The organism is Hymenobacter daecheongensis DSM 21074 (genome assembly GCF_900141805.1).
Classification (GTDB): domain Bacteria; phylum Bacteroidota; class Bacteroidia; order Cytophagales; family Hymenobacteraceae; genus Hymenobacter; species Hymenobacter daecheongensis.
Genome location: NZ_FQYN01000002.1, coordinates 402,888 through 518,230, shown reverse-complemented (window position 1 = coordinate 518,230; position 115,343 = coordinate 402,888). Strand labels below are relative to the sequence as shown.

Below are 115,343 nucleotides of genomic sequence, written 5' to 3'. Positions count from 1 at the left end.
AGGTTTTGCCGCTGAATAAGGGAGTTCGGAAATTCATCAACTGTTCTTCGCTGGCGGAAGTACCAAAGATAGCGCCGCCAGGTCAGGTATGATTAGGGTGGAAATCAGGTGGTGTATCGTTCAACGGTCGTCGTGCAACGGTCGTCAGTCTGGAGACTGACCGCGGGCGGGCGGCTGGAAGTCACGCCTGCGGCTTCAGACTTCCGCCAGCGGCGTTGCGCCAGCATAGGCATTCCCAGCTCAGAAAAACACGCTGGCATTCAGCTTCAGGAAGAACGGCGTGCCGGGCGTGAAATGCAGTTCATCTACGGGCTGGGCCTCGTTGGGCAGGCGGGTTTCGGTGGCAAACTGGGCCTGATTCCACGTTGCGTTGAGCAGGTTTTCGGCCGTAGCGCCCACCTGAAAACGCGCTTTGGTGTAGCTCAACACGGCATCGAGCAGAAAGTAGCCCTTGGCCCGGATGCTGCCGTCGTCGTTGGCGGGGCGGTCGTTGAGATGGCGGTAGCGCAGGCTGGCGCTCAGGCCGCCGGGCTGCTTCAGCGTGAGCCCGCCGATGCTGGTGAAGCTGGGGGCCAGCGGAATGTAGCGGGCCTCGGCGGGGGCCTGCACCTGCCGGCCGTGGTTGTAGTTCAGGTCGAGGTCGGCAAACAGGACCCGCGTGAGCTGGTAGCGGGCGGCCACATCCAGCCCGAAGCGGCGGGTGGGGCCGCTGCTTTCCACCTCGGCCGCGTCGCCCACATACACCAGTTCATCCTGCAGATGCAGCGCCCACAGGGCCGTATTCACCACCAGGCTCGGCCCGACCTTGAAAGTGCTGCCCACCTCATAGCCCAGGGCGCGGGGCAGCACGTTGTCGGCGCCCGTGCCCCGAATCACGCCCCGCGCATCGTTGGAGTGAAAGCCGAAGCCGGAGCGGGCAAACAGCTGCACGGCCGGCGTGAGCTGGTAGTACAGGTTCAGCTTGGGCGACACCCGCGCCCGGCTCGTGCGGCCCCGCAGCGGGCGCAGGGCCAGGGCCGTAGTGTCATAGAGCAGGCCGCGGAAGTCGAACGTGAATACGTCGGCGCGTACGGCGGCATTCACGGTCAGGCGCTCGGTCAGGCGCAGGGTTTCGTCGAGGTAGGCGTACACGTTGCGCTCATACAGCCGGCCGGTCGTGAGGGTGTCCAGCACGCTGCGCCGCACGGTGTGGCGCAGGCCCAGGTCCGAAAAGTCGTTGCGGGTGCCCACGCCCAGCGCCGAGTGCAGGTCGCGCCGGCCCAGCTGGGTATCTCGCTCATACGTAGCCGTGTAGCCCAGCAGGTGGCGGTCGTCGGTCTGGTTGATACCGTCGCCGTTCACCGGGTCCTGCAGGAAAAAGGTGAAGTTGGAGTACAGGCTGAAATCGTACTTCGAATAGTAGGCCTGCTGGCGCAGCGTGGCGTCGTGCGGCAGCGCCGTAGTCAGCACCGCCGTGGCGTTGGTGCGACTGGTGCGCCCGCCCTCGGTAGGATCGATGCTGCCGAAGCGCGAAATCAGGCCCTCGCGCACGCCGCGCTCCGGCACCTGGCCGCTGGCATCCCAGCGCGAGGCAAAGTGGGAGCCCAGCAGCATCAGCGACGTATTGTCCGAGAGCTGACCGGTGTATTTGGCCAGCCCGTTGAAGCGGTTGAAGTGCTGCTTGGCGTCGAAGTAGGAGTTGGTGAAGCTGTATTCGGCCGCCACGTAGGCGCTTTCGGGCTTTTTGCTGAGCAGCTGCCGGCCAGCGAGGCCATCAGCCCCCAGCAGATTGAGCAGCACCACGGCCCGGCGCGTGTCAAACTGGCCCAGCTCCAGCTTCACCTGGCTGCGCTCCAGGCTGGTTTTGGTGGTGAAGTCGCCGGCTCCGGCGGTAGCAAAATCGCCAAATCGGGCCGTGTAGGGGCCTTTGTACACCCGCAGCTGGTCCACTGTTTCGGGTATCACAAAGTGGAAGTCGGCGTAGCCCTGGCCGTGGGCGTGGCTCACCATGTTCACCGGCAGTCCATCGATACTCACGGCGAAATCGGTGCCGTGGTCCACATCGAAGCCGCGCAGAAAAATCTGCTCGGCCTTGCCGCCGCCCGCGTGCTGGGCAATGAACAGCCCCGGCACCAGCTGCAGCAGATCCTGCGCCGAGTTCAGGGGCCGCAGTGCCTGGTCGATATGCGAAATAGCCGCCAGCGACTGGTTCACGTCCCGGGGCTGCGACACGGTTACTTCGCGCAAACTCAAGGCCACTGCCGGCAGCGCCAGCGCTATGGTGCGGGTTTCGCCAGCCTGCAGCAGCACCACCCGCGGGCGGGCAGCATAGCCCAGGGCCGTGACCTGCACGGCGTAGGTGCCGGCCGCCAAGCCCCCGAAACGGAAGTTGCCCAGCGCATCGGTGGCCGTGCCGCCGGGCTGGCCCAGCAGCTGCACGCCCACGCCCGGCAGGCGCTGCCCGGAGGCCGAATCGGCAACGAAGCCGCGCAGGAAAGCAGGGTTTTGAGCAGCCAGGGGCAAGGCCAGCAAGCCGCACAGCAGCCCGGCCACGAGCCGCCGCCAGGCTGCTCGTGGCCGCTGGAAAGTCGTAGCGCGTAAGCGCTGTAGCAGCACGTTGAGTCCGGCCACTGAGGCGGCTAATCGATGATTTGGGTAAGAATTCTTCATGCTTACCAACGCTTAGCAGACGAACGGATGGCGTTGCGGCGCTGGTTCAGCACCTGCGCACGATGCGCGTGGAGGCTGGCGATATTGCGGACCTTGTGGGCCTGCTCCTGCGGCAGATGGGCGGGCGAGGCCACGGGTTGAGCAAGGGCTTGAAGTGGCAGTCTGATGCCAGCTGACCGCACAGCGGGGTTGGCCGGAGCGACCGAAAAAGTTGTAACGGAAGGTTGCATACCATCGGGAAATGGCGACCGGGCATGGCAAAGCATCTGCCAGCGGCCGCAGGGTAAAAAAGACAAGACGAGCAGCCGCAGTCTGGTGCGCGCGGTGCTTAGCCGGCCCGTTCTAGGCCAGCCCTCGACTTATCCCCGACGGGGTGGTGCGTATAATTTCCCTTCAAAGCCCGTCTGCACCCGCAGAATAATACCCGGTCCAAAATTTCGGGCGCGCCGAAATACGGCGTTGGGAAGTACTACAGAAGCTGTGAGACAGTGCAGATCGATGCCTTTGCTGAGCGTGAGCAGCTGGTGCGGCGTGAGGGGCTTGATGTTTTTGGTCAGCGTGGGCTGGTCGCCGTTGCAGGTGCTGAAGCAGTCGAGACGCAGGTAGTTCTGCTGCTGGCACGTTTTGCTATGCACGTAAGGATGCGCGGCCGTGTAGCGCGGCGGCTCCGGCCGGTTCACCAGGCCCGCGCACACTACCAGCAGGTAGGGGCAGAGCAGCAGCAAAACGAGGACGGAGCGCAGCATTTTAGAAATTAGTAATGAGGAATTTATAATGAGCAACTGAAAGCATTTCAGGCGAAGAAAACCCGCTCTACCGTCCAGTACGCTGCTACCAGGCCGATGATAACCGAAGCCGGCACCACCACGCGCTGCTTGTACCAGGGCTTGTGAGCAAACCAGTGACCGATGAGCAGCCAGGCCAGCAGAATTACCGAAACCTGCCCCAATTCCACGCCCACGTTGAAGGAAATCAGCGACTCAAAAAACATGGAGCGCGGCAGCCCTAGCGAGGTAAGGGCGCTGGCGAAACCCATGCCGTGAATCAGCCCGAACCCGAACACAATGGCCACGCGCCACGGATTCAGCCGCTCGGCAAAGATGTTTTCGATGGCCACAAACAGGATGGACAGCGCAATGACCGGCTCAATAATACCGGCCGGCGGGTTGATGAAGCCATAAATAGCCAGCCCCAGCGTGATGGAGTGGGCCACCGTGAAGGCCGTGGCCTGCCACAAAACCGGCTTCAGCCGCGGCTCCAGGAAGAAAATACTGAGCACGAACAGAATATGATCCAGGCCCAGCGGCAGAATGTGCGTGTAGCCCAGCTTGATATAAGTCCAGGCAATGTCGGTGCGCGACAGCTTGCTCAAGTCCACATCCAGCACGTGCGCCGCGGCCAGCTGCGGCAGCGCCATGAGCAGCAGCACCAGGGCAGAGCCGACCGCCAAGCGGCCGGAAGCTTTTGTCAGGGCCGGAGCAAAATGCCCCTTAGTTAGCGGCCAGCAGCTTTTTGCCTTCATCAGCCAGGTCCATGCTCAAATACGGATTCGTGCTCAGCGCCTTGCGAATCAGGGCCTGGCCCTCGGCGGCGTTACCGTTTTTGGTGGCAATCAGGCCGGCGCGGCACAGCAGCGTTGGGTTCTGCGACCTGGTGCGCCGGGCTTTAGCCATGTAGGTCTGTGCGTCCTTATATTCGCCGCGCTTGTAGTGCACCCAGGCCCGGGTTTCGTTCACATCGATGTTGTCGGGGCGGCGGTCGTATTCCAGCTTGGCGTGCGCCAGGGCTTTGTCCAGCTCGTTGGTTTTGAGGTAGGCGTAGGCCAGTTCCCGGTCGGCGTAGTGGCCCATTTCCTCGTTTTCGTCGGCCTCCTTGGCATCTTCGGCCAGCATCGAAATGGCTTCCTTGGCCATTTGCGTGGCTTTGGCCGGCTCGTGGTTCAGGCGGTACAGATCCGTCAACTCGTCGGCGAAGGCGTAGTCCTTCACCGTAGCGCGGGCCTTGCGGAAGTACTCGATGGCCGCCGGATAATTCTGACGGGCTTTTTCCACCCGGCCCAGGCCGGCCAGCGCGTAGGCATAAAAAGGTCGCTCCTGCAAGGTCTGCCGGTACTGGTTTTCAGCCTTAATCAAGTCGCCGGTATTCTCATACAGGTGTCCCAAGGTAGTGCGGGCCCACCCGGTCTGCTCCAAGCCCGGATAGCCTGCTTTAGCGGCCATATCCATAGCTTCTATAGCCCCCGGATAGTCGCCATAAATCTCGCGCAGATACGACACACGGGAATAAGAGCGCAGATCAGGCCGCACCTGGTTCATCTTGTCGGCCATCTTCACGGCTTCGTCATAGCGGCCCAGTTCTACATTAGCGTCGCAGAGCAAGCCATATACGAAGGCATTGTGCGGATTTATTTCCACTGCCTGCTGCGCCACGGCCAGTCCTTCGGAGAAGTGGTGCTGGGTGAGGCACAACGAAGCTTTGCAGCACAGTGCCTCAAAGTTTTTGGGTTCTTTTTTCAGAATGCCGTTCAGCAGCTGCATGGCGGCCATATCGTAGTACGGGTGGTCGCCGGTCACGCGCGCCTCCTGCATATACGCCTGGGCCAGCAGCAGCTTGGGCTTGTTATCGTCGGGCTTGGCCCGGATTTCCGCCATCAGACCACCGATGGCATTTTTGGTATTCAGCCATTCCCCGCCCAGGGTAAGGTCGCCGTGGCGCTCTTTCAGCTTTGGAATGAGTTCGGGCTTACGGAAGAAAAAGAGGGCCGCGATAGCCGCTCCAAAGCAAAGCACCAGAATTGGGTAGAGATACTTACGCAAAGCTTTTATTTAAGAAGTGGGTAAAAGAGGCCAGCGTAGCGCTGGCCTCTGATAGTTCCAAAAAGATAGCCGGGCTCATCCGGGCCCGGCTATCAATTTACCACAATATCGACACGGCTGCAAATAGACTGGCTTGGCAACTGTGCCGATATGCTATGGCTAGTTGGTATGAACGAGCTTGATGGATTGCAGCACCGTTGCGCCCGATTTTACGGTAGCAATATAGGTGCCGGCAGCCAGCGTAGGCACTTTCCAAACGAAGTCGTAGGTGCCGGCTTTATGCTCTTTGTTATTGAAGACCGTAGCTACTTTGCGACCCATCATATCCGTCACAGTCAGCGTCAGTGGCCCGGCTTTAGCTACTTCGTAGTGGAAAGTAGTCCGCTCGTTGAACGGGTTAGGATAGTTTTGACCGATTGCCACCGGCGATGACTGCAGGCCCAAAGCAGAGCTTCCACGCTGCGAAGTCACGGTTGGCTGCGCTTTGGTGCCGCTCCATGGAAGCTGCATGTAAGGGAACGCCGCCCGGAGCGTAGTATCGTTGCGCTCTATGCCCGTGGTGAAGGTCAGTACGTTGTTCAGCTGAGGTGTAACCGGATTGGTAGCCGCAGGACCGAAATCGTCATACCACAGACCCAGCGAAGCCAATACAACACCGCCAACTGCTTGCAGCTCAATACGTACCACGTCATCTTCCAAACGACGGCCGTTCGGGAAACCATCCATGTTTGGAATGGCCTGCAGAGTAGTAGTCGTGTTGAACCGTGCGTCCGTCAGACCCAATACCGCAGCGGCCAGCAGCCCTTCCGAGCTGAAGTCAGCCGAGTTACGGGGCGTGGTGGGCACAGCCATATTCAGGCGCAGCATATCACCCAGTGTAGGCAGGAAGTTGTTGATGAAGGGCTTGCCGGCAGCCAATGGGTTGCCGTTTTTGCCGGTAGCCAACTGATACGGAGCTAAGTTTGGAACACCCGTCTGGAAGATTGGCAACAAGTCTACCGAGCGGGGCTTACCAGCCTGAAGCAGGATAGGACCGTAGGTAGGGTCGGCAAATACAGTTCCGGCGCGTTGCGCCGTCGTCAGCACCGACAGGCCATTGGCCCCGTTGCGGAAGTCAAATCCATTAGCGGGTAGCCCCGTTCTGCCAGCCAACGATTTCGACTGGATGCGCAACTTGTTAAAGCCTGGAACCGCTTCACCATAATACGTTTGTCCCGGAGGCTTAGGAGCCGCCCCATTGACCGGGTTGTCATCAGCCATGTACAGGCTCAACTCAGGGTTCACGAAGTTGGTATCAAATGCCCGGTTCTCATTATAAGGTGTGCGAGCATTGTACTCGTCCTTATTACCAATCGGGTTTACTACTTCGTTGGTCAGCGGCATACCCAGGCGAGATACCTGCACGTAAGCACCCGAGGTAGTCTGAGTACCATCTGTGTTCAATGTACGGATAGCGGGCCGGCTGGCCGAAGCCCATACCCCGATTACGTAGTCCGGGTCGAGAATATTAGCTGCCTGCGCGCCGGTTTTGCCAGTTTTCTGCAACGCCGAAATCGGAATCTGCAGGGCAATGGCATTGGCGTTTTTGTGGTACAAGCCGTCGCGGGCGCTGGCCGAGCGGATGCCGCCCAGATCCTCAATGCCGCCAATATCTACGAAGAAAGGATCATCAACCGGTCCGCAAAACACCCGACCCCCGCCAGAGGGCAGGTTCTGAATGCCACCATTGAAGAGCGCCTCATAGCTGGCCGCGCCCAAACCGGCAGCACCGGTAATAGCGCGTGGGCCTACGTTGTAGGGCGGCACAATACCATTGGTTACCAACGTCGTGAAAGCCGCACCTTTTATGCTCTGCTCAAGCGTATACGTCGTTTTCAGGTTTTCCTTGCCCAACCGGATATTGAAGTGGGTAGTAGGATCCTGGTTTGTGCGCGTAAACGTGAAGCGGTAGGTGATATCATCGCCGACAGTCGTCGCGTCATTCTTGACGTGAATCTCGTAGCGGATATTTTCCCCGAAATGATAATAGTTCGGACCACCCTGAGGCAGCTGGAACGGAATGAAGTTGGCGATGATATTAATCATCTCCGAATTGGTAGGGTCACGGAAGGCGTAAACGTCCGTGTTGTCAGCCAACAGGTCATCGGCGATGAGCGGGGCTTCGCGGTGGCTGGAAGCCTCCAGACGGGTGTTTTGGCCGCTCCAGGCCAGCGCGCCTACCACGGCCGTGGCCGCCAGCGAGAGGTGGAGAATCGGACGCGTAAAGGTCTTTTTCATGATCAGAAAAGGGAAAAGTGGATAAAAAAGGCATGCACCAGCCAGCCTGAAATCTCAGGTGGCAAAAGAGAACGGCGGCAATAGGGAAGGAGCGGGGGTAAGCAGGATAGAAACGCTGACGACCGGCAGGCGGCGGGTAGCGAAGCAGATAAGCCATCCGAAACGGAGGCACAGTAGAAAGGAGTAGTAGGGCTTACAGCCACTTACAAAATCACATACGGGGGCCAACCCGATTCCGGTTTGCGTGGTGTAGAACTTTTCGGTAAAAAATTTGGGCATTGTCTTTCCCCTGCCCACTAGCAGCGGCCCCCCGAAAACCAGCCCGGCATTTCTTCGCTACTTTTGACCCCCCAAAGTGGCCCCGGCTGTCTATAGCGCATCCGCCACTTTCTCACCCCCGCGCCTCGGCGCGCCGCCCTCTACTCGCATGGCTAAAGTCGCAATCAACCTTTCCACCGGCACTATTCAGCAGGAAGAAATCATCGTCGGTATCGACCTGGGCACTACCAACAGCCTGGTAGCCTACATCCACCCCGACGGCCGGCAGCCCGTGGCCATCAACGACCTGGACCGCGGCACCATCGTGCCTTCGGTGGTGCACTTTCCGGCCGGCGGGCAGGAGCCTATCGTGGGCACCGAGGCCAAGGAATACCTGCTCACCGATCCGCAGAACACGATTTACTCGGTGAAGCGCCTGCTGGGCAAAAGCTACCAGGACCTGGGCGGCCACGCCGCCGACCTGGGCTACAAAGTCATCGACGACAACTCCGAGGGCCTGGTGAAAATCCGCGTCGGCGACCGGTTCTACTCGCCCATCGAGCTGAGCGCGGAGATTCTGAAGGAGCTGCGCACCCGCGCCGAGCACGCCCTGAAAACGCCCGTAAACCGCGCCGTAATCACCGTGCCGGCCTACTTCAACGACTCCCAGCGCCAGGCCACCCGCGACGCCGGCCGACTCGCCGGGCTGGAAGTGCTGCGCATCGTGAACGAGCCCACCGCCGCCGCGCTGGCCTACGGCATTGGCTTGAGCCCTGATGAGGAAAAAACCGTGGCCGTGTACGACCTCGGCGGCGGCACCTTCGACGTGAGCATTCTGCGTATTCAGCAGGGCATCTTTGAAGTGCTCAGCACCAACGGCGACACGTATCTGGGCGGCGACGACCTGGACCGCGCCATCATCAACCACTGGACGGCCCAGCACAACCTGAGCGCCGCCGTGGCTGCCAGCGGCCCGCTGCAGCAGGAGCTGCGCCTGCTGGCCGAATCGGCCAAAAAGTACTTGAGCCAGCACGACGACTTCGGGGCCAACTTCAACGACTTGGTGCTGCGCCTCACCAAAGCCGAGTTCAACGACCTGATCCGGCCGCTGGTGGCCCGCACCATCGACTCGTGCCGGCAGGCGCTGGCCGATGCCCGGCTTACCCCAAAAGACCTCGACGCGGTGCTGCTGGTGGGCGGCTCCACGCGCGTGCCGCTGGTATACGATTCGGTGTCGGAGTTCTTTCAGCAGCCCGCCAACAACTCGCTCAACCCCGACGAGGTGGTGGCGCTGGGCGCGGCCATTCAGGCCGATATTCTGGCCGGCAACCGCCGCGATGTGCTCCTGCTCGACGTAACGCCGCTCACGCTGGGCATCGAAACCCTGGGCGGGCTGATGGACCCGATTATTCCGCGCAACTCCAAGATTCCGACCAAAGCCGGCCGCCAGTACACCACCTCCGTGGACGGGCAGGTGAACCTGAAAATATCCGTGTATCAGGGCGAGCGGGACTTGGTGAAGGAAAACCGCAAGCTGGCCGAGTTCGACCTGCGCGGCATTCCGGCCATGCCCGCCGGCTTGCCCAAAGTGGACGTGAACTTCCTGCTCAACGCCGATGGCATCCTGCAGGTGGAGGCCATTGAGCTGCGCTCCAACACCCGGCAGGCGGTGGAGATAAAGCCCCAGTACGGGCTCACCGACGAGCAGGTGGAGCAGATGCTGATGGACTCGCTCACCCACGCCCGCGAAGACGTGTCGGCCCGCATGCTGATTGAGGCCCGCACCGTGGCCGAGCAGATGATTTACCAAGTGGAGCGCTTCGTGGACAAGAATTCGCAGTACCTCACCGAGGACGAAATCACCCAGACCGCCGCCCAGACCCAGAACCTGCGCGAGGCCCTCGAAACCGGCGACAAAGACACCATTCTGGCCGCCGTGGATATGCTGGAAGCCCTGACCAGCCCATTTGCCGAGCGGGTAATGAACATTTCTATCCGGCAGGCTATGGCCGGCAAAAAGATAGAGTAGCCCGGCCGCCCAGCCGGTCATTTCCGGCTTGCGCCGCCTGACAACAATGCACACCCAGCAAACCCCGCACACTCTTTGAGGTGCGGGGTTTTGTCGTTTCGGAGGTCGGGGCGGTGAATAGCAGGTGATTTGGCCGGGAGATTCCCGAAAATCGCCTTAAATTTGAGGTACGCCCCGGCGTTTCAGCTTAACAAGACCAGTATGTTAGATTTCTTTGGGAAGACCGTCGCCAAGCTTTTCGGGACCAAATCGGACCGTGACTTGAAGGAGATTATCCCGTATGTAGCGCTTATCAACGCCGAATATGCCAAACTGGCACAGCTCTCCGACGACCAGCTCCGCGAGCAGACCCAGCAGGTGCGCAACCGCATCGACGCCCACCTGAAGGGCCTCGACGACCAAATCAGCGCCCTGCACGAGCGCATCAGCGCCGACCCGAATCTGGACATTACGCAGAAGGAGAAGGTCTTCGACCAGATTGATGAGCTGGAAAAGCAGCGCAACAAAGAGTTGGAAGCCGTGCTGCTGCAGGTGTTGCCGCCGGCCTTCGCCATTGTGAAGGAAACGGCTCGCCGCTACAAGGAAAACGGCCAGCTGGTGGTAACGGCCACTGACTTCGACCGCGAAATTGCCTCCCGCAAGAGCAACGTCACCATCAGCGGCAACCAGGCTACCTGGAGCAACAAGTGGACCGCCGCCGGCGCCGAAATCACCTGGGACATGGTGCACTACGACGTGCAGCTGCTCGGGGGCGTGGTGCTGCACCAGGGCAAGATTGCCGAAATGGCCACCGGTGAGGGTAAAACCCTCGTTTCGACCTTGCCTTCTTTCCTCAATGCCCTAGCCAAGCGCGGCGTGCACCTGGTAACCGTCAACGACTACCTGGCCAAGCGTGACTCCGAATGGAACGCGCCGCTGTTCGAGTTTCACGGCATCACCGTGGACTGCATCGACAAGCACCAGCCCAACACCGACGCCCGCCGCCGCGCCTACGCCGCCGACATCACCTACGGCACCAACAACGAGTTCGGCTTCGACTACCTGCGCGACAACATGGCCCGCGAAACCGAGGAGCTGGTGCAGCGCAAGCACCACTACGCCATGGTCGACGAAGTGGACTCGGTGCTGATTGACGACGCCCGGACCCCGCTCATCATCTCCGGCCCCGTGCCCCGCGGCGACGTACACGAGTTCTACCAGCTCAAGCCCCGCATTCAGCTGCTGGTGGATGCGCAGAAGAAAATTGTGCAGAACTACCTGGTGCAGGCCCGCAAGCTTATTGCCGAAGGTAAGGACGGCCCCAAGGAAGGCGACGGCGGCCTGATGCTATTCCGCGCATACCGCGGCCTGCCCAAGAGCAAGCCGCTGATTAAGTATCTGTCGGAAACCGGTATCCGGGCCGTATTGCAGAAGGTGGAGAACCACTACCTGGCCGACAACCAGCGCCAGATGCCCGAGGCCGATATGCCGCTGTTCTTCACCATTGATGAGAAGAACAACCAGATTGAACTGACCGAAAAAGGCATCGACCTGATTACGGCCCAGGGCGAAGACCCGCACATGTTCATCATGCCCGACATCGGGATGGAAATTGCGGCCATCGAGAACAATAAGGCCGTGAGCACCGAGGACAAGCTGCACCGCAAGGAGCAGCTGATGGCCGACTACAACGAGAAATCGGAGCGGGTCCACACCGTGAACCAGCTGTTGAAGGCCTACACGCTGTTTGAGAAGGACGACCAGTACATCCTGACCGACGACGGTAAGGTGAAAATCGTGGACGAGCAGACCGGCCGCGTGATGGAAGGCCGCCGCTACTCCGACGGCCTGCACCAGGCCATTGAGGCCAAGGAAAACGTGCGCGTGGAAGACGCGACGCAAACCTATGCCACCGTGACCCTGCAGAACTACTTCCGCATGTACCACAAGCTGGGCGGCATGACCGGTACGGCCGAAACCGAAGCCGGCGAGTTCTGGGAAATCTACAAGCTGGACGTGGTGGTGATTCCGACCAACCGCGGCATTTCGCGCAAGGACGAGCACGACAAGGTGTACAAGACCGTGCGTGAGAAGTACAACGCCGTGGCCGACGAAATCCAGACCCTGGTGCAGGCCGGCCGGCCCGTGCTGGTGGGTACCACCTCGGTGGAGATTTCGGAGCTGGTGAGCCGGATGCTCAAGTTCAAAGGCATCAACCACCAGGTGCTGAACGCCAAGCAGAACCAGCGCGAGGCCGAGATTGTGGCCGCCGCCGGCTACCCCGGCACCGTCACCATTGCCACCAACATGGCCGGCCGCGGCACCGACATCAAGCTGCGCGAAACCTCCAAGGAATCGGGCGGACTGGCCATCATCGGCACCGAGCGCCATGAAAGCCGCCGCGTAGACCGGCAGCTGCGGGGCCGCGCCGGCCGCCAGGGCGACCCGGGTTCCTCCCAGTTCTTCGTGAGTTTGGAGGACAACCTGATGCGTTTATTCGGCTCCGACCGCATTGCCAAGCTCATGGACCGCATGGGCCTGGAGGAAGGCGAAGTGATTCAGCACTCCATGATTACCAGCTCCATTGAGCGGGCCCAGAAGAAGGTAGAGGAAAACAACTTCGGCACCCGCAAGCGCCTGCTCGAGTACGACGACGTGATGAATGCCCAGCGCGAGGTGGTGTACAAGCGCCGCCGCAACGCCTTGTTCGGCGAGCGGCTGGAGCTGGACATCTGGAACATGATTTATGACGTCTGCGACGATCTGGTGGCCATCCACAAAGGCACCAACGACTTCGAGAGCTTCCAGCTGGCCATCATCCGCGTGTTCGGCTACGACACGCACATCACCCCGCAGCAGTTCAGCGCCCTGCCCGCGCCGCAACTCAGCCAGAAGCTCTACGACGAGGCCCTGGGCTACTACTACAGCAAGAACGACCACATTGCCGGCAACACCCTGCCATTGGTAAACGACTTGCTGGCCAACAATGCGCCCTACGAAAACATCGCCATTCCCTTCACCGATGGCCGCAAGCAGGTAACGGCCGTGGCCAATCTGCGCAAGGCCCAGGCCAATGGCGGCCACGAGGCCATCCGCGGTATGGAAAAAGTAGTGGTGCTTTCGACCATCGACACGGCCTGGACCCAGCACCTGCGCCAGATGGACGACCTGAAGCAGGTGGTGCAGAACGCGGTGTACGAGCAGAAAGACCCGCTTTTGGTGTACAAGTTCGAGTCGTTTGAGCTGTTCAAGCTGATGATCGGCAAGGTGAACGAGGAAACGGTTTCGTTCCTCTTTAAGGCCGACGTGCCCATGAACCAGCAGCCCGGCCACGCCGAGGAGGTGGAGTACTACATCGAAGACGAGCTGCCCAAGCCCGCCCCGGCCCCCAAGCTGAAGGCCGAGAAGGAAGTGTCGTCCGTCTCGCTCGGGGCCGGCCCGGAGGATATGGGCCCCGAGGATCTGCCGGTAGAAAAGCAAGTGCCCGTGCGCAGCCAGAAAGTGGCCAACCGCAATGAGAAAGTAAGCGTGCAGTATATGGACGGCCGCGTGGTGCGCGACGTGAAGTACAAGAGCGTGGAAGACGACCTGGCCCACAACCGCTGCGTGCTGGTGGACTAAGGAGTTGAACTCGGCTTTGCCGGAAAATTGAGTACTATTAAGTGGCAGGTGCGTTCCGGTGGAACGGCCTGCCACTACTCGTTTATATCACCTTATCATGAGCAAGAAGTTCACCGACCTCGCCGCCCGCATCGACCACACGCTGCTGCGCCCCGATACCACCCAAGCCCAGATTGCCCAGCTCTGCGCCGAGGCGGCGGCGGCCGGCTTTGCCTCCGTATGCGTGCCGCCGTGCTACGTGCGCTTTGCCGCCGAGCGGCTCCAGGGCTCCGGCGTGCCCGTTTGCACGGTTATCGGCTTTCCGCTGGGGTATCAGATTACCAAGGTGAAGTTCTTCGAGGCGCACCAAGCGCTGGCCGATGGCGCTACGGAGCTGGATATGGTGATGAACGTGGCCGCGTTCAAATCGGGGCGGCTGGAGGAAGTGGAGGATGAAATCGGGCAGTTGGCCGAGCTGTGCCACTTCCGGCAGGCCCTGCTGAAGGTGATTATTGAAACGGCTTTGCTCACGGAAGCGGAAATCCTGGCGGCCTGCCAGCTGTGCGTGGCCGCCGGGGCCGACTTCGTGAAAACCTCCACCGGCTTCGCCAGCCGGGGCGCATCGGTGGCCGATATTGAGCTGATGCGCAAGGCGTTGCCGGGGGATATGCGCATCAAGGCATCCGGCGGTATCCGCACCCGGGCGGCGGCCCTCACGCTGGTAGCCGCCGGGGCCGACCGCATCGGGTCGTCCAATAGCTTAGCTTTGCTGGCAGAAAATGAAAACCCTGCTTCCTAACGTGCTGCTATTTCCTGCCCTGCTGGCGCTGGGTGCCTGCGCCGCCTCCGGGCCCGCCGCCACCAGCGCCGCCCAGGCCCCCGATACCGCCCGCCGCGCCCCGGCCGCCGTGGTGCCCGAAGACCTGAGCCGCTACCGGCCCGTATTTGCGGCCCCCAAACCGGCGGCCGCGCCCGCCGCCGGGGCCAAAACCTTCGTCGCGCCCACCAACCACGTAAATGCTCAGGTGGAGCAGCGTCTGCGCGACCAGGCCTACACCAACCAGAACGTGAAGTACGCCCAGGGCTTCCGCATCTTGGCCTACGTGGGCCTGGAGCGCGACCAGGCCATGGCCATTCGCCGGGCCGTCATCAGCCGCTACCCCGAGGAAACCGACTACCTCACCTACAAGCAACCTATCTACCGCCTCTGGGTGGGCGACTACCTCACCCGCCTGGAAGCCGAGCAGGCCATGCTCCGCATCCGGCCCCTGGTGCCCAAAGCCGAGCTACAGTCCACGCAGGTAGTGCTGAATAAAACCACGTTTTAGAACACCGGAACTGTCATGCTGAGCTTGTCGAAGGATCTTTACTGCAATGCTAATTAATTACCGTTGCGGTAGAGATGCTTCGACAAGCTCAGCATGACAACGACAAACGTCTGTCGCTTTTCGCTTGCTCCTTCCCATGCTCCACCTGCTTCCCCGCATCAAAACCCTGGCTGCCGAAGCTGCCGCCGATACCGTGGCGCTGCGCCAGCATCTGCACGCTCATCCGGAATTGTCGTTTCAGGAATTCAATACGGCGGCTTTCGTGAAAGAGCAGCTGGAAAAACTGGGCCTGCATCCGCAGCCGATGGCCACTACGGGTCTGGTCGTGCTCATTGAGGGCCAAAACCCCGGCCGGCGTGTGGTGGCGCTACGCGCCGACATGGACGCGCTGCCCATTCAGGAGCAGAACGAGGTGCCATACCGCTCCCGGAACCCGGGCGTGATGCACGCCTGCGGCCACGACGTGCATACGTCGTCGTTGCTGGGCACGGCCCGCATTCTGAGCCAGCTGCGCACCGAGTTTGAGGGCACCGTGAAGCTGATTTTTCAGCCCGGCGAGGAGCTGCTGCCTGGTGGAGCTTCGCTGATGATTCAGGAAGGCGTGCTGAAAAACCCCGCGCCGGCCAGTATTCTGGGGCAGCACGTATTTCCGTTGCTGCCGGCCGGCAAAATCGGGCTGCGGGCCGGCCGCTACATGGCCAGCACCGACGAGCTGTACCTGACCGTGCGCGGCAAGGGCGGCCACGGGGCCATGCCCGAGCAGAATATCGACCCGGTCCTGGTGGCGGCCCACATCATTGTGGCGGCCCAGCAGATTGTGAGCCGGCGCGCCAACCCCAAGCTGCCCTCGGTGCTGTCGTTCGGCAAAGTCATTGCCAACGGCGCGACCAACGTCATTCCCAACGAAGTGAAGCTGGAAGGCACGTTCCGGACCCTGAACGAGGAGTGGCGCGAGGAGGCGCATGGCCACCTGCGCCGGCTGGTGGAAGGGCTGGCCGAATCGATGGGGGCCACCTGCGAGCTGGAAATCCGGCGCGGCTACCCGTATCTGGAAAACGAGCCGCAACTTACAGCCCGCACCCGCGCCGCCGCCGAAGAATACCTGGGGGCCGAAAATGTAGTGGAGCTGGATCAGTGGATGGCCGCCGAAGACTTCGCCTACTACTCGCAGGCCGCCCCCGCGTGCTTCTACCGCCTGGGCACCCGTGCCGCCGATGGCCGCTTCGCCGCCTCCGTGCATACGCCCACCTTCGATATCGACACCAAAGCCCTGGAAACCGGTCCCGGCCTGATGGCCTGGCTCACGCTGCGCGAGCTGGCGGCCGAAGACTAAACGCTGCCCACTCGCCGGATTCGGCTTTTCTCAACGCCATATACTTACCCAATGTTCAGGTTGCTACGCTTATCTGCTCTGATACTACTGCTGGCTGTTCACCCCGCGCTGGCTCAGCGACGCACGGTGAATGGGCTTGGCTTGCGGCCCAATCTGCAGGCCGAATATGCCCTGCACGGCGACGACTACGTGCTGGTTGGCATCAGCACCCCCCTGAGCACGGGCGGCTACCAGGGCCTGAACCTCGACCGGCTGGGACTGAATGCCGGCTACGAGCACTTCTGGAACGCCCGCTGGAGTGCCGGGGCCACCCTGGGCGCGGACGCGTACACGGCCACCCGCAACGGCGGCGATGTGCTCTATCTGTTCCTGGATGCGCGTCCGGAGCTGTTTGGGCGGCACTGGAACACGATTGGGAGCTTCAACTTCCGCCAACGGTTGGGAGTGGAATATCAGGTGCTGGGCGGCCCGGGCAGCCAAAACCGCGCCCTCACCAGCCTGCGCCTCGATCTGGACCGGCTGATTCCGCTGGGCCGCTTGGCGCTACGGCCCCGGCTGGCCTATGAAGCCCGCGCCTACCTGCGTCTGCAGCGCGACGAAACCCAGGAAAAAGAGCGGGTTATCGACTTCGGGACGCTACGGGCGGAGCTGGGGGTGCGCGTGTCGCCCCGCTTCGACTTCACGCCCTGGGTGGCCTCCCAAACCACTTACCTTAATACCATACCTCAGTTCGACGCGAATAATAACCAGATTTCGGGCGGCCGTACCAATGTCGTGACCCCGGTAGTAGGCTTGGATCTGCGCCTGACGCTGTTCCGGGGCGGCACCGTGTTCGAGCGCCGCCAACTGCCGACTCAGCACTAATTGTTGGTGTGGGTGACATAATGGCGGGATAATAAAAAGTACAAAATCGTTGTTTAGAAATGATGGGCGTTGCTCTTAGGACAAAGTGTGAATAATTGACAAGATCGAATAAATGAAATCAGGACTTTTTGTCTTGAAATAATATCTTAGGCTGGTTGGTACAGAATTTATTGGTAGGAGGCGTACCGCAACCGGTGCTTAACCTTCAAACCTTAACATTCTGCATATCATGGCAACTCTCGTTTATAACAACCGCCCTTCCGTTCGTCCTTCCCGCGCCGCGTTCAGTTCTGTGCTGAATGAGCTGCTGCGCGACCAGCAGGTAGCCGCCACCACGCCCGGCAACTCCTTTGTGCCTCAGGCTGACGTGCTGGAGTCGGCGGCCGGCTTTGAGCTGCTGCTCCCGCTGCCCGGCGTAGCCAAAGACACCGTGGCTATTGACTTTCAGGAGGGCAACCTCGTAATTAGCGGGGAGCGCAAAGCCCCGGCTACCGAGGGTGAAGAGGCCCCGAAGTTCCGCCGCGTCGAAACCGCCTACGGCACCTTCACCCGCACTTTCCGCCTGCCCGACACCGTGGATGCTACCGCCATCGGGGCCGAAATGACCGACGGCGTACTGCGCGTTACGCTGCCCTTCGATACCAAAAAAGTGACCAAGCACCACATTGAAGTGCGTTAATTTCGCATCAGCCCACCCAAGGCCGGCAGAAAAGACACCCCGGCGGTGTCTTTTTTGTTGGCTTCGGTGTTAGTAGATTCGGGTGCGGAATGCAACGCTATACCACGCGGCGCGACTCTAGCGTTAGCAGGCCGGCGGCGCAGCCCGAATTTGGTTTTCGGCCGTAACTTCCCACTACCTCTTTTTTTCAACCCAATCCTCATTTCAACACCCATGCAAGCAAAACAGATGATGCTCGGCCTGCTCGGTTCCGCGGTTCTTGGCGGCGGCGTGGCCGTGGGTGGGTACAAGCTACTGGAGCCCGAGCGCACCAATGCGCCCGCCGTAGTGGCTGCCGACCCCAACGTGCGCTACACCAGCGAATTGAAGAGCACCAATTATGTAGTGCCCGAAGGCCTGAACTTCGTGGCCGCCGCCTCTTCCGTGACGCCGGCCGTGGTGCACGTGATGACCGAGTACGGCCCGAAGCAGAGCGACCAGAACGCGGCCATGCGCATGGACCCCTTCCTGCGTCAGTTTTTCGGCGATGATGCCGAGCAGTTTCATGGCCGCCAGGGGCCGCAGATGGGCTCCGGCTCCGGCGTTATCATTGCCGCCAACGGCTACATCGTGACCAACAACCACGTCATCGACAAGGCCGACAAGATTGAGGTGGTGATGGACGATAAGCGCAAGTTCGAGGCTGAGCTGGTGGGCACCGACCCCAACACCGATCTGGCCCTGCTCAAGGTGAAGGCCGATAATCTGCCCTTCGTACGCTACGGCAACTCCGACAACGTGAAGATCGGGGAGTGGGTATTGGCCGTGGGCAACCCCTTCAACCTGAACTCGACCGTGACGGCCGGTATCATCTCAGCCAAGGGCCGCAACATCAACATTCTGCGCGACCGGCAGGGCATGGGCATCGAGTCCTTCCTGCAGACCGACGCCGTGGTGAACCCCGGCAACTCGGGCGGCGCTTTGGTAAACCTGAACGGCGACCTGATCGGTATCAACTCGGCTATTGCCTCACGCTCGGGCGCTTTCGAGGGCTACTCGTTTGCCGTGCCCAGCTCCATTGTGAGCAAGGTGATTGACGACCTGCTGAAGTACAAAGTAGTGCAGCGTGCCCTGCTGGGCGTGAACATGCGCGAAGTAGATGCCACCCTGGCCTCCGAAAAGAAGCTCAGCACCCTGAACGGCGTGTACGTGGTGGGCCTCACGGCCAACAGCGCCGCCGCCGAGGCCGGCCTGAAGGAAGGCGACATCATCACGGAAATCAACGGGGCCAAAGTAAACACCTCCTCGCAGCTGCAGGAGCAGGTGGCCCGCTTCCGCCCCGGCGACAAGATCAAGGTTGGCTTCCTGCGCGGCTCCGAGGCCCGCATCACCAGCGCCACGCTGCGCAATGCCACCGGCACCACCGAAGTGGTGCGCGAAAGCACCGGCCTCAAGTACGAAGGCGCCACCATATCGCCGGTGAGCCGGCAGGAGCTGAATAAGCTGGGCCTGGATGGCGGGGCCAAAATCACGGGCATCAAGGGCTCCAACTTCAAGGAAACCGGCATTTCCGACGGCTTCATCATCACCCGCATCGACAAGAACCGCGTCAGCAATCCGCAGGACGTGCAGCGCTACCTAGAAGATGCCAAGAACGGCGACGGCACGCTGGTAGAAGGCGTGTACCCCGATGGGCGCAAGGCGTATTACCCCATTGGCCAGTCGAACTAACAGCTTGGTGCGATAACCGAAAGTCCCCGTCAGCTACTGGCGGGGACTTTTTTTGCCTTCGGTGGTCAGGACCGCCCGTTGGGGGGCGCAGGCGAGGGTGGGTTGGCAGACGTTGGTGCCGCCCGGCCCGCGCCTATTTGCTAGCTTTACGCTCCGGTAGTCTCTCCCGCCAACCCAATCCCATCCACCCCACTCTACTTCCCATGAAACAAGCCTTCGAAGAAGCCGTTGCCACCGGCGACGCGCCGGCCCACGCCGATCCGCACGGCATCCAGCACGTATTGCGCGAGCTGGGCGTGCAGCCCCAGAATGCCGCCTACAGCACCGGCCGGGCCTGGGGCGGCAGCACCACCGACCTGAAAACCGTCTATTCGCCCGCCGATGGCCGCAAGATTGCCGCCGTGCACATGGCGTCGGAGGAAGACTACGAGCAGGTGGTGCGCACGGCCCAGGAAGCTTTCAAAACCTGGCGGCTGATGCCGGCCCCGAAGCGCGGCGAAATCGTGCGCCAGATCGGCAATAAGCTCCGCGAGTTCAAGGAGCCGCTGGGCAAGCTGGTGAGCTACGAGATGGGCAAAATCATGCAGGAAGGCCTGGGCGAAGTGCAGGAAATGATTGACATCTGCGACTTCGCCGTGGGCCTGAGCCGGCAGCTGCACGGCTTCACCATGCACTCCGAGCGCCCCGCCCACCGCATGTACGACCAGTATCAGCCGCTGGGCATTGTGGGCATCATCTCGGCCTTCAACTTCCCGGTGGCCGTGTGGAGCTGGAATGCCATGCTGGCCGCCGTGTGCGGCGACGTAAGCATCTGGAAGCCCTCGGAGAAAACCCCGCTGGTGGCCGTGGCCGTGCAGCACATCATCAAAGACGTGCTGGCCGAAAACGACGTGCCGGAAGGCGTGTTCAGCGTTATCATCGGCGGGGCCGAAATTGGGGCCGCTATGGCCGCTGATGGGCGGGTGCCGCTGGTATCGGCCACGGGCAGCACGCGTATGGGCAAGAAAGTGGGCGAAGTAGTGGGCGGCCGCCTGGGCCGCGCCCTGCTGGAGCTGGGCGGCAACAATGCCATCATTCTGACGCCTCACGCCGACCTGGATATGGCTATGCGGGCCGTGGTGTTCGGAGCCGTGGGCACCGCCGGGCAGCGCTGCACCACCACGCGCCGTCTCATCATCCACGAGTCCATTTTCGAGGATGTGAAGCAGCGCCTGCTCGCCATTTACCCTAAGCTGCCCATCGGCAATCCGCTGAAAGAAGGCACGCTCGTAGGTCCGCTGATTGATACGCAGGCCGTGGAAATGTTCACCAAAGCTCTGGCGGCCGTGCAGGCCGAAGGCGGCAAGCTGCTCACCGGCGGCCAGGTGCTGGAAGGCGCCGACTACCCGACTGGCACCTACGTGCAGCCGGCGCTGGTTGAGGCTAAAAACGAGTACCACACGGTGCAGGAAGAAACCTTCGCGCCCATTCTGTACCTCATCAAATACTCGGGCGGGGTGGATGATGCCATTACGCTGCAGAATGGCGTGAAGCAGGGCCTGTCGTCCAGCATCTTCACCCTGAACATGCGCGAGGCTGAAGCCTTCCTCTCCGCCACCGGCTCCGACTGCGGCATTGCCAACGTGAACATCGGCACCTCGGGCGCCGAAATCGGCGGGGCGTTCGGCGGCGAGAAGGAAACCGGCGGCGGCCGCGAGTCGGGCTCCGACGCCTGGAAAGTATACATGCGCCGCCAGACCAACACCATCAACTACTCCGACCAGCTCCCGCTGGCCCAGGGCATCAAGTTCGACGTGTAAGCTCCGCTCTGGCGTCGCAAAAAAGCCTGTTCCGGAAGCGGAGCAGGTTTTTTACGTTTTATGAGAAAATGAATAAACTAACCCCGGTGCAACCACTGTTTCACTGCCGGAAAGAGGAAATAGGTAGTGAGAGAGTGAATGGGCGAATGCGGGCCCGCCATGCAACCCCCGCGGCCGCCCGCTTGTCTTTTCCGCACTTACCCATCAGCACTAGCAGCTAAGCCCGGAAAGGTGGATATTTACATTCCCTCAGATTCCACTTCAACGCCAACCCAGGATCGTATGGAGGCCTTTGCATACACCGACATCAACGCTCCACTCGTGGAGCGCTGCCGCCTGGGCGACCGGCGCGCCCAAGCCGAGATTTACAAGCGCTACGCCAAGGCCATGTTCAACGCTGCCGTGCGCATCACCGGCGACTACGCCGAGGCGGAGGATGTGCTGCAAGAGTCGTTTCTGAGCGCTTTTCGCGAGCTGCACAGCTACAAGGGCGACTCGTCGTTCGGCTCTTGGCTCAAGCGCATCGTCATCAACAAAAGCATCAACTGCCTGCGCAGCCGCCGCCTGCAGCTGGTGCCCCTGGCCGAGCAGCACGACGCGCCGGCGGCCGAGGAAGCCGACGGCGGCCTCGACCCCGAGGAAGTGTCGTGGCGGGCCGATGTGGTGCGCCGCTGCGTGCAGGAGCTGCCCGACGGCTACCGCGTGGTGCTGAGCCTGTACCTGCTTGAAGGCTACGACCACGCCGAAATAGCCGGCATTATGGGCATCACCGAATCGACGTCCAAGTCGCAATACAGCCGGGCCCGCAAGAAGCTACTGGAGCTGGCCCGCCAGCATGGATTGTAATTTTTGCCATTTGTAAGGCCGGTGGCCCGCCTGCTGCAGGCGGAGTAAAAGAAGGCTGCGGCCGAAAGAATTGTGCGTATAACTACTGACATGAAAGAGAATAAAACCGGACTTGAGGACTTCGTCGGGCACCACCGTGCCGACTTCGACACGTTCGAGCCCCGCCCGGATTTGTGGGATGCCATTGCCCGGGAGCTGGATACTGAGCCGGCCGCCGCCGTGCCAACGGAGTCTCCGTTGCGCATCGTGCCGCTGCACCCGGTCGCTACGCCGGCCCGCCGCCCGCGCTACGCCTACGGCATAGCGGCCACGCTGGCCCTGTTGCTGCTGGCTGGCCTGGGCGTGCTCTGGACGAAGACGGCGAGCCACTCGGCTTGGCTGCCCACCGGCGCAGCTACCGTAGCCGTCAGCCCACCCACCAAACCCGCGCTACGGCCCGAAAACCCCTTTGGGCTGGGTGCGGAGCCGGTAGCAACGGCCGCCGCCGAAGCGCCCGCCCGGCGCGTGGCTTCGGCCGTGCAGCGCATGGAAAGCTACTACGCTATTCAGCTGCGTGAGCGGCAGGCGGAGCTTAACCAGCTGGATGCCCAGCTGCAACAGGCGGCCCCCGCCGACTACCAGCGCGAGCTGACGGCCCTCGACTCGACCTACCAGCAGCTGAAAATAGAGCTGGCGCGCAACCCGGAGCCTGATGTAGTGCTGGATGCCATGAACCGCAACCTGCAGATTCGGCTCGACATTCTGAACCAGCAGCTGCGCACCCGTGCTCAGGTGCAGGAGTACTCGGAAGCCCAGCCCAAGCCATGAAAAAGCGCCCCGCACTGGTCAGATGCGGCTTGCTGGCGCTGAGCCTGCTGGCGGCGGGCAGCCACGCCACTGCCGCCGGCCCGCAGAACGGCAGCAAGCCTCCGGAGCCTACCCAAACCGCGCCCAGTGCCCGCGAAGAGGCCCAGCCGACGCTGTCCAGCGAAAAAAACCGCCGGCTGAGCCGCATCTACCCGGCCGTGGCCGGCCGCTCCTACGCCATTAATACCCGCTACGGCCGCGTGCAGATCAACACTTGGAGCCGTAATGAGATTCGGACCGACGTGGAGATGATAAGCCGCGCCGATACCGACGAAAAGGCCCAGCAGCTGCTCGATATGATGCAGGTGAGCAGCACGGACCAGGATGCCGAAACCGGCGGCGTGGCGTTTCGCTCGCACTTCGGGGCCATGCCCAGGGCCTGTTGGAGCCGCACCAAGCTCTACGAAGTGAACTACACGGTGTGGCTGCCTAAAAACACGCCGCTGCGCGTGCATACGGCCTTCGGCGAAATCAGCATTGCCGACGACCTGACCGGCAGCACCGACCTGGCCGTGGAATACGGCACGCTGCGCACCGGCCGTCTGGAGGGCCCCCAGAATCTGCTGCGCGTGGGCAACGGCCAGGCTACCGTCAGCTTTGCCCGCAAAGCCAGCATCGAAGCCTCTTATTCCAAGCTGCGCCTTGATGAAGGCCAGGCCGTGACGCTGCGCAACAACTACTCCGACATCGACATTGGCACGGTGCAGGACCTGAACGTGCAGAGCAAGTACGGCGAAGTAGCCCTGGGCACCGTGCGCACCCTGCGCGGCACCTCCGGCTACTCCCGCTTCAGCATCGACCGCATCGAGGAGCGCCTGGATATGGCGGTGCAGTACTGCCCCTCGTTTGAGGTGCGCACCACGGGCCGAAACTTCCGCGCCATCAACGTGGATGGCGGCTACAGCACCATTCTGCTCAACTTCCCCGACGGCACGGGCTTCAACTTCGACGTGAACACCCAGCACGGCAAGCTGCTGGTAGATAAGCGCCTGGTGAAAGTAGATGCCGAGGAAAACAGCGTATCGTCGAGCGATATGCAGGGCCGGTTTGGGGTGGTGCCGGTGCGCAACGCGGCGTTGGTGAACGTGAAAGTGCGCTACGGCGACGTGCGGTTCAACCGCTAGAAGCTAGCGTTTAACAATGCAAAAGCCGGCCCGTGCCGGCTTTTTGCGTTCAGGCCTCACGCGCAGTCATTCGGCACAGCCGAGCGACTGGGTGGGGCGTTCCGGTCCGAAGAATGGCGCGTACCTTTGGGCCTAACTCTGCGTTGTATGCGTCTTTTGTATCTCTTACTGCTGCTGTGTCTGAGTGCCCCGGCGGCGCTGGGCCAGCGGCAACCGCCCGTTTCTATGGCTGCTCCGGCTTCTCCTGCTGCCCTTTCTTCGCCCATGCGCACGTATGCGTTGCGTCTTGGCCCCGGTCAGGATCTGCGCCAGCAGCTGCTGGCCTTCACCGAGCAGCACCAGATTCGGGCCGGGGCGGTGGTGACGTGCGTGGGCAGCCTGACTACGGCCACGTTGCGGCTGGCCAACCAGGATGGCCCCACCGTGTACAAGGGCCACTTCGAAATCGTGTCTTTGGTCGGCACGCTTTCTACCAACGGTAGCCACCTGCACCTAGCCATGGCCGACTCCACGGGCCGCACCCTGGGCGGGCATCTGCTCGATGGCAATATCATCTATACCACCGCCGAGCTGGTTATTGGCGTGCTGGAGGAGCTGGATTTTCGCCGCGAAACCGACCCGGTTTCAACCTATAAGGAGCTGACGATTTATCCGGCCCCCAAGCCGGCTCCATTGCCCCGCCGCGCATCGCCCAAAAAGCCTTAACTTGACTGGTGCCCGCTCCGGGGCGCTTTTTTGCTCTTGCCCATGACCTCGCCCACTCCCGCGGCCGCCCTGCCCGCGCCCGCCGATACGCCCCAGGCTGCCGCATTCCGGCGCACCATTTCCAACCCCCTGAAGCTGCGCCTGTTCATGCTGCGCAGCCTGCCGATGGCGTATCTGGCGGGGCTGCGCCTGCGCGAAATCACGCCGGAGCGGGCCACCGTGACGGTGCCGTTTAAGTACCTGACCAAAAATCCGTTTCGCAGCATCTACTTTGCCTGCCTGAGCATGGCCGCCGAAATGGCCAGCGGCGTGCTCTCCATGATGCACACCGAAGGCGGCCGGGTATCGATGCTGGTGGTGGGCCTGGAGGCCGAATTCACCAAGAAAGCCGTAGGCCTGATTGCCTTCACCAGCCCCGACGGCCCGCGCATTGCCCAGGCCATTGCCGAAAGCCGCGCCACCGGCGAAGGCCGCACCGTGGTGTGCACCAGCACCGGCACCGATGAGGCCGGCGACGTGGTGGCTGTGTTCCGCATCACATGGTCGTATCGGGCGAGGCGGTAGCCGAAGAACGAAGCGGCGTAGCGGTGGTAGGTTTGTAGCCGGAAGAAGGCTATGCAAACGAGGGGAAGGGCAGTCTTCGGCTGAGATAGGGCTTCCAAACAATGGGGAGGGCATCTTTCAGCAGAATCATGGCTCCCAGACGTTTGGAAAGCCAGATTTCATCTGAATTCTGGCCTCCAGCCGACGGGAAGGTCATCTTTCGTTTGACTACTGCCCTCCCAAACGATGGGCAGGCGTACTTCCGACTGAAATCTGCCTTCCAAAGCGTTGGGAAGGGCATCTTTCGGCTGAAAACCGGCTTAGCAGTTCTGGCGGCGCGTTGCCTGCCCGGCCAAGGCCATTACTCTTCCCGGATACTGTCTTTGGTAATGACATCGACCAGCCCGTCCTCGCTCACGACTATAGCCATGCAGGGATAAGGGCTGCTTTCTACGTAGCGGATGGCGGAATTGTAGCGGGCGCCGCGGGTGCTGGTGCCGTGGCCGCTGGCCTTGCCGTCCAGAATCACGCCGATGGAATAGCAGTACGATTCGGGGTCGAGCAGCACGGCCCCGTCGATGGCGGTGATGAGGCGGGTAATGAGCGGCGTAAGCGGCACGGGCTCGATGAGCGTGCATTGCAGCTTGAGCCGGTCGGCTTCGGCCAGGGCCTCGGTGGTGATGACCAGCAGCGTGCCGTGCTTCTGGCGGCTGGCTTCGAGCACCACGTCCCAAAGGCGCTCCACTTTGGCCGGGTCGCTCAGCCCGAAAGTTTGTTTGAGGTCTTTGCGGAACCTGGTGCGATTCAGGCGGGTGCGGGGTAGGCTGGGCAGGCCGTAGTGGCTGCGCATCAGCTCCCGCCCATCGTGCTGAAACTCCCAGGCGTAGTGCGTCACGAAGTTGATGAGGAACAGATCTTCGCGGGTGGCATCGTAGGTGCCGATCTGGCGGCCCAGGGCATACACATTTTCGCCGTCGGCGAGCAGGCTCACATCGGCGGTGGTCATTTCGAGCAGCTTGCGCACGGCCCGGTAGTCGGTGAGCGGGGTGGGGCAGGTGAGGGCAAACACTTCCTCCAGATTGGGGTGGCGGCGGCGGGCCAGCAGCAGCTTGCCCACGCCCTCAGCCCCTTCGTAGCGCAGCGAGGAAATGGTATTGCAGGTGGTAAAGAGCTTGGCCGCCGCGGGGCTCATGCCCAGGGCCTGGGCCGGCGTATCCATCAGCAGCTTGCCGGCGGCGCGCAGCAGCTCCTCGGTTTCGCGGGGGCGCACCAGCAGCCCCGAGCCCGGCTCCGGCTCCGTGAGCGACTTGATACACTCCTCATGAAAGCGGAACATGGCCGCCATGATGAGCGAAGGAGCCAGCGGCCGGCCATCGGTGTAGAAGCGGTCGGGGCGCAATGACGGGTGCAGGCGCAACGCTTTGCGGTTCAGCCGCAGCACCGTCAGCACGTAGAAATCGCCGATCTGGATGGGCCAGCCGGCGAAGTACTGCTGCTTGCCGGTGGGCGAGTCCAGCGCATCGAGCACTTCCTGCATGGCGCGTCGCAGACCCAGCGCGTGGTGGCGACGCTCGGCAATTTCGGCGGTCATGTGCTCCCGCTCGGGCATGGGCCAGGGCTCGGTGCGCTGAAAATACTGGCCCCGGGCCGATACGTCGCGGAAGTGGCTCAGGTCAAGGCCGCAGTCGGCGGGTTCCAGGCAGGCGGCTTCGGCGGTCGTGTGGGCCAGCGGAATGCCCACGAGCAGCACATCGGGGTCCAGCTCCTCATCCAGCGCATCAAAAATGCCCACTGCCACGGCCTGGGCCGCCTGCCGGAAGCGGGCCTGGTAGGGCCAGATGGTCAGCGCATCCGCAGGTGGCGAAGGCTGCATGGGGGCCACGGGCGGGGCTGAAAGGAGGGGCAGGGGAGCAAGCATACGGTAATGGGAGGGAGGAATACGATGGGCAGGACGAGCGGCACGGCGGAATATTGTAAGTGTCTGCTCCGGTACGGCGGCTTTTTCCGCCGTCGGCCGGTCGCCGCGAGAACAACTGATGACAACGACGACCGGTCCGACGGCGGAAAAGCCGCCGGACCGGAGCATCGACCAGGCCGCCGTCGTAAAGATGCTTTAGCCGCCAGAGGCGTTGCAGGCAAGCCAGCGCTACAACTGAAAGATAACCGGAAGCACCATCTTTTGCTTCACCGGCTTGCCCTGAAACCGGGCCGGCTCCCATTTGGGCGCGGCTTTTATCAGGCGCAGGGCTTCCTCATCGAGGCCCGAGCCCAGGCGCTTGCCGGCCAGCTTCACGTCGGTCAGCGAGCCGTCGGGCTGAATCATGAACTCTACCGGCACGCGGCCTTCGATTTTGCGCTGGCGGGCCAGGTCGGGGTAGCGCTGGTTTTTCTGAATCCATTCGAAAAAGGCCTCGGTGCCGCCCACGGGCCGGGCGGGCTGCTCGGCTTTCACCACGGTGGGGCCGCCGGGGCTGGTCGGGACGGTCTGCTCCTCGGCGGTGGCCGGGGCGGGGCCGCCGGCACCCAGCGGCAGGAGAAAGGAAATAGGCACCGTGACGCGCTGCCGCACCCGGCCGCCGCGGTGCTCGGCCGGGGTCCATTTCGGCCCGCCTTTAATGAGGCGAATGGCTTCCGCATCCAGGGCCGGACTGAGGGGCTGCAGTACGGCTACGTTGGAAATCACGCCCGACTTTTCCACCACAAACGTCACGTTCACGGTGCCTTCCAGGCCGCTTTGCAGGGCTTTGGTGGGGTATTGCTGATTTTTGGCGAGGTAGCCGGCGTAGGCCTGCAGGCCGCCCACAGGCACAGCAGGCTTCTGCACGGCATCGTAGATCTGGTCGGGCTGGGGCTTCGGATATTTGAGCTTTTTCTGGGCCTGGGCCGCGGAGAGCGAAACGGCGCTGAGCGCCCCGAGCAGCACGAGCCGGCGGAGGAAAGGAAGCATAGCAGCAGGAATTAGAAGGGAAACAACGCCCGGTGGCCCGGCAACAACCGCACCACCCCACAAACGCGCCTTTGGGCGTACGGATTGCGCCGGAATTCGGTAGTTTTGACTCTATGGCACCTGACGAAACCTCCACCGCCCACAACTCCAGCCGCGCCCCCGAGCCGGTGGGCCTCTATCCGCACGCCCGCCGGGCCGGCAATCTGCTGTTTCTTTCCGGCGTAGGCCCGCGGCAGCGCGGCCAGAAAACCGTGCCCGGCGTGGAGCTGGATGAAGACGGCAACATTCTCAGCTACGACTTCGAAAGCCAGTGCCACGCCGTGTTTCAGAACGTGCGCTACATTCTGGAAGAGGCCGGGGCCCGCTGGGAAGACCTGGTGGACGTGACGGTGTTTCTGACCAACATGAAGGACGATTTTCACGTCTACAACCGCCTCTACGCCGAGTATTTCGCCAGCAGCCAGCCCTGCCGCACCACGGTCGAAATCAACTGCCTGCCCACGCCCATTGCCATCGAGCTGAAGTGCGTGGCAGTGGTGAAAGGCTGAGGGCCGTAGCGCGAACATCTGTTTCGCGTCGAGCGCAGCGAGTTATACAGTAAGCTGGCGCTGATACTCGCCCTGCTCGTCGCGAAACAGGTTTTCGCGCTAAGGCCGCGTGGCTCAATACAAATTCCGGATTACTAAAAGCTATTACTACGCATGAAACAGCTGCTACCCGCGCTGCTGGGTGTCTTCATCTGCCCAGCTGCCTGGGCCCAACGGGCAATGCCCGATTCGAGCCGGATTATCGGGCTGAATGAAGTTGTTATTTCGGCCAACCGCGTGCAGGAGCGCAAGGCTGATATTCCGCAGCAGATTGACGTGCTGACGGCCCGCGCCATCCGGCTGCAAAACCTGGCCACCACGGCCGACGCCCTGCAGCAGTCGGGCTGGGTGTTTGTGCAGAAGTCGCAGCTGGGCGGAGGCTCGCCGGTGCTGCGCGGCTTCGAGGCCAACAAGGTGCTGCTGGTGGTGGATGGCGTGCGCCTGAACAACGCCATCTACCGCGCCGGCCATTTGCAGAACATCCTCAGCGTGGATGCCAACTCCCTGGAGCGGGTCGAAATTCTGAACGGCGCGGGTGCCGTGCCCTACGGCTCCGACGCGCTGGGCGGCGTCATCAGCCTCTACACCAAAACCCCGGCGCTGGCCGATAGCACCGGCTTCACGGCGCATACCAGCAACCTGCTGCGCTACGCCAGCGCCGCCCACGAAAAAACTGCCCACACCGACTTCTCGCTGGGCTGGCGGCGCTGGGCCTCCTTCACCAGCCTCAACGCCACCGATTTCGACGACCTGCGCAAGGGCCGCCGCGGGCTGAAAGACTACCCCGGCTTTGGCGAAGTGCGGCAGTATGCAGCGCGGCAGGATGGCAAGGATGTAGTGCTGACCAACGACGAGCCCCACCGCCAGAAGTTCAGCGGCTACCGCCAGCTCGACTTGGTGCAGAAAGTGCTGTTTCAGCCCCAGGCCGGCCAGCGCCACCTGCTCAACCTGCAGCTCTCCACCACTTCCGAGGTGCCCCGCTTTGACCGCCTGCAGACTTACCGCAACGGGGCGCTGCGCTACGCCGAGTGGCGCTACGGCCCCCAGCAGCGCCTGCTGGGCAGCTACCAGCTGGAGCTGACCCGCACGAGCGGCCTCTACGACCGCCTGCGCCTGACGCCCGCCGTGCAGGCCGTGCAGGAAAGCCGCCTGGTGCGCGACTTCGGCAAGGACGTGCGCCAGGAAAACACTGAAAACGTGCGCGTGCTGAGCACCAACCTGGATCTGTTCAAGAACATTGGCCGCCACGAGCTGCGCTACGGCGCCGAGCTGACGCACAACAAAGTACGCAGCCGGGGCGAGGGCGTGAGCGTGACCACGGGCCTGCGCACGCCCATTGCCACCCGCTACCCCAACGGCGCGACTTACGCCACGGCCGGCCTGTATGCGGCCCACCGCTGGGAAATAACCGACCGCCTGATCCTGTCCGACGGCTTGCGCTACAGCCACGTGCGCACCGAGGCCGCCTTCGATCAGCGGTTTTTTGACACGCAGTACCGGAGCGTGAAGCAGCGCGCCTCGTCGGTGGATGGCAACGTGGGGCTGGTGGCGATGCTGCCGGCCGGGCTGCGCCTGAGCGGCGTGGTGGCCACCGGCTTCCGCAACCCGAACGTGGACGACCTGAACAAAACCTTCGAGCAAACCAACGGTACACTCATCATTCCGAACCCTGGGCTGCGCCCGGAGCGGGTGGTGAACTATGAAGCGGAAGTGTCGGAAACGGTGCCCGACCGGCTGCTGGTGGCCGTCACGGGCTTCTATACCAACCTGCGCGACGCGCTGGTGGTGCGCCCCTTCGCCACCCCCGACGGGAAAACGACGACTATTTTCAACGGGCAGCCCTACGCCACCGTGGCCACCGTGAATACCGGCCGGGCCCGCGTGCGGGGCCTCTCGGTGCGCACCCAGCTGGCCCTGCCCGCTCACCTGCGCCTCGACGGCACCCTGACCTACACCCACGGCCGCGACCTGACCGCCGACGTACCGCTCGACCATATCGCGCCGCTATTTGGCCGCGCCGCCCTCACCTACCAGCACCGCCGTCTCACGGCCGAAGGCTCCATGCTCTTCAACGGCCGCAAGCGCACCGAAGACTATAGCCCCACCGGCGAAGACAACCTACCCCAGGCCACGCCCGCCGGCGCGCTGGGCTGGTACACGCTCAATGTGCGCAGCAACTACCAGCTCACCCCCCGCTGGGCCGTGCAGGCCGGCCTGGAGAACATACTGGACACCAACTACCGTGTTTTCGCCTCGGGCATCAGCGCGCCGGGGCGGAATGTGGTGGTGGCGGTGCGGTTTGAGCGGTAGCGGGACTTCAGCCGGTCGCTCGGCTGAGCCGAGTGACTGCGCGTCAGGCCTTACTGTAAACTCCCGGCCAGCAACCGGAGCAGCAAGGTAGCCAGGCTAAGCGCCGTACCTTCGCAGTTCGCCCACTTGTGCCCCTATGCCCGTTTCCGCCGCTATTCGTCCCCTTACCATTGCTCCGGCTGATATTTTCACCGAAAACCTGACCACTCACACCGAGCGCGAAAAGCACTTTGCCGGGCGGCACCAGCTGGGCGGCTGGCTGCGGGTGCTGCTGTTTGCGGGCGGCGCGGGGGGGGCGTGGTGGCTGTTTTCGCATGCGTATGTGGGGCCGGGACTGGCTTTTCTGTCGGCGCTCTGGCTGGCATTCTGGGCCCTGGTGCGCTGGCACGGGCAGATGCGCTACCAGCGCGACCACCACCACCTGCTGGCCCGCCTCAACCAGGACGAGCTGGACCGCCTCGCCGGCCGCCTCAGCGCCTTCGATACCGGCCTGCGCTACCTCGATGCTCAGCACGCCTACGCCGCTGACCTCGACGTGTTCGGCTCCCACTCGCTGTTTCAGCTGCTGAACCGCGCCACCACCCGCCTCGGCAACGACTGGCTGGCCGGCTGGCTGCTGGCCCCGGCGGCGGCCCCGGAGGTGGTGGCCCGCCAGCAGGCCGCCGCCGAGCTGGCTCCCGAAACCGCATGGCGGCAGCAGTGGCAGGCCCGCGCCCGCCATTTCCCCCACCAACAAGCCGACCCCCGCGCGTTCAGTACCTGGCTCGCCCGCCCCGATTATTTCCTGGGCAAGCCCTGGCTGAAGCCCATACTGATTCTGCTGCCGCTGGTGCTGCTGGCTGCCATTGTGGCGGGGGTGTTGGGCTTTGGCTACAAGGCGGTGGCAGCCGTGGTGCTCGTCATCACGGTGTTCGGTGGCCGTTTCGGGGCCGTGCGGGCCGAATATGCGGAGCACGCCCTGGCCATGCGCGACGCGCTGCGCGCCACGCAGGCCCAGCTTTCCTTATTTGAAGATGATGCCGAGCACGCCTGGCAGGCTCCGCGCCTTCGGGAACTGCGCGAGCGGCTGCGGGCGGCCAGCCACGGCACGGCGGCCACGGTGCGGCTGGGCCGGCTGGCCACGGTAGCCGGCATGTTTGCGGTGCGCGAGCACCCGTTGGCCCTGCTGCTCACCAATAGCCTGCTGCTCTGGGATCTACACGCCATGTGGCAGCTGGAGCGCTGGAAGCGCCACCTCGGCCCCGAGCTGACTACGGTGCTGGAAGTGCAGGCCGAGCTGGAGGCGCTGGTGAGTCTGGCGGGCTTTCAATTTGCCAACCCCACCTACGCCGTGCCCACGCTCAGCCCAGAGCCGCTCGAAGTGACGGCCGAAGGGCTGGGCCACCCGCTCATCTTCAGCGCCGCGCGCACCACCAACGACTTCCAGACCAGCGGCTACGGCCGCACGGCCATCATCACGGGTTCCAATATGTCGGGCAAAAGCACGTTTCTGCGTACCGTGGGGCTGAATGTGGTGCTGGCCCTGGCCGGCGGCGTGGTGTGCGCCCGGCGGCTGCGACTGAGCCCGGCCCAGGTATATTCGGCCATGCGCACCCAGGATAATCTGGCCGAAAGCACGTCCTCGTTCTACGCCGAGCTCAAGCGCCTGCGCCTGCTGCTGACCATGACAATGAGCAATGAGCCAGGCCGACCCGACGATGAGCCCACTGCCGAGCCAGAAACCAATAGCCCACAACCAACAACCACTCCTCAATTCCCGGTTTTCTACCTCCTCGATGAGATTCTGAAGGGCACCAACTCCCGCGACCGGCACCGCGGGGCGCGCGCCCTCATCCGGCAGCTGCACCAGCGCCCCGCCAGTGGCCTCATCAGCACCCACGACCTGGAGCTGGCCGCCATGGCCGACGAGCTGCCGCAGGCCGTGACCAACTACAGCTTCAACAGCGTGATTGAGGGCGACCAGATCCTGTTCGACTACCACCTCACGCCCGGCGTGTGCGGCAGCTTCAACGCCAGCAAGCTCATGCAACTCATGGGCATCGCCCTCGACGACACGGAGGAAGGGTAGGGGCCGCGCTGCCTGTGGGGCCAACTTATCGGAGGCGCTGCCGTTAGTTTGGCGAGCTGGAAGCCGGCCCGCGGCGGCCGGCTTTTCATCAGTTTTCCTCCCGCATGTACCTTCGCAACAATCTTCGCTGGCAGCTTATTTTCGAACACTCCTGGCGCAGCCTGCTCATTTTTGCGGCATGGTCGGCGCTGGTTTGCCTCACGTATGGGCCGCTGGGGCTGCACTCGGTATCCATTCCCTGGCAGCCGGTGGGCACGCTCGGCATTGCGGTTTCCTTCTATATCGGCTTCAAAAACAACGGTTCCTACGACCGGTTTCTGGATGCCCGCCAGATTTGGGGCGGCATCGTGAACAACAGCCGCACCTGGGCCATGCAGGTGCTGGAGCTGATTACCTCGCAGGTCAGCTCGCCCGATGTGGACGGGCCGGCCGCCACGGCCGCCGAGCTGAGCCAGCGCCACCGCAGCCTCATCTACCGGCAGATTGCGTGGTGCAATGCCCTGCGCCTGCGCCTGCGCCGCCAGCCCGAGCTGTGGGACGCGGAAGTGGCCCCGTTTCTGACCGCGGCCGAAGCGGCGTTGATGCGGACCCGCCAGAACCCGCCCACGCACCTGCTGCGCGAGCAGGCCGCCGAGCTGCGCCGCCTGCGCGAGGAGCGCGGCCTGCTCAACGACTTTCAGCACGTGAGCATGATGCGCACCCTGGAACAGCTCTACGAGCTGCAGGGCGGCTGCGAGCGAATCAAAAACACGCCGTTTCCGCGCCAGTACGCCTTTTTCAGCTACGTGTTCGTGTGGCTGTTCATTGCGCTGCTGCCGCTGGGCCTCATCGGCGAGTTTGCCGACATGGGCCCCGACCACATCTGGCTGACGGTGCCGTTTTCCATGCTCGTCTCGTGGGTGTTCAACACCATTGAGGTGGTGGGCCACACCAGCGAGAATCCGTTTGAAAACCAGATGAACGACGTAGCGATGACGGCCCTGTGCCGCACCATCGAAATAGATCTGCGCGAGATGCTGGGCGAAACCGACCTGCCCCCCGCCCTGAAGCCCGTCAACGATATTCTGTATTAAGCCGGCGAAAAGGCTGCGAATCAGCGGCTTGGTGTGGTTGGACTTTAGGGGGGAATTTAGTGGGTTTTACTCGCTTGCCGGTACTGCAACAACGCCCCGATCAATACTGCTTCTACGCTTTCTGAAGCGCGGTGAAGCTCGTTGCCGGCTCGCGGGAAAGTGCATTCGAGTAGCGGAATAATGTTTTATACTATTCCTGCAATCCATTGACTTGTGAAACTATTGGGGGCTTATTGTAGTCTGACATTTGTACGCACATAGCAAACAATCAGTATTTTACCTGCCCGCATTAGTCTGCTTAGAGAAGATGGAGTATCGGCTGCCCCGGCGGCGTTAGCTCACCTGTTGCAGCATTGGAAGCAGAAGCGAAAAGCCCCCGGCTGATGGCTTCGCTTTATTGCCCTACGGGCCGCTTTATGCTGGCCCGGCTTTACCTACTAAGTGCCCGCTCCCTGCCCCACCACCGGATCAACTACCTCTTTTCCTTACTTTAATGGAAGTCTATCGCGAAATTTTACCTGAGAGCTACCTGCTGATTTTGGTGGACGATGTAGCCCCCGCTACCGACGCCGACCAGGCCTTGCTCCACGCCCTGAGCCGCGCCTCGCGCAGCGGCAAAGTCAGCATCTGGGTCGATTGCAGCTACCTGCAGCACGTGCCCGGCCACGCGGCCGAGCTGCTGGCCCGCTTCGGCCGCAAGATGAACCGCAAGGGCATCAGCCTGGTTTTGTGCCACCTGAGCGAGGCGGTGCGCCGCGAGCTGGTGGCCCAGGACCCCGCGCTGGCCCCGCTCATCGTACCCACGCTGCTCGATGCCCAGCAGTATTGCCGGCAACGCATCAACAGCTTGCCCCAGGATCGGAAAATGGCCGGCTGAACTCGTCGGCAACGATTTTCGCGCCGACGGCTGCGGTCCTGCCTCCTAATCCGTATGTTGCCCGTGTAGGAGCCGGCCCGAGGCCGGCCGCACGCCGCAATGACCGACCGCTACCGCCAGATCCAGTACTTCTTTTCCAGCCAGGATTTCTCCGACGGCGTGCGCATCACGCTGTCTATTCTGCTGCCGTCGCTGCTGTTTGGCTGGCTCGGGCACCTCGAAACCGGCATTACGCTCTCGACGGGGGCCGTGTGCGTGAGCGTGGTGGATGTGCCGGGGCCGGTGGAGCACAAGCGCAACGGGATGCTCTACGCCAACCTATCGGTGTTTCTGGTGGCGCTGCTCACGGGCTTCATTCGGGGCAATGTGCTGCTGATGGGGCTGGAAGTGGTGGCGCTCAGCTTCGCCTTCACCATGCTGCTAGTGTATGGCCTGCGGGCCTCGCTGGTGGGCACGGCCTCGCTGCTCATCATGATTCTGATGATGGACCAGAACCTGCCCCCGGCCCAGGTGCTGCCCTACAGCGCGCTGGTGCTGGCGGGCGGGCTCTGGTATGCGGCCGTGGCGGGGCTGGCCTACCAGGTGCGGCCCTACCGGCCGGCCCAGCAGGCGCTGGGGCAGTGCGTGCACGCCATTGCGCAGTTTCTGGAGATAAAAGCCGCCTTCTACCGCACCGAAACCGATCTGGCCACCGACTACCGCCGCCTGGTGGCCCAGCAGGTGGTAGTGAGCGAAAAGCAGGATGCTGTGCGCGAGGTGCTGTTCCGGACCCGCCAGATCGTGAACGAATCGACCAGCGTGGGGCGGCGCATGGTACTTACCTTCGTGGATGTGGTGGATTTGTACGAGCACATCACGGCCACGTATTACGACTACGCCGACCTGCGCGCGCGCTACGCGGCTACGGGTGTGCTCACCGAAGTGGCAGCGTTTATCCATTATCTGGCCGTGGAGCTGGATGGCATCGGGCTGGCCATTCAGGCCAACCGGCCCTACCGCAGCCACGCCGATCTGCCCGGCCGGCTGGAGCGCCTCAAGCAGCTCATTGATGCGCAAGCCGCCCGCCACCCCGAGGTCAGCAGCCTGGTGCTGAAGAAGATCCTGGTGAACCTGCGCAACCTCACCCAGCGCGTGCGCGACATCCTCATCTACTTCGACAGCCAGGCCGCCGCCCCGGCCCGCGGCGGCGCCACCGAGTACCACCAGTTCGTGTCGCACCAGATCATCGACCTGAAGGCCCTGCGCGACAACCTCACGTTTAGCTCGTCGGTGTTCCGGCACTCCGTGCGCATGACGCTGGCCTGCCTGACGGGGTATATCGTGTCGAAGTTTTTCCTGCACGGCCCCCACGGCTACTGGATTCTGATGACGATTACCTACATGCTCAAGCCCGCCTTCAGCCTCACCAAGCAGCGTAACTACCAGCGCGTGCTGGGCACGGTGGTGGGAGCTGCTATTGGGGTGGGCGTGCTGCTCTTTTTGCCCGATACCAGGGCCCAGCTCGCGCTGCTGGTGGTGCTGATGGTGGTGGCCTACAGCTTCCAGCGCATCAACTACATCGTCACCGTCATTGCCCTCACGCCCTACCTGCTCATCGTGTTCAGCTTTCTGGGTATGGGGTATCTGGATGTGGTGGGTGAGCGGGTGCTCGATACGCTCATCGGCTGCGTCATTGCCTTCGCGGCCGGCTACCTGCTGTTTCCGCGCTGGGAAAAGGACCAGCTGCGCGACTTTATGCGGGCCGTGCTGGCCGCCAACGGCAGCTACCTGCAGAAGCTGGCCGACAGCCTGGCCGGCACGCCCATTCAGCCCACCGACTACCGCCTCACGCGCAAGGCCGTGTATGTGAGTGCGGCCAACCTGGCGGCGGCCTTCCAAAGGATGCTCTCGGAGCCCAAAAGCAAGCAGCGCAACAGCGCCCAGGTGCATCAGTTCGTGGTATTGAACCACATTCTCTCTTCCAACATTGCCACCATCACCTCCGCCATTCTGGCCAATAGCCGCCCCACCTACCCCGCCGAGGGCCTGCGGGCCGTGCGCCAGGCCCTGGCATCCCTTAGCCGCAGCCAGCGCCGGCTGGAAGCCCCCACTCCCGCCGGCTCGCCCGCCCCCGAAACCGCCGCCCCCGAGCCCGTGCTGCTCAAAAAAGCCAACCTCACCCCCGACGACCGCCTGCTGCTGGAGCAGCTGGAGTTCATTCAGAAGGTGAGCAGCGACATTGGCAAAGTGACCGAAGCGGCCGTGGCGTAGCCGGGGCTGGCAGCGTAAGCTAGCTGGCAAGCGGTGCGGCAGGGAGAAGCGGAGCGGTAGAGCAGGATAGAAACCACCTCTGCCAATGCAACCCAAATGGATACTTTTATATCTCAGTTATAGCTCCGGCTAAAACCGGCACCCCAGCCACGCCGGAAGCCAGGGCGGCCACGATTCTTGCCGGATGCTTCTGGTTGGGCGATATTTCTTCCCCGCAATCAGGCTGTCGTGCTGCGAATTTTGGCCCGCGGCAGTATGTTTGACCGCCGTTTATAGTCGCGGGGCTGGGGCGCTTGCCGGCTGCCGGGGTGCCGCCGGGCGCTGCCGTTACCGGGGGCTCTTTCGAATTGTCTTCTCTCACTTTTTCTACCCTTTATGCATCACAATCCTACTGATTCCGGCCGGCCGCTTGTCGGCCCCAACCCCGGCCGCCTTCTCCGGCTGCTGCTGGCTTTCCTGCTGATTTTTGGGCTGCAAACCCCGGCCGCCGTGGCGCAGTCCAGCGCCTGGACGCGCGGGGCGGCCCCCGGCTCCGGGCAGGCGGGCGGCTGGTCGGCGCTGCTGTCGCCGGTGCGTTTGTCGCCGCCGGCTGGTGGGCGCGCCTGGCCGGCCGCGCAACCGGCCCCAGCCGGCCCCGGCCGCTCGGCTTCGCCGCTGGCGGTGCCGGCCATCAGCAGCTTTTCGCCCACCAGCGGCCCGGCGGGCACGGTAGTCACGGTGCTGGGCAGCGGCTTTGTGGGAGCCACGTCGCTCACGCTCAATGGGCTGGCTTTGCCCAGCTTCACCGTGGTCAATGACGGGCAAATCGTGTTTGTGGTGCCCGTGGGGGCCACCAGCGGCCGCATTGGGGTGATAAACCCCAGCGGTACGGCGCAGAGTACGGGCGTGTACACGGTACAGGGCGCCGGCTCCAACCCGGTGCCAACGATTACGGGGTTGTCGCCGGCCTCGGTGCCGCCTGGCTCGGGCGCTTTCACGCTGGTGGTCACGGGCACAGGCTTCGTGCCGGGCTCTTTTGTGCAGTCCACGGCCCCGGTGAGCAACACCACGTATCTGTCGGCCACGCAGCTGTCGGTGAGCCTGCCGCCGGGGGCCGTCACGGGCACGTATCCGGTTACGGTGACGAACCCCGCGCCGGGCGGTGGCACGTCGGCCCCATTCAACTTCTACGTGACCTCCACCACCGGGCCGGCTCCTACTATCAGCAGCTTCGCGCCGGCCAGCGCCGTGGCCGGCACGCTGGTCACCGTGACGGGCACCAACTTCACTGGGGCCAGCAGCGTGACGCTGAACGGAGCCTCGGTGGGCAGCTTCAACGTGGTAAGCGCCACGCAGCTTACGTTCGTGGTATCTACCAGTTCCTCTACGGGCCGCATCACCATTACTACACCGGGCGGCATCGCCACCAGCCCCACCGAGCTGGTAGTGACTGGCAACCCCGCAAATCCGGTGCCCACCATCAGCAGCCTGTCGCCGCCGTCGGTGCCGGCCGGGTCGGGGGCTTTCACGCTCGTTATCACGGGCACGGGCTTCCTGCCCAGCTCGACCGTCACGTTCAACAATTTCCCGCTCAGCATCACCTACATCTCGCCCACCCAGATCAGCGTGAATCTGCCGCCGGGAGCTGTGCCGGGCTTCTATCCGGTGGTCGTGACGAACCCTGCGCCGGGTGGCGGCTCCTCGGCCCCGTTCGATTTCATCGTGCCGGCCGCGCCGATTCCCACCATCACGAGCTTCACTCCGGCCAGCGCCGTAGCCGGCACGCTGGTCACCGTGACGGGCACCAATTTCATCAACGTGTTCGATGTGCTGCTGAACGGTCAGCCGGTGGGGGCGTTCAACGTCATCAGCCCCACGCAGCTCACCTTTGTGGTCTCCACCAGCTCTTCCACGGGCCGCATTGAAGTCGACACGCCGGGCGGCACGGCCATCAGCGCCACCAACCTGATTGTAACCGGCAACCCGAATAACCCGGTGCCAACGATTACGGGCCTTTCGCCGGCCTCGGTGCCGCCTGGCTCGGGCGCTTTCACGCTGGTGGTCACGGGCACGGGCTTCGTGCCAGGCTCTATCGTGCGCTCCACGGCCCCGGTGAGCAATACCACCTATCTGTCGGCCACGCAGCTGTCGGTGAGCTTGCCGCCGGGGGCCGTTACGGGCACGTATCCGGTTACAGTGACGAACCCCGCGCCGGGCGGCGGCACGTCGGCCCCGTTCAACTTTATCGTAACGGGCGCGGCTGCTCCGGTCATCAATAGCTTCGCTCCCGCTACGGGGCCGGTGGGCACGCTCGTCACCATCAGCGGCACCGACCTGCAGAACACGGTAGCGGTGCTGTTCAATGGAGTTTCGACCAACACGTTTACCGTTCTCAACCCCACGCAGCTCACGGCCCGGGTGCCGGTGGGCGCTACCACGGGCCGGATAACGATTTTCACCACTACTAACTCCGCCATCAGCAATCAGCAGTTTGTGGTGAACACGGGCACCGCCACCCGCAATGATCAGGACCTCGCCGGCTTTGCCCTGTACCCCAACCCCGCCCATGACCTGCTGACCATCACGCTGCCGGCCGGCACCGCACCCAAGCCCGCCGTACACGTCCGCGACCTGACGGGCCGCGTGCTGCTCCGCGCCCACCTGACCGCCGATGGTCAGCTAAGCCTGCGCGGCCTGCCGCCCGGCCTGTATCTGCTGACGGTGGGCGAAGGCCCGCAGGCCATCACCCGCAAGCTGCTGAAGAACTAGCGGCCCGGTTTACAGTTTCAGGCAAACAAAAAGGCACCCGCGCAACGGGTGCCTTTTTGTTTGTGGGGCTGAGCAACTATGGCGCAATCCTGCTCACCAGGGCAGCAGCACCAAAATAATAGTGCCCTGCTCGGAGGTGTTGATATCGACCTGGCCGCGCAGGTAGGCGGCGCGGGCCTTCACGCCGCGCAGCCCGATGCCGGAGCCCGGCGCGGGCGTGCCGAAGCCCCGGCCATCGTCCTGCACCTTAATTTCCAGATGGCGGGCAGCGCGCTGCAGCTGCACCTGCACCAGGCTGGCCTGGGCGTGGCGCATGGCGTTGTTGAGCAGCTCGGCGGCGATGCGGTAGGCCGTGAGCTGGAGTGCCACGGGCAGGCTGTTCAGGGTGGGGTCGCAGTGCATCTGCACCGTGGGCGAGCCATTGAGGTTAAACAGGTCGCTCAGGGCCTGGAGCGAGTCGGCCAGGGTGGCCTGGCCGGGCTGGGCCGGCAGCAGCGCGTGGCTCAGGGAGCGGACGCTGTCGTAGAGATGGCGCACCAGCAGGGCGCTCTGGCGGCCTACGGCGGCGGCCTCGGGCGAGGTGGCCAGCGCTTGCTGCAGCGCCTGGCCCTGCCAGGCCATATTTAGGGCTACCAGATTGGGGCCCAGCGCGTCGTGCAGCTCGCGGGCCAGCTGCTCGCGCTCCTCTTCCTGGGCCGCAATGAGGCGGGTGCTGAGCTTGTTGCGCTGGCGCAGCTGCCGGATGCGCAGCTTCTCGTTTTGGCGTAGCGTGTGCCGGAAGCGGCCCGTGAGCAGGGCACTGAGCACCAGCAGCTCACAAAACAGCCCCCACGCCAGCGCATTCGGATACACGGGGTTGAAGCTGGTGAGGCCCATGTGATTGAGCCAGAAAATGGCAAAGCCGCTGAGGAAGAAGACGTAGGTGAGCAGATACAGGCCCGCCAGGTGCCGCCGCCGCTTGCTGAGCAGCAGCGTGAGCAGCACCACCCAGCCGTAGCCGAACACTGCCAGCAGCACCACTTCCCGCACGGTGTTCAGCCCCTGCACCAGCGGCAGGCTATGGTACACGGCCCACGGATACAGCCCCGCATAAATGGCCACAAACGCCACGGCCAGTCCGGCCAGCCAGGTGCCGGCCCGCTGCAGGCGGGGCCAGCCCTGGCGCAGGCGCAAAAACAGCTGCATCACGCGGATGCCCGCCGCCGCCGCTAGCAGCATGAAATTATACTGCCCCACCATCCAGAGCAGGCGGTAGGGGCCGGTGGGCAGCAGCAGGGCATCCAGCCCGTCCTCCATCATCAGAAACAGCGAGATGCAGGCCACGTAGGCCAGATACCACAGGTGAATCCGGTCGCGCAGGAAGGCAAACAGCACCAGGTTGAACAGGGCGCTGCTCAGGTAGAAGCCCAGCAGCCAGACCCAGTGCCGCTCAAAGGGAAAGGTCATCTCCCAGGCCAGAAAGTGCTCGGTATTCTCAATGTAGGTGGGCAGGTAGATGCCGCCCGTATGCACCTCCACGCGCAGGTAGAGCACGGCCGTGGCCCCGGCATCGAGCACGAAGGGGAAGCTGAGTGAGCGGGCCGGAAAGGGGCGGTCGGCGGCCGGCACCCAGGAGCTGGCCGCGCCCAGGCGGGTAAATTTCGCCTCGCCGGGGCGGCGACAATACAGCGCGGCGCTATCGGCGAAGTTGAAGATGCTCCACAGAAAGCGCAGCCGCTCGGGCTCGGTGTTGCGCACCACCAGCCGCAGCCACACCCGCTCGTGGCGCAGCCCCAGGTTGAAGGTTTTGTGCCAGCGGCCGGTGCGGAATTTGCCGGCCCGCCACTGGGCTTCGGCCTGCTCGGGGTCGGGGGCAATGCCGAACGGCTCGGTGTAGTAGCGGTAGGCCTCCGATACGTGGGGACTGTCGGGCAGCTTCAGCAGCAGCGTATCGCGCACCACATTGGGCGGGGCGGCGCAAGCCAACGCGCTGCAGCTCAGCACCGTTAGTAGCAGTAGGAAAAATCGCATAGAAGTAGCTAAAAACAACAAACGGAGATACGGCAATCGAATATATATATAGTTATGTGATTTGAAGATGGAAGGATAGAATAAAGAATTAATTGACCTCCAAAAGCACCAAACCCCGCCCGGCGTGCGCCAGGCGGGGTTTGATAGATTACGGGAGTGAATTGCCTACAGCTTCACGCCCACCGACGCAAACCAGGTGCGGCCATCGGCGGGCAAAATGCCGGGGCCGGGGTAGCCGCCCGAGCGGCGGGTGAAGTAGCGCTTGTCGAACACGTTATTAAGACCGCCGCGCACCGTGAAGCGCTTGGCGAAGCGGTAAGTGGCCGACAGGTCGGTGACGGAGTAGCCCGGCACGCGGCCGGTGGTGGCGGCGGCGTTGGGCAGCACGGTGTTGTTGGCATCGGTGAATACCTCCGCCACGCGGGTGAGCTGGGCGGTGGCCGAAAATCCCTTATGGGCAAACGTGCCGCCGAAGCGGTGAGTGTATTTGGGCGCGTATTCGACTCGGTTCTTCTTCAGGTCGCCCTCCTGCAGGCTGCTGCCGCTGAGCGTGGTGGTGCGCAGCTGGGTGTAGCGGGCATCGACGAAGGAAGTAGAGGCAAACACGTCGAAGTGGGGCAGGTCGAAGTTGCGGGTGAGGGCGTGAATCAGGTCCAGCTCCACGTAGGCTTCCACGCCCTTGTTTACGCTGGTGCCGATGTTGGTGCGCAACTGCTGGGTGGCGGTGGTGCTGCCCGGCACGAAGCGGCGGATGATTCCGATCCGGTCGTCGTAGTGCAGCCAGAAGCCGTCTACGTCGAAGGTCAGCACGTTGCCCCAGCTGCCGCGGTAGCCTACTTCGGCGTTGTAGCCGCGGGCATCTTTCAGGTTGGGGTCAATCACGTCGGAGGTGGCCGGCGGGGTCAGGTCGCCAAAGGTGACGGGGCGGAAGGCGCGGGAATAGTTGGCGTAGAAGCTGGTCTGGGCGGTGGCCCGCAGCTCGGCCCCGGCTCCGTACAGGAACACCCGGCGCTGGGAGCTTTGCTCGACGCGGTTCTCGTTGCCGTCGGCATTCAGGCTCAGGTAGCCGCGGCCGTCGTTGTCAATCAGCTCCAGGCGTACGCCCGGCGTGAGGGTCAGGCGGGAGCCCACGCGGAAGATGTTCTCCACGAAGGCGGCGTAGTTGCGGGTGCGGAAGCTCAGGTCGCGGCCGTAGCGCGGGGCCTGCAGGTCGAGGTTGAAGTCGGCACCGGTGTCGCCGGTGCCCTGCTGGCGGCGGCCCAGGTTGGCGGCGGCCACCCGCACGCCGGCGGCCAGCGTGTGCTGCTGGCCCAGCACGCCGTAGTCCGTCAGCAGGCGCAGCTCCGAGCCCAGGTTGCGGTACCGGTCCCGGTCGAGCTGGCGGTTGGCGGGCTGGCCGGTGGCAGGGTTCACGGCATCGGGCTTGTCGATGCTCACGCTGCTGGCCAGGCCGATGGAGTTCCGCTCGCCGATCAGGCCGAAAGTTTTCAGGCTCAGGCGGGTGCGCTCCGAAAACTGGTAGTCGGCGGTGAAGGCCGGAATGGTCCAGGGCGTGCTGAACCAGTTGCGGCCCCGGCTGCTGCTGCGCACGTCGCCGTTGTAGAACTGCGCGTCGGTCAGGCCACCGGGCTGCTGAATCTCGTAGCCCAGGTGGCTGATCTCAGCGCCCAGGCGCAGCTTGCTGGTAGCCTGAAACTGCACGTTGCCGTGGAAGTTGCGGATGTTGAACTCGGAGTTGTCGCGCCAGCCGCCGCCCAGCCGCTGCTGGTAGTAGCCGAAGTAGCTAATTTTGCCCACGGTGCCGCCCAGCGAGTTGTAGGTGCCCACCAGACCGTTGTTGCCCACGCTGTTGCTGGTTTCAAACTCGATTTTCTTGTCCTTGGGCCCGTGCTTCAGCTCGTAGTTCAGCATGCCGCCAAACTGCGGCCCATACTGCAAAGAGCCGCCGCCGCGGATGATCTGAATGCGCTCCACGGCTTCCAGCGGCGGGTTGTAGTAGGCCTCGGGGTAGCCCATCGGGTCGGAGCTGATGTCCATGCCGTTCTGGCGGGTGTTGAACTCCCACGAGCGGTTGGGCGAGAGGCCGCGGGCAGCCACGTTGATCTGCTGGCCCGAGCCGTCGCTTTCCCACACCGTGAGGCCGGGCACCTTGGCAAACACTTGGCGGGCGCTGTTCACTACCAGGTTGGCATCAAGCTTATCCAGCTCTATCACCTCGTTTTTCTTGCCCGCCGTGATGATGTTGCCATCTACCTCGGGAGAAAAGCGCAGGCTTTTGGCCGCCACCGTCACGCCGGCCAGCTCCTGCACGGCTTCCTCAATGGTAAGCTGGATTGTTTGCACCTGCCCGCCCTGTAGCGTCACCGTCTGGCTGACGGGCCGGATGCTCAGGCCGCTTACGGTTACGGTAGCCTCGCCCGTGGGCAGGCCATAGAGGCGGAACACACCCTGCGGGTCCGTCACGACGGTGCGGGGGCCTACCGTTATCAGTACGCCTTCCACTGGCTTGCCGGTGCGGTCGAGCACGGTGCCGGTGAGGGTAGCACCCTTGCCGGGTTCGTCACTTAGCAAAGTTGAAAAAGCCGGGCTGCCCGCCGCAGTCGGACTTGTCACGGTCAGCGGGCTGGTGGCCAGCACGGAAAGAAGGAGGGAGGAAATGAGCATAATAAAGCGGGCAGTGCCCGGAGGTAGGTCTTGGATTCGGGCACAAAGCTACGGCTGTTTAGATTAATTTTAAATAGCTAATTAGATAATATCTAAATAAGAATAAGCCTACTGTTAGAAACCGAAGAAAAGGCCCGCCGGAATGTCCTGCTTGCCTTTACCCAAATCAGATCTTGCGAGAAGTGAGGAGGGCACGAAACTCATCACAAATCTGAGTTTCATGAACCTCTTGGTCGGCGCATCTGACGACCAAGAGGAATTTGCCGGGGGCACCGGCTAGGAAGAGCCTCGTTTTGTTTTGCTGATTATTCCGGATTGGGTAGCAAGCTGCTAACCCTTATGAAGGTAGGCTGGTAGCAGTCGGCCTGCACCGCACCAAAAAGCAACTACCTTCGCCCTGCTTACTTTTCTGTCCAAATTTTTCTTTTCATGAAGCAATTGTACCTCGCAAAATCTGCAACCCTTACCATCGCTCTGCTGGGGCTCTGGACGGGCATGGCTCAGGCCCAAAACACCAAGCTTAAAACCAAGTCCGGGGCGGGCAAAGTGAAAACGACCGTTCCGATGGGCAGTCCATCGGGGGCAGGCATCTCCGTGGCCAACCTCGACCCGTCGGTGAAACCCTGCGACGATTTCTACCGGTACGCTTCCGGCACGTGGCTGAAGAACAACCCGATTCCGGACGCTGAGTCGAGCTGGGGCGCGGGCAGCGAACTGGCCAGAAACAACCGGGCTATTTCGCTGCGCATCCTCAACCAGGCGGCTGCCGACCGCACCGCCAAGCCGGGCTCGAATGCCCAAAAGGTAGGTGACTTCTACGCTTCGGCGATGGACTCGGCCGCCATCGAGCGGGCCGGGCTGAAGTACCTGCAGCCGCACCTCGACAAGATTGAGGCCGTGAAAGATCTGGCCGGCGTGCAGCGCCTGCTCGCCAACCCCAAATCCCACGTGGGCAACTCGTTTTATGGGTTCAGGGTCATACAGGACCTCAAGCAGAACGACGTGTACATGGCCTTTTTCAGCCAGGGGGGCCTCACGCTGCCCGACCGCGACTACTACCTGAAAGACGACGCGCGCTCGAAGACTATCCGGGCAGCGTACCAGACGTACTTGGTGAATACGTTTAAAATGCTGGGCGACAGCCCCGCCACCGCCGAAAAGAACGCGGCTACCGTGCAGCGCCTCGAAACCCGCTTGGCGCAGGCCAGCCGCACCCGCGTGGCCATGCGCGATATACAGGCCATGTACAACAAGCGCACCGTGGCCCAGCTCACCCAGGACTACCCCAACCTAAACTTCCCGGAACTGCTGAAGCTGAATGGCTTGGGTTCGGTGCAGGATTTGGTCATCGCGCAGCCTGAGTTTGCCAAGGAGCTGAACACCATGATGAGCAGCGAGCCCCTGGCCGACCAAAAAACCTACATGCGCTGGCATTTGGTCACCTCGGCCACACCGGCCCTGCCCAAAGCGTATGTAGACGAAGCCTTCAACTTCAACAAGGTGCTGAGCGGAGCCAAACAGCAGCTGCCCCGCACGCGGCGGGCCCTGGCCGCTACCGATGGCGCCCTGGGCGAAGCCTTCGGCCAGCTGTACGTGGACGAGGCCTTCCCGCCGGCCGCCAAAGCCCGCGCCAAGGCGTTGGTGGAAAACCTGCGCGCCGCCTACGCCGAGCGCATCCAGGCGACGGAGTGGATGAGTGCATCCACCAAAGCAGCAGCCCTGAAAAAACTCAATGCCTTTGTGGTGAAGATTGGCTACCCCGACAAGTGGAAAGACTACTCGACCCTGAACGTGAGCCGCGAAAGCTACCTGAATAACATGTTTGCAGCCGCTGAATTTGCCTACCAGGAGAATCTGAAAAAGTACGGCAAACCGGTAGACCGCACGGAATGGACCATGACGCCCCCGACGGTAAATGCCTACTACAATCCGGTGCTGAATGAGATTGTGTTTCCGGCCGGTATTCTGCAGCCGCCGTTCTTCGATGCCAAGGCCGACGACGCGGTGAACTACGGCGGCATTGGCTCTGTGATTGGCCACGAAATGACCCACGGCTTCGACGACCAGGGCCGGCAGTTTGATGCCCAAGGCAACCTGAAAGACTGGTGGACCAAGGAGGACGCCGACAAATTCATGGCCAAGGCCGCCGTGGTGGGTCAGCAGTTCGACGCTTATTCCCCGCTTGACTCGGTGCACGTGAACGGCAAGCTCACGATGGGCGAAAACCTGGCCGACCTCGGCGGCCTCACCATTGCCTACGCGGCGTTCATGAAAACCCCGCAGGCCAAAGCCGGCCAGAGCATCGACAGCTTCACGCCTCAGCAGCGTTTCTTCCTGGCCTACGGCCAAATCTGGCGCCGCAACCAGCGCCCCGAATCCGTGCGCCAGCAAATCCAGACCGACCCGCACTCACCCAGTCAATACCGCACCATCGGTCCGTTGCAGAACATGCCCGAGTTCCACACGGCCTTCGATTGCAAGGAAGGCGACAAGATGGTACGCCCGGCTGCTACCCGCGCCAAAATTTGGTAAGCGTCAACGCCTGCGGAGGGGAGCCGTCACGTATTGCCCCTGCCGCGGGTTAGTTATTGAGACAAATGAAACGAGCGGGCCAAGCGGTTCGCTCGTTTTTATTTGCCTAGTCGCCGATGTGCCTTCTGCGTTAGGCTGGTGCTTTTTGCGCTTTAACCGTTCACAAAAGCGGCGGTTTACAGTTAACACAAGCGGTATCTTTCGCTCAACCTTCTATGGTTCCTGTTTTCTGAGAAGCCACCAGCAATACTAAAAAAGCGTTCCGGCCATAAGCCGGAACGCTTTAGAAAATTTGGGTAAAGTTCGCCGCAATGCCCTGATAGGCTTTTCGACACCAAGCGGAATGGTCTATTTGGCGGTAGGTGCCGCGCCTTCCGTCTTGAGCGTGCGGCCCAGCCACTCGAAGAACACGCGCTGCCAGAGTACGGCGTTCTGGGGCTTCTGAATCCAGTGGCCCTCGTTGGGGAAGTACAGGAAGCGGCTGGGGATGCCGCGCAGCTGGGCCGAGCCAAAGGCTTCCATGCCCTGGCCCTCGGGCACCCGGAAGTCCTTGCCGCCGTGAATAACCAGAATCGGGGTGTCCCACCGGCCCACAAACTGCTGGGGGTTGAACTCGGTGTAGCTCTTGTGCTGGGGCATTTCCCAGGGCGCGGCCCCGATGTCGTGTTTGGCGAAGAACATTTCCTCGGTGCTGGGGTACCAGCTGGTCAGGTCGAACAGGCCGGCGTGGGCAATGAAGGTTTTGAAGCGGCCCTCGTGGTGGCCGGCCAGGTAATACACGGAGTAGCCGCCGTAGCTGGCCCCCACGCAGCCGCGCCGGTCCTTGTCCACGAAGGGTTCCTGGCTCACGGCGTCGATGGCGGCGAGGTAGTCGCGGATGGGCTGGCCGCCCCAGTCGCCGCTGATGCTGTTGTTCCACTCGGTGCCGAAGCCGGGCAGGCCGCGCCGGTTGGGGGCCACCACGATGTAGCCGTTGGCGGCCATGAGCTGGAAGTTCCAGCGGTACGAGAAGCTCTGCGTAATCGGGCTCTGGGGGCCGCCCTGGCAGTAGAGCAGGGTCGGGTATTTTTTGGCTGGGTCGAAATCGGGCGGGTAGATGACGTACACCTGCATCTGCTTGCCGTCGGTGGTGGTCACGCGGCGGTCCTCCACGCGGCCCATCTTCACGCCGGCCAGCTCATCTTTGTTGATGGTGGTGAGCGGGGTTTCGCGGCCTGTTTTCAGGTCGAGGCGCACCAGGTCGGCGGGGCTGCCGATGGTGGTTTTGCTGGCAATGGCCGTGCTGGGGCCGGCCAGCTCGAAGCTGTTGTAGTTCTGGGCGCCGGTGGTCAGCTGCCGGATTTTGCCGCCCTTGCTGCTAATGCTGAACAGCTGATCGGTGCCCTGCGTCACGCCGTTGAAATAGATGGTTTTACCATCCGGGCTCCAGCGAATATTGCCCGCGGCCTGCTCCGAGCCCTGGGTAATATCCTGGCGCTTCTTGGTCTTGAAATCATACACCACAATGCCGTTGCGGTCCGACTCGAAGCCGGGGGTGCCCATGCTCAGCCAGGCTATTTTGGTGCCGTCGGGCGAGAAGGCAGGCTCGGTGTCGTAGCCTTCCAGGCCCAGGCTCAGGTTCTCGGTTTTGCCCTCCCGGATGTCGTAGAGGTAAATATCAGAGTTGGTGCTTTCGGCCTCGGCCTTACCCGTGAGCTTACGCGAGGTGTAGGCCACCGAATAGCCATCGGGCGAAAAGGCCAGCTGCTCGGAACCGGCCACCGGCTGCAGCGGGGCGTCGAACTTCTCACCCGCCATGGCATCCTTGCCGTAGCCGGTGGGCTTGCCGTCGGCCCCGATGGGCTGGAAAAAGACGTGCGTGGCCTTAAAATCATCCCAGCTGCTCCAGTGCCGGTAGTTCAAGTCGTCGATGAGGCGGGCGTCGGCCTTGGGTAAGTCAGGATACCAGTCCTTGATTTCCTTGCCGGTTTTCACGTCCTGGGTGTAGAGAATGAAATTGCCCTTGGGCGCGTATTTCAGGTTCGCAAGCCCTTCATCCGGGAAAGCGCTGAGCTGCTCTTTGCCGCTGCCGTCGGCGCTCATGGCGTAGAGCTGGTCGGTGCCGCCCTCACCCGAGATGAACGTGAGCTTGCCGTCGGGCCGCCAGTTCAAGGTGTTTTCTGAGCCGGGCGTGGCGGTGAGCTGCCGCACCGGGCCGCTGGCCACGGGCACGGTGTAGATGTCGGCGTTGCCCTTGTTGTCGGTTAGTGAATAGCGCGTCACGGTGAAAGCCACGGTCTTTTTATCCGGCGATACCTGCATTTCGCCCAGGCGGCCGAGCTGCCAGAGCTTTTCGGGGGTCAGGCCGCTTTGCTGGGCGGCGGCGGCCAGCGGCAGGGCCAGCAGCGCGGTGAAAAAGGGTTTTTTCATGGGGAAGACGGGAAGGAATTGAGGCCGGCAAGGTAAGCGCGGTTTTGGGAACTGTCATGCTAAGCTTGTCGAAGCATCTCTACCGCAGCAGTAATCAGAATTCCTTTGGCAGTCGAGATGCTTCCACAAGCGGACGCCAGATCAAGCATGAGGTTCTTTCAATCATCATAAACCAACCTATCTTGCCCTCATGCCCGATTTCCGTCTGCGCGTCTTTCAATCGGTGGCCCGGCACCTCAGCTTCACCAAGGCAGCCCAGGAGCTATATGTCACCCAGCCCGCCATCACCAAGCACATTCGGGAGCTGGAGCGGCAGTATGGGCAGCGCCTGTTTGAGCGGCGGGCGGGCCGCGTGAGCCTCACCGAAGCCGGCCGCCTGCTGCTGCTGCACGCCGATCAGGTAGAAGCCTTGCACCAGCAGCTCACTGACCAGCTGCACGGCCTGCACGACGAAACCGCCGGCCGCCTGCGCCTCGGAGCCAGCACCACGCTGGCCCAATACGTCATTCCGGCCATTCTGCCCGCGTTTCAGCAGCGCTATCCTCACGTTGGGCTCACGCTGCTCAACGCCAACTCCGAGCAGATTGCCGAAGCCCTGCTCCACGGCCACATCGATCTGGGCTTCGTGGAGGGCCAGGTGAAAACCCGCGACCTGCACTACGAGCTGCTGCTGCACGACGAGCTGCTGGCCGTGCGCAAAGCCCGCCCCGTCGGTTCGCCCGCCCCGCCGCTTTCCTTGGCCGAAGTGCTCCGGCATCCGCTGGTGCTGCGCGAGCGGGGCTCGGGCACGCTGGAAGTACTGGAATTTGCCTTACGGGCGCACAAAATCAAGCTCTCAGAGCTGCCGGTGGCCTTTTACCTCGACAACACGGAAGCCATTAAAGCCTACCTGGAAGCGGCCCCCGACTGCGTGGGCTTCGTTTCGCGCCGCGCCATTGCCAGGGAAGTGGCGGCCGGCGAGCTGGAAATAGTGCCCGTGCCGGAGCTGCACCTGCCGCGCCGCTTCGAGGCCGTATGGGTGCAGGGCCAGCCGCTTTCCGCCCAGGCCCAGCGCTTCCTCGCCCACGCCCACCGGAGCCTGGAGGTGGTGATTTAGCGACTTAGTGATTTAGTGAGTTTTACGTTCTGGCTGCGCAAGTGGCGCAGTTGGCGCAAAAAGAACAACAAACTCACTAAATCACCAATTACCTAAAGTAATTGCCTATAAGTATTTTTGATTATCGATAGGGGTGGGGCAGGCGTACTTTTGGGGTCTTATTTGCTGCTGCCGCCCCCATGAAAACCGCCCGCCCACCGCACCCCACTACCGACTCCGCTGAGGCTGGAGAAACTGCTTTTTCGGTGTTTCGGCGGCGGTCTTTTCTGGTTTTTGGCTATGCCCTCACGCCGCCGATGCTGGTATTCGGGTTGGCGCTGGGGCTGTGCCTCACGCCCTGGGGCTCGCCGCCGCTGGCGCTGGCGCTGGGGCTGGTGGTGGCTCTGGTCTTCGGCAACCCGTGGCCGGTGCAGAGCCGCAAGTATACCAGCAAGCTGCTGCAGTGGTCGGTGGTGGGGCTGGGGTTCGGCATGAACGCGCATCAGGCCCTGCAGGCCGGGCGCACGGGCCTGCTGTTCACGGTGGCCTCTATCGTCGGCACGCTGGGGCTGGGCTTTCTGGTGGGCCGCTGGCTGAAGATTGACCGCAAAACCTCCCACCTTATTTCCTGCGGCACGGCCATCTGCGGGGGTAGTGCCATTGCGGCCGTGGGGCCGGTGCTGCGGGCTGAGGAGTCGCAGATGTCGGTGGCGCTGGGAACGGTGTTCATTCTCAACTCCGTGGCGCTGTTCCTGTTTCCGGCCCTGGGCCACGGGCTGCACCTCTCGCAAAGCCAGTTTGGCCTCTGGTGCGCCATTGCCATTCACGATACCAGCTCAGTAGTAGGAGCCGCCAGCCACTACGGCCCCGAGGCCCTGCAGATTGCCACCACCGTGAAGCTGGCCCGCGCCCTCTGGATTATTCCCGTCAGCCTGGGCACGGCCTTCTTCTTCAAAATGCCCGGCGCAAAAGTGAAGCTGCCGTACTTCATTCTGGGCTTCGTGGCGGCCATGCTGCTGAATACGTACGTGCCTGCTCTGCACGCGCTGGCTCCGCTGGCCGTGTATCTGGCCAAAATCGGCCTCACGCTCACGCTGTTTCTGATTGGCGCGGGGCTGTCGGCGCAGGTGCTGCGCTCGGTGGGCGTGCGGCCCTTCGTGCAGGGCATTCTGCTGTGGTTGATTATTTCCACGGTGTCGCTCTGGGTAATTTTGCACACGGTAGCGTAAGCTCGCAACTGGCGGAAGTCTGAGCCAGCGCAGCTGGCGAGATTTCCAGCCGCCTCACGAATTCAGTCTCCAGACTGACCACCAGCGCCGCCTTGCGCCATCGGCTGGTTGCGGCCGCCTGCCTATCTTCGCCCGTTCAATTCTCCTACCACCGCCACCATGCGCCAGCTCGCCGATATTCCGCACCCGGATGTCAAAATCACGCTCTTCTCCTGGAACGGCAAATACCTCATCAAGCTCGAAAAAGGCCAGCTGGAGCAAACCTACAAGGTGAGCGAAATGGACGTGACCAGCGAAGCCGACGTACGCCAGCTGCTCGATGCCGAGTTCGTGGCCGCCGCCGTGCAGCGCTTCGCCCAAATGCGCCAGGACCTGCAAGCCGCCTTCGACCGCCATGAGCTGTGAGTTAGTGACTTAGCGAATTAGTGAGTTTTGTTCGGCCAGCGCAGATCAGCGCAGATAAAACATCAAACTCACTAATTCGCTAAGTCACTAATTCACCATTTCACTATCTCACCACTCCCTGCTCTTATGAAGTTCTTTGTTGTTTTTCTGCTTGTTGCCAGCGCCCTGTTTGGGTCGGCTGCCAAAGTTCAGGCCCAGCTTTATGATGTGCGTACCAGCACCACCAACTTCGAGCGCAAGGAGCGCGACGCGGTGAAGGTGCAGGTGGAAGGCACCGCCGCCTGGACGCGCGACTTCTGGCAGTCGTGGCTTAAAGACACCTACAACATTCGGGTGAAGGGCGGCGGCGTGCTGGGCCTGGGCAAAAGCGACCTGCTGGTGGCCAAGCAAACCCCGGCTTCCAGCGTGTCGGGCAAGCTCATCGACCTGTACTCCACCGTCACTTCGCCCTCCGACAGCACCTCGGAGCTGTCGGTGTGGGCCGCTTTCGGCCCCGATACGTTTTTGAGCCCCGACAAAAACGCCACCGAGTTTGCCGCCCTGCGCACCATCACCCAGAGCTTCGCCAGCGCTGCCCGCCTCAAAGCCTACCGCGAGCAGATTGCCGAGGCCGAAAAGCAGCTCAAGGAAGCCGAGAAGGAAAAGGAAAAGCTCGAAAAAGAGCGTACCAGCCTGCAGGCCAGCACTACCAGCAACCTGGCCCGCATCGAGGCGCTCAAGCAGCAAAACATCAGCAACACGCTCAAGGCCCGCGAAGACTCTGTGAAGCTCGTCAGCAACGCCCAACAGCTGGATCTGCGCAAGCTGCGCCTGCAGCGCAAGCGTGACCGAATGACGGGTTTGGAGCGTAAATAAGCCATTTGTCAGCCGCCATCATCGTTTTTTCGCGCTGCTCTTTACGGACATGGATATGGACAAAGACCCTTCGCCCCTCGATACCCTGCGTCAGCTCAAGGAATGGCTCGATGCGGGCACCATCACGCCCGCCGAGTTCGAAACCCTGAAGCGCAAGCTGCTTTTCAGCGAGTCGGGGGAAGGCGCGGCAGAAGCGCCGGCTGCCGCGCCGCCGCCTTCGGCTACCAGCGCCCCGCTTGAGGAGCCGCTGCTGCCGCCCATAATGCCGCCACCGGCCGCCGTGCCGCCCGTAGCACCGCCCAACGCCCCCGCCCCGCCTGCCGAAACCTTCAGCCGCCCCATCGAATCGGGCCGGCCGGGAGCTTCGCCCAGCGCCGAAGACGAGTACGATACCGAAGTGCCGGCCGTGGATATGCCGTATGTGGCCCCGGCCCGCAATCCGCTGGCTACCATTCTCATCGTGGGCGGCATCGTCGCGCTGCTGGCCTTGGTGGCGTATCTGATGCTGGGCAACCGCGAATCGGAGCGGCTCAGCAGCATCAGCCGCACCGAGGCCGACGGCCAGCCGGTGACTCCCGAAACCGGCCCCCAGGTCGAGCAGATTGACCCGCCGCCCGCCGCCGCACCCGAAACCGTGCGCGTGACGCCCGCCGCACCACCTGTTGTCGCGCCAGCTCCCGATTCCGGCCGCACTACCGCGCCGCCCGCGCCCGCCGAGGTGCCGCCCACCGAAGCGCCCGCCCCCGACGACAGCGCCGTACGCAGCCGCATTGAAGGTGTGCTGGCGGCCTACTACGAAGACCTGAAAGCAGCTCCCTTCGATGCCACGCAGTATTTCGCGCCGAGTGTAGAGCGTTTCTATACGCTGCAGAACACCACGCCGGCCGCCATTGGGGTCGAGCTGGCCCGAAGCCATTTTCCGGAGTTTCTGGAGGCCGAAACCCAGATCGAGCCCGGCAGTATGCAAATCAGCGAGCCGGTAAACGACGGCTCGCGGGTGGTTACGTTTCTGGAGAAAAGCCGCGCCCTGCGCCAGTCGTTGCAGAAGCACCAGCAGGTACGCGCCCAGGTCCGCATCCGCTTCGACCGCAACTTCAAAATCAAGTACCTGCGCCAGGAGCGCCTGCTTGAGAATACCTTCACCGATTAGCCGCCAAAGCCGGCCGCCGCTACCCGGTCCGCCGCCCGCAAGCGCCTTATACCGATGCTTTTATTCCCGTTAGCCCGCCTTGCGCGGCCGATGCTGGGGCTGCTGCTCACCGGCATCAGCGCCTGCACCCAGATAATCAAGCCCGGCCGCCAGTTCACGGCCTACCAGCCCGCACCCGGCCCCGATTACGCGCTGCCCGCCAGCTGGGCCGCTCTGCCCAGCCGCCTCGACTCCGCCGACGCGGTTCCCCGCCACACCACCCTGCGCGACCAGCAGCAAACCGCCCCGGCAGATGTATTCTACGTGCACCCGACCACCTTTTTCCGGCGCGAATCCTGGAACGCCAACCTGGCCGACGAGCGCCTGAACCGCTTCACCGATGCCAGCGTCATCCGCAAGCAGGCCAGCGCCTTCAACTCCGCCGGCCGCATCTTCGCCCCGCGCTACCGCCAGGCCACGCTCTATTCCTTCTTCGATGATGCGCAGAGTACCAACGGCCGCCAAGCGCTGGAGCTGGCCTACGGCGATGTGAAAGCAGCTTTTCAGTACTATCTGACGCACTACAACCAGGGCCGCCCCCTCATCATCGCCAGCCACAGCCAAGGGACCTTCCACGCCACGCGCCTGCTCCATGAGTTTTTCGACAACGACCCCAAGCTGCGCCGGCAGCTGGTAGCGGCCTACCTCATTGGCTTCAAAGTCAAGACCGACGAATACCAGACTTTGCGTCCCTGCGCCGACTCAACCCAAACGGGCTGCTACGTAGTCTGGAACTCGGTGGAGTGGGGCAACGAGTATCCGCCCTTCGCCGGCGGCGTAGCCACCAATCCGCTTAGCTGGACGCTCGACACCGTAGCTGCTCCCGCTTCCCTGAACCGCGGCGGTGTGCCCTACGGCTTCGACCGCCTCGACACTGCCGTAGTCGATGCCAAAGTGCACGACGGCCTCGTCTGGATTCATCCGCCCAAGCCGCTGGGCTATCCGCGCTTCCTGCTGCCCGGCCAGCCCCAGCTCCGCCACTCTTTCCACATCGCCGATTATGGGTTGTTTTACCTGAACCTGCGCCAGAACGCCGAGGCACGCGTGCGGACGTGGCAGCGGCAGAATCAGTAGAAAGGGTATATTTAGCCGGTTGCTTATTAGCTGGTTATACCCTCTCGATATGAAAACCTTGGTTGTTTTTCTGGCGGCGCTGGCCTTTGGTGCGCCGGCTATGGCGCAAACAGTGCCCGTGCAGTTTCCCCGGCTCAGCCGCATGCTCGATAGCCTGGCTGACGCCGACCAGCGACCCATGCAGGAGCTAATGCGCAGCAAGCTTCCCGACAGCACCAGCAAGCGCCTGATAGCGGAGCAGCACGTCATCTTTGCCCGGCACCAGCCCGTGCTGGAAGCCATCCTGAAAAAGTACGGCTACCCAGGCTTCAAGCAGGTAGGCGAAAAAAGCGCCGGCAATTTCTTCCTGCTCGTGCAGCACGCCGATGCTCATCCGGAGTTTCAGCGGCAGGTATTGCAGCGGATGCGAAAGGAAGTGAAAGCCAAAAATGCCAGTCCGCGCAGCTACGCCTACCTCACCGATCGGGTGGCCGAAGCCACCAATCAGCCTCAGGAATACGGCACCCAGGTCATCTACACTGGACCCGGCATCGGCAAGGCCGCTCCCAGGTCATTGCGAGACCCCAAAAACGTGAATAAGCGCCGCGCTGCCCTCGGCATGGAAACGCTGGAAGAATACCTGCGCAAGAACGACCAGATTCACGAGCAGATGAACACGCCGAAACCGGCGGGCCTGTAGCTGCCACTCCACAAAAAAGCCCCGCCGGCACACTGCCAGCGGGGCTTTCTACTTGTCTAAACCAAAAGCTTAGGCACCGATAGCTACGCGCTTGAAGTCGGTGACCGTCATGCCTTTCGACGTTTTGTCGAGCAGCTGCGCAATGGTCATCGAGTTGTCTTTCACGAACTCCTGGTTCAGCAGGGTGTTTTCCTTGTAGAACTTGTTCAGCTTGCCCTGAGCAATTTTCTCCAGCATCGCCTCGGGCTTGCCTTCAGCACGCGCCTGCTCTTTGCCGATTTCAATTTCGCGTTCCGCAATAGCCGAATCTACACCGTCTTTATCAACGGCAACGGGCTTCATGGCTACAATCTGCATGGCTACGTCGCGACCAACGGTGGCGGTGTCGGCACCACCCACGTTCTTCAGGCCCACGAGTACGCCTTTCTTGTTGTCGGAGTGGATGTAGGAAGCTACTTTTTCCGCGGTCAGCGTAGCGTAGGTTACGTCCAGCTTCTCGCCGATTTTGCCCATCAGGTCCGTGATGTGCTCCTGAATGGTCAGGCCGTCATCTTCTTTGGCAGCCAGTACTTCTTCCTTGGTGGTAGCGTTGGTACGCACGGCGGCATCCAGGATGCGCTGTACCAGCTCGCGGAAGTTAGCCACTTTGGCTACCGACTCGGTTTCGCAGGCCAGGGCAATCAGCTTGCCGTTGGTGCCGTCTTCGCTCACGCTTACGGCTACAAAGCCTTCCGACGTTTCGTTTTCGGCGCGCTTGTCGGCGATTTTCTGACCCTGCTTGCGCAACAGGTCACGGGCAGACTCGAAGTCGCCATCGGCTTCGGTCAAGGCTTTTTTGCAATCCATCATGCCCGCGCCAGTCATGGTGCGGAGCTTGTTCACGTCTGCGGCAGTAATTGCGGCCATTTTTCTTAGGAGTTAGTAGCTGGAAGCTAGGAGTTAGAATGAAATGAGAGAGGAAGCCCAGAAAGAAGCTAGGAGCCAGGAACCGGAATCGAATGGGCTTCTTGCCGTCATCACAACTCCTAGCTCCTGACTCCTAGCTTCTAGCTTCTCAAAAAAGACTATTCGTCAGCAGCTTGTTTTTCCTTGATGCCTTCGTCTTCCGACTGCTTCTTGTCGGCTTCGTCCTTGTCGACTTTGCGCTCCGACAGGCCATCTTCGATAGCCTTGCTGATAACGCCAACAATCAGTTGGATCGACTTCGAGGCGTCGTCGTTAGCCGGAATCGGGAAGTCAACCAGCTCGGGGTTCGAGTTGGTATCAACCATAGCGAATACCGGAATGCCCAATTTCTGAGCTTCTTTCACGGCAATGTGCTCGCGCTTCACGTCGACTACGAACAGGGCGGCGGGCAGACGGCTCAGGTCGGCAATGCCACCGAGCACGCGCTCCAGCTTCTCCCGCTCACGCGACATCATCAGTCGCTCACGCTTGGCAAGTGCTGCGTAGGCCGTGTTTTCCTTCACCATCTTGTCGATGGTGCTCATTTTCTTCAGCGACTTGCGAACCGTGGCGAAGTTGGTGAGCATGCCACCCAGCCACCGGTCGGTGACGAAAGGCATTTTCAACCGCTTGGCCTCTTCCGTCACAATCTCCTGCGCCTGCTTCTTGGTAGCGACAAACAGGATTTTCCGACCGCTCTTGGCGATGTTGCGGATAGCCTGCGACGCCTGCTCGAGCGAAACGAGGGTTTTGTTCAGGTCAATGATATGGATGCCGTTCTTCTCCATGAAGATGTACGGCGCCATTTTCGGATCCCACTTGCGCGTAAGGTGACCAAAATGGGACCCCGCGTCGAGCAGATCTTTATAGGTGGTGGACTGAGCCATGATATATTTCCTCTGGGATTAGCGTTTCGAGAACTGGAACGAGCGACGGGCCTTGCGCTTGCCGAACTTCTTGCGTTCAACCATGCGGGGGTCGCGCGTCATGAAGCCTTCTTTCTTCAGGGCGGGGCGCGTTTCGGCGTCCTGCTCTACCAAAGCTTTCGAAATAGCCAGACGGATAGCTTCGGCCTGCGCCGAGATACCGCCACCGCTCACGTTCACTTTGATGTCGTACTGCCCGAGTTTCTCGAGCGTAGCGAAGGGCTGGTTCACGATGTTTTCCAGGAGCTCATTGCCGAAATAGGCTTTCATGTCCCGGTTGTTGATAGTGATATTCCCTTGCCCGGCCTGCATGTAAATGCGGGCCACCGAGGTTTTTCTTCTACCAGAGGTGTTGAGGATGTCCATTTAATGAAACGAATTGAGGAAAAAAGAGAAGCCGGCTTCGGCTTACAGGTTCGTCAGGTCAACAGCTTTCGGCTGCTGGGCGGCGTGTGGATGCTCGGCACCTTCGTACACGAACAGGCTGCGGAACTGCTCGCGGCCCAGACGGTTGTGAGGCAACATGCCACGTACGGCGTGCTCGATAACGCGGGTCGAGGATTTCTCCATCACTTCGCGCATCGATTTACGCTTCTGGCCACCTGGGTAGCCCGAGTGCGATACGTAGATTTTTTCGGTCATCTTTTTACCCGTTACGCGCAGTTTGTCGGCGTTGATAATGATAACCGAATCGCCGCAATCCGAGTTGGGCGTGAACGAGGGCTTGTGCTTGCCGCGGAGGATATTGGCAACCTGGCTGGACACGCGGCCCAGAGTGTTGTCGCCAGCATCAATCACGACCCAGCCCTTGTTGGCGTTGGCTTTGTTGACGGATACCGTCTTGAAGCTCAGATGATCCATTGGGGAGTTGAGTAAGCGTTTGAAAATGAGACAGAACCCGGCAAGGGTTCGGGAAAAACGGACACAAAGTTACCTTCTTTTGCTTACGAAGCAAAGGGATAGGCAGAATTATCCGCTTAAAGCTCTTGCTCTTACCCGTGCGGGCCGGGGCCGCGGCGTTGCGGGGCGCGGTAGTATCTTTCGGCCTTCCAGCCCCTGCTATGCCTGCTTCTCCTGTGTTATCTGCCCCCGAACCCGCCGCGGCGGGGCGGCGTCCGGCGCTTCTGCTGCTCGCAGCCCTCTTCGGCTTATCCGTGCTTTTCGCCGTGGGCACCACCACTACCTACGATACCGGCGACAGCATAAACCACTATCTGTACAGCCGCTACGCGTTCCGGCATCCGGCAAACTTCCTGGAGTCCTGGGCCAAGCCGCTGTTTGTGCTGCTCACGGCCGGGCCGGCGCAGTTGGGGTTTGTCGGCATTAAGCTATTCAACTGCGCGGTGGTGGCCGCGGCGGCCTGGCTGGCCTACCGCGTGGCGGCCCGGCTGCGGCTGCCCTGGCCCTGGCTGGCCGTGCTCTTCACCTACGCCGCCCCCGACTATTTCCGGATTCAGTTTTCGGGCCTCACCGAGCCGCTGTTCAGCCTGATTCTGGTGGCGGGCGTGTGGCTGGCGTTCAGTAACCGGACCGGCTGGTCGGCGGCGGTAATGTCGTTTTTGCCGTTTGTGCGCTCCGAGGGCTTTCTGCTGCTGGGCGTGTGGGCCGTGTATCTGGCGCTGAGCCGGCAATGGCGGCCGCTACCGCTGCTGGTGCTGGGCTACTTAGTGTATAGTGTGGCCGGGCTGCTGGTGTACGGCGACTTTCTGTGGGTTTTTACGCACAACGCCTACCCGTATCGGGCCACGCAGTACGGCCACGGCGACATCACGCACTACCTCACACACTTGCCCGGAGTCATTGGGCTGGTGCTGTTTGTCTTGTTCTGGATGGGAGGAATCCGGGTCCTCAGCCAGTGGCTGCGCCCGCGGTTTCGGCCGCAGCCCGACCTGTTTCGGGCCGAGCTGCTATTGATTTATGGCAGCGTAGTGGTGTACTGCGGAGCCCACACGCTGTTCTGGTGGCAGGGCATTTTTGCTTCGTTTGGGATGGTGCGCGTGCTCAATGCCATGGTGCCGCTCATGGCCATCATTGCCCTGAATGGGGTGCAGGCGCTGGCGCTACTGGCCAAAAGCGCGCGGGGGCAGCAACGGGTGCGCCTGGGCCTCACGGCGGCGGTGGTGCTGTTTCTGTTCACCGGGGCCCGCACGGCTTTCCGCTGGCAGCGCGACTTCACCAAAGCCGCCGACGTGCGGCTGGCCGACAAAGCCGGGGCCTGGTTTGCCGCCGCGTATCCGGGCCCTAAGCCTATGGTAGTCACCGAGCACCCTTACCTGGCCGAAGCGCTGCAGATTGATCCGTTCGACAAAACGCAGCGGCGCAACATCAGCTTTCTACGCGCCCGCCAGCCGGAAGGCCCGGTGCCGCCGGCCGGCTCCCTTATTTTCTGGGATGACTGGTTTTCGGTCATAGAAGGTGGCGTGCCGCTGAGCCGGCTCCGGCACAACCCGCAGTACCGGCTGCGCTGGCAGGGAGCCAAAGCCAGCAACCTGACCCACCCGGATGCCGATTCGTGCCATCTGGCGGTGTTCGAGCGGCTGTAATGCCTAACGCTAGCTGTACTGCCGCAACGTGTCTACCAGCACCCGGAAATCCTTCGGGTACGGGGCTTCCACGGTGATTTCCTCGCCGTTGAGGCGGCTGAAAACCAGCTTGGCGGCGTGCAGGGCGAAGCGCTTGATAAAGGGCTGCTCTTCCTCGCCTTCCTTCACGTTGAACTTCTTCTTCAACGACGACAGGTAAAAATCCTCGCCGCCGTACATCACGTCGCCCACGATGGGGGCCTGCAGATACATCAGGTGCAGCCGGATCTGGTGCATACGGCCGGTGATGGGCACGCACTGCACCAGCGTGTGGCGGGCAAACTGCTCGAGAGTGGTAAAGTAGGTTTCGGCAGCCTTGCCCTTGTAGGCCAGGCGGGCCTTGCCCTTGGTAGTGGTTTCGATGCTACGGTCCACCAGCTGGTTGTCGAAGCGGTGAGTGCCCCAGGCTACGGCGTGGTAAAGCTTTTTCACCTCGCGGTTTTCAAACTGCATGGAGAGGTGACGGTAAGCTTCGGGGTTTTTGGCCAGGGCCAAAGCTCCGGAGGTTTCCTTGTCGAGGCGGTGGCAGGCCTGCGCGTCGTCGGCGTACTGGCGGGCCATGCGCAGGATGTTGGGCGCGTTGCCGAACCGCTCGTCGAGCGTGGCCAGGAAGGGTGGTTTGTTGATGACGATAAAATCGTCGTCTTCAAACAGAATAAGGTCTTGGAAATCGGGGAGCTTCATAGAGGCCGCAAAGGTACGGCGAAGACTTGGGAAGCCTACGCCCCGGCTTCGGGCGCGGCGGGCGCGGCCTGCGGCAGGCGCGGCTTGGGCAGCTTAAACTCCAAGGTAGTGCCCAGCCCCGGCTCGCTGTGCACCCGAATGGTGGACTTGTGGGCCTCCACGATGTGCTTGCTGATGGCCAGCCCCAGCCCCGAGCCGCCCGAGTCGCGCGAGCGGCTTTTATCAATGCGGTAAAACCGCTCAAAGATGCGGTTCTGGTGCTGCTTCGGAATGCCGGCTCCGTCGTCGCGCACCGAGACTTTAACGCTTTTGCTGCTCTCAATCAGGCTCACGGTCACGTGGCCGCCTTCCTTGCCATACTTCACCGCATTGTCGATCAGGTTGATGAGGACCTGCCGGATGCGGTTGCGGTCGGCCAGCACGCGCACTGCCTCGGTGGCCAGCGAGGGCGGAAACAGCTCCAGCGTGACCTGGCGCTGCCCGGCTTTCTGCTCCAACTGCTCAAATAGCTCGCGCACCAGCGCGGCCAGATCGAAGGCCTGCCGCCGCATCCGCACCACGCCTTTTTCGAGCTGCGAAATGGTGACCAAGTCCTGCACCAGCGCATCCAGCGCGTCGAGGCTGGTGGCGGCTTTGGTGAGGAACTTCTGGCGCAGAAACTCGTCGTCCACGTCGCCGTCGAGCACGGTGTGCAGGAAACCTTGGGCGGCGAAAATCGGGGTTTTCAGCTCGTGCGACACGTCGGCCAGAAACTCGCGGCGCAGGGCCTGCAGGCGCTTCAGCTCGTCTATTTCCTGCTGCTTGCGCTCGGCCATCTGCACTATCTCGTCGCGCATGCGCTTCAGCGGCTCGGGCCGAAACAGAAACTTGTTCGACAGCTTGCGAAACTCCTTGCGCTTCACGTTTTCGAGCCCGGCGTAGATGTTGTTGATTTCGCGGAAAATAAGCGCCTCAAACGCCAGATACACTAGCAGAAAGCACGCCGCCAAGGTGATGCCCGCTGCCAGCGCCCCGTTTTCCAGCGTCATAGAAGGAACCAGCCAGGCCAGCGTGGTCAGCACACCCGCTACCAGGAAAGCAATGATGATGGCAATGGTGCGAGAGGCGAGGTTCAAGCGAAGCACGACGAGAGTGAGCTATAAAAATACGTTATCCTGAGCTTGGGAGAAACCCTGCATCCGTGGAGCAAATTGCTTTTCGGCGTGGCAAAGTCCTTCGCAAGCTCAGGATGACAGGTAGCGGCGGCAGGCAGCTAATCGATATTGAACTTGTAGCCGACGCCCTTGATGGTCTGGATGTGGTGGTCGCCGACTTTCTCGCGCACTTTACGCACGTGCACGTCCACGGTGCGGGCCAGCACAAATACGTCGTTGCCCCAGATGTTCTGCAGCAGCTCGTCGCGGCCAAATACTTTGTGGGGCGAGGCGGCCAGGAAGGCCAGCAGCTCAAATTCCTTCTTGGGCAAGGAAATCTTTCGGCCCTCCTGGTACACGGCAAAGCCCGTGCGGTCAATGGTCAGGCCGTTTATTTCGATGGTGTCGGACACGGCCTGCGGGTCTTTGTCGCGGCGCACGAAGGCGGCCAGGCGGCTGAGCAGGGCGCGGGGCTTAATGGGCTTAGCAATGAAATCATCGGCCCCGGCCTCGAAGGCGGCCACTTCCGAAAACTCCTCGGCGCGGGCCGTGAGGAAAATAATGTACGTGTCTTTGAATTTGGGCAGCGTGCGCAGCTGCCGGCAGGTGTCGATGCCGTCGAGGTGGGGCATCATCACATCGAGCAGCACGATATCGGGGGCAAAGCCGGGGGCTATTTCCAGGGCTTTGCGGCCGTCGGGGGCGCTGGCCACTTCGTAGCCCTCCTTGCGCAGATTGTACTCCAGCAGCTCCACGATGTCCGGATCATCATCCACAACCAGAATCTTGTACGGGTGAGTAGCGGCGTTTGGGTGCACGGGACGAGGGGTTTGGGGATAAAAGAAAATGCGCGAGGACAAAAATACCGCTTGCCGGACGGCCGGCCGTGTTACCTTTTTGTGAACAACTCCGCCGGCCAATGAAGTGCTTACTGCTGAGCTTGCTGGCCGGGTCAGGCAATTTCGGGATTTTGCAGCAGCTGCCACAGAAAGGGATTCGGGCATTGGAAAGGCATAAAAAAAGCGACTCCGGGGAGTCGCTTTTTCGTGAAAATCAGTTGTGGGCCACCAGATTCAACCGGTTTTTGAGCCCCTGGTATTTATACATATCCACCTTCACGGCCCCCACAAACAGCTCGGCCTGAATGAGCACCGGAATCTTGTTGCGGTCGTCGGAGAGAAAGACGGATATGGCATTCTCGCCGCGGAAAAGCTTGTTGCTCGGCATCTTCGGCACCAGCTTAATGGCGCGAATGTCGCCGGCCTTGGTTTCGACGGTTTCGCGGCCTTTGTAAATCACGTCCATGGTAAAGACCTGATTGTCAAAGAATCCCTGCACCCGAATCACGTCGCCCACCCGGCGGTTGTCGTAGTTGAGCGTGCGCAGGAAGTAGAAGCCGCTGACCATATCCTGCACGTTGTCAGGCACTTTGAAGGTTTCGTGGCGCACCTCGTCCTTGTTCTTCTTGCGGGTTTCTACCTGCACCACGTCCTTGAAATGGTCGAAGTCGATGGTTTCCTTTTTGCGGTAGCTGTTTTCCTCAATGTTGCGGAAAAACTTCTGCGGTAGAATGCTGGTCGTGTCGATGTAGGTGCGCCACGTATCGCGCACGCGCATGAAAAAGTCGAACGAGCCGGTAGTTTTGCCCGTCACGGTGGCTTTGTAGCAAGGCCGCTCATTCACGCGGTGCAGGTCGTTGGCCACCTCAATGGTAGCCTCGGCGGCGTTGATGAGGCCATAGTGCACCTTGTACTGGAGCACTTCGCCCCGGTTGAAGCTGGTATTGGGCACGGTCCGCACCGCGTCGGTGGGGCCGAAGGCAAACAGGGCTGCCAATGGCAGTAGCGTGAGAGAAGAAAGGAGCCAGCGGCGCTTCATGATAACGGGCAAAAAAAGGTCGGGCCGACGCTCATTCAAATGCGGTGCCAGCAAAGATATCGGGTAGCCCGCACACTAGCATCGTAGCCTAGTAAAAGGAACGCAAAAGCCGCGGCAGAGTTCAGCTTCGCTGTTTTCGGGCGCGCTACTACCCAACAAAAAAAGCCTCCCTGGTTTCCCAGAAAGGCTTTTTAAGGTTAAATGCCGGGGGCTATTCGTCGTCTTCTTCCGCAATCGACTCGTCGGTCGGAATGGCGGCCAGCGCTAGTTCCGGCTCGCCTTTCACCATGTCGCGGATCTGCTTTTCGATCTTGTCGGCCAGCTCCGGGTTGTCGAGCAGGATGGTTTTCACACCTTCGCGGCCCTGGCCCAGCCGGTTGCCGTCGTAAGAGAACCACGAGCCGGATTTGGCGATAATGCCCATATCTACGCCCAGGTCCAGAATTTCGCCCACTTTGCTGATGCCTTCACCGTAGATGATGTCGAACTCGACTACTTTGAAGGGCGGCGCAAGCTTGTTTTTCACCACCTTCACCTTGGTGCGGTTGCCGGTAATGTTGTCCTTATCCTCCTTGATCTGGCCGATACGGCGGATATCGAGGCGCACGGAAGCGTAGAATTTCAGGGCGTTACCGCCGGTGGTGGTTTCGGGGTTGCCGAACATCACGCCGATTTTCTCGCGCAGCTGGTTGATGAAAATGCAGCAGCAGCCGGTCTTGTTGATGGTGCCGGTGAGCTTGCGCAGGGCCTGGCTCATCAGGCGGGCCTGCAGACCCATCTTGGAGTCGCCCATGTCGCCTTCCAGCTCGCCTTTCGGCACCAGCGCGGCCACGGAGTCAATTACGATAATGTCGATGGCACCCGAGGAAATCAGGTGGTCGGCGATTTCGAGAGCCTGCTCGCCATTGTCGGGCTGGGCAATGAGCAGGTTGGTGGTGTCGATGCCCAGCTTCTCGGCGTAGGCGCGGTCGAAGGCGTGCTCGGCGTCGATGAAGGCCGCGATGCCGCCTTTTTTCTGGGCTTCGGCAATGCAGTGCAGCGTGAGAGTGGTTTTACCGCTCGATTCGGGACCGTAGATTTCGACCACCCGGCCGCGGGGCACGCCGCCAATGCCGAGGGCAATATCCAGGCCCAGCGAGCCGGTGCTGATGGCCGGAATATCGACCACCTTGTTGTCGCTCAGCTTCATGACGGTGCCTTTGCCATAAGCCTTGTCGAGCTTATCCATCGTGAGCTGAAGCGCTTTCAGCTTCTCGGCCTGGGGGTTTGCGGGAGTTTTCTCGGCTTTGTCTGTGGTAGCAGCCATTAGAAGAGGGTTGGGGATAAAATGCTTAGGTTTGGTGAATGTAGGCCTTTTTGGTCGCCTTACCAACCGTTGAGAGGCCTTTTACGCGGGGCGGGCGGGGCTGTTTCCGGTTGGCAATGGGTAACGCGGCCAGCCTATATTTTGTGCCCGCAATGCTAAAAAAATTTGCTGAATTTCGGGGTCTAGGATTATGCTAAAATTTTTGTCAATGCGCGGCCGGCGGTACTGCCTGATTCTGGCGCTTTTAGCCCTCGGCAGTGGACTGACCCCGGCCTTTGCCCAACTCGATAATTCGGCTTTTTTGCACCCGCTGCCCGTGGGGCCGGCTCACGAGCGGCAGCTGCGCCTCGATGTGCAGGCGTTTCTGTTCAACAAGGACAATGAGTATTTCAACAAGCTGGAAGACGGCCGCACGTATTTCGGCGCCCACCTGCTGCCCCGGCTGGTGTACTTTCCCAGCGCCAACTTACGGGTAGAAGCCGGCGTGTTTTTGTGGAAGGACTACGGCACGCCGCGTCTGCGCCAAGTGCGCCCGCTATTGACGCTGAAGTACCAGAATGGCCCGCACAGCATCCTGTTCGGCAATATTGAGGGCCACCTGCACCACGGCTACATCGAGCCGATGTTCGATTTTGAGCGGGTAATGACCAACCGGCTGGAAGAAGGCGTGCAGTATAAGCTGCAGAAAAAACGCCTGAGCCTGGATGCCTGGGTCGACTGGCAGCGGCAGCAGTACCGCTTCAGCAACTTCCAAGAGGAAGTGGCAGGTGGCTTGGCGGCCGAGGCCACTGTGGTGGGCGACTCGGCCGGCTGGTGGCTGCGGGTGCCGTTTCAATTTACGGGCACGCACCGCGGCGGCCAGATCGACACGGTGGCCGCGCCGCTGCAAACGCTGTTCAACGTGGCCAGCGGGCTGCGGCTGCGCAAGCCGCTAGCGTCGCAGTTTTTCCACGCCGTGCATGCCGATGCCTACGCCACGCTGTTCGACGACTACTCCTTTACTGATGTGCTGGCTTTTCGGCGCGGTACCGGGCTGTATCTGAACGCGGGCGTGGACACGCGGCTCTCGAACGTGCAGGTGGCTTACTGGCGCGGCAACGGCTACATTTCGCCGTTGGGCGGGCGGCTCTACCGCTCCATCTCCAACTCCGTCAGCGACCCGCAGTACACGGAAAAAGACCGCCAGTTACTCATTGCGCGCTTTCTGAAAGACTACCGCCTGCCCGGCAACCTGATTCTGACCACCCGCTTCGAGCCGCTCTACGACCTGAACAACGGCCTGTTCGATTTCTCCTTCGCGCTCTATTTCAACTTCAACCAGAGCTTCCTGCTCACCACCATCCGGCGCGGCGTGGAGTGAGCCGGCACACTATGCGGCATCAGGCTGGCCGGTCGAGGCCGTAGTGAATGATATCGGCCGCGCCGCGCCCGGCCCACCGGGAGCGGACGGGCAGGCGCCGAAAGCCAACGTGCTCGGCCACGGCCATGCTGCGCGGATTATCGGGGCGGCAGCGGATGCTGAGCCGCACCGCCCGCACCGGCGCGGCAAAGCCAAAGTCCACGGCTGCTACCAAGGCCTCGCGGGCATAGCCGCGGCCCTCGGCTTCCGCGGCCAGATAATACCCGATTTCGGCCGTGACGGCGGCTGTCCAGGTGGGTTTCAGACTGATGTCGCCAAGATAGGCGGCGGTTTCGCGGTGCCAGATGCCGAGCACGTAGAGGCGGCCCGTTTGCCAGTCCTGCCGAAACGTGGCCAGCACGCGCCGGGCATCGGCCGGGGTCTGCACGGCGGCCACGCGGGCCGGGAAAGCAGGGCTCAGGCGCGGCCGGTTCGCGTCAATCAGCCCGAAGAAAGCCGGCTCATCGGCCAACCCATAGGGCCGCAACACGAGACGGGCCGTGTGAATGGGCACCAGGGGCGGAGCAAACAGCGGAGCAGCAGTCATTCGGGGCTCTTTGGGCTGAATACGTAAATCTACGGCCCACCAGCAATAGACAGAGGGTAGTCGCAAGGCACATGAGCCACCCCAGCACTGGAGGCCGCCGAACGGTAGCCGCGCCCGAAATTCCGTATTGCTGGTGTCACAACGCTACCCGTTAAACCCTTTTCTGAAGCGCTTGCGTTGCCCCAGCCTATAGCGGTGCTGAGCCAATAACGGGTAGTCGAACGATAAAAGTAGTTTCCTGGCCCGCTTCGCTCTCAACGGTAAGTGTACCGCCGTGACCTTGAGTGATAATAGTGTAGGAAAGAGACAGACCTAATCCAATGTTTTCTCCCACCGACTTCGTAGTGAAAAAAGGCTGGAATATTTTGGTTTGCAGCTCTGCCGGAATGCCCACGCCGTTGTCGCTGACCCGAATTTCCACTTGCCCTTCTAGCTGACGAGTGCATACGCGCACCAGGGGTTGGTAAGTGGGCTCATTGCCCTGCTGCTGGCGCAGGCTAACAGCGTGGAAGGCATTGGTCAGCAAATTGACCAAGACCCGTCCCAAGTCTGCTTCGACTCCCCAGACGGCGGGCAAGTCGGGCGCAAAATCTGTGTGCAGCGTGGCCGCAAAGGCTTTGTTCTTTGCCTGCCACCCCCGATAAGCCAGGTGCAGATACTCGTTGCTGAGCTGGTTGATAGCCACTGCTGTCCGCTCGCCGGTGGTCTGGCGGCTGTGCTCCAGCATGCCGCGCACAATACCGGCCGCCCGCTGGCCATGCTGATTGATTTTGTGAAGATTCTGTTTGAGGTCGTCTAGCAGCTCCTCTTCCAAGTCAGGGTCACGGTCCGGACGGTGCTGAGCCTGGTCGAGTTCATCAAGCAGCTCGGTGGATACCTCGGAGAAATTATTAACGAAGTTGAGCGGGTTCTGAATCTCGTGGGCAACACCAGCCGTCAGCTCGCCTAGGCTGGCCATCTTCTCGCGCTGAATCAGTTGGGCTTGGGTCCGTTGCAGCTCAGTTAAGGAGTGGTCCAGTTGGTCGCGCTGAGTTTGCAGGTCCAGCTTCTGCCGGATAACGACGCGCTTAAGGCGTTGAGAGCGCCGGAAAGCGGCGTAGAGCGCCGCAGCTAACCCCAGCAACAGAACCAATCCACTCAGCACAATTGCCAGCACCGTCTGCTGGCGGTGGGCCCGTGCCGCATCTTGCTGCTGCCGCTCACGCAGGGTGGCAATGCGGGCCGTTTGGGCGCGGGTAGCTTCCTCAATCTCATACTGAGCCACATGCAGTCGGCCCTCGGCCACCCTGAGCGTATCGGCCAGGCCTAGGGCCGCTACTGCATAGGCCGCTGTACGCCCAGGCTGGCGGCGCTGCTGGTAAAAGCGGGTCAACTCATGCAGGTAGCTCAGCTGCAAGGGTTTAATGTTGCTTTGTCGGGCCCGCTGGTAGGCCGCCAGCCAATGTGCTTCAGCCTGGGCATCGTTGCCGCGTAGGCGGTAGTACCGGGCCCAGGTTGCGTCCAGCTCAAAGTTGCCCGCCTGGTCGTAAATACCCAAGCGGAGCGAGTCGGCGAGGTGCTGAGCTACTTGCAGCAGGGGCCGGGCCTGGTTTGGGTGACCCTGCGCCAGCAGAATGGCACTTTTCAGCAAGGTCGCGTGGGCTTTTCCCATAGCCGGCCCCATGCCTCCCCATTCCCTCGCCGCCAGGCACCGGGTAATGGCGTGCAGTGCCGCCGCATAGTGATGCAGGCGCAACTCGATCCGGGCCAGATGCAGATAGGGAAAAGCGTTGATCCGGGGCCCCAGCAGGGCAACAGCCTGCCGCAGGTAGTGCAGCCCTCGCTCCGGATTGCCCCATTCGGCATAGACGCTTCCTGCTGCCGCCAACAAGCTATAAGACTGATACCGCATGACGGTGCGGTAAAGGGCGGAGGCTTGCAGGTAAAACCCGGTGGCCCGGTTATAGTCGCCCTTGTTCATGTAGTAGCCAGCCAAGCCGTGGCAGCAGGCAGCCATATTTTCCTGAGCGCCCCGGCGGCGGTACTCAGCCAGCTTGGTATGATAATAAACGCCCTTGGCTTCCTGGTAGCCCAAGCGGTTGAAAAGCAGGCGCAGGTCGCCCAGCAGCCAGGGTATCGGGCGGCCAAGCAGGTCGAACGCGGCGATGGCGGCCTGCAGGCTATCGAGCGCGGGAATAAGGGCGTTGCGTTGGAGCAGCTGGTTGCCGACCGCCAGCAGACGGTAAGCCCGCCGCTCGGGGCGGTGCAGCCGGGCACTAAGCCCCGCCAATTCGCTGATTTCATCTACCAGAAGGCTGTTTGTCCGCAAAAGCGGCTCGACATCGGCCAGGTGCATAAGCGTGCGCAAACGAGCTGTGTCGGCACGCTGCCCAGCCAGCACCCGGCGCAGGGAATCTGATCGGGCCTCCCAGTAGCGGGTACGGGCAGAAATATTTTGCGCAGCCACTGGCCCAGCGGTCAGTATTACCAGCGCAAAAACAAAGTTCCCCACCAAGCGGCCCCACGCTGAAATATGCCTGAGGCCACCAGAATATGCTAGAGCAAATCGCTGACAATCAGTCTTGCAGCGCTTCCGGATGCATACACTGTCGGAGACGTGGTTCACGAAGCTGCAGAACCCCCAACGGCTGCTGGCAGATACCAGCGGGAGCCGGAAAACAGCGGCCTTTACTGCTCCGCTCCAATACTTAGCAGTAAGTAACCCGCTGGACACAGGTAGAGGGGAGAGGTTCATCATATAATCACAGCCTCGTTGCCGATAGAAATCAGCAGTAAAGCAGTGATTATAGGAAAAAGTCCAAATATATTATAATTTGATTCAATAATAAGCCGAGCGGTGCGAGTGCAAAGCAGGGCTCCGGTCGCTGCTCAAGGTCACTCTCGTTGCGTCCGCAGACTACACCGTAGCCTCCCAGTTCCCGTCTCCAAGCAGAATACGCCTACTTATTTACTACCAAGCCCTTGATGTGCGGGTGCTGGTATTGCATGGGGCTGCCCAGCGCTTGTTGGGTACGCATCACGTTTACCTGCCGGGCGGTTTCGTTGAAGAATTCCAGCCGGCGGATCAGCATTTCCTTGGTCAGCACGCGGCCCTCCGGAGTGCGCATGGTGGCCCGCTTGTCTTCCAGAATCCGGCGCATGATGGCCTCGATTTCCGCCGCGTGCTCCCGGTACTGCTGCTCAAACTCGGCCAGCCGCGCCAGACCTTCGGTGGTGAGCTGAAAACGGGCGCCGCCCTGATTCAGCACTTCACACAGCACATATACTTCCAGCGGCAACGAGGTTTCGAGGGCCGTGGTCCGCAGGTCCAGACCGGCGCGCAGGGCATCGAGAATCATTTCGATGTTGCGCTCAAACTGCTGATAATACGACGGGACTTCCACCTTAGAGAATGTTGAGGGTTGAGTTTTGAGGGGTGAATGAACCTTTGAACGGTTGCGGGGCTGATAAGCACTCACCGTTTACCATTAAAAATTCAACACTACTACAGAAGTTCTTTGATGATTTGCTCCACGCTGATGCCTTCGGCTTCGGCTTTGAAGTTGCGCACCAGCCGGTGGCGCAGAATGGGTACGGCCACGGCCTTCACATCCTCAATGTCGGGCGAGTATTTGCCGTTGAGCAGGGCGTTGCATTTGGCTCCCACAATGAGATGCTGCGAGGCCCGCGGACCGGCGCCCCATTCCAGTAGCTGGGTGGCGCGGCCGGCGGCGCGGTCGGTGTTGGGGCGGGTTTTGTGTACCAGGCCCACGGCGTATTCCACTACGTTGTCGGCCACGGGCACGCGGCGCACCAGGTGCTGGTAGGCCAGAATGTCGTCGGAATGCAGGACTTTGCTGACGGTGGGCCGGTGGTCGGAAGTCGTGTTTTTTACGATCTGCAGCTCGGCTTCGTAGCTCGGGTAACCCAGCTCGATGTTGAACATGAAGCGGTCCAGCTGGGCCTCGGGCAGCGGGTAGGTGCCTTCCTGCTCAATGGGGTTCTGGGTGGCCAGCACGAAAAACGGCCGCTCCAGCGGATACCGCTGCCCCGCTACCGTCACGGAGTATTCCTGCATACTTTCCAGCAGGGCCGCCTGCGTTTTGGGCGGCGTGCGGTTTATTTCGTCGGCCAGCACGATGTTGGCAAACACGGGGCCCTTCACGAACTGAAAGTCGCGCTGCTGGGTCAGCGTTTCCGAGCCCACAATGTCGGAGGGCATCAGGTCCGGGGTGAACTGGATGCGGTTGAACGACAGGTCCAGCGAGTCGGCAATGGTCTGAATGAGCAGGGTTTTGGCCAGCCCCGGCACACCCACCAGCAGGCAGTGGCCCTGCGAAAACACGGCCGTGAGCACCAGGCGCACCACCTCATCCTGCCCGATAATAATTTTGCCAATTTCCTTGCGCAGAGTCTGGTAGGAGGCCGCCAGCGCGTCGGCGGCTTCTTTATCGGAAGAAAATGTGCGCATTCGGGGAGGAGCTAGGAGATAGAAGCTAGGAGGGAGGAGCTAGAAGCTAGGAGTTGGGAGCTAGGAGGCAGTCAACGACATTTCAACCTCTTGCCTCCTAGCTCCCAACTCCTAGCTCCTCAAAAATTAATTTACCGCGTTCAGCAGCTTGCAATCGGTATAGCGCGGGTCGACTTCGATATAGACGCTGCCCCGGTTCTGCAGAAACCACTCGTCCAGGGCCTTGTTTTTCTTTTCGTTGAGGGCGGCCTGGGCTATTTTCTGGTAGTCGTCCTTCAGGTTGGCCTGGTGGGGCGGCGTGTTCGATTTCAGCCAGATGATGCGCATCGCGTCCTTGCCGTCGTCGGTGCGGTAGGGCAGGGGCGGGGTGATGCGGCCCACTTTCATGGTGTCGATGGTGAAGAAGATGGCCGGGTCCAGCTTATCCAGGGGCAGATACGTGCTGTTGTCCTGGCGGTTGGCAATCAGGCCGCCGGTGCCGCTGGTCAGCTTGTCGTCCGACTGGTCTTTGGCGGCCTTGGCGAAGGTGATGCTGTCGGCCAGAATGCGGGTGCGCAGCTTGCTGAGCTGCGTGGCGGCTTCGCTCACGTCGGTGTTGCCGGTGGCGGCCTTCAACAGAATGTGGCGGGTGCTGTAGGAGTCGCCCTTGCGCTCGATAAGCTGAATGAGGTGAAAGCCGAACTGCGACTCCACCACCGGCGACATCTGGCCGGGCTCCAGACGCAGGGCGGCAGCCTCGTACTGCGGCACCAGTTCCTTGCGCTTAAAAAAGCCCAGGTAGCCGCCTTCCACCGCCGAGCCGGGGTCCTCGGAATATTTCTTGGCCAGCGTAGCGAAATCCTCGCCGGCCAGAATGCGGGCCCGGATGTCGTTGAGCTTGGTAATGGTTTCCTGCTTGGCCTTGGGGTTCACCTGCGCCAGCTTCACAATCTGGCCCACTTCCACCTCCGTCGAGTAGTAGGGCAGGCTGTCTTTGGGGATGCGGTTGAAGTACTGCCGCACCTCGCGCGGCGTCACAGTGACTTTGCCGGCAATGGTTTCCTGCATTTTCTGCTGCACCAGCTGCTCCTTGATCTGGGGCCGCAGGTCGTCTTTGAGCTGCTTGATGGACTTGTTATAATACTCCTCCAGCTTTTTCTCCGAGCCGATCTGCTGCACGAAATAGGCCATGCGGCGGTCCAGCTCGTTTTTCACCTGGCCATCTTCCACTACTACCGAGTCGGTTTCGGCCTTGGCCAGCATCAGCTTGTTCAGCACGATGCTCTGCAGAATGCGGCAGCGCAGATCGGGCGGCAGCGGCTTGCCTTCGGCCTGGGCCAGCTGCTGGGCATAAATGGCTTCCAGGTCGGAGCTGAGCACAATCTGGTTGTCTACTTTCACAATGATGGCATCTACCATTGTGCGGCCCACCGGGCGGCCAATGCCCAGCTGGGCCACGCCGGAACTTACGGTGCCGGCCAGCAGCACCACTACCAGCAGCGCCACGCGGGCAGACAAACGAACGAATTGAATCATGGAATCGAAAAGGGTAATGCCCGAAGCCAGCAGGAGGCTGCCTAGGCTGGTCGGCTACTGAAACGCAGAAAGCCGCCCGTAAATTTCAACATAAATCCTTTCTCCGGCAAAAACCGCGGCGCATTGCCCCGGCGCGCCGGCCTGCCCCATAGAGCCGCGCCGCCGCCCGAGCGTTGCATGAAGGCTGATTTTAAGCTGCAAGCCATGAGCTTCAAGCGTAGAGCTTGCGGCTTACAGCTTGCAGCTTAAAAAGGGTAGGCCTATAAAGCAACAAGCCGCAAGCAGGTCGTCCTGCTTGCGGCTTGCAGCTTGAAGCCTAAAGCTTGTGCTACTTCGTCACCAGCTTATCAACCTCGGCCTGGTTCAGCTTCACCGGATATTTGTCGCGCAGCTGCGCAATCCACTGCTTTTCCAGGTAGTTCTGGTAGTCGGAAGTGGCTTGGCCGCGGGCTTCGGCCAGCGTTTTGGGGCCGGCGGGCAGCACTTTGTCGATGGTCACGGCGTAGTAGCGGCCGTCTTTCTGCATCTCGTAGGAGCCGGGGCCACGGCTCATCAACTCGTCTACCACCTTGTTGTCGCCCTTCTGGAAGCTGCGTTGCGTGATTTGCACGGCCAGCGGGTTCTGCGCGTTCAGGGTTTCCTCCAGGGCCGTCGGGTTGGTGCCCGTCATGGCCAGCAGGGCCGAGCCGTCGGCGGCGGTCTGGGTTTTGGCGGCGGTGCTCAGGCGGCGGGCCGGCACGCCTTTGCTGGTCAGGTAGAGTACCACGTTGCTGGCCCGCTTGCGGATCAGGGTCGCGCTTTCACCTTTCTTACCGCGCCCGGTCACTACCAGGCTCAAGGTGGTGTCGGCCTGCATCTGGCTGGCCAGGCGGTCGAGGCTGCTCCAGTTGGCTTTCAGCAGGTCGGCGGTGCCGGGGCGGAACGTGACGGAAGCCGGCACCCCGTTTTTCACGGCGTAACGGCCGGCTTTCAGCTGCTGCCGGGCCTGGGCCAGCAATTGGGGGGTGGCAGCGCTGATAACGGTGCCCTGCACCCGCGCATCCCACTGGTATTTGCTCTGGTTGTCGGCGAAGAATTTCTGCAGGCCGGTGGTGTCCTCAATGGCTTTCGACCACACCTTCTCGTCCATCAGTTGAAACAGCAGAATCCCGTCGCGGTACTCATTCACCAGCATCCGGTAGTCCTCGTACTTGGTTTCCAGGTTGGCTTTCTCGAAATCGGTCAGCTGCTGATCCACGTACTGGTCGTAGAGCTGCTGCATGGTGTAACGCGGCTCCGAGCCGGGGCGGGCTTTCTGGTTTTGCTGCACGTAGGCCAGGAAATCCTTCGCCAGATACGGCTTGCCCTTGATGGTGAACAGCGTGGAGTTGTCGGTGGTGGCTTTTCCGGCTTTGGCGGGCGCGGCCGGGGCCGTGTACTTAAAGCGCCCATTCACCAGTGATGTATCGGCCTTGGCCAGCACGAAATCCTTGGTGGCCGGGGTTTCGGTGAAGCTGTTTTCGGTGCGGATGCGCTTCAGGAACGCCGCCCGGTTCAGCTCCGAGCGCGAATCCTTGGAAACCTTGCTTTTCAACGACGGCTCCAGGTCCTCGAATTTAGCTACGGGCTGCTTTTCAATCAGCTTGATGATGTGCCAGCCGTAGGGCGTTTGCACGGGCCCCGCAATGTCGCCGGGCTTCTGCATTTTGAAGGCCACTTCCTCGAAGCTCGGAATCATGCGGCCCGTGCCGAAGGGGGGCAGCTCGCCGCCGTTGGCCGCCGAGCCGGCATCTTCCGAAAACTGCGCCACCAGCTTTTCCCAGTTTTCCTGGCGCTTCAGGCGGGCATACAGTTCGTCAATCTTCTTCTTGGCCGTCACCGAGTCGGCTTTGGGCATGCCCGGCGTGGCCCGGATCATGAGGTGGGCCACCTTGATTTCGCCCTGCGCCCGCCGCACGTCATTCACCTTAATAATATGGTAGCCAAAGCGCGTGCGCACCGGCTGCGACACCTCGCCCACCTTGGTTTTGTAGGCCGCCGTTTCGAACGGATACACCATCTGCATAGCCGTGAAGTAGCCCAGCTTGCCGCCGTTTTCGCGGGCCGACGGGTCTTCGGAAGCCTCGCGGGCCACTTGGCCGAAGTCCTCGCCGCTCGTCACGCGCTGGCGCAGGGCCATTATTTTCTGGTAGGCTGCCAAGGTGTCCTTGGGGTCGGCATCGGGAGTGATGCGGATGAGCACGTGGGAGGCACTCACTTCCTGGCCCATGCGGTCGTAGGCTTCGCGCACCAGCTGGTCGGTCACGCTTTTCTCCGTCAGGTAGGGCTGGGCGAGCTGCTGCTTGTAGCCTTCCAGCTCCTGGCGGAAGGCGCGGGTGGTATCGAGGCCGCGCTGCTCGGCTTCCAGCACCTTCAGCTTGAAGTTGGTGTACAGGTCCAGGTATTCGCTCACGCTGGCTTTGGTCCCAAATTCCGGGGCCGTGCTGTTGTTTTTGCGGTACACGTAGGCAAACTCCGAGGCGGGCACCTCGTGCGTGCCCAGCGTCTCAACCACGGGCTGCTTGGCGGCGGTAAGCGGTTTGGAGGTCTGGCACCCGGCCAGCAATGCAACGGCAATCGGGCCGGCGTACAGAATGCGTTTGTGCATACAGGGATTAAGAAACTACTAAAGCGAACTGTCAGCGCCGATGGCTTCAACCCGAAGCGGCGGCCTGACGCAATTTTACGGATTTTTTTTGGCTGCCAACCGCTTTGCCTGGCGCAGCCTGCCACGAAAAAAGCACTTCGGTCAGGAAGTGCTTTCTCTGGCTGAGGCTCAACGAGCTCAGGCTATCTTTTTGTATAACCGGCACACGTTGTGCGCCCCGGTAGTCGAAAACTCCACCCGGTCCATAATGCGGTTGACCAGGGCCATGCCTACGCCGCCCTTCTTGCCGGTGCGGATGTGCTCATGCAGGTCCGGCTCGCGGTAGGAGGACGGGGTGTAAGAGGATTTGCTATCGTCTTCGATTTCGATGCCGAAAACCTGGTTGTCCACGTTCAGGCGCAGGTCCAGGTGCTGGGTGTCGTCTTCGCTGTTGGCATGAATAATCAGGTTGGCTACCACTTCATCCACGGCCAGCACAATCTGATTCAGGTGCAGATCGGAGAGGCTGTAGGCCGCCAGGTACGTGCTGACAAAGTCGCGCACTACCTTCAGATTACTGCGGTTACAACTGATCCGGATTGCGTTTTTCATCCCCACGGTTAGCCTGCGGCGGCTTAAATAGCGGTGGCTTCAGCCTCCGACGGCACGATAGTCATCAGCGCATCCAGCCCCAGAATCTCAAACACATTGTGCACTTTCTCCTGCATGTTAAAGAATATCAGCTTCACGTCGGCATCCTGAAACTGCTGCAGGTGCGAGATAAAAACCCCCAGACCGGCCGAAGAAATATAGTTCAGGCGCTGGCAGTTGATGAGAACTTTCTGGTAGTTAAGTACTTCGGGTTTAGTTAGTTCCGTGTCGAGCAAAACGGATGAGCTGGCATCCAGCTCCCCGTCGAGGCTGAGAATCAGGGTATTTTCGGTAGACTGTTGCGTTATTTTCATGCCTCCTCTGTACGTTAACTTAGGATTTCGGGTTGGGCTGTTTTGAATTTGATGACCAGCAGCGTCTGGTCGTCATGCATGGGCTGCCCGGCACTGAACTCGTTGAGGTCGTGCAGAATCTGCTGCTTGATTTCGTTGGCCTCCAGGTAGTAGTTGCGCTCCAGCATCTGCTTGAGCCGGTCTTCCCCGTATTCTTCCTGGTCTGCCCCGCGCGCTTCCACAATGCCATCGGTGTAGATAACCATCACATCACCAGGGTTGTAGTCGTAGAACTGGTTTTTGATGTGCTTCTCGTAGGAGTCGTTGCGGATGATGCCCAGCCCCAGCCCGGCGGTGTGGAAGTAGGAAACTTCCTCCTTGATGGAGTGATAGTAGAGCGTGTGGCAATGCCCGGCGCGGGCAAAAACGAAGCCTCCGTGCTCATAATCAATGATGTAGAGCGCGGCGGTGATGAACGAGGACTTTTCCAGGCAGTGCGTCAGGGCGCGGTTGGCCATCGACATGAACTTGCTGGGCACCGGAAACTTCTCCCGGTCGTCCTTCGCCAAGGGGTTTTCCTGCATCAGAGCGTGAAAAATCCCCTTCATCTGGGCCATGTGGAACGCGGCCGTGATGCCCTTGCCCGATACGTCGCCGATGAGAATGGCGAGGCGCTTGCCGGGCAGGTGCAGGAAGTCGTAGAAGTCGCCGCCCACTTCTTTAGCCGCCGCCGCGTGCGAGCCAATTTCGAACCAGTCATCAATGGGCAGGTTCTTCGGAATCAGGCTGTCCTGCACCGACGAGGCGATTTTCAGCTCTTCCTGCACCCGCTCATTCTGCAGCGAGCTGGCCATCAGGTGCAGGTTTTCAATGCTGAGAACCGTCTGGGTGGTGAAGGTTTGCAGAATGCCCAGATTCTCGCGGTCGAAGCCCTGGGTCTGCTCCTTGAGCATATATAAGGAGCCATATTGCCGCTTGGCCGAGCGCAGCGGCATCACAATGAGCGAGCCCAGCCGCAGATCGAGGTCACGAAAGCCGCTGCTGTTGGGCAGGTCGTTGTTCAGGTACTCAATGTGGCCCAGGTTGTAGTCGGCCAGCAGGCTCCGGATGGCGCTGATATCTTCTGTGCGCAGGTTGAGGCTCTTGCTCAGCACCGGCTCCCGGCCTTCGCCGTCTACGTCGAGCCAGGCCGCGTCGGCCTCTACGGTTTCCACCGCGGCATCGAAGAGCATATCGTATACTTCCTGCTCATCCTGGCCTTTCTGAATAAGCTGGCTCAGGCGCTGCAAACTCAGAATCTCCTCGCGCTTCTGCTCGAATATGCCCGCCGTGGGCAGATTGAACAGCGTGACCAGCAGGGCCATCAGCGCATAAAAGGCCGCCAGCCCGGCCATCAGCAGCAGAAAAGCGGCCTGGGGCTTCGGGGCCACGAGCAATGGGTCCTGGGCAATGCGCAGAAAGTACGTTGCGCCGACGGTGAGGCACAGCAGCAGCGAAAGCTGCAGGAAGCCGGCTTCCCACTTTTGCCGTCGGTTCAGGTAGGCCACCCATTTCTGATTGCTGCTCAGGTAGATGCCAAACACCGCCAGCGCCCCCACCATACCGTAAGCCAGCGGGGCCGGCAGCGGCCAATTCAGCAAACGCAGCAACAAGGTGCCGCCCAGCAGCAGCTCAAACCACAGCCAGTTGCTCCGGATGGTAGGCGAGGCCCGAAAAAACACCAACGAGCGCCACGTGTAGGTGGTATAGGCAACAAAAACGACAAACAGACCTACGTTGATGGTGTAGGCCACCGCGAAAAAAGCGGGGTTAGAAGCAGCCGTTGCGGGCTGCAGCAGGCGCTCCAACAGATGTAGCCCCAGACCGGCCGCCGCCAGCAGCCCCGGCCCGAGCAACAGCCGCCGCAGCAACCCCACGAAATCGGTGCCGCGCAACGGGTGCGGCCGCTCCCGCTGATACATGAACACGCCCACTGCAAACGTGGCCTGCGCTGCCAGCGTCACCCAATCGGGCAGCACGCCGAAGCGGGTCGCCATGGCGGCATCGGTGTGGAGCAGCGTACTGATCAGCAGTGCCAGCCAGCTCAACACGGTGAGGGCAAGGATAGCAGGCTTCAGTTTCTGGAGAAAGGGCATGAAGGAACGGTGGTACGGCTGTCAGCGCAGCCCGGAAAAACCAGGGCAGAATCGGTCGGCTAAGATAGTGTCTGAATCCTAAAGAACGACTCCAGCGCGAAGAACAGCGGAAAATAGTGGAACGGTGAGTTAGTGAAATGGTGAAGTTGTGAAATGGTGAGTTTGATGTTCTGACTGCGCCAACTGAACGTCAAACTCACCATTTCACAACTTCACCATTTACTACCCACGGCTGCTGTAGTTGGGCGACTCGCTGGTGATTTGTACGTCGTGCGGGTGGCTTTCGCGTAGGCCGGCGTTGGTGATGCGCACCATGCGCGCCTGCTGCAGCACCTCGATGGTAGCCGCGCCGCAGTAGCCCATGCCCGCCCGCAGGCCGCCGGCCAGCTGATACAGCACTTCGCCCGCACCGCCTTTGAAGGGCACGCGGCCCACAATGCCCTCGGGCACCAGCTTTTTCACGTCGTCCTCGGCATCCTGGAAATAGCGGTCTTTGGAGCCTTCCTCCATCGCCTCCACTGAGCCCATACCGCGGTACGACTTGAACTTGCGGCCCTCATAGATAATGATGTCGCCGGGGGCTTCTTCGGTGCCGGCCAGCAGCGAGCCGATCATGATGCTGGAAGCGCCGGCGGCCAGGGCCTTCACCGCGTCGCCGCTGAACTTCACGCCGCCGTCGGCAATGAGCGGCACGCCAGTGCCGGCCAGCCCGCGGGCCGCTTCCAGCACCGCCGAAAGCTGGGGCACCCCAATGCCGGCAATGATGCGGGTGGTGCAGATGGAGCCCGGTCCCACGCCCACTTTCACGGCATCGGCCCCGGCATCGGCCAGGGCGCGGGCCCCTTCGGCGGTGGCCACGTTGCCGGCAATTACCTCGAGGGTCGGAAACTGCTGCTTGATGCTGCGTACGGCATCGAGTACGCCTTTGGAGTGGCCGTGGGCCGTGTCCACGCTCACTACGTCCACGCCGGCTTCGACCAGGGCGGCCACGCGCTCCAGCAAATCGGCCGTGACGCCCACGGCGGCCCCTACGCGCAGGCGGCCAAACTCATCCTTGGAAGCGTTGGGCGTGCGGCGGCGCTTGCGAATGTCTTTGTAGGTAATCAGGCCGGTGAGGCGGCCGTCCTGGTCAATGACGGGCAGCTTTTCCACTTTGAACTCCTGCAGAATGTCCTCGGCGCGGGCTAGGTCGGTGCCGGTGGCAGTGGTTACCAGCTTGCCTTTCGTCATCACCTCCGCCACCGAGCGGGTCATGTCTTTCTCGAAGCGCAGGTCGCGGTTGGTCAGAATGCCTTTGAGCTTGCGCTGGCCGTCGATGATGGGAATGCCGCCGATTTTGTGCTTGCGCATCAGCTGCTTGGCATCGCCGAGAGTGGCGGTTTCCTCCAGGGTGAAGGGGTCCAGAATCATCCCGCTTTCTGAGCGCTTCACGCGGCGCACCTGCTCGGCCTGCGCCCGGATGCTCATGTTTTTGTGAATGATACCGAGGCCGCCTTCCTGGGCCATTGTAATGGCCAGCTCGGCCTCGGTCACGGTATCCATGGCGGCCGAAACGAAAGGCAGATTCAGGCGGATGTTGCGGGTGAGCTGGGTGCTGGTGTCCGCGTCGCGGGGCAAAACCTCGGAATAGGCTGGCAGCAGCAGCACATCGTCGTAGGTGAGGGCCTCGAAGGCAATTTTGGGGAGGGCGTCGGCAGCCATGGCAACAAGATGATTACGTTTCACTTATTGCGGGACGAAGTTAAGGCGAATAATCGGGCTGGTTGGCAGCGGGGCCACATCATTTATAGTGTTCAAGCTATTTATGGCAATAAAGCTGTTCAGAAAGTCAACAGCACGTCATTCAGAGCGCAGCCGAGGAATCTCGCTTCCTGATGTCTGAGTACTAATCCCTTGTCAGCATGCGAGATTCCTCGGCTGCGCTCGGAATGACGTTCTGAATTTGAGCTACCAGCAGGCTTTCAGCTGTTTACCGGCTTGGAAAGCCAGATTCGACGAGAAAATTCAAACCCGCATCCCGCTTCCGGAGTTGAATACCTCCGCGCAAGCAGGCCTGCTGCCCCGCTATGGCGCGGTACAACTCTTTCTCTCAACCGCGCGGCGGACCAAGCCCGCCGCGCCGACTCATTCGTATGACAACTACCGCCAAAAACTGGTTTATCACCGGCGTAAGCACCGGGTTCGGGGCCGCGCTGGCCAAACTGCTTCTCGCCAAGGGCGACAAAGTAGCCGCCACCTTCCGCAAGCCGGAGCAGGCCGAGGAATTCACGAAAAAAGCCGGGGCCAATGGCCGGGGCCTTATCTGCGAGGTGACCGACGAGGCGCAGGTGAAAAAAGCTATTGCCGACGCCATTGAGGCCCTGGGCCACATCGACGTGGTGGTGAACAATGCGGGCTACGGCTCGCTGGGCAGCATCGAGGAAATAGATGCCGCCGAAGTGCAGCGCCAGTTCGACGTGAACGTATTCGGGCCGCTGCACGTGCTGCGGGCCGTGCTGCCCCATCTGCGGGCGCGCAAAAGCGGCCACGTGCTGAACATCACCAGCATCGGTGGGCTCAAAACCTTCCCCGGCGTGGGCATCTACAACGCCTCCAAATTTGCCCTCGAAGCCATTGGCGAAAGCCTGGCCCAGCAGGTCGCGCCGCTCGGTATTAAGGTGACCAACATTGAGCCCAGCGGCTTCCGCACCGAGTGGGCCGGCAGCTCAGCCACGTTTGTAGATACCAAAATCGAGGATTACCGCGGCACCGTGGGCGAAAACCTGAAAGGCATTCAGAGCTACAGCGGCCGCCAGCCCGGCGACCCGGTCCGGGCCGCGCAGGCCATGTACGACGTGGTGCGCCAGGAAAACCCGCCGCTGCACCTGCCCCTGGGCAAAGCCGCCGTGAAGGGAGCCCGTGAGAAGTTCACCGGCCTGCTGCAGGAGCTTGAAGCCGTAGCCGAAACCGGCAACGCGGCCGACTTCCCCGAGTAGCTGGGCACAATACCACGCAAAGAGGGCCGTCCGGTTAGCTGGGCGGCCCTCTTTGCGTTTCAACTGGCGGCTCTAGCGTTGCGCTGCTCCGTCGGCGGTGGCTGGCCGCAGATCAGGGTTGAAGCTGAGGCTGACCTGGGCAATGTGGCGCTGCTGCATCGTGTCGCCCACCGGAAACAGCTGGTTCAGATAGCCCATTTCTACCGCCGTGGCTTTGGTAAATTGATAGCCCAGGGCCAGCGAAGCCCGGTTCTGGTCGAAAATCCCGCCTACTACGTTGCGCCCAAAGTTGAAAAGCAGCTCATCAGCAATGGTTGCGTAGGGCGTGCCGGGCTTCACCTCCGTGCCCCGCAGCGGCATCGTCAGTCGCAGCTGATACCGCATGCGGTTCAGGTAAACCGGGTCCGATTCGCCGGGGCGCACCAGGCGGCGCTGCTCCAGCCGGTAGCGGTGCTGCACGCGCACCAGGCCTTCATTATCCTGCAGTACCAGCTGCTCATAAACGCGGTGTTCGGGGGCATGAATGGCCGTGGGGGCATCGTCGGCACTATAAAGGGCCAGGTAAGAATAGCCGGCCGCGAGCGTAGCCTGCGGGGCCAGGTAATAATTGACCCCAACCCGCACCTGATTCTGCCGCAGAAAGCTCACGTTGCGGGTGCGCCGAATCTGGCCGTCGAGGTGTAGGCCCCATTTGTCCGTCAGCTGCGCATCGGTGCCGTAGAGCAGCCACACATTCTCCACCGGCAATTGTGTGGTGCGCTCCAGCCGCTGCTGGGCGTGGGCCCAGGGCATACTTGCCAGGCAAGCAAGGGAGCTGAGAATGAGACGGGTAGCAGATTGCATACCCAATATTACGAAATCGTTACCCAGGTTACCGAATTGTTACCTGATTTATTTTGGCCCTGTTTTTAATGGGTTGAGAGTGGAAAATCAGCTACTTGCGGGGCTTTATGCCGCGCGTGGGCACGGCCTCCAGCGGGTTATCGGGCCAGAAGTGCTTGGGGTAGCGCCCGCGCAGGTCTTTGCGCACTTCGAAGTAGCCGGTGGTCCAAAAGCTGCGCAGGTCGCGCGTGACCTGCACCGGGCGGCGGGCCGGCGAAAGCAGATGCACCGTGAGCGGCACGCGGCCGCCGCCCACGCGGGGCGTATCGAGCAGCCCGAAAACTTCCTGCAGGCGCACGGCCAGCACGGGCGCGGCGGGGTCGGTGTAGTCGAGGGTGATGCGCGAGCCGCTGGGTACTTCCAGGTGGGCCGGGGCTAGGCGGTCCAGCTCCTGGCGCTGGGCCCAGCCGCCGGGCAGCCAGCTAAGCAGGGCTTCGCCCAAATCCAGCCGGTTCACCTCGACCAGGCTGCGCAGCCCTGCCAGATACGGCCCCAGCCAATCGGGCAGCTGCGCCAACAGTGCCTCATCCGCCACATCGGGCCAGGCGGCCGGCTCCAATCGGTGCAGAAATGCCAGCCGCTCGCGCAGCTGCTGCGCCTCGGTGCTCCAAGCCAGCCGGCTGATGCCCGTGGCCCGCAAACCATCCAACAAGGCTGCCGCCAAAGCCTCCGGGGCCGGATTGTTCAGGGCGGTTTCGGCCAGGGTCAGGGCATTCAGGCGGCGCAGGCGGCGGGCTGCGATGCGGCCCGTAGCAGCATCCCAGCGCACTTCTTCCCGGGTTTCGATGAGGTCGGCGAAGAATTTCTCCAGCTCGGCCTGCTCCACGGGGGCGGCCAGTGCGGCCCGCGGATTGGCCGGTGGCCCATCGAGGTGCGCCACGGCAAAAAACACGTCATCCTTGCTGAAATACTCCGCCGGCAACCCCGCCCGCTGCCCCGTAACGAGCCGCACCCGCTCGGGCGTTTCGCGCTGGGCGAGGCGGTCGGGGTAAGCCAGGGCGGCCAGCAGGCCGGCCGCGTCAGCTTCCACAGGCGTGTCGCGGATGCCGGCGCGGCTGCGCAGCACGGCGGCGGCCTCGCGCACCCGGCGTACGGCCGCCGCATCGGGCACCAGGCCGGGCAGCGGGGCGCGGCCGGTGCTCAGGGCTTCCAGCCGCAGCCGCAGATCGGGTGGGGCGGGCGTGCCGTCGGCGGCGCGCAGGATGTCGCGCTCGGTGAGCAGGGCGGCCAGGGCGCAGGCCGTGGCCCCATGGCCGGCTTCTTTGCCTTTCAATACCAAATGGCCCAGGCGCGGCACCAGGCCCAGGCCGGCCAGGGCGCGGCCGTGGGGCGTGGGCTGGCCGGCGGGCGTGAGGGCCCCGAGGCGCACCAGCAAGTCGCGGGCCTGGGCGAGGGCGGCGGCGGGCGGGGCATCGAGCCAGCGGAGCGCGGCCGGGTCGAGGGTGCCCCACAGGGCCAGCTCCAGGGCCAAGCCGGTCAGGTCGGCGGTCAGGATTTCGGGGGGCAGATGGGCGGGGCGCAACGTGTGCTCGGCTTCGGTCCAGAGGCGGTAGCAGGTGCCGGGACCGAGGCGGCCGGCGCGGCCCCGGCGCTGGTCGGCGGCGGCCTGGCTCACGGGCACGGTGCCCAGCGTGGTGAGGCCGGTGCGCGGCTCAAACTGCGGCACGCGGGCAAAGCCGCCATCTATCACAATCGTGACGCCTTCGATGGTGAGGCTGGTTTCAGCGATGCTGGTGGCCAAAACGACTTTGCGGCGGCCGGCCGGGGCGGGGCGCAGGGCCGCGTCCTGCTGCTCGGCCGGCAGCTCGCCATGCAATACGTGTATATCAACCGTGCCAGGCAGGGCTCCAGCCAGCTTTTCGGCGGTGCGGCGCTGGTCGGCGAGGCCGGGCAGAAATACCAGCAGGTCGCCGGTGGCGTGGGTGCTCAGGCTCTCGCGAATGAGGGCGGGCGTGAGCGTAGCCAGCCGCTCGTGGGGGCGGCTGCCGGCGGCGGCCACGCGGGCTGGCGAGAGGTAGTGCGTGGCCACGGCGTGCTGCAGGCCCGCGCTGCGCACCACGGGCGCGCCGAGCCAGGCACCCAGCCGCTCGGCTTCCAGGGTGGCACTCATGATAAGAATGCGCAGATCGGGGCGGAGCACGGCCTGGGCATCGAGAGCCAGCGCTAAGCCCAAATCGGCCTGCAGGCTGCGCTCGTGAAACTCATCGAACAACACCGCCGCCACGCCTTCCAGCGCCGGATCGTCCTGCAGCATGCGGGTCAGGATGACTTCGGTGGCTACTTCGATGCGGGTCTGGGCCGAGACGCGGCTTTCCAGGCGCACCCGGTAGCCCACGGTCTGGCCCACCGGCTCGCCCAGTAGGCTGGCCATGCGGCTGGCCGCCGCCCGCGCCGCCAGCCGCCGCGGCTCCAGCACAATGATGCGGCCGGCGGGCGGCATCCAGGTGGCTTCCAGCAGTGCCAGCGGCACTACCGTGGTTTTGCCCGCGCCCGGCGGCGCCTGAAGCACCGCGCAAGTCGTGGTTTCGAGCGTGCGAAGCAGCTCGGGTAGCGCGGCGCGGATGGGAAGGTCGGGGAGGCGCAAGGGGAGAGGTGAAGTTGTGGATTTGTGAGGTTGTGAAAATCATCTGTCCTCCTGAGCTTGCGAAGGACCTTATTACAGTCGAACAAGTCGTTGTTATGACAGACATTCTAGCGTGATAAGGTCCTTCACAAGCTCAGGAGGACAGCCGGTTTTGGTGCTGGCGGAAGTCACATTCCGCCAGAAGCTGGCCATCAGCCACAAATTCACCTTTCACAATTTCACCTTATCAATACACGGCCACCGTTGGGTCCACGCGCACGGACCAGGCGTGGATGCCGCCGCGCAGATTGAGCAGATTGGTGAGGCCGTGGCGGTGCTGCAGATAGGCCAGCGCCTGGCCCGAGCGCACGCCGTGGTGGCAGATGAGCACCACGGGCCGGTCGGTGGGCAGCTCGTCGGCGCGGCCGGGAATATCGCCCAGCGAGATTAGCTGGCTGCCTTCGATGCGGCAGTATTCGTATTCCTCGGGTTCGCGCACGTCAATGAGCTGCAGGGTTTCGCCGCGCTGCAGGCGGGCGTGCAGGTCTTCGGGCGTGAGGTCGGGGAGCATAGGCGGCGGAAGGAAATTGCGGGTACGGGCGCAAAATTAGCCACTGACTGGTTAGCTTTGACTCGCAGCGCCCTCCACCGCCGGATTCGGGTGACTGCCCTGCTTTCGCGCCTTGCTACATTCCCTCTACGAGTTCTGGACTTCGGCCGCCGGCGGCACGCCGCTGGAGTGGGTGGCCGTCATCACCGGGTTTGCCTGCGTGTGGCTGGCCGCCCGCGAGTCGCTCTGGAACTTCCCCACGGCCATCGTCAGCTGCGGGCTGTATGTGGTGGTGTATAACGGGGCCAAGCTGTATGCCGACCGGAATCTGCAGGTGGTTTTTATTGCCATGAGCCTGTATGGCTGGTACGAATGGCTGTATGGCGGCAGCCGCCACGCGGCGCTGGTGGTCACGCGCACCCGGCCCTGGGAGTGGGTGAGCATCGGGCTGGGCGTGCTGCTTTTCACGGGCGGATTCGGCTACTATCTGCGGCAAAATACGGATGCGGCCCTGCCTTTCTGGGACAGCTTCACCACGGCCGGCAGCCTGGCGGCCCAGTATTTGCTAACGCGCAAGCGTCTGGAAAACTGGCTTTTGTGGATTATGGTTGATATTATTTACGTTCCCATCTTGTGGTATAAGCAGCTCTACCCCACCAGTGGGCTGTATGCCGTGTACCTGGCACTGGCCGTGTACGGGTATGTTGAGTGGCGACGCACTGCCCGCGCTACTGCGGCCACTCCTGTTCCGGCTGCCTGATGCTGCGCGTTGCTCTCACCGGCCCCGAATCGACGGGCAAAACCACCCTGAGCCGCCTGCTGGCCGCGCACTACCACACGGCCTGGGCGCCCGAATTTGCCCGCACCTACCTGGAGACCCGCGGCCCGCGCTATACCCTGGCCGACCTCGAAGCCATTGCCCACGGCCAACTAGCGGCCGAGGAGGCCGCCGCCGCCCACGCCCACCGCGTGGTGTTCTGCGATACGGACCTGCTGGTCATCAAAATCTGGTCAGAGCACGCCTTCGGGCACTGCCCGGAATGGATTCTGCGGCGTATTGCCCAACAGCAATACGACTTGGTGCTGCTGCTCGATGTGGACCTGCCCTGGGAGCCCGACCCATTGCGCGAGCACCCCACGCACCGGCAGCATTTCTACGATTTGTATCATAAAGAGCTGAGCAGCCAGGTATCCAACTTCGCCGAGATAAGCGGCCCGCCGGCCCGCCGGCTGGAGCAGGCCTGCTATCTGGTAGATGAGCTGCTGGCCGACGAAAGCCGCGCTGTGCCAGCCGCCGTAGGCCGCCCGTTGGCCTGAAAACCATATATTCTTCGCTCCCTAGCTATGACCTATTCGCTCGAAAACGACCAGGCCCGCGTGGCCATCAACTCCCACGGGGCCGAGCTGAGCAGCTTTATCCGCAAAGACCTGCCGGAGCTGGGCGAGCTGGAATACATCTGGCCGGCCGAAGCGGCGGTGTGGGGCCGCCACGCGCCGGTGCTGTTCCCGATAGTGGGCCGCCTGGCCAATGACACCTACCGCCACCAGGGCCACGACTACCACCTGCCCCAGCACGGCTTTGCCCGCGACCGGGAATTCACGTTGGTGCGCCAGAGCCCTACGGAGCTGGTTTTTGAGCTGCGCGATGATGCGGCCAGCCGCGCCAGCTATCCGTTCGGGTTTGTGCTCAGCATTAGCTACCGCCTGCGCGGTGCGGAGCTGACGGTGGACTGGCAGGTGCAAAACCCGGCCGCCGATACGGAGCTGCTGTTCAGCATCGGGGCGCATCCGGCTTTCCGCTGCCCGCTGCTGCCCGAGGAAAAATTGGAGGACTACTATTTTCAATTCGACCACCCCGTAACCGCGCCCCGCCACCTGCTGCAGGGCGGCCTGCTCACGGGCGAAACCGCCCCGCTGCTGACAGGTCATACCGAGCTGCCGCTCACCTACGACCTTTTCGCCCAGGATGCGCTGGTGCTCAAGCACTTCGACTTTACCCGCCTCAACCTGCGCAGCTGCCGCTCGGCCCGCGCCGTGCGCGTGCGCTTCGACGGTTTCCCCTACCTCGGCCTCTGGACCAAAGGCCCCGGCGCGCCGTTTGTGTGCATCGAGCCGTGGCAGGGCATTGCGGGCTCGGTGGGCGGCCCCCAGGAGCTGGCCGACAAAGAAGGCATTCTGACGCTGGCCCCCGGCGGCCGCTACGCGGCCAGCTACACCATTGCGGTAGAGTAGCAGGCCATAAAAAAGCGGTTCATTCGCCCCGGATGCCCTTTTCCAAAAGCTAAGAATAGGGGGAAGCCGGGGTGAATGGACCATTTGGCAGCAAGCCACGGCCCTACGACAACAGAGGCGCGGTGGGGCGCACGGGCACTTTGGGCCGGTTGTAGTCGGGCTCCCAATCGTTGATGGGGCGCGTGATGCCGGGGGGCAGATCCAGGTCCGGTAGGCCGTCGTCGAGGGGTTCGCCGCCTTCGTCATCGTTGTCGGGGTAAGGCGGGCGCTGGTAGCGGCGGCGCGGCATCACCATGAAGTAGGCGAGAATGGCGAAAACCACGAGGGCATAAACGAGGCTGATCATGGCAGAGGCGGTGAAAGGCGACGGAAATAGCGGGAGCCGGCAGACAGAAGCAGAACAGGAGCGCCAACGGACTGGTTTTGAGGGCGGAAATTCGCTTGGCAGCTCCCCGGACTTCTTCCCTAAGATAGGTGATTATCAACCGAAAGTAAAGGACTAAAGCAAGGCTGATTTGGAACTGCGACCCTGGCGGGGTAGTTTTGCCGCATAGTTTAGGGGTGCCCCACCATCGGCCACGATGCCGTGGGGCTGAGATCATACCCATTGAACCTGATCCGGGTAATGCCGGCGAAGGGAACAAACGATCCGCGAACGTGAAAACCTTGTGCGCCGACCCCTGGCGTAGGGCCCGTTCCACTTTTTCTTTTTTTACCCTTGAAAAATTTACTGGTTCTGGGGGCTGCGCTGCTGGCGCTGCCTTGCACGTCGGCGTGGGCGCAAGGCCCCGTGTCCGGCACCCTCACCGATGCCCAGACGGGCACGGCCCTGCCCGGCGCCACCGTCCTGCTCGACGGCCTGGCCAGCGCCGCCACCGACGCGGCCGGCACGTTCTCCATCCCGGCCGTGGCGGCTGGCGCGCACGAGCTGCGCATCACGTTTGTGGGCTACGAGCCGCTGGTGCAGCGCCTACAGGGCCAGCCCACCCAGCAGCAGCTCCAGGCCCGGCTGCAGCCCGGCGGCGTGCTCACCGGTGAGGCCCTCGTGACGGCCAGCCGCGCCAATGAGCGCACCGCCACCGCTTACACCAACCTCGGCAAGGAAGACCTGCAGAAGCGCAACTTCGGCCAGGATTTGCCCTACCTGCTCGACCAGACGCCCTCGGTGGTGGTGACCTCAGACGCCGGTGCGGGCGTGGGCTACACCGATTTGCGCATCCGGGGCACCGGCACCACGGGCATCAACATGACCATCAACGGCGTGCCGCTGAACGATGCCGAGTCGCACGGCGCGTTTCTGGTGAATCTGTCGGACCTGGCTTCGTCAGTGAGCAGCCTGCAGGTGCAGCGCGGCGTGGGCACTAGCCAAAACGGCGGCGCGGCCTTCGGGGCTAGCGTCAACATCAGCACCCTCAACAACCGCCGCGAGGCCTACGGCGAAACGCAGAACAGCGTCGGCTCCTTTGGCACGGTGAAAAACACCGTGCAGTTCGGCAGCGGGCTGGTGGGGCAGCATTTCACCTTCGATGGCCGCCTTTCGCGCATCAAGTCTGATGGCTACATGAACCGCGCCGCGTCGGATCTGAAGTCGTACTATTTCGCGGCGGGGTATCAGCAGAAGAATACGTTGCTGAAGTTCATCACCTTCTCGGGCCGCGAGAAAACATACCAGGCTTGGAACGGCGTGCCCGAGCCCGCCCTCACTGGCAACCGCCAGTTGTTGCAAAACTTCGTTGACAACGGCGAGCTAACCGAATCCGATGCCGCCCGCGCCGTGCAGGAAGGTCGCCGCTACAGCGCCTACACCTACGACAACCAGACCGACAATTACCAGCAAAACCACTACCAGCTGCACCTCTCGCAGGGCCTGGGCGACGACTGGAACCTGGGCGCCGCGCTGCATCTCACCCGCGGCTTCGGCTACTACGAGAGCTTCCGCGCCCGCCGCAAATTCGTGAACTACGGCCTCGCCAACGTGGTGCTCGGCGGCGATACGCTCACGCGCACCGACCTGATTGACCGCAAGTGGCTGGACAACTACTTCTACGGCGGCACCTTCGCCCTCAACTACCAGCCCAAAGCCGACGACCGGCTACAAGCCACGCTGGGCGGTGCCTGGAACCGCTACGATGGCGACCATTACGGCGAAATCATCTGGGCCCAATATGCCTCCAACGGCAGTATCCGCCAGCGCTACTACGCCAGCAACGCCCTCAAAACCGACTACAACGGCTATGCCCGCGCCACTTGGCAGGTGCTGCCCCAGTTGAGCCTGTACGGCGACTTGCAGCTGCGCCACATCAAGTACACTATCAAAGGCAACCAGCACAAGCCCGACGCCGCCAACGCCGTGAAGGGCGTGGTGGACGTGAGCACGCGGGCCCGCTACACGTTTTTCAACCCCAAAGCCGGCGCCACGCTCACCCTCGCTGAAGGTCAGCAGCTCTACGCCAGCTTCGCCGTGGGCCAGCGCGAGCCAGTGCGCTCCGACTTCACCGACCGCCCCGCCACTGAGCCGGCCGCCCGCGCCGAGCGCCTCAACGACTTCGAAGGCGGCTACCGCCTCACGCTGCCCCAGACGCGCCTGCTGGGCGTGCCCACGGCCGTGCGCTTCGAGGCCAACGGCTTCTACATGCGCTACCGCAACCAACTGGTGGCCACCGGTCAGCTCAATGACGTGGGCACGCCGCTGCGTACCAACGTGGCCCGCAGCTACCGCCGCGGCGTGGAGTTGACCGGCCTCATCTCAGCCGACGATAAAATCAGTCTTAGCAGCACGCTCACGCTAAGCCAGAACCGCATCCTGGGCTACCAGGACGTGACCTACGACGCCGAGTATAAACCCATGGTAGGGGAGGCCCGCACCAGCACTATTTCTTATTCGCCCGGCGCGGTGTCGGCGCACACGCTGGAGGGGCAGCCGCTGAAAGGGCTGCGCCTGGCGCTGCTCTACAAAACCGTCAGCCGCCAATACCTCGACAACTCCGAGAACAGCCGCCGCAGCCTGCAGGCCTACCAGGTGCTCGATGCGCGGGTGCGCTACACCATCCGGCCCACTTTCGTGAAGGAAATCGAGCTGGGTTTGCTCGTCAGCAACATACTCAACCGCGAGTACGCCGCCAACGGCTACACCTACAACTACCTCGGCGCCAGCGGCGGCCTCGATACCTTTAACTGGTACTACCCGCAGGCTACCCGCAATTTCCTGGCTTCGGTGGGGGTGAAGTTTTAAAGGCAATGGCTGGCTCCGGCCCCGAACCATCGGCCCCGCTGGCCTGTTCTGCATCCGGAAACTCCTATCTTTGAGCCTGATTCCCCACCCAAAAATTTCCCTATGTCATCCCAAGCTGACGTACTCTCGCCCCAGGCCAAAGCCGCTAAAGCGCACGGCTCTACCAATGCCGCCGGCTTCACCGATTACTTCGACCTCGACGGCCTGCTCACCGAGGAGCACAAGCTCATCCGCCAGAGCATCCGCGACTTCGTGAAGAAGGAAATCAGCCCCAGCATCGAAAAATGGGCCCAGGACGCGCACTTTCCGTCCGAAATCGTGCGCAAGTTCGGCGATGTGGGCGCGTTTGGCCCCACCATCCCGACCGAGTACGGCGGCGGCGGCCTCGACTACATCAGCTACGGCCTGATTATGCAGGAGATTGAGCGCGGCGACTCCGGTATGCGTTCCACGGCCTCGGTGCAGGGCTCTTTAGTGATGTACCCCATCTACGCCTACGGTTCCGAGGAGCAGCGCCGCAAATACCTGCCCAAGCTGGCCTCCGGCGAGTGGCTGGGCTGCTTCGGCCTCACCGAGCCCGACCACGGCTCGAACCCCGGCGGCATGACCACCACCATCAAGGATATGGGGGATTATTACTTGCTGAACGGCGCCAAGCTCTGGATTTCGAACTCCCCCGAAAGCCACGTAGCCGTGGTGTGGGCCAAGGATGACAACGGCCGCATCCGGGGCGTGATTGTGGAGCGCGGCATGGAAGGCTTCACCACTCCCGAGATTCACAACAAGTGGAGCCTACGCGCCAGCATCACCGGCGAGCTGGTTTTCCAGGATGTGAAAATCCCGAAAGAGAACATCCTGCCCAACATCGACGGCCTCAAAGGCCCGCTCGGCTGCCTTGATTCGGCCCGTTTCGGTATCGCCTGGGGCGCCATCGGCGCAGCTATTGACTGCTACGAGTCGGCTTTGCAGTACTCGCTGGAGCGGGAGCAGTTCGGCAAGCCCATCGGCGGCTTCCAGCTGCAGCAGAAGAAGCTGGCCGAAATGCTGACCGAAATCACCAAGGCCCAGTTGATGGCTTGGCGTTTGGGCGTGCTCAAAAACGAGGGCAAAGCCACTTCAGCCCAGATTTCGATGGCCAAGCGCAACAGCGTGGATATGGCCCTGCGCATTGCCCGCGAAGCCCGCCAGATTCACGGCGGCATGGGCATCACCGGCGAATACCCCATCATGCGCCACATGATGAACCTGGAATCAGTGATTACCTATGAAGGCACCCACGACATCCACCTGCTGATTACGGGGGCGGATATTACGGGCATTCAGGCGTTCAAGTAAAGCACAGTTACGGCTTGGTAAAAAGAGCGGCTCCGGTAGCAGCCGCTCTTTTCATTATATTTCATAATGAACAGGTTATTCACGCCCCCGATTGTAGTATTCCTTTGGCTCGTCTATTGTGTGGGTTCGCTGATGTGGTTCTTGAGCCTTCCCAAAAGTGGGGGGTGCGACGGCGGCTTGTGTCTGCTTGGACCCTTTATTCTGGTGTGCTCTTGGGGTGCTGTTGGCGTTGGACTGTTGGTGGTATATGGCTTGATAACTAGCGCAACCTTTCGGCGGAGATTTCCTGTTTTTCTGCTATTGTTATTGATTTACTGGCTACTTAGTGGCGTTTTTAATCCATGACTAAGTCAGAATCGATTATGCCTCCACTGTCTATCAGCTAGAACCCGCTTGTATGTCCCCTTCAAACTCTCTGCACTATCCCACCGATGCCGCTGGTAAGCCTGAAGCCCTAGTGCTGCCCATCGCCGACTGGCTGGAGCTGAAAGACTACTACCGCCAGCTGCAAGGCCGAGAACTGGTGCTGCGTGGCATGCGCGAAGCTCTGCGCGAAGTGCCCGAAATTCTAGCCGGTCGCCAGCCCGAAATCACCCTGACCGATTTCCTGGCCGCTTCATGAACCCAGCGGCTGTCATCGTCACTACGGCCAACCTCCGCCGGGAGGCAAAGCCCCTGCTGAAGCGTGGTGGATGCGGCCAACCAAACGGTCAAGCTGTTCCTGCTTTCCATTTATGACAAGTCCGAAACTGCCTCTATCAGTAAAGAGGAAATAGCCCGGCTGCGGCAGGAGATACCGGAGGAGTAACCAAGCGTTCAAACAAGCCGCCGTTTCGCTCTGACTATTTGCCAAAAGAAAGGGCCGCCCCGGCATGGGGCGGCCCTTTTTGGGTTGAGCACACAGCTTACTTCTCCAGCACGTAGATGTTCTGGCTGAAGATGGTGGTACCGGTTTGCGAAATTGCCGTGGGGGCGCTGCTCACCACGTGCCAGCCGGCGCGGGTGTATTCGTTCACGGTGCTCAGGGCGGCTTTGTGCACCACGGTCGTGTTGGCGGCCATGCGCTTGGCGCTGCCCCGGCTGAAGTCGATTTCCTTTTCCTTCTGGGTGCCGTCGGGAGCAATGATGATGATGGAGGCCTGCGCGTCGAGGCCAAACGACATGTTGCTGATGACCATCATGGTGCCGGCGGGGTCGGCGGGCTTTGGGTAGAAGGCCCACGAGCCAACGGCGGCTAACGAAAGGGCAGCGAGGGGGAGTAGTTTTTTCATGGTGTAAGAAAGCGAAAACTCCTCAACCCAGCCCCTGAAAAGAATACTGCGCATCGCTCCAAAACGCATCCAGCGCCATCAGGCGCGGCTTGAAGAACGAAATCAGCGCCGGCCAGTCGTCGCGGCTGAACATATTCACCGGCGTCAGCTCCTGAAAGATGCGGCTCAGCGGCTGGCCGTGCGCATCTTCGGCCGCGGCCTCCCAGCGCCAGGGCTGGCCGGTGGCTTCGTGCAGCAAAGTCTTAAGGGCCTCAAACTGCTCGAAATATACGGCCCGCACGGCCGCGTCCGGGTGGGTCAGCTCGATGCCGATGGTGGCGTGGCGCGTGTCGGCGTGCAGGCGAAACTGGACGTGCTTCACGCCGGTTTTGTAGTTGATCCAGTTCGTGGGCACGCCCTCGGCAGAGGGCACGGGGGCCATATACTGGCCAAAGGTGGTCCAGAAGGCCTGGCGGAGCTGGGCGGCTTCGGCTTTGCTATACATGAGGGGCAAAAGGAAAATAATGGCGGGAGAAGCGAGGAAAACGGCCCACAACGGCGGCGCGGGTGCTTAGCGCGTCACGGTCAGCAGCCAGTCTTCGCCGTCGCGGGTCAGGAAATAGTCCTGTCGGCGGCCCACGCGCTGGCTGGCCAGCAGGCCGTTGGCAATCAGCTCGGGCAGGGCGCGGTAGAGGGTGAGGCGGGCCGTGGCAGTGGCCGCGGACAGGGCATTGGCGTGCAGGCGCGGCGCGGCCATCAAGGCGTAGCACACGCGGGCAAACGTGCGGGCGCGGCGCGGATCGAGGTAGCGGAAGCGCGCAGGCAGCGCGGCGGCAATGCAGGCTTCCAGCGACTCCTGGTCGTAGCCGTGGGGCGGCGGGGAAGGGGGCAGGTCGCGGGCCGCCACGCGCTGGGCAAACTGCGCCACAAACGCCGCCTCCCGGCCCGCGGCAACTACCTCATCAGAAGGGTTCGACATAGGAAAACGAATAAGGAATAACAGCTACGAAAAATGCCCGAAGTGCGAGGAACGCCGGCCCGCTGCCGCCCCCGCCGCCCGCAAAGTACTCATCCGAGCCTCACGCGGTCATCTTCTTCCCAATATAACCTGATGGGTATCGGAAAGGTACCGTTATGTATCCGAATTGGGCTAACGTGGATCGGTGAATTCCTGCCGCGGATCGGAATCGGGCTAACGTGGATCGAAATCGAGGTGACGTGGATCGGAATCGGGCCAACGTGGATCGAATTAGTACTAATATGGATCGAAATCGAGGCAACGTGGATCGAATTGGTTCCAATGTGGATCGAAGTGGCTTTTATAGGTATCGGAGTTCGACTGAAGCGTATCTTTTTTCGGCTTGGTCGCCTGAAGTCCGGCGGTGCATTCCTGCGCCAAGGGTAATTCCGGCCCAAAACTGCCGCCACTCCTGTACATTGGCACCATGAAACCTGCTCCCGCCTCATCCGCTCCCGATCTGGTCCTGCTCGAATGCCTCGTGGCCGGCACCACCCACCGCGAAAACCTCAAACAGCACGAACCCAACCTGTACCTGGGTCAGAAGCTGCGCTTGGTGCGCGAGGCCGACAGCAAGTACGACGACTGGGCCGTGAAAGTGCTGACCACTGAGGCCGAGGGCGGCGTCTGGCTGGGTTACCTGCCCGAAGTGCGCAACGAAACCAGCGCCCGCCTGCTCGATGCCGGCTATCCGCTCACCGCCCGCCTCACCCACAAAGCCTGGGAAGACGACTGGCTCCAGCTCGAAGTAGAAGTAGTGCTGCCCGCTGGCGGAGGCAACTAAAGCAAAACGTCATACCGAGCGAAGCCGAGGTATCTCGCGTGCTGACGGCGGATTAGTAACCTAACGGAGCACGCGAGATACCTCGGCTTCGCTCGGTATGACGTGCTGCTTACGGTCCGTTACAGCGCGTCGGCCAGGGCCAGCACCTGTGCCCGCGCGGCGGCTATTTCCGGGGCGTCGGGGAAGGTTTGCTGCACCCAGTGCGTGAAGCTGCTCACCATTTCGCCCACCGCCTGCCGGCTGCTGGCCGGGGCCGCGGGCGGGGCGGCGGAGCCTTCGGCCGCGGGTTGGGGCAGGGCTTCTTCCAAGCCCAGCGTGCCCAGCACGTCGCTCACGAACACCATTCCGCACACCTGCATGGCCTGGTAAAGCTGCACTAGCTCGGGCAGGGTGAGGAGCAGGGCCTCGGCGGGCTGCAGCTGGCCCAGCCGCGCAATCATCGGTTCCAGCGCCGCCGGCCGCAAGGGCTCGATGGCGGCCACGGCCCGCATGAATGGCTGCTCGCCGGCCTCCGGCAACGAGTGCACCAGCAGCAGCGCCAGCCGCATCATCTGCAGTTGCGGGTCGGTGAAGCGGATGGTGGCGGCCGTGGGCGGGGGCGGCGGGTTGGCGGCCACGTACCGCGCAAACACTTCTTCTACCCGCAGCCGGTGCAGCCCCGTGAGCAGTGCGGCCGGCAGGTGCTGCTCCAAGGCCCCCAGAAACGTGCCGCTCAACTCCAGGCAATACTGTTTGAGTTTGGCCAGCTGAGCATTGTCAATGCGCATCTGCTGGCGCACGTAGGCCAGCACCGGCACCGCCAGCGAGGTATCCAGCACCAGCCCGCCTACCAGCAGCAGGTCGTATAGCTGGCGCGGGTTTTCTTCCAGCGCCTGTACCAGCTGCGCGTGGCTGCCGATGGTATTGAGCCGGGCCACCTGGGCCGCATCGAGGCCGGTGAGGGTGGTTATCTGGCGGGGCAGCTCGTCAATTGGTCGGCTTAGCAGCTCAGCGGCGGCCATGCCATGCAGGGAAAGCGCGTGGGCTAGCTGGTCGTAGAAGTCATCGGGCAAGGAGTGCAGCCAGGTGGCAAGGGGAGCAGAATCGGGCATAAAAGGGAAGCGGTTGGGGCCGCAAATTACGCAAGCATTAGCCGGCGAAAAGTCTTTGGGAAACAGGAAGACGCGGGGTTTTGCTAATATGGTTAGATAAAAGAGCATTGCCGGCCACTTGTCCGGCTTTTTTTGCTAAAAATGGGAGGAATCGGGGCTGGGTTGTGTTACCTTTCCGCTACCAAATCTCACGCTTTTCATCATGCGCGAAACCTATCTGACCGGCGACAGCAGCCACCTGGACGCTTCCGAAAAAGACATCGACAAGGCCCTGCGGCCCCTTTCCTTCTCCGATTTCGCGGGGCAGGATAAGGTGGTCGATAACCTGCGCGTGTTCGTGGCCGCCGCCCGCCAGCGCGGCGAGGCCCTCGACCACGTATTGCTGCACGGCCCCCCCGGCCTGGGCAAAACCACCCTCTCCCACATCATCGCCAACGAGCTGGAATCGGGCATCAAGATGACCAGCGGCCCGGTGCTCGACAAGCCATCGGACCTGGCCGGCCTGCTCACCAACCTGGAGGCCAACGATGTGCTCTTCATCGACGAAATCCACCGCCTCAACCCTGTGGTGGAAGAGTACCTGTACTCGGCGATGGAGGACTACCGCATCGACATCATGCTCGATTCGGGCCCCAACGCCCGCTCGGTGCAGATTTCGCTGTCGCCGTTCACGCTCATCGGGGCCACCACCCGCTCGGGTATGCTCACGGCCCCGCTGCGGGCCCGCTTCGGCATTTCGGCCCGCTTGGAGTACTACGATTCTACGTTGCTGACCAGCATCGTGAAGCGCTCGGCCGAAATTCTGGGCACGCCGATTCATGAGGATGCCGCTTTTGAAATTGCCCGCCGCTCGCGCGGTACGCCCCGCATTGCCAACAACCTGCTGCGCCGCACCCGCGACTTCGCCCAGATCAAAGGCACCGGCACCATCACCGTCGAAATTGCCCAGTTTGCCCTCAACGCCCTCGACGTAGATTCGCAGGGCCTTGACGATATGGACAAGCGCATCCTGAACACCATCATCGACAAGTTCAAGGGCGGCCCGGTCGGCATCAGCACCATTGCCACGGCCTGCGGCGAGGAAGCCGAAACCATCGAAGAAGTCTACGAGCCCTTCCTGATTCAGGAAGGCTATCTGAAGCGCACCAGCCGGGGCCGCGAAGCCACCGAAGCCGCCTACAAGCACCTCGGCAAGCTCATGCCCCAACACCTGCGCGGCAACACGACGGACCTTTTTGGGGCGGAAGGGTAACCAACTGTCATCCTGAACGCAGCGAAGCGGAGTGAAGGACCTTCCTCCGTTGAGCGACAAACTTTATAAAATGAGCAAAGCCCTTACCGTTCGCGTGGTAAAGGGCTTTGTGCGTTGAAAGGAGCTTTGTATAGATGAAGAGGAAGGTCCTTCACTCCGCTTCGCTGCATTCAGGATGACATAAGGGTTTGAATACCGTAATTTTGTAGTCAGCCATTCCTCAAAGCCATGCTTCCCACCGCCGCATACACTGCTTTCATCAAACGCCGGGCGGCGGAGCTGGGCTTTATGTACTGTGGCATCTCGAAGGCCGACTTTCTGGAAGAGGAAGCCCCGCGTCTTGAAAACTGGCTCAACCGCAACATGCACGGCCAGATGGCCTACATGGCCAACCACTTCGATAAGCGCCTCGACCCGCGCCTGCTCGTGGACGGGGCCAAATCCGTGATTTCGCTGCTGCTCAACTACTATCCCGCCGAGGAAGACCAGCAGCGCGACGACACGCTCAAAATCAGCAAATACGCCTACGGCCGCGACTATCACTTCGTCATCAAAGACAAGCTCAAGACGCTGCTGCAGGATATCCAGCAGGAAATAGGCGAAGTGGGCGGCCGCTGCTTCGTCGATTCGGCCCCGGTGCTCGACAAGGCCTGGGCCAAAAAGAGCGGCCTGGGCTGGGTGGGCAAAAACGCGAACCTCATCACGCCCGGCACCGGCTCGTTCTACTTCATTGCCGAGCTGATCGTGGACCTGGAGCTGGACTACGATGGGCCCATCAAGGACTACTGCGGCACCTGCACCAAATGCCTCGATGCCTGCCCGACCGGGGCCATCACTGAGCCCTACGTGGTGGATGGCAGCAAGTGCATCAGCTACTTCACCATCGAGCTGAAGGACCAGATTCCGACGGAAGTAGCCGGCAAGTTCGGCAACTGGGTGTTCGGCTGCGACATCTGCCAGGATGTGTGCCCCTGGAACCGCTTCGCCAAGCCGCACACGGAGTCGCAGTTCAAGCCCAATCCGCAGCTGCCGCACCTAAGCACCACCGACTGGCAGGAAATAACCCACGAGCTGTTCTCGGAGCTGTTCCGGCAGTCGGCGGTGAAGCGCACGGGCTACGCGGGGCTGACGCGCAATATCAGGTTTGTGACGGGGGAAGACGCCGGCAAGTAAATCAGCCTGGGCGGGCGAAATTCAGCGCCTAAGCGGCCTGCGCGAAAACGCGGTTCAGGATGCGGTGATATACTCTGGAAAACTGCTGGTAGCACCAGATTTTCAGGTCCTTCAATTCGGCCGGCACCAGCATTCGGAACGCTTTGCGCAGCTCTTTTTCAAAAAGAATTTTGTCGAAACTAACTTTGAGCAGAATGGTCTTCACGTATTCCAGCATCGGTCAAAGGAGTTTTAGGTGGGATGGGGTAGGAGCAGTAGTGGTAGCAGACGAAGAGCGTATACGAAAACCTTAAAAAAGGCTCCACGCTACGGTTGTGAATTTTGACGTTTGTTGAAAGATACAAAAATTAAATCCCAAAGTGCAAGCTGAGCTGGCTAAATGGCTCGGTTTGCCCATAAAAAAGCGACAGCAAAGAAACACCGTTGGTGTTTCCTTGCTGTCGCAAAGCTGTTATGGTTGGGTTAATAAATGAACAGCCCCGCAAGGTTGGCCGCCACGGTAGCCGTGATGGGTTCATCGAAGGCCTCGCCCAACCGAACCAGCGGCTTCGGACCCGGAGCAACGGGCGTGGTATCCGCAGGGAAGAATTTGACGGGAGTGCCGGGTAGCATCTGCCGGGTCGCGTCTTCGCCGCCGTACACGGCATCGGTGCTGCCTGCCGTCGTGATGATATCATCTTCCGAGCTTACCCAGTCGCGCACGGTGGCTCCTAGGGCACGGCGCATTCCGCGGATGTGGGCCGCGTGGCGGGCCTCCACGGCATGAATCTGCAGCACGGCTTCCAGCACGTCGTTATCGGCCACCAGCACCTCTACCTGGCCTTTATAGGCCCGCACGCCCGTGTCTTCCAGCAGCTGGGCCACTTTCAGGAAGGTGGCAAAGCTGGTGAATACATCCGGAAACAGAGCGGGTTTCGTGCCGTTTTTGCTGCCCGTGAAATCAAAGTTGGGCTTGGCAGGCACCGCAGCCCCAGAGCGCTGCAGCTGGCGCTGAAAGAACGTGACGTGCGACTGCTCGTGTCCCTGAATCTGCTGAATGACGGCCTGCGTGCCGGCCGGAAACACCAACGTGCCCTGCCGCCCGCGCTCCAGCGCCGTAGCATAGAACTCCTGCTCCAGCTGCTCCAGCGTGAGAGCCAGCGTGAAAGTGTCAAGAATCGTTTGGGTGCCGGCGTGCGCCTGCTGCGGCAACGCCCCCAGGCCCAGCGGCACGGCCGTAGCGGCCACTTTGCGGCCCACCTGGCCCAGGCGGCTCAGCATACCACGGCGGGCGCTCTGACGCTGATAGGCTTCCGGATCGACCTCGGCCAGCGTGGCGAGTAGTTTGAAAATATTCATAGGAAAAGAGAGAGCCGGCAACCAGCCTTAGGTAGTGGGAAGCTGCGAAACGTCGACGGTGAAGTTCAGAAACGGCGCGGCGGCGGCCATTGCCTGCGCGGGTGTGAGGGCCACGTTTAGGCCGGCGTAGTCGCCGGTAGTGGCAATGATGCCGGCATCGGGCGTGCCGAAGGAGTTGGGCTGCAGTGCGTCGCGCACGTAGGCCGCGTGTCGGGCCTCTACGGAGGCTATTTTGGCCAGCAGCGCCAGATAGCTACCCGAAAGCAGCTTGCCTACGCCCGCATAAGCGGCCACGCCCAGATCTTCCAGCTTCTTGGCCGCCGTGAACACGCCTTCGCGCGTGGTAAACGTGACGGAGCTGAAGTTGAACTCGATGGTGCCAATAGCCTTATCGGCCAGCGCAAACTTGAGGAACTCCCGGTGAATGACCTCATGGTCGCGCAGCTCCGTGAGAGCCTCCTTTTCGCCGGCCCGCAGGTCGGCGGGCGGCGCATCCACCACTTTCTGATAGAAGGCGGCCTCCAGCTGCTCCAGAATGTAGGCGTAGTTGAGCAGGCCCACCTCGCCGGCGGCCAGCGTCAGCACGTTGGCACCGGCGGCCGGGGTGGTAGGCGTGGGGTCGTCTGTGCCGCAGCCGGCCAGCACCAGCGTGGAAGCGGCCACCGTAGCGCCGGCTACGCGAAAAAACGACCGGCGCTGCATGGCACGGGCCAGAAAGGAAACAGGAGCAACAGACTCAGACATCAGCAGAAAAACACCAACGGGTAAAACTCCGCCGCCCCGCCGGGACGACCTGAACAAAGGTACTCCGATAAACCGGGATGCACCAAGTAGGGGAGCAACGACAGCCGGCAAAGGTTGCGTGCCGCCGAAGCCAAAAAAAGGCCGGTCTGGGAAGACCGGCCTTTGGCAATGGGTAGCGGCGTAGCTGACTAAGGCTGCACCAGGCCACCGGCGCGCGACGCATCGAGCACCTCGGCCATCGTCAGGATTTCATCAAACGAAGCGGCGGCATCGTTGGCCGTGTAGCCAGCGCCGAGCTTGGTGATGTCTACGTTCGACTGCGTGGTGTTGCTCTCCGGAATGGCACCAGTATACACTGGACCCAGCGGCGCGGCCAGGGCCGAATCAGCGGCCGGAATCCAGGGGGTCTGCATCCGCATGGTGCGGATATGCGCCGCGTGGCGAGCTTCTACCGAGTGAATCTGCAGGGCTACCTGAAGCAGGCTGGTAGTGCCAGCCATGGCACCCATCAGGTTGCCGGCCTGGCCTTTGTAGGCCCGCACGCCCGTATCTTCCAGGGCCTGCGCTACTACCAGCTGCGTGGTATAGTCGGCTGGGAAAGCGGAGGTCTTGAACTTGACCCCAGTGACCGGAGTGCCGCCCAAAGCTCTGATAGTGGTATCGAGCAGTTTTACGTGCGCCGTCTCGTGCTTCAGGATCAGGTCGATGGCACCTTTGGGGGCACCGGCAGGCACCTGGCCGGCCGCTACCATCTTCTTGTAGAAGTCTTCTTCCAGCAGCTCAAGCGTCTGCGCGTAGTTCAGTACTTCGATGACGGTAGGCTTGGTGCCCTGGCCGTAAGCCTTCTGAAACAAAGAGGCCAAGAAAACCGGAGCGGATGCCAGCGCGCCCCGCTTAGCGGTGGTGCCCAGCGTTTTGAAAACAGCCCGACGGGAATCAAAGCGGCCCAAAACGTCGGCATCTACCTCCGACAATTGCTCGATGATGCGAAATATGTTCATGATAAGGAGTCGTTAAACGGAGGGAGAAATTACTTGCCAACGCTGGTAGCGTCCAGCTTTTCTTTGATGAAGCCCTGGGCGGCGGCAATTACATCCACTGGCTCCAGCGCCTTATCGAGGCCGGTAACGGGGTCGATGATGGAGTCGTCGGCGAAGCTGCCGTTGGAAATCAGGTCGCGGACGTAGGCCGCGTGGCGCGCTTCTACCGAAACGATCTGGCCGGCAATGACGAGGTAAGCTGCCGTCTTGAGGTATTTGCCCGCGCCGTTGTAGGCCTGCACGCCCAGATCCTCGAAAGTTCTGGCGGCGCTGAGGACCGTGGCCCGCTTCGTGAAGTCGATGCTGTCGAAGTTTGGGGTCAGGTCCTGAATGATTTTGCCGGGGGCATCACGGTTGATGGCCGCCTTGAAAAAGTCGCGGTGAATGGCTTCGTGAGCAGCTACCTGCGAGAAATAGTCTTTCTCGGCAGCAGAGAAGTCGCTGGCCGGGCTGGCTTTGACTTTCGCGTAGAACGCGGCTTCCAACTGTTCCAAGGCGTAGGCGAAGTTCAGCACACCTACATCGCCGGAGCCCAGGCTCACGGTGCCGGCCGGGGTTACCGGATCTACGTTATCATCGTCGCAGCCCGAGAGCAGCAGGGCGGTGGCTCCGGCGGTAGCGCCGGCATACATGAAGAACGAGCGACGCTTGATCGGCACGTAGAGCGGCTTAGCGAATTCCGCTTCGTCCCCGCCGGAGTTGAGGATTTTGGACATGGGTTAGGAACAGTTAGGGTGAGAAGAAAAGGTAAAATGCTTCTACAGCGGCCTGAAAAGGTCGTTTTCTTGAATAAAGCCCGGAAGCAGAAGGAGATTTGAAAGGCATTTACGGGCGAGCCGAAAAAACGGATTGACAAGCTCCCGAATTTTTTGTATGCAATTGCGGCTATATAAGAATGCCGGCCAGCCATAAGCGGGCATTGTCGGGCTCAGCAGGCTTTTTGCGTAGCTTTGAGGCCGTCGGGAAATGTTTGCTATGGCTGTACCAGTGCGTTTTGTTTGCTTCCTGCTTCTGCTCTGGCTCGGGGCGGCAGGCGCGCCACGGGCTCAGACCGTGCCCCCCGCGGCTCCCGCGCAGCCGGCCCCCGCCCCGCCCGCCCCGACCAGCGCCGCCGAGGCCGATATTGTGCTGGGCCGCCCGCAGCTTTCTATTAATGAGTACTACACCATCAGCTTTCGACTGCGTGGGGCCGCGCTGGAGAAGTATTCGGCCTTTCCGGATTTGGAGGGGTTCAAGAAAAGCGGCAAGTCCAGCACGACCACCACGCGCATCGTGAATGGCAAAACGTCCGTCGAGCTGACCATTACGCAGCGCTACGCGGCCTACGGCGAGGGCGACTACGTGCTCAAGCCGTTCACGATGACCATCAACGGCCTCACCGTACGCTCGGGCGGCGGCGCGGTGCGCGTGGTGAGCCAGCCGGCCGCGGCGGCTCCGGCACCCGGCCCGGTGCAGGGCCTAGGCCTGCTCGATCAGCTTTTCGGCAAGCCCAAGCCCCAGGAGTACGTGGAGCTGCAGGACCAGGCGTTTCTGGCCCTGGTGCCCGACAAAATGAGCGTATTTGTGGGCGAGGGCGTGCACATCGGGCTGTATTTCTACCTCACGCCCGCCGATCAGGGCCTGCTCAACTTCTACGACCTGACGCGGCAGCTGCCGGCCATCCTGCGGCAGCTGCGCCAGCGCACGGTGTGGGAAGAGTCGTTCAACGAGCAGGAAATAGAGCCCGAAACCGTGACGGCCGGCGGCAAGCAGTATCTGCGCTACCGCCTCTACGAGGCTATGCTCTACCCGCTGAACGCCCAGCCGCTCACGTTTCCGGCCGTGCCGCTGCAGATGATAAAGTACCGCGTGGCCAAAAAGCCCGCCGAGGGCCTCGACAATCGCCTGGCCGGCTATAAAACGTACCTCTCGCAGCCGCGCACCATTGAGGTGAAACCGCTGCCGCCACACCCGCTGCGCGACCAGGTGCCGGTGGGCGAGTTCCGGCTGCTCGAAACCATCGACCGCACGGCGTTCCGCACGGGCGAGGCGTTTCGCTACGGATTTGTGGTAGAAGGCGAGGGCAACCTAGCGGCACTGTCGGCCCCAACGGTGGCGACCGGGCCCACGCTGGAAGTATACGGCCCCGAAGTGGAGCAAAACCTGACCCGCCAGGCCGGGCGTGTGGGAGGCAGCAAGCAGTTCAGCTACCGCCTGGTGGCCCGCCAGCCCGGCCCGCTGCCCCTGGATACATTGTTTGCGCTGGTCGTTTTCAACCCCGCCACTGCTCGCTACGACACGCTGCACTCCGGGCTGCACCCCCGCATCGGCGGAGCCGCCCAGCGCCTTGCTACCTTCGACTCATTGCCTGCCGATCCCTTTTACAAGGAGGTGCTGAACACGGCCGACAACACGCTGCGCCCGCTGAATGAGTACCGCCAAGTGCGCCTGTACGCCAACATCATTCTGGCCGTGCTACTAGCCGTAGCCATCTTCAGCCGGTGGCGCAGCCGGTGAGATGGTGAGATGGTGAAATAGTGAAATGGTGAAATGGTGAGTTTGATGTTCAGTTCGTGCAAGTGGCGCATCAAGCGCAAACCGGACATCAAACTCACCATTTCACCATCTCACCATCTCACTATTTCACCATCTCACTATTTCACCATCTCACTATTTCACTATTTCACCATTTCACCATTTCACAACTCCACCACCTCATGAGTAATTCTTTCGGCTCCGTTTTTCGCATTACCACGTTTGGCGAGTCGCACGGGGTGGGCATTGGGGTGATTATTGACGGGTGCCCGGCCGGGGTAGCTATCGAAACCGAGGAGATTCAGCGGGCGCTGGACCGCCGCCGGCCGGGCCAGAGCGACCTGACCACGCCGCGTAAGGAAGCCGACCAGGTAGAGGTGCTTTCGGGGCTGTTTGGGGGCCTCACTACCGGCACGCCCATTGGCTTGCTCATTCGCAACCAGGACCAGGCCAGCCACGATTATTCCCACATCGAGCACGCCTACCGCCCCTCGCATGCCGACTATACCTACGACCAGAAATACGGCCGCCGCGACTACCGCGGCGGGGGCCGCAGCTCGGCTCGCGAAACCGCCGCCCGCGTGGCCGCCGGGGCCGTAGCGGCGGCTTTTCTGCGCACGGTCGGCATCACAGCCCAGAGCTACGTGTCGCAGGTGGGAGCGGTGGCGGTGCCGGTGGGCTACGAGCAGCTCGACCTCGGCCTGACCGACACCAACCCCGTGCGCTGCCCCCACCCCGAAACCGCCGAGCGCATGGCCGCCCTCATCCGCCAGACCCGCGACCGGCACGATACGGTGGGCGGCATCGTGACGGGCGTGGCGCTGGGCGTGCCCGCCGGGCTGGGCGAGCCGGTGTTCGATAAGCTGCACGCCGAGTTGGGCAAGGCCATGCTGAGCATCAATGCCGTGAAGGGCTTCGAATATGGCTCCGGCTTCGCGGGCACGCTGCTGTTCGGCTCCGAGCACAACGACGCTTTTTATACCGACGAGGCTGGAGCCGTGCGCACCCGCACCAACCACTCGGGCGGCATTCAGGGCGGCATCAGCAACGGGCAGGATATTTATTTCCGGGTCGCATTCAAGCCCGTGGCTACCATCCTGCAGCCCCAGGCTACCATCAACGACCAGGGCGAGGAAATAACCTTGGCCGGCAAAGGCCGCCACGACCCCTGCGTGCTGCCCCGCGCCGTGCCCATCGTGGATGCCATGACCAACCTGGTGCTGGCCGATATGGTGCTGCGGGCGCGGGCCAGCCGGGTGTAGGCGCGGGCCCCGTGCTGATTCCTTGCGTACCTTTGCAACATCCAGCGCCCGGCATGGTTTCACTGCCGCGCGTGTTAGCGTTTTTGTCGGCGTGCCGCGCCGTTTTCCCTTCGTCTCCAAGTCCTTCAAACATGGCTGATACCTTCACTGCTCCCGCCGCTCCGGTTTCCATTTATGCCGAAGCCAGCCCCAACCCCGAATCCATGAAGTTCGTGCTCAACTCGCTGCTGCTCAGCGACGGGGTGAGCGTGGACTACCCAAACCTGGAAGCCGCCGCCAATTCGCCGCTGGCCCAGGAGCTGTTCAATTTCGACTACGTAGGCCGCGTTTTCATTGCCGCCAACTTCGTCACCATCACCAAGAACTCTGACCTCACCTGGACACACCTCATCCCCGAGCTGCGCACTTTCCTGAAGTCGTACATTGAGGCCAACGGCCCGATTTTCACCGTAGACCCCGCCGCCGAGCAGCAGGCCGCCCAGCACGCCGCCGCCACCGGCGACGCCTCGGAGCAGGATCAGCAGATCAGCCAGAAAGTCATCGACCTGCTCGAAAACTACGTGCGCCCCGCCGTGGAGCAGGACGGCGGCAACATCACCTTCCGCTCCTACAAAGCCGGCGTGGTGACGGTGAACCTGCAGGGCTCGTGCTCGGGCTGCCCGTCGGCTACCGTCACGCTCAAATCGGGCATCGAAAACCTGCTCAAGCGCATGGTGCCGGAAGTAACGGAAGTAGTGGCCGAAGGCATCACGGTATAATCCCGAAACCTCACCCCAGCCCTTCTCCATAGGAGAGGAGAACCAGACGGTTAGAATGAACAAAAGCCCCTTGCTGCGCAGCAGGGGGCTTTTGTGTTTTGAAATAGCACCGAATTCATCTATCTGGAGCGAAGCCGACGACTCCGCTGTATCCGCGCCGTTCGGCTCCCCTCTCCCCAAGGAGAGGGGCCGGGGGTGAGGTCCCGGAGCCGGGACTGAGGCCCTACCGCCGGTCCTTCACCGTGAAGGCCCGCACCACGTTGAATCCGAAGAAGATGTCGCCATTGGACACCCGGCCGCGGGTTTCGGGGATGAAGAATTTCTCGATCATGCCCTGCGAGTTGGTGAAGTGCAGCTGAAACACGTGGCCGCCGGTTTCGATGTCGAAGCCTAGGCCGATGGGGTTGCGGAACTCGTCGGCGGTGGCTCCGGGCAGCAGGTAGAAATAGTCGGCGGTGAGGGCCACGCGCTTGGTGAGCTTCTGGCGAAACGCCCCGCCGAGGGCATACACGTCGTTCTGGGCGCGGCGCGTGTCCACGAAGTTGCGGTGAATGACCGTGGGCATGAGCTGCACCGACAGCGCCGGGCTGATTTTGCGGGCCACCAGCGCCTGATAAGTGTAGGCGAGGCGGCTGGCAAAGCTGCGCTCCGCGGCCGGAAACCGCAACGACGTGAGGGCCGAACTGGCCAGCAGCGTAACCGACACCGGCATGGCGCGGGCACCGTCGCTTTGGCGTAGGGCGCGGTATTTCAGGAAGCCGTCGAAGGTTTTTTCCATCGAGCCCCGGCCCACGCCCACTGTCAGCCGGTCAGTCAGGCCGTATTCGAAGCTGAGCCGCAGCACGGCCTGATCGAGCCCGAAAAACTCGTAAGCCCCGCTGTTGAGCGCTCCAAACCGGTGCTGAATCAGAAACAGGAGCGTGCCCTGACCCGGCGTTTCCACCGACTGGGAGTTGATAATGTGCGTGCCCTTGAAGGTGGCCAGCGTGATGTCGCGGGCGGGCGGCAGGCTGTCGGGACGCTGAGTTTCCAGCTCCTTTAGCAGGTCGGTTTGGGCGGCGGCGGGCGCGGCGTGGCCGAGCAGGGCGGCCAGCAGCAGAGCGGCAAAAAGGCGGATTGCGGGTTGCATAGGCGTTATTTTGACTTTACGGCCTGCAGCGGCCCGACCGGCCCGCAGGTCAGGGCCACGGTCACGGCTACGCTTTTGGCAATGTTCTCGCGCACCAGGGCTGGAATTCGGATGTTGTAGTCGGCGGGGGCCACCACGAATTTTGACTGCACCAGCAGCTGGTTGTTTTTCACTTCCAGCGTGCCGGTGGTCGTTATGCGGCGCTTCACGCCGTGAATGGTCAGGTCGCCTTCCACCTGCACGGCTTGGGGGCCTGCCGGCTGCCCCAGGCCCGGCTGAAAATTCAGCACCCGGCCCGTAAACGTAGCCTGCGGGTACTTATCCGACTCCACATAGTTCTCGTTGAAGTGCTCCTGCATCAGACTGCGCCGAAACTGAAACGCCTTCATGGGCACCGTGAAGGCCATTTGCCCGGTGCTCAAGTCCAGCACGGCGGCCACCTGCGTGTTGCGGGCCTCGATGTCTTCGAGCGGGGCGCTGGAAAAGAAGGTAATCAGGCCGGCGCGGGTCGAGTACTTGCTCTGCGCCCGGCCGGGGGGCAGCAGCAGCAGGCTCAGGGCAAAAATCAGCATGTATTTCATGGCGGGCAGAACTCAGGAAAGAAATCAGGCAGCAGCGGGCATTAGTTGTCGGGCGCGCCGGCGGCCACCCATTTCCGGATGCGGCTCAGGTCGCAGTCGGAGAGCTTGGCCGCGTTCTTGGGCATGGGCTCGAAGCCCAGCGCGTGGCTCGTAACGCCCACCAGCAGGCCGTTGTCGGCGTAGCGTTTCGCGGCCTGGTGGCCATCCAAGTCAATGTTGCCCTGGCGGTCCTGGCGGTTGTGACAGCTGCGGCAGTGCTGGTCCAGCAGCGGGGAAATGATGCCGCTGTAGGTCACGGCCACATCCTCGCACACCGGCGGCGGGTTGCGTTCGAGCAGCTCCTCGGCATTGTCATACGCGCAGCTGCCCGCGCTCAGCAGCAGCAACAGCAGGAAAAAACGACGACTCAGCATATTGACAGCAAATGAAGAAAATGAAAGCGTAGTAGTGAGCAAAGACAGCGCCCGCGGCTGGTTGCGGCCCCGCTACCGGGCCGTCGGCAACGCATACTTCAGGGAGAAAAACGCGCCGGCGCTGCTCAGCTTCACCTTGCCGAAGCCTACCCCGCCCAGCGGAATTTTCACAAATGGCTCGGCTTGCGCCGCCCAGCGCCCGCCCAGCCGCCGCTCATAGCCCGCCGACAGGTTCAGCACGCTCAGCCAATGATTTGAGCCCCGGCGCAGGCTCCATTTGCGCACCACCGGCTGGTTTTGCAGCTCATAGTAGTAGCGGTAGTCCTCGTTGCGCATCAGCAGCGAGGAGAGGCCCACGGCGGCAAACAGGGCCGTTTGGGGCCGCTGCAGCACATCGTAGCGCAGGTTGAGCGGTAAGTCGATGATGCGGCAGGTGGCTTCTATTTCATCAATGGTGTAGCGGTGTGTCCAGTAGCCGGCCGGCGGATGATAGTCGGAGCCGCGGGCGGCGTAGCGCTTCACCGAGCGCAAGGCCCCGGCGCTCAGCCGCCACCTGGGCGCGAGACGGTATTCTAGCATGGCCCCCACGTTGCTGCCCGGCGTGGTGTAGTGCGCCCAGCGCACCGTGCTCAGCTCCGGCGCATACAGCACGGCCAGGCTGAGGCGCGGAACCGCCAGCGGCGCCTGCCGGCGCGGCTTTTCCACCACCGAATCGGGAGCCGGCACGGGCGTGGCGGCCTGATTTGCGGCCAAGTCGGGCGCGGCCGGGAGCACCGCGGCGCTGCCGCTGGCTACCTCAGTATTCGTGGCCTGTGGGGCCTCCGCGGCTTCCGTCACGGTAGTTGCCGCTTCTGCCGTCGTAGTCGCCTTTACTTCCGTCGTAGTTGGCACTTCCGCCGTTTTAGTCGCCGTTGCTTCCGTTGTAGTAGCTGTTGCTTCCGTCGTAGTAGCTGGTACTTCCGTCAAAGCAGCTACTCCTTTTGTCATGGTTGGCATTTCTCCCGTCGTAGTTGTTGCTCCTGCCAGCACAGTGGCGGTAGCCGCTTCCTTCGTCGTAGTTGCCACCGTCGTCGTCGGGGAAGTGCCGGGCTGCCGCGTACGCTGAGCCGATACGCGGCTGATTTCCGGCCCCAGCGGCGCTACGCCGAAGGACCACGCGGCCCGGTGCCGGGCCACTGCGCCGGGCGCATCCACGGGAGCTTCGGGTTCTGCGCTGGTGGCTCTGCGGCGGGCAGATGGCTCCGCGCCCGGCCCCACCAGCCACCCGCGGCGGCGCATGGGAGTGCGTAGCAGATCGGCTGAAGCCACCGCGAGGCGCGTGGGTTGGTTTGCCAACGGGCGGTCCGCAGGCGTCGTCAGTGCCGAATTTGGGCCCGAATGCCGGCCGGCCTGCTCGGCTCCGCGCAGGCCAGGGCGCGTGGTGGCGCGGTGCGGCGCGGGGGGTGTTGCCGTTTCCGCTGTCAGCGCGGAGTTTGCAGGGTTGGCTTCCGCTTCGGCCCTGACTGGTGCTACGTTTGAGTAGCGAGAATAGCCCAGCCAGCCCAGCAGCGCAAGCAGAAGTATGGCGGTTTCCAGGGCAAAAATCCGGAGCACTTTGCCGCGTACCTGCGCGCGCACGGCGGCGGCATCGAGCTTGCGCTCCATCTCCAGCCATGCGCTCAGGTTGTGTTCGTCGGGATACTGCCCGGCCCCTTGCCGAAACAGCGCGTCGAGCTCCTCATCCGACATATCCGGCGTATGCATGGTGCTTTATTTTTTTAAGGAGTTCCTTCAGGTGGGCCCGCGCTTTCGACAGGTTCGATTTGGAAGTGCCCACCGAAATACCCAGCTGCTGGCTGATTTCTTCGTGGGTGAAGCCGTCGATAACGTAGAGGTTGAAGGCGGTGCGGTAGGCCGGCGAGAGTTGGCGGATCAGGGCCAGCAGCTCGTCGTAGGCCAGCGTGTCAAGGGCGGTGTGGCCGCCGTCGAGCCGGGCGTAGGCCGTGTCGTTCAGCTCTTCCTGGTGCTGGTGTTTTTGCTGGCTGCGGTAGTGGTCGATAGCCGTATGAATCATAATTTTCTTAAGCCAGCCCCGAAACGAGCCGGCCAGCTCATGCCGCGTCATATCGAAGCGCGTCAGGCTGCTGAAAACCTTCAGAAAGCCGTCGTTCACGGCTTCCATGGCCTCGTCGCGGGTGTGGGTATAGCGCAGACAAATGCCCATGGCAAAGCTGTAGTACAGCAGGTAGAGCCGCCGCTGGCAGCCGCGCTCCGCCTGCCGGCACCCGGCCAGCAGCGCTGTCAGCATCTCAGGGTCGTGGTCGGATCGGGTCACGGCAGCGGGGTTTCGGAGGGGCACTCGCAAGGCAGCCGCCCAAAGGTTGCCTTGCCACCTACAAAAGATAGTAAAACCGCCATGAACCCCTGGCCCGGACCAAAAAAAGAGCCCGGCCATGGTGGCCGGGCTCTTTTTAAAGCAGGAAAAAAGAAACCTTAATGCACCGTCGTCGACAGCTTGGGCGCGTCGGTGCCGGTGAGGTCGGTGGTAGCCGTGGTGCCCCGCTCGCGGGCTTCCTTGCGGCCGTAGGTGTCCAGAATGATCGGCGTAGCGATGAACAGCGACGAGTACGTGCCGAAAATCACGCCCACAATCATGGCGAAGGAGAACGAGCGCAGCGTTTCGCCACCGAAGATGTAGAGCACCAGCACGACCAGGAACACGGTGGTGAACGTAATCATGGTGCGCGAGAAGGTGCTGTTCAGGGCCGGATTCACCACCTGCGCAAACGTCAGGTGAGGATTCTCCCGCAGGTATTCCCGAATCCGGTCATAAATCACCACGGTGTCGTTCATCGAGAAGCCGATGATGGTGAGCACGGCAGCCACGAAAATCTGGTCCATCTCGTAGTTCAGGCCAAACAGGCGGGCAATCGGATAAGCCGCAATTACCAGCAGCGCATCGTGGAAGAGGGCAATAACGGCGGCCATCGAATACTGCCACTTCTCGAAGCGGAACAGTACGTACACGAAGATACCCAGCAGGGTGAGCGCCAGGCTCAGCACCGAGGTTTTCTTGATGTCGTCGGCAATAGTAGCGCCCACTTTCGAGGTGCTCTGAATCTTCGGATTGTCGGCACCGTACTTCTTTAGGCCGTTGAGCAGGGCTTCCTGCACTTTCGTGTCGGCGGCGGTGCTTTCGTCGTTGGCCAGGTAGCTGGTGGTGATGCGCAGGCGGTTTTCCGCGCCGAAGGTTTTCACCTCCGTGCCCGCGCCCTGGAAGTCCTTGGCCAGGGCCTCTTTCACGTCAGAAGCCACTTCGGGCTTGCTGAAATCGACCACGTAGCTGCGGCCGCCGCGGAAGTCAACGCCCAGGTTCGGGCCGCCCTGCACGGCCATCAGCACAAAGCCGGTGACGATGATGATGGTTGAAACGGCGTAGGCAATCTTGCGCTTGCCCACGATGTCGAAGTTCACGTTCTGGAACAGGTTGCGCGAGAGCGGGGTGCTGAACGAGATGCTCGTGGTGTCTTTGCCGCGGGTGAGCCACTCGATGATGATGCGCGACACATACACGGCCGACAGGAACGAGGTGAGCACGCCGATACCGAGGGTGATGGCGAAGTTCTGCACCGGACCCGTGCCGAAGAAGCCCAGAATCACGGCAATTAGCATGGTGGTCACGTTCGAGTCGAAGATGGCCGAGAAAGCGCGGGCGTAGCCTTTGTTGATGGCATCCTTCACGGCCAGGCCGTGGTTCAATTCTTCCCGGATGCGCTCAAAAATCAGCACGTTGGCATCGACGGCCATGCCGAAGATGAGCACCAGACCGGCAATGCCGGGCAGCGTGAGGGCCGTGCCGAACTGTGCCAGCACGCCCAGAATCAGGAAGCCGTTGAACAGCAGGGCCAGATCGGCCACCAGACCAGCTTTACCATAGTAGATGGCCATAAACACCATAATAATCAGCAAGCCAGCCAAGGACGAATACAAGCCCTGGTTGATGGCTTCCTGACCCAGCGACGGACCTACCACCGCTTCTTCCACGATGCGGGTAGGAGCGGGGAGCTTACCGGCTTTCAGCACGTTGCTCAAATCCTGAGCTTCCTCAATGGTGAAATTACCCGAGATGCTGGAGTTGCCCCCGGCAATTTCGGCCTGCACCACGGGGGCCGAGTACACGTAGTCATCAAGCACAATGGCTACCTGCCGGCCGATGTTGGCGGCGGTCAGCTTCTGCCACTTGCTGCCCCCACTGGGATTCATCTGCATGCTCACCTCGGGGCGGCCGCCCTGGTCGTAGTCCTGACGGGCATCAGCCACCACTTCGCCGCCCAGCGGGGCCACGGCCTCGCGGGTTTTGCGAATGGCGTAGAGCTGCAGATACTCCTGGCCCTCAATCAGGTCGGGCTTCACGCCCCACAGGAAGGTCAGGTTCGGCGGCAATACGGCCCGCACTTCGGGGCTCTTCATCAGGTTGTTCACGCGGGCCGTGTCGCGCACGTTCGAGCCCAAAGCGCCGGGCATGGTGAAGAGCTTGGCCAACAGGCTGCTCTGCTGCGCGGGGTTAGCCGAATCGGCTTTGGCGGTCGTCTTGGCGTTTTTCTTAGCCAGCTGGCTGGCCAGCGAGGTCGAGTCGCCGGGGGTGGCAGCGGCGGCCGTGGCGGTGGTGTCGGTGGTAGCAGCGGCGGGCTTGGCGGCGGTGCCGTTCAGCTTTTCGGCGGCTTCCTTAGCGGTCAACACTTCGTTCAGTTGGTTGAAATACGGGCCGAACTCATCCTGGCGCCATACTTCCCAGAACTCCAGCTTAGCCTGGCCCTGCAGCAATTTGCGAATCCGCTCGGGGTTGTCTACACCGGGCAATTCGATCTGAATGCGGCCGGTGCCCTTCACGCGCTGGATGTTGGGCTGGTTCACGCCAAACTTATCCACGCGGGTGCGCAGGATGTTGAAGGAGCGCTCAATGGCTTCTTCCTCTTCCTTATCAATGGCGGCAATCACCTTCTCGTTGGTCGAGTTGATGTCGATGCCGCGGCTCTTATTGGTAGTGTTAGCAAAAATGCGGGCCAGCTTGTCGTTGGGCGCAATGTCGCGGTAGGCCTGGGCAAACAGGGCCGTGAACGGGGTCGAAGCGTTGGTTTTCTGCAGCTCCTGGGCCTGAGTCAGGGCTTTGTTGAAGTTCACGTCCTTGGAGTTGCCGGACATGGCCCGCACGATTTCCACCGGCGAAACTTCTAGCGTCACATGCATGCCGCCCTTCAAATCGAGGCCAAGGCCCAGCTCGCTCTGGCGCACATCTTTATAAGTGTAATCCACGCCCAGCACGTTAATAACCGGGGCGCGCCACACCGAGTCCAGGTAGTGCTGGCGCTTGGGCTGGTCGGTTTGGCCGTTGCGGGTGGCATAGTCCACCGCCTGCTTCTGTACCCGCCGCGACACCATAGTGAACGACAGGAAGTAAATGCACAACACCGTCACAATGAGGGTGAGGGCGATAATAAGTCCTTTATTACGCATTGAAAAAAAGAAAAGTGTATTCGGGAAAATTGCAAGCCACACCTGGCCACCCGGCCGCCCGTGCTGCGCTGCTAGTGCGGCGCACGGCGGACTTAGCGGATGGCACCGCCAACGAAACGCTTAGGGAGCCTGCGGCGAGAGGGCCGCGAGCAGCAAGCGGGCACGAAATAAATCGGGAACCGCGCTGGGCCGGGGGCGCAGCACGGAGGGTTGCAGTTTCTGACCCAGCCATGTGGGCAGCGCCGGGGCGGGCAGCCACGCCTGCAGGGCCGGAGCCAGCCAGCCGGCCAGCGCCGTGGTAGCTTCAAACGTCACTTTC

At 62.0% G+C, this 115,343-nt stretch carries 94 protein-coding genes and 1 riboswitch (2 of these 95 cut by a window edge); of the genes, 44 read left to right on the top strand and 50 right to left on the bottom strand.

Features of this window, described 5'->3' with window-relative positions; all coding sequences use genetic code 11:
* The 6 genes from BUB62_RS05070 to BUB62_RS05045 all read right to left on the bottom strand — a co-directional run.
* A protein-coding gene (locus BUB62_RS05070; protein ID WP_073106982.1) for a murein L,D-transpeptidase catalytic domain family protein crosses the window boundary here: on the bottom strand, positions 1 to 37 show its start. Its footprint begins 797 nt before the window's first position; only the first 37 of its 834 coding nucleotides appear in the window; the start codon lies at positions 35 to 37; its stop codon lies beyond the left edge, outside the window.
* Positions 38 to 240: 203 nt separating this feature from the next.
* Positions 241 to 2,649, bottom strand: a complete 2,409-nt coding sequence (locus BUB62_RS05065) for a TonB-dependent receptor (RefSeq protein ID WP_084538838.1) — start codon at positions 2,647 to 2,649, stop codon at positions 241 to 243.
* Between the two features lie 359 nt (positions 2,650 to 3,008).
* Positions 3,009 to 3,395: a hypothetical protein gene (locus BUB62_RS05060; RefSeq protein ID WP_073106976.1), complete on the bottom strand. Its 387-nt coding sequence runs from the start codon at positions 3,393 to 3,395 to the stop codon at positions 3,009 to 3,011.
* 47 nt (positions 3,396 to 3,442) lie between these two features.
* Entirely contained in the window at positions 3,443 to 4,099 is a 657-nt protein-coding gene (locus BUB62_RS05055; protein ID WP_234988633.1) for a HupE/UreJ family protein, read from the bottom strand.
* 40 nt (positions 4,100 to 4,139) lie between these two features.
* A complete protein-coding gene (locus BUB62_RS05050) occupies positions 4,140 to 5,465 on the bottom strand; it encodes a tetratricopeptide repeat protein (protein ID WP_073106974.1) in 1,326 nt (441 codons plus the stop codon).
* Positions 5,466 to 5,624: 159 nt separating this feature from the next.
* Positions 5,625 to 7,742 (bottom strand): DUF4331 family protein, encoded by a 2,118-nt coding sequence (locus tag BUB62_RS05045; RefSeq protein WP_073106972.1) that lies wholly within the window; start codon positions 7,740 to 7,742, stop codon positions 5,625 to 5,627.
* Between the two features lie 427 nt (positions 7,743 to 8,169).
* Between BUB62_RS05045 and hscA the strand changes: the two genes are divergently transcribed.
* The 14 genes from hscA (at position 8,170) to BUB62_RS04975 (ending at position 25,406) form a co-directional block, all read left to right on the top strand.
* On the top strand, positions 8,170 to 10,029 hold the full coding sequence (gene hscA / locus BUB62_RS05040) for a Fe-S protein assembly chaperone HscA (protein WP_073106969.1): 1,860 nt from the start codon (positions 8,170 to 8,172) through the stop codon (positions 10,027 to 10,029).
* A 201-nt stretch (positions 10,030 to 10,230) separates the two neighbouring features.
* Positions 10,231 to 13,629 carry a preprotein translocase subunit SecA gene (gene secA, locus BUB62_RS05035; RefSeq protein ID WP_073106965.1) on the top strand — a complete coding sequence of 1,133 codons (3,399 nt, stop codon included), beginning with the start codon at positions 10,231 to 10,233 and terminating at the stop codon, positions 13,627 to 13,629.
* Between the two features lie 97 nt (positions 13,630 to 13,726).
* Positions 13,727 to 14,407, top strand: coding sequence for a deoxyribose-phosphate aldolase (gene deoC / locus BUB62_RS05030; RefSeq protein ID WP_073106962.1), 681 nt, complete (start codon positions 13,727 to 13,729; stop codon positions 14,405 to 14,407).
* Complete coding sequence (locus tag BUB62_RS19270; RefSeq protein ID WP_073106960.1) at positions 14,388 to 14,936, top strand: hypothetical protein; 549 nt, start codon at positions 14,388 to 14,390, stop codon at positions 14,934 to 14,936. Before deoC ends, BUB62_RS19270 begins: the two co-directional genes overlap by 20 nt.
* Before the next feature lie 136 nt (positions 14,937 to 15,072).
* The gene (locus BUB62_RS05020; RefSeq protein WP_073106957.1) at positions 15,073 to 16,269 is read left to right on the top strand and encodes a M20 metallopeptidase family protein; all 1,197 of its coding nucleotides are present in this window, start codon (positions 15,073 to 15,075) and stop codon (positions 16,267 to 16,269) included.
* A gap of 51 nt (positions 16,270 to 16,320) precedes the next feature.
* Positions 16,321 to 17,133, top strand: coding sequence for a hypothetical protein (locus BUB62_RS05015; protein WP_143164034.1), 813 nt, complete (start codon positions 16,321 to 16,323; stop codon positions 17,131 to 17,133).
* A 229-nt stretch (positions 17,134 to 17,362) separates the two neighbouring features.
* On the top strand, positions 17,363 to 17,812 hold the full coding sequence (locus BUB62_RS05010; protein WP_073106952.1) for an Hsp20/alpha crystallin family protein: 450 nt from the start codon (positions 17,363 to 17,365) through the stop codon (positions 17,810 to 17,812).
* A 213-nt stretch (positions 17,813 to 18,025) separates the two neighbouring features.
* Positions 18,026 to 19,522, top strand: a complete 1,497-nt coding sequence (locus BUB62_RS05005; RefSeq protein WP_073106950.1) for a Do family serine endopeptidase — start codon at positions 18,026 to 18,028, stop codon at positions 19,520 to 19,522.
* Positions 19,523 to 19,725: 203 nt separating this feature from the next.
* Entirely contained in the window at positions 19,726 to 21,321 is a 1,596-nt protein-coding gene (gene amaB / locus BUB62_RS05000) for an L-piperidine-6-carboxylate dehydrogenase (RefSeq protein ID WP_084538836.1), read from the top strand.
* A gap of 282 nt (positions 21,322 to 21,603) precedes the next feature.
* Positions 21,604 to 22,167 carry an RNA polymerase sigma factor gene (locus BUB62_RS04995; protein WP_073106947.1) on the top strand — a complete coding sequence of 188 codons (564 nt, stop codon included), beginning with the start codon at positions 21,604 to 21,606 and terminating at the stop codon, positions 22,165 to 22,167.
* Between the two features lie 90 nt (positions 22,168 to 22,257).
* Positions 22,258 to 22,974 carry a hypothetical protein gene (locus BUB62_RS04990; RefSeq protein ID WP_073106944.1) on the top strand — a complete coding sequence of 239 codons (717 nt, stop codon included), beginning with the start codon at positions 22,258 to 22,260 and terminating at the stop codon, positions 22,972 to 22,974.
* Positions 22,971 to 24,137: a DUF4097 family beta strand repeat-containing protein gene (locus BUB62_RS04985; RefSeq protein WP_143164033.1), complete on the top strand. Its 1,167-nt coding sequence runs from the start codon at positions 22,971 to 22,973 to the stop codon at positions 24,135 to 24,137. The genes BUB62_RS04990 and BUB62_RS04985 overlap by 4 nt, the downstream gene beginning before the upstream one ends.
* 147 nt (positions 24,138 to 24,284) lie before the next feature.
* Positions 24,285 to 24,842 (top strand): PPC domain-containing DNA-binding protein, encoded by a 558-nt coding sequence (locus BUB62_RS04980; protein WP_084538835.1) that lies wholly within the window; start codon positions 24,285 to 24,287, stop codon positions 24,840 to 24,842.
* A 42-nt stretch (positions 24,843 to 24,884) separates the two neighbouring features.
* Positions 24,885 to 25,406: a PaaI family thioesterase gene (locus tag BUB62_RS04975; protein WP_234988632.1), complete on the top strand. Its 522-nt coding sequence runs from the start codon at positions 24,885 to 24,887 to the stop codon at positions 25,404 to 25,406.
* Between the two features lie 340 nt (positions 25,407 to 25,746).
* Here BUB62_RS04975 and BUB62_RS04970 read toward each other — a convergent pair whose 3' ends face one another.
* Positions 25,747 to 27,303 (bottom strand): DNA integrity scanning protein DisA nucleotide-binding domain protein, encoded by a 1,557-nt coding sequence (locus BUB62_RS04970; protein WP_159437407.1) that lies wholly within the window; start codon positions 27,301 to 27,303, stop codon positions 25,747 to 25,749.
* A 228-nt stretch (positions 27,304 to 27,531) separates the two neighbouring features.
* Complete coding sequence (locus BUB62_RS04965; protein ID WP_073106934.1) at positions 27,532 to 28,332, bottom strand: energy transducer TonB; 801 nt, start codon at positions 28,330 to 28,332, stop codon at positions 27,532 to 27,534.
* Positions 28,333 to 28,445: 113 nt separating this feature from the next.
* Between BUB62_RS04965 and BUB62_RS04960 the strand changes: the two genes are divergently transcribed.
* The 7 genes from BUB62_RS04960 (at position 28,446) to BUB62_RS04930 (ending at position 40,245) form a co-directional block, all read left to right on the top strand.
* Positions 28,446 to 28,880, top strand: a complete 435-nt coding sequence (locus tag BUB62_RS04960) for a RidA family protein (RefSeq protein ID WP_073106931.1) — start codon at positions 28,446 to 28,448, stop codon at positions 28,878 to 28,880.
* Positions 28,881 to 29,033: 153 nt separating this feature from the next.
* Entirely contained in the window at positions 29,034 to 31,229 is a 2,196-nt protein-coding gene (locus BUB62_RS04955; protein WP_073106928.1) for a TonB-dependent receptor, read from the top strand.
* A 136-nt stretch (positions 31,230 to 31,365) separates the two neighbouring features.
* Positions 31,366 to 33,297, top strand: a complete 1,932-nt coding sequence (locus BUB62_RS04950) for a MutS-related protein (protein ID WP_084538833.1) — start codon at positions 31,366 to 31,368, stop codon at positions 33,295 to 33,297.
* A gap of 104 nt (positions 33,298 to 33,401) precedes the next feature.
* Positions 33,402 to 34,370, top strand: a complete 969-nt coding sequence (locus tag BUB62_RS04945; protein ID WP_073106926.1) for a bestrophin family protein — start codon at positions 33,402 to 33,404, stop codon at positions 34,368 to 34,370.
* Positions 34,371 to 34,863: 493 nt separating this feature from the next.
* Positions 34,864 to 35,247: a hypothetical protein gene (locus tag BUB62_RS04940; RefSeq protein WP_073106923.1), complete on the top strand. Its 384-nt coding sequence runs from the start codon at positions 34,864 to 34,866 to the stop codon at positions 35,245 to 35,247.
* Between the two features lie 99 nt (positions 35,248 to 35,346).
* Complete coding sequence (locus BUB62_RS04935) at positions 35,347 to 37,497, top strand: FUSC family membrane protein (protein WP_073106920.1); 2,151 nt, start codon at positions 35,347 to 35,349, stop codon at positions 37,495 to 37,497.
* A 375-nt stretch (positions 37,498 to 37,872) separates the two neighbouring features.
* Complete coding sequence (locus tag BUB62_RS04930; RefSeq protein ID WP_073106917.1) at positions 37,873 to 40,245, top strand: IPT/TIG domain-containing protein; 2,373 nt, start codon at positions 37,873 to 37,875, stop codon at positions 40,243 to 40,245.
* 93 nt (positions 40,246 to 40,338) lie between these two features.
* Here the strand turns inward: BUB62_RS04930 and BUB62_RS04925 are convergent, their stop codons facing one another.
* Positions 40,339 to 42,255, bottom strand: coding sequence for a sensor histidine kinase (locus BUB62_RS04925; protein WP_084538832.1), 1,917 nt, complete (start codon positions 42,253 to 42,255; stop codon positions 40,339 to 40,341).
* Positions 42,256 to 42,420: 165 nt separating this feature from the next.
* Positions 42,421 to 44,919 carry a TonB-dependent receptor gene (locus tag BUB62_RS04920; RefSeq protein WP_084538831.1) on the bottom strand — a complete coding sequence of 833 codons (2,499 nt, stop codon included), beginning with the start codon at positions 44,917 to 44,919 and terminating at the stop codon, positions 42,421 to 42,423.
* A gap of 429 nt (positions 44,920 to 45,348) precedes the next feature.
* Between BUB62_RS04920 and BUB62_RS04915 the strand changes: the two genes are divergently transcribed.
* A complete protein-coding gene (locus BUB62_RS04915) occupies positions 45,349 to 47,451 on the top strand; it encodes a M13 family metallopeptidase (protein ID WP_073106909.1) in 2,103 nt (700 codons plus the stop codon).
* A gap of 348 nt (positions 47,452 to 47,799) precedes the next feature.
* Here BUB62_RS04915 and BUB62_RS04910 read toward each other — a convergent pair whose 3' ends face one another.
* Positions 47,800 to 49,860 carry a S9 family peptidase gene (locus BUB62_RS04910; protein WP_073106907.1) on the bottom strand — a complete coding sequence of 687 codons (2,061 nt, stop codon included), beginning with the start codon at positions 49,858 to 49,860 and terminating at the stop codon, positions 47,800 to 47,802.
* 190 nt (positions 49,861 to 50,050) lie between these two features.
* Between BUB62_RS04910 and BUB62_RS04905 the strand changes: the two genes are divergently transcribed.
* The 7 genes from BUB62_RS04905 to BUB62_RS04875 all read left to right on the top strand — a co-directional run bounded on the left by BUB62_RS04905 (position 50,051) and on the right by BUB62_RS04875 (position 56,366).
* Positions 50,051 to 50,956: a LysR substrate-binding domain-containing protein gene (locus tag BUB62_RS04905; RefSeq protein WP_073106904.1), complete on the top strand. Its 906-nt coding sequence runs from the start codon at positions 50,051 to 50,053 to the stop codon at positions 50,954 to 50,956.
* A gap of 179 nt (positions 50,957 to 51,135) precedes the next feature.
* The gene (locus BUB62_RS04900) at positions 51,136 to 52,164 is read left to right on the top strand and encodes a YeiH family protein (RefSeq protein ID WP_073106902.1); all 1,029 of its coding nucleotides are present in this window, start codon (positions 51,136 to 51,138) and stop codon (positions 52,162 to 52,164) included.
* 159 nt (positions 52,165 to 52,323) lie between these two features.
* Positions 52,324 to 52,569: a hypothetical protein gene (locus BUB62_RS04895; RefSeq protein ID WP_073106898.1), complete on the top strand. Its 246-nt coding sequence runs from the start codon at positions 52,324 to 52,326 to the stop codon at positions 52,567 to 52,569.
* A 126-nt stretch (positions 52,570 to 52,695) separates the two neighbouring features.
* Complete coding sequence (locus BUB62_RS04890; protein WP_073106896.1) at positions 52,696 to 53,424, top strand: hypothetical protein; 729 nt, start codon at positions 52,696 to 52,698, stop codon at positions 53,422 to 53,424.
* Between the two features lie 55 nt (positions 53,425 to 53,479).
* Entirely contained in the window at positions 53,480 to 54,574 is a 1,095-nt protein-coding gene (locus tag BUB62_RS04885; protein ID WP_143164032.1) for an SHOCT domain-containing protein, read from the top strand.
* Positions 54,575 to 54,628: 54 nt separating this feature from the next.
* Entirely contained in the window at positions 54,629 to 55,687 is a 1,059-nt protein-coding gene (locus BUB62_RS04880; RefSeq protein WP_073106891.1) for a DUF3089 domain-containing protein, read from the top strand.
* Positions 55,688 to 55,736: 49 nt separating this feature from the next.
* Positions 55,737 to 56,366: a DUF6624 domain-containing protein gene (locus tag BUB62_RS04875; RefSeq protein WP_073106889.1), complete on the top strand. Its 630-nt coding sequence runs from the start codon at positions 55,737 to 55,739 to the stop codon at positions 56,364 to 56,366.
* 69 nt (positions 56,367 to 56,435) lie between these two features.
* On the opposite strand, the gene tsf is transcribed toward BUB62_RS04875, so the two are convergent.
* From tsf to rplM, 4 genes are all read right to left on the bottom strand, one after another.
* Positions 56,436 to 57,272, bottom strand: a complete 837-nt coding sequence (gene tsf, locus BUB62_RS04870; RefSeq protein ID WP_073106886.1) for a translation elongation factor Ts — start codon at positions 57,270 to 57,272, stop codon at positions 56,436 to 56,438.
* A gap of 158 nt (positions 57,273 to 57,430) precedes the next feature.
* Positions 57,431 to 58,198, bottom strand: a complete 768-nt coding sequence (rpsB, locus tag BUB62_RS04865; protein ID WP_073106884.1) for a 30S ribosomal protein S2 — start codon at positions 58,196 to 58,198, stop codon at positions 57,431 to 57,433.
* 18 nt (positions 58,199 to 58,216) lie between these two features.
* On the bottom strand, positions 58,217 to 58,603 hold the full coding sequence (rpsI, locus tag BUB62_RS04860) for a 30S ribosomal protein S9 (RefSeq protein WP_073106882.1): 387 nt from the start codon (positions 58,601 to 58,603) through the stop codon (positions 58,217 to 58,219).
* Between the two features lie 42 nt (positions 58,604 to 58,645).
* Positions 58,646 to 59,098: a 50S ribosomal protein L13 gene (gene rplM / locus BUB62_RS04855; protein WP_073106880.1), complete on the bottom strand. Its 453-nt coding sequence runs from the start codon at positions 59,096 to 59,098 to the stop codon at positions 58,646 to 58,648.
* A gap of 200 nt (positions 59,099 to 59,298) precedes the next feature.
* On the opposite strand from rplM, the gene BUB62_RS04850 reads away from it, so the two are divergent.
* A complete protein-coding gene (locus BUB62_RS04850) occupies positions 59,299 to 60,780 on the top strand; it encodes a hypothetical protein (protein ID WP_143164031.1) in 1,482 nt (493 codons plus the stop codon).
* A 9-nt stretch (positions 60,781 to 60,789) separates the two neighbouring features.
* Here the strand turns inward: BUB62_RS04850 and BUB62_RS04845 are convergent, their stop codons facing one another.
* The 5 genes from BUB62_RS04845 to recA form a co-directional block, all read right to left on the bottom strand.
* Positions 60,790 to 61,503, bottom strand: a complete 714-nt coding sequence (locus tag BUB62_RS04845) for an RluA family pseudouridine synthase (RefSeq protein ID WP_073106872.1) — start codon at positions 61,501 to 61,503, stop codon at positions 60,790 to 60,792.
* Positions 61,504 to 61,538: 35 nt separating this feature from the next.
* On the bottom strand, positions 61,539 to 62,627 hold the full coding sequence (locus BUB62_RS04840; protein ID WP_317041375.1) for a sensor histidine kinase: 1,089 nt from the start codon (positions 62,625 to 62,627) through the stop codon (positions 61,539 to 61,541).
* A gap of 128 nt (positions 62,628 to 62,755) precedes the next feature.
* Positions 62,756 to 63,454 (bottom strand): response regulator transcription factor, encoded by a 699-nt coding sequence (locus BUB62_RS04835; protein WP_073106866.1) that lies wholly within the window; start codon positions 63,452 to 63,454, stop codon positions 62,756 to 62,758.
* Between the two features lie 235 nt (positions 63,455 to 63,689).
* Positions 63,690 to 64,514 carry a DUF3108 domain-containing protein gene (locus BUB62_RS04830; RefSeq protein ID WP_073106865.1) on the bottom strand — a complete coding sequence of 275 codons (825 nt, stop codon included), beginning with the start codon at positions 64,512 to 64,514 and terminating at the stop codon, positions 63,690 to 63,692.
* Positions 64,515 to 64,725: 211 nt separating this feature from the next.
* Entirely contained in the window at positions 64,726 to 65,820 is a 1,095-nt protein-coding gene (recA, locus tag BUB62_RS04825) for a recombinase RecA (protein ID WP_073106863.1), read from the bottom strand.
* Positions 65,821 to 66,010: 190 nt separating this feature from the next.
* Between recA and BUB62_RS04820 the strand changes: the two genes are divergently transcribed.
* Positions 66,011 to 67,180: a hypothetical protein gene (locus BUB62_RS04820; RefSeq protein ID WP_143164030.1), complete on the top strand. Its 1,170-nt coding sequence runs from the start codon at positions 66,011 to 66,013 to the stop codon at positions 67,178 to 67,180.
* Positions 67,181 to 67,199: 19 nt separating this feature from the next.
* Here the strand turns inward: BUB62_RS04820 and BUB62_RS04815 are convergent, their stop codons facing one another.
* The 10 genes from BUB62_RS04815 to guaB form a co-directional block, all read right to left on the bottom strand.
* Positions 67,200 to 67,766 (bottom strand): GNAT family N-acetyltransferase, encoded by a 567-nt coding sequence (locus BUB62_RS04815; protein WP_073106861.1) that lies wholly within the window; start codon positions 67,764 to 67,766, stop codon positions 67,200 to 67,202.
* A 187-nt stretch (positions 67,767 to 67,953) separates the two neighbouring features.
* Positions 67,954 to 70,101: an ATP-binding protein gene (locus tag BUB62_RS18705; protein WP_234988631.1), complete on the bottom strand. Its 2,148-nt coding sequence runs from the start codon at positions 70,099 to 70,101 to the stop codon at positions 67,954 to 67,956.
* A 604-nt stretch (positions 70,102 to 70,705) separates the two neighbouring features.
* On the bottom strand, positions 70,706 to 71,149 hold the full coding sequence (locus BUB62_RS04805; protein ID WP_073106856.1) for a hypothetical protein: 444 nt from the start codon (positions 71,147 to 71,149) through the stop codon (positions 70,706 to 70,708).
* 101 nt (positions 71,150 to 71,250) lie between these two features.
* Complete coding sequence (locus BUB62_RS04800) at positions 71,251 to 72,216, bottom strand: AAA family ATPase (RefSeq protein WP_073106854.1); 966 nt, start codon at positions 72,214 to 72,216, stop codon at positions 71,251 to 71,253.
* A 126-nt stretch (positions 72,217 to 72,342) separates the two neighbouring features.
* Positions 72,343 to 73,731 (bottom strand): peptidylprolyl isomerase, encoded by a 1,389-nt coding sequence (locus BUB62_RS04795; protein WP_073106851.1) that lies wholly within the window; start codon positions 73,729 to 73,731, stop codon positions 72,343 to 72,345.
* Between the two features lie 328 nt (positions 73,732 to 74,059).
* Positions 74,060 to 76,357 carry a peptidylprolyl isomerase gene (locus BUB62_RS04790; RefSeq protein WP_073106849.1) on the bottom strand — a complete coding sequence of 766 codons (2,298 nt, stop codon included), beginning with the start codon at positions 76,355 to 76,357 and terminating at the stop codon, positions 74,060 to 74,062.
* A 177-nt stretch (positions 76,358 to 76,534) separates the two neighbouring features.
* Entirely contained in the window at positions 76,535 to 76,948 is a 414-nt protein-coding gene (locus BUB62_RS04785; RefSeq protein ID WP_073106847.1) for an ATP-binding protein, read from the bottom strand.
* Positions 76,949 to 76,971: 23 nt separating this feature from the next.
* Positions 76,972 to 77,301, bottom strand: a complete 330-nt coding sequence (locus tag BUB62_RS04780) for an STAS domain-containing protein (protein WP_073106845.1) — start codon at positions 77,299 to 77,301, stop codon at positions 76,972 to 76,974.
* Positions 77,302 to 77,315: 14 nt separating this feature from the next.
* Complete coding sequence (locus BUB62_RS04775) at positions 77,316 to 79,415, bottom strand: PP2C family protein-serine/threonine phosphatase (protein WP_073106843.1); 2,100 nt, start codon at positions 79,413 to 79,415, stop codon at positions 77,316 to 77,318.
* Between the two features lie 222 nt (positions 79,416 to 79,637).
* Positions 79,638 to 81,116: an IMP dehydrogenase gene (gene guaB / locus BUB62_RS04770; protein ID WP_073106841.1), complete on the bottom strand. Its 1,479-nt coding sequence runs from the start codon at positions 81,114 to 81,116 to the stop codon at positions 79,638 to 79,640.
* 431 nt (positions 81,117 to 81,547) lie between these two features.
* Here guaB and BUB62_RS04765 point away from each other — a divergent pair, with 431 nt between their 5' ends.
* Positions 81,548 to 82,390 (top strand): oxidoreductase, encoded by an 843-nt coding sequence (locus BUB62_RS04765; protein WP_073106839.1) that lies wholly within the window; start codon positions 81,548 to 81,550, stop codon positions 82,388 to 82,390.
* A 72-nt stretch (positions 82,391 to 82,462) separates the two neighbouring features.
* Here BUB62_RS04765 and BUB62_RS04760 read toward each other — a convergent pair whose 3' ends face one another.
* The 3 genes from BUB62_RS04760 to BUB62_RS04750 all read right to left on the bottom strand — a co-directional run bounded on the left by BUB62_RS04760 (position 82,463) and on the right by BUB62_RS04750 (position 86,406).
* Positions 82,463 to 83,182: a DUF2490 domain-containing protein gene (locus tag BUB62_RS04760; RefSeq protein WP_073106836.1), complete on the bottom strand. Its 720-nt coding sequence runs from the start codon at positions 83,180 to 83,182 to the stop codon at positions 82,463 to 82,465.
* 142 nt (positions 83,183 to 83,324) lie between these two features.
* Positions 83,325 to 85,856: an ATP-dependent helicase HrpB gene (hrpB, locus tag BUB62_RS04755; RefSeq protein ID WP_073106834.1), complete on the bottom strand. Its 2,532-nt coding sequence runs from the start codon at positions 85,854 to 85,856 to the stop codon at positions 83,325 to 83,327.
* Between the two features lie 226 nt (positions 85,857 to 86,082).
* The gene (locus BUB62_RS04750; protein ID WP_073106831.1) at positions 86,083 to 86,406 is read right to left on the bottom strand and encodes a rhodanese-like domain-containing protein; all 324 of its coding nucleotides are present in this window, start codon (positions 86,404 to 86,406) and stop codon (positions 86,083 to 86,085) included.
* 112 nt (positions 86,407 to 86,518) lie between these two features.
* On the opposite strand from BUB62_RS04750, the gene pnuC reads away from it, so the two are divergent.
* The 3 genes from pnuC to BUB62_RS04735 are packed head-to-tail and all read left to right on the top strand — an operon-like array spanning position 86,519 to position 88,617.
* Positions 86,519 to 87,145 carry a nicotinamide riboside transporter PnuC gene (gene pnuC / locus BUB62_RS04745; protein WP_073106830.1) on the top strand — a complete coding sequence of 209 codons (627 nt, stop codon included), beginning with the start codon at positions 86,519 to 86,521 and terminating at the stop codon, positions 87,143 to 87,145.
* Entirely contained in the window at positions 87,145 to 87,702 is a 558-nt protein-coding gene (locus BUB62_RS04740) for an AAA family ATPase (protein WP_073106828.1), read from the top strand. The genes pnuC and BUB62_RS04740 overlap by 1 nt, the downstream gene beginning before the upstream one ends.
* Positions 87,703 to 87,729: 27 nt before the next feature.
* Complete coding sequence (locus BUB62_RS04735; RefSeq protein ID WP_073106825.1) at positions 87,730 to 88,617, top strand: aldose 1-epimerase family protein; 888 nt, start codon at positions 87,730 to 87,732, stop codon at positions 88,615 to 88,617.
* A 103-nt stretch (positions 88,618 to 88,720) separates the two neighbouring features.
* Here the strand turns inward: BUB62_RS04735 and BUB62_RS04730 are convergent, their stop codons facing one another.
* Positions 88,721 to 88,963 carry a hypothetical protein gene (locus BUB62_RS04730; protein ID WP_073106824.1) on the bottom strand — a complete coding sequence of 81 codons (243 nt, stop codon included), beginning with the start codon at positions 88,961 to 88,963 and terminating at the stop codon, positions 88,721 to 88,723.
* Between the two features lie 201 nt (positions 88,964 to 89,164).
* Positions 89,165 to 89,276, top strand: a riboswitch (TPP riboswitch).
* A gap of 59 nt (positions 89,277 to 89,335) precedes the next feature.
* Here BUB62_RS04730 and BUB62_RS04725 point away from each other — a divergent pair.
* From BUB62_RS04725 to BUB62_RS04715, 3 genes are all read left to right on the top strand, one after another.
* The gene (locus tag BUB62_RS04725; RefSeq protein ID WP_073106821.1) at positions 89,336 to 91,849 is read left to right on the top strand and encodes a TonB-dependent receptor; all 2,514 of its coding nucleotides are present in this window, start codon (positions 89,336 to 89,338) and stop codon (positions 91,847 to 91,849) included.
* Between the two features lie 102 nt (positions 91,850 to 91,951).
* Entirely contained in the window at positions 91,952 to 93,184 is a 1,233-nt protein-coding gene (locus tag BUB62_RS04720) for an acyl-CoA dehydrogenase family protein (protein ID WP_073106820.1), read from the top strand.
* A 397-nt stretch (positions 93,185 to 93,581) separates the two neighbouring features.
* Entirely contained in the window at positions 93,582 to 93,806 is a 225-nt protein-coding gene (locus tag BUB62_RS04715) for a hypothetical protein (protein ID WP_073106818.1), read from the top strand.
* A gap of 283 nt (positions 93,807 to 94,089) precedes the next feature.
* Here the strand turns inward: BUB62_RS04715 and BUB62_RS04710 are convergent, their stop codons facing one another.
* The 3 genes from BUB62_RS04710 to BUB62_RS04700 form a co-directional block, all read right to left on the bottom strand.
* Positions 94,090 to 94,455 (bottom strand): hypothetical protein, encoded by a 366-nt coding sequence (locus tag BUB62_RS04710; protein ID WP_073106816.1) that lies wholly within the window; start codon positions 94,453 to 94,455, stop codon positions 94,090 to 94,092.
* Between the two features lie 22 nt (positions 94,456 to 94,477).
* The gene (locus tag BUB62_RS04705; protein ID WP_073106814.1) at positions 94,478 to 94,939 is read right to left on the bottom strand and encodes a DUF4268 domain-containing protein; all 462 of its coding nucleotides are present in this window, start codon (positions 94,937 to 94,939) and stop codon (positions 94,478 to 94,480) included.
* 66 nt (positions 94,940 to 95,005) lie between these two features.
* Positions 95,006 to 95,413, bottom strand: a complete 408-nt coding sequence (locus BUB62_RS04700) for a hypothetical protein (RefSeq protein WP_073106811.1) — start codon at positions 95,411 to 95,413, stop codon at positions 95,006 to 95,008.
* A gap of 466 nt (positions 95,414 to 95,879) precedes the next feature.
* On the opposite strand from BUB62_RS04700, the gene BUB62_RS04690 reads away from it, so the two are divergent.
* A complete protein-coding gene (locus BUB62_RS04690; RefSeq protein WP_084538827.1) occupies positions 95,880 to 96,236 on the top strand; it encodes an HIRAN domain-containing protein in 357 nt (118 codons plus the stop codon).
* A gap of 119 nt (positions 96,237 to 96,355) precedes the next feature.
* Here the strand turns inward: BUB62_RS04690 and BUB62_RS04685 are convergent, their stop codons facing one another.
* Entirely contained in the window at positions 96,356 to 97,327 is a 972-nt protein-coding gene (locus BUB62_RS04685) for a hypothetical protein (RefSeq protein ID WP_073106804.1), read from the bottom strand.
* A gap of 202 nt (positions 97,328 to 97,529) precedes the next feature.
* Here BUB62_RS04685 and ruvB point away from each other — a divergent pair, with 202 nt between their 5' ends.
* Together ruvB and queG are read left to right on the top strand one after the other, a co-directional pair.
* A complete protein-coding gene (gene ruvB / locus BUB62_RS04680) occupies positions 97,530 to 98,579 on the top strand; it encodes a Holliday junction branch migration DNA helicase RuvB (RefSeq protein WP_073106803.1) in 1,050 nt (349 codons plus the stop codon).
* A gap of 228 nt (positions 98,580 to 98,807) precedes the next feature.
* Positions 98,808 to 99,752 (top strand): tRNA epoxyqueuosine(34) reductase QueG, encoded by a 945-nt coding sequence (gene queG / locus BUB62_RS04675; protein ID WP_073106801.1) that lies wholly within the window; start codon positions 98,808 to 98,810, stop codon positions 99,750 to 99,752.
* A gap of 28 nt (positions 99,753 to 99,780) precedes the next feature.
* Here the strand turns inward: queG and BUB62_RS04670 are convergent, their stop codons facing one another.
* From BUB62_RS04670 to BUB62_RS04650, 5 genes are all read right to left on the bottom strand, one after another.
* A complete protein-coding gene (locus BUB62_RS04670; protein WP_073106798.1) occupies positions 99,781 to 99,969 on the bottom strand; it encodes a hypothetical protein in 189 nt (62 codons plus the stop codon).
* A gap of 245 nt (positions 99,970 to 100,214) precedes the next feature.
* Positions 100,215 to 101,090 (bottom strand): ferritin-like domain-containing protein, encoded by an 876-nt coding sequence (locus BUB62_RS04665; protein ID WP_073106796.1) that lies wholly within the window; start codon positions 101,088 to 101,090, stop codon positions 100,215 to 100,217.
* Between the two features lie 27 nt (positions 101,091 to 101,117).
* Complete coding sequence (locus tag BUB62_RS04660) at positions 101,118 to 101,834, bottom strand: ferritin-like domain-containing protein (RefSeq protein WP_073106793.1); 717 nt, start codon at positions 101,832 to 101,834, stop codon at positions 101,118 to 101,120.
* A gap of 188 nt (positions 101,835 to 102,022) precedes the next feature.
* Positions 102,023 to 102,835 carry a ferritin-like domain-containing protein gene (locus BUB62_RS04655; protein WP_073106790.1) on the bottom strand — a complete coding sequence of 271 codons (813 nt, stop codon included), beginning with the start codon at positions 102,833 to 102,835 and terminating at the stop codon, positions 102,023 to 102,025.
* Between the two features lie 29 nt (positions 102,836 to 102,864).
* Positions 102,865 to 103,590, bottom strand: a complete 726-nt coding sequence (locus BUB62_RS04650; RefSeq protein WP_073106787.1) for a ferritin-like domain-containing protein — start codon at positions 103,588 to 103,590, stop codon at positions 102,865 to 102,867.
* A 337-nt stretch (positions 103,591 to 103,927) separates the two neighbouring features.
* Between BUB62_RS04650 and BUB62_RS04645 the strand changes: the two genes are divergently transcribed.
* From BUB62_RS04645 to BUB62_RS04635, 3 genes are all read left to right on the top strand, one after another.
* A complete protein-coding gene (locus tag BUB62_RS04645; protein WP_159437406.1) occupies positions 103,928 to 105,370 on the top strand; it encodes a BatD family protein in 1,443 nt (480 codons plus the stop codon).
* Between the two features lie 200 nt (positions 105,371 to 105,570).
* On the top strand, positions 105,571 to 106,650 hold the full coding sequence (gene aroC / locus BUB62_RS04640; RefSeq protein WP_073106784.1) for a chorismate synthase: 1,080 nt from the start codon (positions 105,571 to 105,573) through the stop codon (positions 106,648 to 106,650).
* 131 nt (positions 106,651 to 106,781) lie between these two features.
* On the top strand, positions 106,782 to 107,408 hold the full coding sequence (locus tag BUB62_RS04635) for a NifU family protein (protein ID WP_073106781.1): 627 nt from the start codon (positions 106,782 to 106,784) through the stop codon (positions 107,406 to 107,408).
* Between the two features lie 223 nt (positions 107,409 to 107,631).
* On the opposite strand, the gene BUB62_RS04630 is transcribed toward BUB62_RS04635, so the two are convergent.
* From BUB62_RS04630 to BUB62_RS04600, 7 genes are all read right to left on the bottom strand, one after another.
* Positions 107,632 to 108,537 (bottom strand): DUF5777 family beta-barrel protein, encoded by a 906-nt coding sequence (locus BUB62_RS04630; RefSeq protein WP_073106779.1) that lies wholly within the window; start codon positions 108,535 to 108,537, stop codon positions 107,632 to 107,634.
* Between the two features lie 5 nt (positions 108,538 to 108,542).
* The gene (locus BUB62_RS04625) at positions 108,543 to 109,118 is read right to left on the bottom strand and encodes a YceI family protein (RefSeq protein WP_073106777.1); all 576 of its coding nucleotides are present in this window, start codon (positions 109,116 to 109,118) and stop codon (positions 108,543 to 108,545) included.
* A 41-nt stretch (positions 109,119 to 109,159) separates the two neighbouring features.
* A complete protein-coding gene (locus BUB62_RS04620) occupies positions 109,160 to 109,531 on the bottom strand; it encodes a hypothetical protein (protein WP_073106774.1) in 372 nt (123 codons plus the stop codon).
* A 72-nt stretch (positions 109,532 to 109,603) separates the two neighbouring features.
* Positions 109,604 to 111,274: a porin family protein gene (locus BUB62_RS18915; RefSeq protein WP_143164029.1), complete on the bottom strand. Its 1,671-nt coding sequence runs from the start codon at positions 111,272 to 111,274 to the stop codon at positions 109,604 to 109,606.
* Positions 111,249 to 111,845 carry an RNA polymerase sigma factor gene (locus tag BUB62_RS04610; RefSeq protein ID WP_234988630.1) on the bottom strand — a complete coding sequence of 199 codons (597 nt, stop codon included), beginning with the start codon at positions 111,843 to 111,845 and terminating at the stop codon, positions 111,249 to 111,251. The genes BUB62_RS18915 and BUB62_RS04610 overlap by 26 nt, the downstream gene beginning before the upstream one ends.
* 158 nt (positions 111,846 to 112,003) lie before the next feature.
* Positions 112,004 to 115,024 (bottom strand): protein translocase subunit SecDF, encoded by a 3,021-nt coding sequence (gene secDF / locus BUB62_RS04605; protein ID WP_073106764.1) that lies wholly within the window; start codon positions 115,022 to 115,024, stop codon positions 112,004 to 112,006.
* A gap of 120 nt (positions 115,025 to 115,144) precedes the next feature.
* Positions 115,145 to 115,343: the 3' portion of a hypothetical protein gene (locus tag BUB62_RS04600; protein WP_073106761.1), read on the bottom strand. The gene runs 167 nt beyond the window's last position; only the last 199 of its 366 coding nucleotides appear in the window; its start codon lies off the right edge, out of view — the gene reads right to left on this strand; it ends in the stop codon at positions 115,145 to 115,147.

What these genes read in the sequence shown, in the direction of transcription:
- BUB62_RS05065 (WP_084538838.1), bottom strand. Translation starts at nt 2,649, where the DNA reads ATGAAGAATTCTTACCCAAATCATCGATTAGCCGCCTCAGTGGCCGGA.
- BUB62_RS05060 (WP_073106976.1), bottom strand. Translation starts at nt 3,395, where the DNA reads ATGCTGCGCTCCGTCCTCGTTTTGCTGCTGCTCTGCCCCTACCTGCTG.
- BUB62_RS05045 (WP_073106972.1), bottom strand. Translation starts at nt 7,742, where the DNA reads ATGAAAAAGACCTTTACGCGTCCGATTCTCCACCTCTCGCTGGCGGCC.
- hscA (WP_073106969.1), top strand. Translation starts at nt 8,170, where the DNA reads ATGGCTAAAGTCGCAATCAACCTTTCCACCGGCACTATTCAGCAGGAA.
- secA (WP_073106965.1), top strand. Translation starts at nt 10,231, where the DNA reads ATGTTAGATTTCTTTGGGAAGACCGTCGCCAAGCTTTTCGGGACCAAA.
- deoC (WP_073106962.1), top strand. Translation starts at nt 13,727, where the DNA reads ATGAGCAAGAAGTTCACCGACCTCGCCGCCCGCATCGACCACACGCTG.
- BUB62_RS19270 (WP_073106960.1), top strand. Translation starts at nt 14,388, where the DNA reads ATGAAAACCCTGCTTCCTAACGTGCTGCTATTTCCTGCCCTGCTGGCG.
- BUB62_RS05020 (WP_073106957.1), top strand. Translation starts at nt 15,073, where the DNA reads ATGCTCCACCTGCTTCCCCGCATCAAAACCCTGGCTGCCGAAGCTGCC.
- BUB62_RS05015 (WP_143164034.1), top strand. Translation starts at nt 16,321, where the DNA reads ATGTTCAGGTTGCTACGCTTATCTGCTCTGATACTACTGCTGGCTGTT.
- BUB62_RS05010 (WP_073106952.1), top strand. Translation starts at nt 17,363, where the DNA reads ATGGCAACTCTCGTTTATAACAACCGCCCTTCCGTTCGTCCTTCCCGC.
- BUB62_RS05005 (WP_073106950.1), top strand. Translation starts at nt 18,026, where the DNA reads ATGCAAGCAAAACAGATGATGCTCGGCCTGCTCGGTTCCGCGGTTCTT.
- amaB (WP_084538836.1), top strand. Translation starts at nt 19,726, where the DNA reads ATGAAACAAGCCTTCGAAGAAGCCGTTGCCACCGGCGACGCGCCGGCC.
- BUB62_RS04995 (WP_073106947.1), top strand. Translation starts at nt 21,604, where the DNA reads ATGGAGGCCTTTGCATACACCGACATCAACGCTCCACTCGTGGAGCGC.
- BUB62_RS04990 (WP_073106944.1), top strand. Translation starts at nt 22,258, where the DNA reads ATGAAAGAGAATAAAACCGGACTTGAGGACTTCGTCGGGCACCACCGT.
- BUB62_RS04985 (WP_143164033.1), top strand. Translation starts at nt 22,971, where the DNA reads ATGAAAAAGCGCCCCGCACTGGTCAGATGCGGCTTGCTGGCGCTGAGC.
- BUB62_RS04980 (WP_084538835.1), top strand. Translation starts at nt 24,285, where the DNA reads ATGCGTCTTTTGTATCTCTTACTGCTGCTGTGTCTGAGTGCCCCGGCG.
- BUB62_RS04975 (WP_234988632.1), top strand. Translation starts at nt 24,885, where the DNA reads ATGACCTCGCCCACTCCCGCGGCCGCCCTGCCCGCGCCCGCCGATACG.
- BUB62_RS04970 (WP_159437407.1), bottom strand. Translation starts at nt 27,303, where the DNA reads ATGCTTGCTCCCCTGCCCCTCCTTTCAGCCCCGCCCGTGGCCCCCATG.
- BUB62_RS04965 (WP_073106934.1), bottom strand. Translation starts at nt 28,332, where the DNA reads ATGCTTCCTTTCCTCCGCCGGCTCGTGCTGCTCGGGGCGCTCAGCGCC.
- BUB62_RS04960 (WP_073106931.1), top strand. Translation starts at nt 28,446, where the DNA reads ATGGCACCTGACGAAACCTCCACCGCCCACAACTCCAGCCGCGCCCCC.
- BUB62_RS04955 (WP_073106928.1), top strand. Translation starts at nt 29,034, where the DNA reads ATGAAACAGCTGCTACCCGCGCTGCTGGGTGTCTTCATCTGCCCAGCT.
- BUB62_RS04950 (WP_084538833.1), top strand. Translation starts at nt 31,366, where the DNA reads ATGCCCGTTTCCGCCGCTATTCGTCCCCTTACCATTGCTCCGGCTGAT.
- BUB62_RS04945 (WP_073106926.1), top strand. Translation starts at nt 33,402, where the DNA reads ATGTACCTTCGCAACAATCTTCGCTGGCAGCTTATTTTCGAACACTCC.
- BUB62_RS04940 (WP_073106923.1), top strand. Translation starts at nt 34,864, where the DNA reads ATGGAAGTCTATCGCGAAATTTTACCTGAGAGCTACCTGCTGATTTTG.
- BUB62_RS04935 (WP_073106920.1), top strand. Translation starts at nt 35,347, where the DNA reads ATGACCGACCGCTACCGCCAGATCCAGTACTTCTTTTCCAGCCAGGAT.
- BUB62_RS04930 (WP_073106917.1), top strand. Translation starts at nt 37,873, where the DNA reads ATGCATCACAATCCTACTGATTCCGGCCGGCCGCTTGTCGGCCCCAAC.
- BUB62_RS04925 (WP_084538832.1), bottom strand. Translation starts at nt 42,255, where the DNA reads ATGCGATTTTTCCTACTGCTACTAACGGTGCTGAGCTGCAGCGCGTTG.
- BUB62_RS04920 (WP_084538831.1), bottom strand. Translation starts at nt 44,919, where the DNA reads ATGCTCATTTCCTCCCTCCTTCTTTCCGTGCTGGCCACCAGCCCGCTG.
- BUB62_RS04915 (WP_073106909.1), top strand. Translation starts at nt 45,349, where the DNA reads ATGAAGCAATTGTACCTCGCAAAATCTGCAACCCTTACCATCGCTCTG.
- BUB62_RS04910 (WP_073106907.1), bottom strand. Translation starts at nt 49,860, where the DNA reads ATGAAAAAACCCTTTTTCACCGCGCTGCTGGCCCTGCCGCTGGCCGCC.
- BUB62_RS04905 (WP_073106904.1), top strand. Translation starts at nt 50,051, where the DNA reads ATGCCCGATTTCCGTCTGCGCGTCTTTCAATCGGTGGCCCGGCACCTC.
- BUB62_RS04900 (WP_073106902.1), top strand. Translation starts at nt 51,136, where the DNA reads ATGAAAACCGCCCGCCCACCGCACCCCACTACCGACTCCGCTGAGGCT.
- BUB62_RS04895 (WP_073106898.1), top strand. Translation starts at nt 52,324, where the DNA reads ATGCGCCAGCTCGCCGATATTCCGCACCCGGATGTCAAAATCACGCTC.
- BUB62_RS04890 (WP_073106896.1), top strand. Translation starts at nt 52,696, where the DNA reads ATGAAGTTCTTTGTTGTTTTTCTGCTTGTTGCCAGCGCCCTGTTTGGG.
- BUB62_RS04885 (WP_143164032.1), top strand. Translation starts at nt 53,480, where the DNA reads ATGGACAAAGACCCTTCGCCCCTCGATACCCTGCGTCAGCTCAAGGAA.
- BUB62_RS04880 (WP_073106891.1), top strand. Translation starts at nt 54,629, where the DNA reads ATGCTTTTATTCCCGTTAGCCCGCCTTGCGCGGCCGATGCTGGGGCTG.
- BUB62_RS04875 (WP_073106889.1), top strand. Translation starts at nt 55,737, where the DNA reads ATGAAAACCTTGGTTGTTTTTCTGGCGGCGCTGGCCTTTGGTGCGCCG.
- tsf (WP_073106886.1), bottom strand. Translation starts at nt 57,272, where the DNA reads ATGGCCGCAATTACTGCCGCAGACGTGAACAAGCTCCGCACCATGACT.
- rpsB (WP_073106884.1), bottom strand. Translation starts at nt 58,198, where the DNA reads ATGGCTCAGTCCACCACCTATAAAGATCTGCTCGACGCGGGGTCCCAT.
- rpsI (WP_073106882.1), bottom strand. Translation starts at nt 58,603, where the DNA reads ATGGACATCCTCAACACCTCTGGTAGAAGAAAAACCTCGGTGGCCCGC.
- rplM (WP_073106880.1), bottom strand. Translation starts at nt 59,098, where the DNA reads ATGGATCATCTGAGCTTCAAGACGGTATCCGTCAACAAAGCCAACGCC.
- BUB62_RS04850 (WP_143164031.1), top strand. Translation starts at nt 59,299, where the DNA reads ATGCCTGCTTCTCCTGTGTTATCTGCCCCCGAACCCGCCGCGGCGGGG.
- BUB62_RS04845 (WP_073106872.1), bottom strand. Translation starts at nt 61,503, where the DNA reads ATGAAGCTCCCCGATTTCCAAGACCTTATTCTGTTTGAAGACGACGAT.
- BUB62_RS04830 (WP_073106865.1), bottom strand. Translation starts at nt 64,514, where the DNA reads ATGAAGCGCCGCTGGCTCCTTTCTTCTCTCACGCTACTGCCATTGGCA.
- recA (WP_073106863.1), bottom strand. Translation starts at nt 65,820, where the DNA reads ATGGCTGCTACCACAGACAAAGCCGAGAAAACTCCCGCAAACCCCCAG.
- BUB62_RS04820 (WP_143164030.1), top strand. Translation starts at nt 66,011, where the DNA reads ATGCTAAAATTTTTGTCAATGCGCGGCCGGCGGTACTGCCTGATTCTG.
- BUB62_RS04815 (WP_073106861.1), bottom strand. Translation starts at nt 67,766, where the DNA reads ATGACTGCTGCTCCGCTGTTTGCTCCGCCCCTGGTGCCCATTCACACG.
- BUB62_RS18705 (WP_234988631.1), bottom strand. Translation starts at nt 70,101, where the DNA reads ATGCACCTGGCCGATGTCGAGCCGCTTTTGCGGACAAACAGCCTTCTG.
- BUB62_RS04800 (WP_073106854.1), bottom strand. Translation starts at nt 72,216, where the DNA reads ATGCGCACATTTTCTTCCGATAAAGAAGCCGCCGACGCGCTGGCGGCC.
- BUB62_RS04795 (WP_073106851.1), bottom strand. Translation starts at nt 73,731, where the DNA reads ATGATTCAATTCGTTCGTTTGTCTGCCCGCGTGGCGCTGCTGGTAGTG.
- BUB62_RS04790 (WP_073106849.1), bottom strand. Translation starts at nt 76,357, where the DNA reads ATGCACAAACGCATTCTGTACGCCGGCCCGATTGCCGTTGCATTGCTG.
- BUB62_RS04785 (WP_073106847.1), bottom strand. Translation starts at nt 76,948, where the DNA reads ATGAAAAACGCAATCCGGATCAGTTGTAACCGCAGTAATCTGAAGGTA.
- BUB62_RS04780 (WP_073106845.1), bottom strand. Translation starts at nt 77,301, where the DNA reads ATGAAAATAACGCAACAGTCTACCGAAAATACCCTGATTCTCAGCCTC.
- BUB62_RS04775 (WP_073106843.1), bottom strand. Translation starts at nt 79,415, where the DNA reads ATGCCCTTTCTCCAGAAACTGAAGCCTGCTATCCTTGCCCTCACCGTG.
- guaB (WP_073106841.1), bottom strand. Translation starts at nt 81,116, where the DNA reads ATGGCTGCCGACGCCCTCCCCAAAATTGCCTTCGAGGCCCTCACCTAC.
- BUB62_RS04765 (WP_073106839.1), top strand. Translation starts at nt 81,548, where the DNA reads ATGACAACTACCGCCAAAAACTGGTTTATCACCGGCGTAAGCACCGGG.
- BUB62_RS04760 (WP_073106836.1), bottom strand. Translation starts at nt 83,182, where the DNA reads ATGCCCTGGGCCCACGCCCAGCAGCGGCTGGAGCGCACCACACAATTG.
- BUB62_RS04750 (WP_073106831.1), bottom strand. Translation starts at nt 86,406, where the DNA reads ATGCTCCCCGACCTCACGCCCGAAGACCTGCACGCCCGCCTGCAGCGC.
- BUB62_RS04740 (WP_073106828.1), top strand. Translation starts at nt 87,145, where the DNA reads ATGCTGCGCGTTGCTCTCACCGGCCCCGAATCGACGGGCAAAACCACC.
- BUB62_RS04735 (WP_073106825.1), top strand. Translation starts at nt 87,730, where the DNA reads ATGACCTATTCGCTCGAAAACGACCAGGCCCGCGTGGCCATCAACTCC.
- BUB62_RS04730 (WP_073106824.1), bottom strand. Translation starts at nt 88,963, where the DNA reads ATGATCAGCCTCGTTTATGCCCTCGTGGTTTTCGCCATTCTCGCCTAC.
- BUB62_RS04720 (WP_073106820.1), top strand. Translation starts at nt 91,952, where the DNA reads ATGTCATCCCAAGCTGACGTACTCTCGCCCCAGGCCAAAGCCGCTAAA.
- BUB62_RS04715 (WP_073106818.1), top strand. Translation starts at nt 93,582, where the DNA reads ATGTCCCCTTCAAACTCTCTGCACTATCCCACCGATGCCGCTGGTAAG.
- BUB62_RS04710 (WP_073106816.1), bottom strand. Translation starts at nt 94,455, where the DNA reads ATGAAAAAACTACTCCCCCTCGCTGCCCTTTCGTTAGCCGCCGTTGGC.
- BUB62_RS04705 (WP_073106814.1), bottom strand. Translation starts at nt 94,939, where the DNA reads ATGTATAGCAAAGCCGAAGCCGCCCAGCTCCGCCAGGCCTTCTGGACC.
- BUB62_RS04700 (WP_073106811.1), bottom strand. Translation starts at nt 95,413, where the DNA reads ATGTCGAACCCTTCTGATGAGGTAGTTGCCGCGGGCCGGGAGGCGGCG.
- BUB62_RS04690 (WP_084538827.1), top strand. Translation starts at nt 95,880, where the DNA reads ATGAAACCTGCTCCCGCCTCATCCGCTCCCGATCTGGTCCTGCTCGAA.
- BUB62_RS04685 (WP_073106804.1), bottom strand. Translation starts at nt 97,327, where the DNA reads ATGCCCGATTCTGCTCCCCTTGCCACCTGGCTGCACTCCTTGCCCGAT.
- ruvB (WP_073106803.1), top strand. Translation starts at nt 97,530, where the DNA reads ATGCGCGAAACCTATCTGACCGGCGACAGCAGCCACCTGGACGCTTCC.
- queG (WP_073106801.1), top strand. Translation starts at nt 98,808, where the DNA reads ATGCTTCCCACCGCCGCATACACTGCTTTCATCAAACGCCGGGCGGCG.
- BUB62_RS04670 (WP_073106798.1), bottom strand. Translation starts at nt 99,969, where the DNA reads ATGCTGGAATACGTGAAGACCATTCTGCTCAAAGTTAGTTTCGACAAA.
- BUB62_RS04665 (WP_073106796.1), bottom strand. Translation starts at nt 101,090, where the DNA reads ATGAATATTTTCAAACTACTCGCCACGCTGGCCGAGGTCGATCCGGAA.
- BUB62_RS04660 (WP_073106793.1), bottom strand. Translation starts at nt 101,834, where the DNA reads ATGTCTGAGTCTGTTGCTCCTGTTTCCTTTCTGGCCCGTGCCATGCAG.
- BUB62_RS04655 (WP_073106790.1), bottom strand. Translation starts at nt 102,835, where the DNA reads ATGAACATATTTCGCATCATCGAGCAATTGTCGGAGGTAGATGCCGAC.
- BUB62_RS04650 (WP_073106787.1), bottom strand. Translation starts at nt 103,590, where the DNA reads ATGTCCAAAATCCTCAACTCCGGCGGGGACGAAGCGGAATTCGCTAAG.
- aroC (WP_073106784.1), top strand. Translation starts at nt 105,571, where the DNA reads ATGAGTAATTCTTTCGGCTCCGTTTTTCGCATTACCACGTTTGGCGAG.
- BUB62_RS04635 (WP_073106781.1), top strand. Translation starts at nt 106,782, where the DNA reads ATGGCTGATACCTTCACTGCTCCCGCCGCTCCGGTTTCCATTTATGCC.
- BUB62_RS04630 (WP_073106779.1), bottom strand. Translation starts at nt 108,537, where the DNA reads ATGCAACCCGCAATCCGCCTTTTTGCCGCTCTGCTGCTGGCCGCCCTG.
- BUB62_RS04625 (WP_073106777.1), bottom strand. Translation starts at nt 109,118, where the DNA reads ATGAAATACATGCTGATTTTTGCCCTGAGCCTGCTGCTGCTGCCCCCC.
- BUB62_RS04620 (WP_073106774.1), bottom strand. Translation starts at nt 109,531, where the DNA reads ATGCTGAGTCGTCGTTTTTTCCTGCTGTTGCTGCTGCTGAGCGCGGGC.
- BUB62_RS18915 (WP_143164029.1), bottom strand. Translation starts at nt 111,274, where the DNA reads ATGCATACGCCGGATATGTCGGATGAGGAGCTCGACGCGCTGTTTCGG.
- secDF (WP_073106764.1), bottom strand. Translation starts at nt 115,024, where the DNA reads ATGCGTAATAAAGGACTTATTATCGCCCTCACCCTCATTGTGACGGTG.